This window comes from Pantoea sp. 1.19, from assembly GCF_001922585.1.
GTDB lineage: Bacteria > Pseudomonadota > Gammaproteobacteria > Enterobacterales > Enterobacteriaceae > 1-19.
On record NZ_MRBS01000002.1, the window covers coordinates 1 to 115,343 of the forward strand.

The 115,343-nt window shown below is 59.3% G+C and carries 94 protein-coding genes, 5 tRNA genes and 1 pseudogene (1 of these 100 running past the window's edge); 45 read left to right on the forward strand and 55 right to left on the reverse strand.

From position 1 onward, the window contains the following. The 7 genes from BS626_RS04035 to uvrY form a co-directional block, all read right to left on the reverse strand. The coding region (locus tag BS626_RS04035) for an autotransporter outer membrane beta-barrel domain-containing protein (RefSeq protein ID WP_256374841.1) at window positions 1-4,189 on the reverse strand (4,189 nt) is incomplete at its 3' end. A 1,495-nt stretch (window positions 4,190-5,684) separates the two neighbouring features. Next, window positions 5,685-5,771, reverse strand: a tRNA-Leu gene (locus BS626_RS04050). 6 nt (window positions 5,772-5,777) lie between these two features. Then, window positions 5,778-5,851, reverse strand: a tRNA-Cys gene (locus BS626_RS04055). A gap of 39 nt (window positions 5,852-5,890) precedes the next feature. Continuing rightward, a tRNA-Gly gene (locus BS626_RS04060) sits at window positions 5,891-5,966 on the reverse strand. 158 nt (window positions 5,967-6,124) lie between these two features. After that, entirely contained in the window at window positions 6,125-6,673 is a 549-nt protein-coding gene (pgsA, locus tag BS626_RS04065; protein WP_075181131.1) for a CDP-diacylglycerol--glycerol-3-phosphate 3-phosphatidyltransferase, read from the reverse strand. 73 nt (window positions 6,674-6,746) lie between these two features. After that, window positions 6,747-8,579: an excinuclease ABC subunit UvrC gene (gene uvrC, locus BS626_RS04070; protein WP_075181132.1), complete on the reverse strand. Its 1,833-nt coding sequence runs from the start codon at window positions 8,577-8,579 to the stop codon at window positions 6,747-6,749. After that, window positions 8,572-9,231: a UvrY/SirA/GacA family response regulator transcription factor gene (gene uvrY, locus BS626_RS04075; RefSeq protein ID WP_075181589.1), complete on the reverse strand. Its 660-nt coding sequence runs from the start codon at window positions 9,229-9,231 to the stop codon at window positions 8,572-8,574. The genes uvrC and uvrY overlap by 8 nt, the downstream gene beginning before the upstream one ends. Window positions 9,232-9,438: 207 nt before the next feature. Here uvrY and BS626_RS04080 point away from each other — a divergent pair, with 207 nt between their 5' ends. Both BS626_RS04080 and BS626_RS04085 read left to right on the forward strand, forming a co-directional pair. Beyond that, a complete protein-coding gene (locus BS626_RS04080) occupies window positions 9,439-9,663 on the forward strand; it encodes a DUF2594 family protein (protein WP_075181133.1) in 225 nt (74 codons plus the stop codon). A gap of 70 nt (window positions 9,664-9,733) precedes the next feature. Then, a complete protein-coding gene (locus BS626_RS04085; RefSeq protein ID WP_075181134.1) occupies window positions 9,734-10,069 on the forward strand; it encodes a GlpM family protein in 336 nt (111 codons plus the stop codon). Between the two features lie 5 nt (window positions 10,070-10,074). On the opposite strand, the gene BS626_RS04090 is transcribed toward BS626_RS04085, so the two are convergent. From BS626_RS04090 to BS626_RS04100, 3 genes are all read right to left on the reverse strand, one after another. Beyond that, on the reverse strand, window positions 10,075-10,695 hold the full coding sequence (locus BS626_RS04090; RefSeq protein ID WP_075181590.1) for a GNAT family N-acyltransferase: 621 nt from the start codon (window positions 10,693-10,695) through the stop codon (window positions 10,075-10,077). A 124-nt stretch (window positions 10,696-10,819) separates the two neighbouring features. Beyond that, a complete protein-coding gene (gene sdiA / locus BS626_RS04095) occupies window positions 10,820-11,659 on the reverse strand; it encodes a transcriptional regulator SdiA (protein WP_371328479.1) in 840 nt (279 codons plus the stop codon). Window positions 11,660-11,857: 198 nt separating this feature from the next. Then, window positions 11,858-12,550: an extensin family protein gene (locus tag BS626_RS04100; protein ID WP_075181136.1), complete on the reverse strand. Its 693-nt coding sequence runs from the start codon at window positions 12,548-12,550 to the stop codon at window positions 11,858-11,860. Between the two features lie 174 nt (window positions 12,551-12,724). Between BS626_RS04100 and cycA the strand changes: the two genes are divergently transcribed. Then, on the forward strand, window positions 12,725-14,116 hold the full coding sequence (gene cycA, locus BS626_RS04105; protein ID WP_075181137.1) for a D-serine/D-alanine/glycine transporter: 1,392 nt from the start codon (window positions 12,725-12,727) through the stop codon (window positions 14,114-14,116). Between the two features lie 32 nt (window positions 14,117-14,148). On the opposite strand, the gene BS626_RS04110 is transcribed toward cycA, so the two are convergent. Next, entirely contained in the window at window positions 14,149-15,129 is a 981-nt protein-coding gene (locus tag BS626_RS04110) for a metal-dependent hydrolase (protein WP_075181138.1), read from the reverse strand. Window positions 15,130-15,192: 63 nt separating this feature from the next. Further along, window positions 15,193-15,837: an HTH-type transcriptional regulator RutR gene (gene rutR, locus BS626_RS04115; RefSeq protein WP_075181139.1), complete on the reverse strand. Its 645-nt coding sequence runs from the start codon at window positions 15,835-15,837 to the stop codon at window positions 15,193-15,195. 281 nt (window positions 15,838-16,118) lie between these two features. Here rutR and rutA point away from each other — a divergent pair, with 281 nt between their 5' ends. From rutA to rutG, 6 genes are read left to right on the forward strand one after another with little or no spacing between them, the layout of a single operon-like run. Then, a complete protein-coding gene (gene rutA, locus BS626_RS04120; RefSeq protein ID WP_075181591.1) occupies window positions 16,119-17,210 on the forward strand; it encodes a pyrimidine utilization protein A in 1,092 nt (363 codons plus the stop codon). Continuing rightward, window positions 17,207-17,959, forward strand: a complete 753-nt coding sequence (gene rutB / locus BS626_RS04125; protein WP_075181140.1) for a pyrimidine utilization protein B — start codon at window positions 17,207-17,209, stop codon at window positions 17,957-17,959. The genes rutA and rutB overlap by 4 nt, the downstream gene beginning before the upstream one ends. Before the next feature lie 14 nt (window positions 17,960-17,973). After that, entirely contained in the window at window positions 17,974-18,360 is a 387-nt protein-coding gene (gene rutC / locus BS626_RS04130) for a pyrimidine utilization protein C (RefSeq protein WP_075181141.1), read from the forward strand. Between the two features lie 9 nt (window positions 18,361-18,369). Then, window positions 18,370-19,161, forward strand: coding sequence for a pyrimidine utilization protein D (rutD, locus tag BS626_RS04135; protein ID WP_075181142.1), 792 nt, complete (start codon window positions 18,370-18,372; stop codon window positions 19,159-19,161). A gap of 10 nt (window positions 19,162-19,171) precedes the next feature. Next, complete coding sequence (gene rutF, locus BS626_RS04140) at window positions 19,172-19,699, forward strand: NADH-dependent FMN reductase RutF (RefSeq protein WP_075181143.1); 528 nt, start codon at window positions 19,172-19,174, stop codon at window positions 19,697-19,699. A gap of 23 nt (window positions 19,700-19,722) precedes the next feature. Then, the gene (rutG, locus tag BS626_RS04145; protein ID WP_075181144.1) at window positions 19,723-21,045 is read left to right on the forward strand and encodes a pyrimidine utilization transport protein G; all 1,323 of its coding nucleotides are present in this window, start codon (window positions 19,723-19,725) and stop codon (window positions 21,043-21,045) included. On the opposite strand, the gene BS626_RS04150 is transcribed toward rutG, so the two are convergent. Further along, window positions 21,042-21,962: a DMT family transporter gene (locus tag BS626_RS04150; protein ID WP_075181145.1), complete on the reverse strand. Its 921-nt coding sequence runs from the start codon at window positions 21,960-21,962 to the stop codon at window positions 21,042-21,044. The two genes, rutG and BS626_RS04150, sit on opposite strands and share 4 nt — an antisense overlap. Window positions 21,963-22,095: 133 nt before the next feature. On the opposite strand from BS626_RS04150, the gene wrbA reads away from it, so the two are divergent. Genes wrbA through BS626_RS04165 form a run of 3 tightly spaced genes read left to right on the forward strand, consistent with a single transcriptional unit; the run spans window position 22,096 to window position 24,357 of the window. Then, on the forward strand, window positions 22,096-22,698 hold the full coding sequence (gene wrbA / locus BS626_RS04155) for an NAD(P)H:quinone oxidoreductase (RefSeq protein ID WP_075181146.1): 603 nt from the start codon (window positions 22,096-22,098) through the stop codon (window positions 22,696-22,698). A gap of 15 nt (window positions 22,699-22,713) precedes the next feature. After that, on the forward strand, window positions 22,714-22,944 hold the full coding sequence (locus BS626_RS04160; RefSeq protein WP_075181147.1) for a YccJ family protein: 231 nt from the start codon (window positions 22,714-22,716) through the stop codon (window positions 22,942-22,944). A 42-nt stretch (window positions 22,945-22,986) separates the two neighbouring features. Further along, complete coding sequence (locus BS626_RS04165) at window positions 22,987-24,357, forward strand: NAD-dependent succinate-semialdehyde dehydrogenase (RefSeq protein ID WP_075181148.1); 1,371 nt, start codon at window positions 22,987-22,989, stop codon at window positions 24,355-24,357. A gap of 52 nt (window positions 24,358-24,409) precedes the next feature. Here BS626_RS04165 and agp read toward each other — a convergent pair whose 3' ends face one another. The 3 genes from agp to BS626_RS04180 form a co-directional block, all read right to left on the reverse strand. Further along, window positions 24,410-26,077, reverse strand: coding sequence for a bifunctional glucose-1-phosphatase/inositol phosphatase (gene agp / locus BS626_RS04170; RefSeq protein ID WP_371328480.1), 1,668 nt, complete (start codon window positions 26,075-26,077; stop codon window positions 24,410-24,412). Window positions 26,078-27,480: 1,403 nt separating this feature from the next. Next, window positions 27,481-27,568, reverse strand: a tRNA-Ser gene (locus BS626_RS04175). 43 nt (window positions 27,569-27,611) lie between these two features. Then, window positions 27,612-27,699: transfer RNA gene (locus BS626_RS04180), tRNA-Ser, on the reverse strand. A 217-nt stretch (window positions 27,700-27,916) separates the two neighbouring features. Between BS626_RS04180 and yccA the strand changes: the two genes are divergently transcribed. From yccA to BS626_RS04195, 3 genes are all read left to right on the forward strand, one after another. Further along, complete coding sequence (gene yccA / locus BS626_RS04185) at window positions 27,917-28,573, forward strand: FtsH protease modulator YccA (RefSeq protein WP_075181150.1); 657 nt, start codon at window positions 27,917-27,919, stop codon at window positions 28,571-28,573. A gap of 201 nt (window positions 28,574-28,774) precedes the next feature. Further along, complete coding sequence (locus tag BS626_RS04190) at window positions 28,775-29,173, forward strand: VOC family protein (protein ID WP_075181151.1); 399 nt, start codon at window positions 28,775-28,777, stop codon at window positions 29,171-29,173. Between the two features lie 91 nt (window positions 29,174-29,264). Beyond that, a complete protein-coding gene (locus BS626_RS04195; protein ID WP_075181152.1) occupies window positions 29,265-29,591 on the forward strand; it encodes a TusE/DsrC/DsvC family sulfur relay protein in 327 nt (108 codons plus the stop codon). Window position 29,592: 1 nt separating this feature from the next. Here the strand turns inward: BS626_RS04195 and yccX are convergent, their stop codons facing one another. Further along, on the reverse strand, window positions 29,593-29,871 hold the full coding sequence (gene yccX, locus BS626_RS04200; protein WP_075181153.1) for an acylphosphatase: 279 nt from the start codon (window positions 29,869-29,871) through the stop codon (window positions 29,593-29,595). 90 nt (window positions 29,872-29,961) lie between these two features. Here yccX and rlmI point away from each other — a divergent pair, with 90 nt between their 5' ends. After that, window positions 29,962-31,152, forward strand: coding sequence for a 23S rRNA (cytosine(1962)-C(5))-methyltransferase RlmI (gene rlmI, locus BS626_RS04205; RefSeq protein WP_075181154.1), 1,191 nt, complete (start codon window positions 29,962-29,964; stop codon window positions 31,150-31,152). A 65-nt stretch (window positions 31,153-31,217) separates the two neighbouring features. After that, window positions 31,218-31,535: a heat shock protein HspQ gene (hspQ, locus tag BS626_RS04210; protein WP_075181155.1), complete on the forward strand. Its 318-nt coding sequence runs from the start codon at window positions 31,218-31,220 to the stop codon at window positions 31,533-31,535. On the opposite strand, the gene BS626_RS04215 is transcribed toward hspQ, so the two are convergent. Next, on the reverse strand, window positions 31,510-31,965 hold the full coding sequence (locus BS626_RS04215; RefSeq protein ID WP_075181156.1) for a CoA-binding protein: 456 nt from the start codon (window positions 31,963-31,965) through the stop codon (window positions 31,510-31,512). The two genes, hspQ and BS626_RS04215, sit on opposite strands and share 26 nt — an antisense overlap. A 187-nt stretch (window positions 31,966-32,152) precedes the next feature. Here BS626_RS04215 and BS626_RS04220 point away from each other — a divergent pair, with 187 nt between their 5' ends. Both BS626_RS04220 and BS626_RS04225 read left to right on the forward strand, forming a co-directional pair. After that, window positions 32,153-32,794: a DUF2057 family protein gene (locus BS626_RS04220; RefSeq protein ID WP_075181157.1), complete on the forward strand. Its 642-nt coding sequence runs from the start codon at window positions 32,153-32,155 to the stop codon at window positions 32,792-32,794. Window positions 32,795-32,864: 70 nt separating this feature from the next. After that, entirely contained in the window at window positions 32,865-33,341 is a 477-nt protein-coding gene (locus BS626_RS04225; RefSeq protein WP_075181158.1) for a methylglyoxal synthase, read from the forward strand. A gap of 2 nt (window positions 33,342-33,343) precedes the next feature. On the opposite strand, the gene helD is transcribed toward BS626_RS04225, so the two are convergent. Next, window positions 33,344-35,398 carry a DNA helicase IV gene (helD, locus tag BS626_RS04230; RefSeq protein WP_075181159.1) on the reverse strand — a complete coding sequence of 685 codons (2,055 nt, stop codon included), beginning with the start codon at window positions 35,396-35,398 and terminating at the stop codon, window positions 33,344-33,346. 119 nt (window positions 35,399-35,517) lie between these two features. Between helD and BS626_RS04235 the strand changes: the two genes are divergently transcribed. Together BS626_RS04235 and yccS are read left to right on the forward strand one after the other, a co-directional pair. Then, window positions 35,518-35,964 carry a YccF domain-containing protein gene (locus tag BS626_RS04235; RefSeq protein ID WP_075181160.1) on the forward strand — a complete coding sequence of 149 codons (447 nt, stop codon included), beginning with the start codon at window positions 35,518-35,520 and terminating at the stop codon, window positions 35,962-35,964. A 17-nt stretch (window positions 35,965-35,981) separates the two neighbouring features. Beyond that, entirely contained in the window at window positions 35,982-38,117 is a 2,136-nt protein-coding gene (gene yccS, locus BS626_RS04240) for a YccS family putative transporter (RefSeq protein WP_075181161.1), read from the forward strand. A gap of 12 nt (window positions 38,118-38,129) precedes the next feature. On the opposite strand, the gene BS626_RS04245 is transcribed toward yccS, so the two are convergent. Next, on the reverse strand, window positions 38,130-38,768 hold the full coding sequence (locus BS626_RS04245) for a TfoX/Sxy family DNA transformation protein (protein WP_075181162.1): 639 nt from the start codon (window positions 38,766-38,768) through the stop codon (window positions 38,130-38,132). A gap of 212 nt (window positions 38,769-38,980) precedes the next feature. Here BS626_RS04245 and sulA point away from each other — a divergent pair, with 212 nt between their 5' ends. Together sulA and ompA are read left to right on the forward strand one after the other, a co-directional pair. Beyond that, window positions 38,981-39,493 carry an SOS-induced cell division inhibitor SulA gene (sulA, locus tag BS626_RS04250; RefSeq protein WP_075181163.1) on the forward strand — a complete coding sequence of 171 codons (513 nt, stop codon included), beginning with the start codon at window positions 38,981-38,983 and terminating at the stop codon, window positions 39,491-39,493. A 353-nt stretch (window positions 39,494-39,846) separates the two neighbouring features. Then, window positions 39,847-40,914: a porin OmpA gene (gene ompA / locus BS626_RS04255; protein ID WP_075181592.1), complete on the forward strand. Its 1,068-nt coding sequence runs from the start codon at window positions 39,847-39,849 to the stop codon at window positions 40,912-40,914. 107 nt (window positions 40,915-41,021) lie between these two features. On the opposite strand, the gene matP is transcribed toward ompA, so the two are convergent. Beyond that, window positions 41,022-41,486 carry a macrodomain Ter protein MatP gene (gene matP, locus BS626_RS04260; protein ID WP_075181164.1) on the reverse strand — a complete coding sequence of 155 codons (465 nt, stop codon included), beginning with the start codon at window positions 41,484-41,486 and terminating at the stop codon, window positions 41,022-41,024. A 184-nt stretch (window positions 41,487-41,670) separates the two neighbouring features. On the opposite strand from matP, the gene BS626_RS04265 reads away from it, so the two are divergent. Continuing rightward, window positions 41,671-43,428, forward strand: a complete 1,758-nt coding sequence (locus BS626_RS04265) for a Lon protease family protein (RefSeq protein WP_075181165.1) — start codon at window positions 41,671-41,673, stop codon at window positions 43,426-43,428. Between the two features lie 66 nt (window positions 43,429-43,494). Further along, the gene (gene fabA, locus BS626_RS04270) at window positions 43,495-44,019 is read left to right on the forward strand and encodes a 3-hydroxyacyl-[acyl-carrier-protein] dehydratase FabA (protein ID WP_075181593.1); all 525 of its coding nucleotides are present in this window, start codon (window positions 43,495-43,497) and stop codon (window positions 44,017-44,019) included. 73 nt (window positions 44,020-44,092) lie between these two features. On the opposite strand, the gene rmf is transcribed toward fabA, so the two are convergent. From rmf to rlmKL, 6 genes are all read right to left on the reverse strand, one after another. Continuing rightward, window positions 44,093-44,260, reverse strand: coding sequence for a ribosome modulation factor (rmf, locus tag BS626_RS04275; RefSeq protein ID WP_075181166.1), 168 nt, complete (start codon window positions 44,258-44,260; stop codon window positions 44,093-44,095). A gap of 299 nt (window positions 44,261-44,559) precedes the next feature. After that, window positions 44,560-45,132 (reverse strand): membrane integrity-associated transporter subunit PqiC, encoded by a 573-nt coding sequence (gene pqiC / locus BS626_RS04280; RefSeq protein WP_075181167.1) that lies wholly within the window; start codon window positions 45,130-45,132, stop codon window positions 44,560-44,562. Continuing rightward, the gene (pqiB, locus tag BS626_RS04285) at window positions 45,129-46,772 is read right to left on the reverse strand and encodes an intermembrane transport protein PqiB (RefSeq protein ID WP_075181168.1); all 1,644 of its coding nucleotides are present in this window, start codon (window positions 46,770-46,772) and stop codon (window positions 45,129-45,131) included. The genes pqiC and pqiB overlap by 4 nt, the downstream gene beginning before the upstream one ends. Next, entirely contained in the window at window positions 46,759-48,027 is a 1,269-nt protein-coding gene (pqiA, locus tag BS626_RS04290; protein ID WP_075181169.1) for a membrane integrity-associated transporter subunit PqiA, read from the reverse strand. Before pqiA ends, pqiB begins: the two co-directional genes overlap by 14 nt. Before the next feature lie 19 nt (window positions 48,028-48,046). Beyond that, on the reverse strand, window positions 48,047-49,963 hold the full coding sequence (locus BS626_RS04295; RefSeq protein WP_075181170.1) for an ABC transporter ATP-binding protein: 1,917 nt from the start codon (window positions 49,961-49,963) through the stop codon (window positions 48,047-48,049). Window positions 49,964-49,967: 4 nt separating this feature from the next. Beyond that, entirely contained in the window at window positions 49,968-52,082 is a 2,115-nt protein-coding gene (gene rlmKL / locus BS626_RS04300; protein ID WP_075181171.1) for a bifunctional 23S rRNA (guanine(2069)-N(7))-methyltransferase RlmK/23S rRNA (guanine(2445)-N(2))-methyltransferase RlmL, read from the reverse strand. Between the two features lie 117 nt (window positions 52,083-52,199). On the opposite strand from rlmKL, the gene BS626_RS04305 reads away from it, so the two are divergent. Beyond that, complete coding sequence (locus tag BS626_RS04305; RefSeq protein WP_075181172.1) at window positions 52,200-53,306, forward strand: YcbX family protein; 1,107 nt, start codon at window positions 52,200-52,202, stop codon at window positions 53,304-53,306. A gap of 21 nt (window positions 53,307-53,327) precedes the next feature. On the opposite strand, the gene BS626_RS04310 is transcribed toward BS626_RS04305, so the two are convergent. After that, complete coding sequence (locus BS626_RS04310; RefSeq protein ID WP_075181173.1) at window positions 53,328-53,864, reverse strand: cell division protein ZapC; 537 nt, start codon at window positions 53,862-53,864, stop codon at window positions 53,328-53,330. A gap of 178 nt (window positions 53,865-54,042) precedes the next feature. Then, on the reverse strand, window positions 54,043-55,053 hold the full coding sequence (gene pyrD / locus BS626_RS04315) for a quinone-dependent dihydroorotate dehydrogenase (protein ID WP_075181174.1): 1,011 nt from the start codon (window positions 55,051-55,053) through the stop codon (window positions 54,043-54,045). Window positions 55,054-55,278: 225 nt separating this feature from the next. Between pyrD and ssuE the strand changes: the two genes are divergently transcribed. From ssuE to ssuB, 5 genes and pseudogenes are all read left to right on the forward strand, one after another. Then, entirely contained in the window at window positions 55,279-55,830 is a 552-nt protein-coding gene (gene ssuE, locus BS626_RS04320) for an NADPH-dependent FMN reductase (RefSeq protein ID WP_075181175.1), read from the forward strand. Window positions 55,831-55,842: 12 nt separating this feature from the next. Further along, window positions 55,843-56,799: a sulfonate ABC transporter substrate-binding protein gene (locus BS626_RS04325; protein WP_075181176.1), complete on the forward strand. Its 957-nt coding sequence runs from the start codon at window positions 55,843-55,845 to the stop codon at window positions 56,797-56,799. Between the two features lie 13 nt (window positions 56,800-56,812). Then, window positions 56,813-57,958, forward strand: coding sequence for an FMNH2-dependent alkanesulfonate monooxygenase (gene ssuD, locus BS626_RS04330; protein WP_075181177.1), 1,146 nt, complete (start codon window positions 56,813-56,815; stop codon window positions 57,956-57,958). 7 nt (window positions 57,959-57,965) lie between these two features. Continuing rightward, entirely contained in the window at window positions 57,966-58,745 is a 780-nt protein-coding gene (gene ssuC / locus BS626_RS04335; protein ID WP_075181594.1) for an aliphatic sulfonate ABC transporter permease SsuC, read from the forward strand. Then, a pseudogene (gene ssuB, locus BS626_RS04340) lies at window positions 58,742-59,520 on the forward strand (aliphatic sulfonates ABC transporter ATP-binding protein). The gene ssuC and the pseudogene ssuB overlap by 4 nt, the downstream one beginning before the upstream one ends. Before the next feature lie 32 nt (window positions 59,521-59,552). Here ssuB and pepN read toward each other — a convergent pair. Continuing rightward, window positions 59,553-62,171, reverse strand: coding sequence for an aminopeptidase N (gene pepN, locus BS626_RS04345; RefSeq protein ID WP_075181178.1), 2,619 nt, complete (start codon window positions 62,169-62,171; stop codon window positions 59,553-59,555). 236 nt (window positions 62,172-62,407) lie between these two features. Between pepN and pncB the strand changes: the two genes are divergently transcribed. Beyond that, window positions 62,408-63,628: a nicotinate phosphoribosyltransferase gene (gene pncB, locus BS626_RS04350; RefSeq protein ID WP_371328481.1), complete on the forward strand. Its 1,221-nt coding sequence runs from the start codon at window positions 62,408-62,410 to the stop codon at window positions 63,626-63,628. Window positions 63,629-63,671: 43 nt separating this feature from the next. On the opposite strand, the gene BS626_RS04355 is transcribed toward pncB, so the two are convergent. Continuing rightward, window positions 63,672-64,955 carry a cystathionine gamma-synthase family protein gene (locus BS626_RS04355; protein ID WP_075181179.1) on the reverse strand — a complete coding sequence of 428 codons (1,284 nt, stop codon included), beginning with the start codon at window positions 64,953-64,955 and terminating at the stop codon, window positions 63,672-63,674. A gap of 245 nt (window positions 64,956-65,200) precedes the next feature. Here BS626_RS04355 and asnS point away from each other — a divergent pair, with 245 nt between their 5' ends. The 3 genes from asnS to BS626_RS04370 all read left to right on the forward strand — a co-directional run bounded on the left by asnS (window position 65,201) and on the right by BS626_RS04370 (window position 69,409). Beyond that, entirely contained in the window at window positions 65,201-66,601 is a 1,401-nt protein-coding gene (gene asnS / locus BS626_RS04360) for an asparagine--tRNA ligase (RefSeq protein ID WP_075181180.1), read from the forward strand. A gap of 310 nt (window positions 66,602-66,911) precedes the next feature. Next, the gene (gene ompF, locus BS626_RS04365; RefSeq protein WP_075181181.1) at window positions 66,912-68,012 is read left to right on the forward strand and encodes a porin OmpF; all 1,101 of its coding nucleotides are present in this window, start codon (window positions 66,912-66,914) and stop codon (window positions 68,010-68,012) included. A gap of 206 nt (window positions 68,013-68,218) precedes the next feature. Next, window positions 68,219-69,409, forward strand: a complete 1,191-nt coding sequence (locus BS626_RS04370) for an amino acid aminotransferase (protein WP_075181182.1) — start codon at window positions 68,219-68,221, stop codon at window positions 69,407-69,409. Window positions 69,410-69,458: 49 nt separating this feature from the next. Here BS626_RS04370 and BS626_RS04375 read toward each other — a convergent pair whose 3' ends face one another. From BS626_RS04375 to cmoM, 7 genes are all read right to left on the reverse strand, one after another. After that, window positions 69,459-70,091 carry an MBL fold metallo-hydrolase gene (locus tag BS626_RS04375; protein WP_075181183.1) on the reverse strand — a complete coding sequence of 211 codons (633 nt, stop codon included), beginning with the start codon at window positions 70,089-70,091 and terminating at the stop codon, window positions 69,459-69,461. 21 nt (window positions 70,092-70,112) lie between these two features. Continuing rightward, window positions 70,113-70,661 carry a YcbK family protein gene (locus tag BS626_RS04380; RefSeq protein ID WP_075181184.1) on the reverse strand — a complete coding sequence of 183 codons (549 nt, stop codon included), beginning with the start codon at window positions 70,659-70,661 and terminating at the stop codon, window positions 70,113-70,115. Window positions 70,662-70,847: 186 nt separating this feature from the next. After that, window positions 70,848-72,632 carry a L,D-transpeptidase gene (ldtD, locus tag BS626_RS04385; RefSeq protein WP_083615896.1) on the reverse strand — a complete coding sequence of 595 codons (1,785 nt, stop codon included), beginning with the start codon at window positions 72,630-72,632 and terminating at the stop codon, window positions 70,848-70,850. Between the two features lie 160 nt (window positions 72,633-72,792). Further along, on the reverse strand, window positions 72,793-77,241 hold the full coding sequence (gene mukB / locus BS626_RS04390; protein WP_075181185.1) for a chromosome partition protein MukB: 4,449 nt from the start codon (window positions 77,239-77,241) through the stop codon (window positions 72,793-72,795). A 2-nt stretch (window positions 77,242-77,243) separates the two neighbouring features. Further along, entirely contained in the window at window positions 77,244-77,972 is a 729-nt protein-coding gene (mukE, locus tag BS626_RS04395) for a chromosome partition protein MukE (protein WP_075181186.1), read from the reverse strand. After that, window positions 77,953-79,275, reverse strand: coding sequence for a chromosome partition protein MukF (gene mukF, locus BS626_RS04400; protein WP_075181187.1), 1,323 nt, complete (start codon window positions 79,273-79,275; stop codon window positions 77,953-77,955). The genes mukE and mukF overlap by 20 nt, the downstream gene beginning before the upstream one ends. After that, window positions 79,272-80,060 (reverse strand): tRNA uridine 5-oxyacetic acid(34) methyltransferase CmoM, encoded by a 789-nt coding sequence (cmoM, locus tag BS626_RS04405; RefSeq protein WP_075181188.1) that lies wholly within the window; start codon window positions 80,058-80,060, stop codon window positions 79,272-79,274. The genes mukF and cmoM overlap by 4 nt, the downstream gene beginning before the upstream one ends. Window positions 80,061-80,183: 123 nt before the next feature. Here cmoM and elyC point away from each other — a divergent pair, with 123 nt between their 5' ends. Beyond that, window positions 80,184-80,939 carry an envelope biogenesis factor ElyC gene (gene elyC, locus BS626_RS04410; RefSeq protein ID WP_075181189.1) on the forward strand — a complete coding sequence of 252 codons (756 nt, stop codon included), beginning with the start codon at window positions 80,184-80,186 and terminating at the stop codon, window positions 80,937-80,939. 32 nt (window positions 80,940-80,971) lie between these two features. Here elyC and kdsB read toward each other — a convergent pair whose 3' ends face one another. The 10 genes from kdsB to serC all read right to left on the reverse strand — a co-directional run bounded on the left by kdsB (window position 80,972) and on the right by serC (window position 92,698). After that, window positions 80,972-81,718, reverse strand: coding sequence for a 3-deoxy-manno-octulosonate cytidylyltransferase (gene kdsB, locus BS626_RS04415; protein WP_075181190.1), 747 nt, complete (start codon window positions 81,716-81,718; stop codon window positions 80,972-80,974). Then, window positions 81,715-81,897 (reverse strand): Trm112 family protein, encoded by a 183-nt coding sequence (locus BS626_RS04420; protein WP_075181191.1) that lies wholly within the window; start codon window positions 81,895-81,897, stop codon window positions 81,715-81,717. Before BS626_RS04420 ends, kdsB begins: the two co-directional genes overlap by 4 nt. A gap of 54 nt (window positions 81,898-81,951) precedes the next feature. Continuing rightward, window positions 81,952-82,971: a tetraacyldisaccharide 4'-kinase gene (gene lpxK / locus BS626_RS04425; RefSeq protein WP_075181192.1), complete on the reverse strand. Its 1,020-nt coding sequence runs from the start codon at window positions 82,969-82,971 to the stop codon at window positions 81,952-81,954. Beyond that, entirely contained in the window at window positions 82,968-84,716 is a 1,749-nt protein-coding gene (gene msbA, locus BS626_RS04430) for a lipid A ABC transporter ATP-binding protein/permease MsbA (protein ID WP_075181597.1), read from the reverse strand. Before msbA ends, lpxK begins: the two co-directional genes overlap by 4 nt. Window positions 84,717-84,750: 34 nt before the next feature. After that, the gene (locus BS626_RS04435) at window positions 84,751-87,006 is read right to left on the reverse strand and encodes a DNA internalization-related competence protein ComEC/Rec2 (RefSeq protein ID WP_075181193.1); all 2,256 of its coding nucleotides are present in this window, start codon (window positions 87,004-87,006) and stop codon (window positions 84,751-84,753) included. Window positions 87,007-87,205: 199 nt separating this feature from the next. Then, window positions 87,206-87,490, reverse strand: coding sequence for an integration host factor subunit beta (gene ihfB, locus BS626_RS04440; RefSeq protein WP_075181194.1), 285 nt, complete (start codon window positions 87,488-87,490; stop codon window positions 87,206-87,208). Window positions 87,491-87,580: 90 nt separating this feature from the next. Continuing rightward, window positions 87,581-89,254: a 30S ribosomal protein S1 gene (gene rpsA / locus BS626_RS04445; RefSeq protein WP_075181598.1), complete on the reverse strand. Its 1,674-nt coding sequence runs from the start codon at window positions 89,252-89,254 to the stop codon at window positions 87,581-87,583. A 107-nt stretch (window positions 89,255-89,361) separates the two neighbouring features. Beyond that, window positions 89,362-90,051, reverse strand: coding sequence for a (d)CMP kinase (cmk, locus tag BS626_RS04450; protein ID WP_075181195.1), 690 nt, complete (start codon window positions 90,049-90,051; stop codon window positions 89,362-89,364). Between the two features lie 174 nt (window positions 90,052-90,225). After that, window positions 90,226-91,512, reverse strand: coding sequence for a 3-phosphoshikimate 1-carboxyvinyltransferase (aroA, locus tag BS626_RS04455; RefSeq protein WP_075181196.1), 1,287 nt, complete (start codon window positions 91,510-91,512; stop codon window positions 90,226-90,228). A 100-nt stretch (window positions 91,513-91,612) separates the two neighbouring features. After that, window positions 91,613-92,698, reverse strand: a complete 1,086-nt coding sequence (gene serC / locus BS626_RS04460) for a 3-phosphoserine/phosphohydroxythreonine transaminase (RefSeq protein ID WP_075181197.1) — start codon at window positions 92,696-92,698, stop codon at window positions 91,613-91,615. Window positions 92,699-92,965: 267 nt separating this feature from the next. Here serC and ycaO point away from each other — a divergent pair, with 267 nt between their 5' ends. The 4 genes from ycaO to pflA all read left to right on the forward strand — a co-directional run bounded on the left by ycaO (window position 92,966) and on the right by pflA (window position 99,354). Next, complete coding sequence (ycaO, locus tag BS626_RS04465) at window positions 92,966-94,723, forward strand: 30S ribosomal protein S12 methylthiotransferase accessory factor YcaO (RefSeq protein ID WP_075181198.1); 1,758 nt, start codon at window positions 92,966-92,968, stop codon at window positions 94,721-94,723. 570 nt (window positions 94,724-95,293) lie between these two features. Next, window positions 95,294-96,157, forward strand: a complete 864-nt coding sequence (gene focA, locus BS626_RS04470) for a formate transporter FocA (RefSeq protein ID WP_075181199.1) — start codon at window positions 95,294-95,296, stop codon at window positions 96,155-96,157. A 72-nt stretch (window positions 96,158-96,229) separates the two neighbouring features. Then, entirely contained in the window at window positions 96,230-98,512 is a 2,283-nt protein-coding gene (pflB, locus tag BS626_RS04475; protein WP_075181200.1) for a formate C-acetyltransferase, read from the forward strand. 101 nt (window positions 98,513-98,613) lie between these two features. Continuing rightward, on the forward strand, window positions 98,614-99,354 hold the full coding sequence (gene pflA / locus BS626_RS04480) for a pyruvate formate lyase 1-activating protein (RefSeq protein WP_075181201.1): 741 nt from the start codon (window positions 98,614-98,616) through the stop codon (window positions 99,352-99,354). 26 nt (window positions 99,355-99,380) lie between these two features. On the opposite strand, the gene BS626_RS04485 is transcribed toward pflA, so the two are convergent. The 6 genes from BS626_RS04485 to lrp form a co-directional block, all read right to left on the reverse strand. Next, window positions 99,381-100,535: an MFS transporter gene (locus tag BS626_RS04485; protein WP_075181599.1), complete on the reverse strand. Its 1,155-nt coding sequence runs from the start codon at window positions 100,533-100,535 to the stop codon at window positions 99,381-99,383. Window positions 100,536-100,845: 310 nt separating this feature from the next. Then, on the reverse strand, window positions 100,846-102,138 hold the full coding sequence (serS, locus tag BS626_RS04490) for a serine--tRNA ligase (RefSeq protein ID WP_075181202.1): 1,293 nt from the start codon (window positions 102,136-102,138) through the stop codon (window positions 100,846-100,848). Between the two features lie 89 nt (window positions 102,139-102,227). Next, window positions 102,228-103,571: a replication-associated recombination protein A gene (locus BS626_RS04495; RefSeq protein WP_075181203.1), complete on the reverse strand. Its 1,344-nt coding sequence runs from the start codon at window positions 103,569-103,571 to the stop codon at window positions 102,228-102,230. A 12-nt stretch (window positions 103,572-103,583) separates the two neighbouring features. Beyond that, a complete protein-coding gene (lolA, locus tag BS626_RS04500) occupies window positions 103,584-104,195 on the reverse strand; it encodes an outer membrane lipoprotein chaperone LolA (protein WP_075181204.1) in 612 nt (203 codons plus the stop codon). An 88-nt stretch (window positions 104,196-104,283) separates the two neighbouring features. After that, window positions 104,284-108,018: a DNA translocase FtsK 4TM domain-containing protein gene (locus BS626_RS04505; RefSeq protein WP_075181205.1), complete on the reverse strand. Its 3,735-nt coding sequence runs from the start codon at window positions 108,016-108,018 to the stop codon at window positions 104,284-104,286. Between the two features lie 122 nt (window positions 108,019-108,140). Next, window positions 108,141-108,635, reverse strand: a complete 495-nt coding sequence (gene lrp, locus BS626_RS04510; RefSeq protein ID WP_017347019.1) for a leucine-responsive transcriptional regulator Lrp — start codon at window positions 108,633-108,635, stop codon at window positions 108,141-108,143. Window positions 108,636-109,110: 475 nt separating this feature from the next. Here lrp and trxB point away from each other — a divergent pair, with 475 nt between their 5' ends. From trxB to infA, 5 genes are all read left to right on the forward strand, one after another. After that, a complete protein-coding gene (gene trxB, locus BS626_RS04515; RefSeq protein WP_075181600.1) occupies window positions 109,111-110,070 on the forward strand; it encodes a thioredoxin-disulfide reductase in 960 nt (319 codons plus the stop codon). 145 nt (window positions 110,071-110,215) lie between these two features. Next, entirely contained in the window at window positions 110,216-111,988 is a 1,773-nt protein-coding gene (gene cydD / locus BS626_RS04520) for a cysteine/glutathione ABC transporter permease/ATP-binding protein CydD (protein WP_075181206.1), read from the forward strand. Continuing rightward, on the forward strand, window positions 111,988-113,721 hold the full coding sequence (gene cydC, locus BS626_RS04525) for a cysteine/glutathione ABC transporter ATP-binding protein/permease CydC (protein ID WP_075181207.1): 1,734 nt from the start codon (window positions 111,988-111,990) through the stop codon (window positions 113,719-113,721). Before cydD ends, cydC begins: the two co-directional genes overlap by 1 nt. A 33-nt stretch (window positions 113,722-113,754) precedes the next feature. After that, the gene (gene aat / locus BS626_RS04530; RefSeq protein ID WP_075181208.1) at window positions 113,755-114,447 is read left to right on the forward strand and encodes a leucyl/phenylalanyl-tRNA--protein transferase; all 693 of its coding nucleotides are present in this window, start codon (window positions 113,755-113,757) and stop codon (window positions 114,445-114,447) included. 300 nt (window positions 114,448-114,747) lie between these two features. Further along, window positions 114,748-114,966, forward strand: coding sequence for a translation initiation factor IF-1 (gene infA / locus BS626_RS04535; RefSeq protein ID WP_002211347.1), 219 nt, complete (start codon window positions 114,748-114,750; stop codon window positions 114,964-114,966). Between the two features lie 97 nt (window positions 114,967-115,063). Here infA and clpA read toward each other — a convergent pair whose 3' ends face one another. After that, window positions 115,064-115,343: the 3' portion of an ATP-dependent Clp protease ATP-binding subunit ClpA gene (clpA, locus tag BS626_RS04540; RefSeq protein ID WP_075181209.1), read on the reverse strand. 1,997 nt of this gene lie beyond the right edge of the window; the window shows 280 of its 2,277 coding nt (coding positions 1,998-2,277); the start codon falls outside the window, past its right edge; the stop codon is at window positions 115,064-115,066.

Sequence of the window (115,343 nt, forward strand, 5' to 3'; positions counted from 1 at the left end):
TCACCGCCGCGTCGGTGTTGACGGTCCCCGCGCCGCTCAGCGCGTTGCCCAACGTCTGCGCCGCCTGCAGGTTCAGCGTCCCGCCGTCCGCCACGTCCACCGCCGCCGCGCCCAGCGCGCCCGCACCGCTCAGGGTCAGGCTCGCCCCCTTACCGACCGCCGCGCTGCCCGACAGGCCCGCGTTGGCCTGCGACAGCAGCAGTTCGCCGCCCGTCAGCACCAGCCGCCCGTCGCCGGTCAGGCCGCCGGCCGCCGTCGAACTGCCGCCGTCCGTCAGCGTCAGCGCGCCGCCGCCGATATCCACCGTGCCGCCATTGGCCAGCGCGCCGCTGGTCAGCGCGCCGTTCTCGCCGAGGGTCACCGCGCCGTTGTTGGTCAGCGCCCCCAGCGTCTGGGTCCGGCCGCTGAGGTTAAACGCCGCGCCCGCCGCCGTGGTCAGCTGCGCGGTGCTCCCCAGCGCGCTGTCGCTGCCCGCCACCACCGTGCCATCGGTAATCTGCGTCAAACCGGTGTAGTTGTTATTCTGTGCACTCAGTGTCAGTGTCCCGCTACCCGCGCTAAGATTAAGATTACCGCTGCCGGTAATTTGAGCACTGAAATCTTTTTGCGCATTTTGCGTATCTAATGCCAGCGTTTGGTTAGCGGCCAGCGCCAGTTTAATGAGCTGTGCGGTGATGGTCAGTCCACTGTCAGGACCGGCCAGAGAATAATTATAAGTTCCCTCAGCTACTTCATTACCATTCTGGTTAATTGCTGTCTGCGAACCACTCCCCAACGACTCTCCCTGGCCATTTTGCAATGTTAACAGCGCCAGACTCTGCGCGCTCAGCGTGTTGCTACTATTAATTACTTTACGCGTTTGAACCTTAGCCTGATCCAGCACATTGCCGTTCAGGAGGGCATCAGGCGTAATACGGATAGCACTTTGCTGAATAATAGAAAGTGTGTCAGTGATGATATTACCGGTAGTAAAGGCGGTTGTTCCGCCGCTTAAAGTGAGATTACCCAGCGTCTGGTCGTCTGTTCCGACGTTAATTACGCTGCCGCTGGCGTTATTCAACGTTGCACCCGTTAAGGCCGTGCTGTTTACGCCCGACAGTTCAAAACGGGTATTAGTCAGATTTACATCACCGGAAAAGGCGTTGCCCGTATTACTACCAAAGCTAAATGGCTGATTGGCTCCATTAATATTCAACGTCCCCGAACCGGTTAAAACATTATTGAAAGTCGCCATTCCGTTCAGGTTCATAATACCGGTAAGGGCAAAACTGCTGCTACGGGCAATCTGCTCTTCCTGTGAGGTAGTCAGGGATCCCCCCGCATTGATCTGCCATTTACCACTAAAAGCATTAGTACCCACGCTTGCGAGCGTAACATTCGCGCCACTATTTACAACGATGTTGCCATCGCCGGCCGTAACGTTGCCGAGACTGGCGCTAAAACTGCCGTTGTAATCACTACCAAACTGTAACTGACTGCCGCCATCAAGTAATAGCGTGCCTGTGGTAATATTATTCTCAGACACCAGCGTCAGATCGCTATTATCGATCAGATTCACTGTCGAAAATCCGCGAAGTGCTGTTTCCGCCTGAAGTTGACTTTGCGAGCGATTCAGCGATAGCGTATTGTTGCCGCTACCGGCATCAAGAGTACCGAGATAGGTATTATTTCCTTTTAAATCATTTAGCGTGAACGTATCATTACCCGATCCGGTAGTGATAGATGCAAGCCGCGCACCGTTATTAATCGTAACGTTGTTATCCCCATTACCAAAAGCAATGACGCCAAGGCTCTGCGATCCCTCGCCCAATAATAGGGTGTTATTGCCGTTGCCAGCCGTCAGCGTACCATCCAGAATGCCATTATTCGTGATGATATTCTCTACATCTCCGGTAAAGACCACGTTGCCTTTAACCGTTCCCTGATTAACTAAGGTTTTAGCCGCATTGCCGGAAAAATTTATCGCCGTTGCCCCCATCGCATCCAGCGCCACCTGACTGCCAATAGTGGTGGTGTTGCTGCTGCCATCGGCGACACTGAGCGCCGTGCCGTCGCTGCTATTGACTTTAATAGCCAGCCCAGGGCGTGTTAAATCTACGCCGCCCCCGCTTGTTGCTACGCCAACTCCAGCGCCGTTAACATTAATTTGTAACGCCTGGCTGTCCAGATTGGCGATCCCGGTGTTCGTGGTGGCAATGCCCGTACCGGTTCCGCCCACATTCAGGGTGTTACTACCGTTACTACTGCTGAGAAAACGTATTCCCTCAAGCTTACTCAGACCTACGCGATCGCTGAAATTTAAGACTACGTTGCTGAGTGCAACTTTTACCGCATCCGCTTTTGCCAGCAGCTCTCCGCTGCCATTAAGGTTGACGGTAAGATCATTGAGACTGTGCGTGGCAGTGTTATTGGGATTGCTCAGGGTTATCCCGGTTGCTGTGCCAGAGGTGTTTATCGTACCACCGGTCAAATTCAATACTACGTTATCCGAGGTGGTGTTACCGGCGGTAATGCCTGTGCCAGACGACGCATTGATCGTTCCGGCACGCGAGTCCGCCTTGCCCTGACGCATATCCACATTCATACTATTTGCAGATGCAGAGCTAAGCGTGATGCCGGAGGTGGTGGTGTCCAGTGTTCCGGTATTTTTAATAATAACTTCACCGGTACCATCATGAACAATGTTCATACCGGTCGCTGCGCTGATGTCGGTCGCCGAACGAATATAAATCCCACTATTATTGGGATTCGTTGTTATCTTGTCTGATGTATCTTTAAGATACTGGCTTTTTAACACATTAATACCAATACCTGTCACATTAAAAGATGACCCTCCCGCAAGGTTAAATATCACATCACCCGGATTATATTGACCATTATTTACGATACTTTGTGAGTATAGCGCCCCGCCAACCGCGTAGTTTTGCCCACCCAGATTGGTAACTCCATCCCCGGTAAGCTTGTCGCCATTTACCCCTGCAGTGATAATTTTTGCACCAGCACCAAATTCTTTCGTGTCTTTATTATAACTACCAATCGCTAAACCGACATTGTTTCCCGTCACGTCGCCAAGAACATTCTGCTTACTCCACAGTTTAAAACTGGCTCCGTCTTCAAAAACGTAAGAATAACCGTAGCCATTACTGCCATTATTACCATCACCGGTAGTCAGCTTAGTCCGTGAATCCAGGTTGAAACTGACATCTGAGCCGTTTTTAAATGTCAGCTGATTTTGCGCAAGATCGTTAGTTTTATTCCAGAAAACATAAGCATAGGTTCCATTATCTCCTGTACCATAAAAGTCCAGCTTACCGATGAAGTCCACTTTACTGCCGTTAACCCACTGTTTGTAGGCTACGCTATAAAAAGGATTACTGGCATTATTGTTCAGAAAATTGCCGATAGTTACTTTGCTATAAATATTTTGATTATACGTATACCCTTTTTTGTAATTAGCATCTATACCATTAAGTGTATTTCCTGAGCTGCTTGTACTATAGCTTCCATTGGCTCTCAGGTAAGCGACTCCATTATTCGCATCTGAGCCATAGCTCATCAACCCCAACGTCGAGTTAGGTATATCTTTAATATTATCAAAAATAACATTAATGTTAGATGCACTATCACCGACGCTGGTAAAAAAGTTATTAGCAATTTTTTCTGACGCGGTGGTTGTAAGAGTGGCATTTTTGATAGTAAATGTTACAGGATTATTCGCGTCACCGCCGCGAATCGCAAAACGATAGGCGCCGTTATTACCATTATTGATTCCATAATTACCCGCACCGTCGATCGTGATAGCCTGGCGTGTGCCAAAGTCAAGTTTAACGGTATAATTGTTTAATCCGCTTGCCCCCGGTACATTACTGGAGCCCGGATAAAGCGCACCGTCACGGTAATCGCCGAGATTGATATCGGCAGTCAGGGCGATATCTGTACATTCGTTATTGTTCAGGGCTGCGCCCAGCTCTTTAGCCGTCGAGACGCTGCATACGCTGGCCGCCAGCGCCTGCTGACCATAAAGCAGGCTGACAAGTACAAAGGTATTGGCCAACCTTTTCGCCTGTTTTCTTTCTGCGCGGCTCCCCTGGCCCGCACTGGAGGATTTTTGCTTACCTTTTGCTAACTCACTGGCAACAATCCACGCGCCCAGTAAAGCGTTCCAAATTACTTTGTAAACTCTGTTCATTCAACCCTGCCCCGACGATAGATACAGATAATTCTGATCAGCGGATTATAGTCACACCTTAAAATTATGCGAATATTCCTAACCCCCCAATATTTACTTATCTTGATCCATATCAATGAATTGCTGTTTTCTCTACAAAAAGCATCGTCCTACTTGTTTTCCGTGCGGTTCACCAGCTAACCAACACAGCATAACAAGTTGATTTTAATATAAAAAAAGATCATTCGTTAAGTGAATGACCGCACATCTAATCATCTTAAACAGGATAGAGTGGTGTAAGTAATGAGGAAGAATTGCGTAGAAACACTATTTCTAAACCAATCTTTTGGCGGAAAACTGGATTACAACAAAGAATTAAGTTTCCAAAAAATAATTTAAGCACGAATTAAAAAATAAATTTACACTCCCTCACGCCAACCTCTAAGAGGAACAATTAACCAAAGTAATTATGATATAAATCATAAAATAGAAGATCTCCATTCCTTAAAAAATTTACTTATGATACATGTAGTTATATTTAAATATTTTGATAAAGTATTTTTTGTCTAGGTAACGCCATCTGTAAATACCGTACTGTAGTGCGCTCGCTTTGACAAATCTGATGAACACTTCCCAGCTGGTTAAAACCAGATCTACAGCGTTAGCAACCAATAAACCGCGATGAACGAACTTAAAGGCTACAAAAAGCGCAAAATTTTTATTTAAAATATGACTTAATCCAATTTTGCGGATGAAGTAGCTGAAAACCCTTCCTCGCACCTGAAGTCGCTATCTGGTTAAACCCGCCTCAGCCCGGGTAATGCACAGAAAAATCGTGCCGATGAGATATGACGCTCATGGCGCGTAATCCCCCTCTCTTATCCGGATAACCTCAATCAGCGTGCGCTCAGGCTCTGCGACTTATTCCCCAGGCCACTTCTCCTCATAACCTAACGCTCAAAAGCGATTCGGCTGTCATTGTGACTCAAGGCCGGCTGCTGGTCGTTTTGCGGCTCCCCGCATCGCTAACGATATAAAACGTGTTTCATTATCACGAGCAGGCCGACAGCGGCGGTGTCAGCTGACACCGCCGATTCATTTGATGGCGTATTATCCGGAAAAAACGCGTTGTTTCCCGGCCTGGCTTCGTAGGAGGAGGAGTAAAGTCAACCTGTCCGGTCGGCTATTTGTGTAATCTGCGGATATCGCCGTGCGTTTAGCAGCCCAGATTCGACGTTAAGAGTGATTATCAGACCAAGAGGATAGCTTGTGCAGCGCCGGGTAGCATCGCGGTCATGAGGGGGCGTTTTTCATCATTACACTGCGCTGGATATTTACACTATCCCCCGTTACAAAAGGCGAGTCAGCGCGATCAGGGGGGCAGAATGGCGGTCGTTCTACAGGGCAGACTGAACGGTATGTAACAGATTCAAACCAGAAGCGGCAGGCATAAAAAAACCGCCCTGATGAGGCGGTATCGACATTGCTTACTGCTTGTTTTTTTCGGTAAAACCTATGGTGCCCAGAGCGGGACTTGAACCCGCACAGCCATAAGGCCGAGGGATTTTAAATCCCTTGTGTCTACCGATTTCACCATCTGGGCAAAATGTGGAGGCGCGTCCCGGAGTCGAACCGAGGTGGACGGATTTGCAATCCGCTGCATGGCCACTCTGCCAACGCGCCGTATTCCTGAAGCCGATGAGGATTCATCGTGCTAAAAACTGGAGCGGGAAACGAGACTCGAACTCGCGACCCCGACCTTGGCAAGGTCGTGCTCTACCAACTGAGCTATTCCCGCAGGGGTAAATTCACTTTCTACAGCGAACTTACTGATTTACATTATCTTCTGGCGAACCCTGCCGCCTTTCGATGCGTTGCATTCTACTGACATCGCGCAGTGAGTCAATAAAATTATCCTCACTTTTCTTCCGTTTGCTGTTTTTTAAATCGTATCGATCACGGTTCAAGCAAATCGTGGCGCGCCGCGCTTAAATATTGGAACATCGACCAGAAGGTGAGCACCGCCGCGAAATAGAGTGCCGCAATTCCAACCCCCTCCACCAGCGCATCGGGCCGCCACAGCAGCGCGACCAGCGCCAGCATTTGGGCCGTCGTTTTGACTTTACCGATCCACGATACCGCCACGCTGCTGCGCTTGCCAATTTCCGCCATCCACTCCCGCAGCGCCGAGATAATGATTTCACGCGCGATCATTGTGGCCGCCGGCAGGGTTATCCACCAGGCATGGAAGTGCTCTGCCACCAGCACCAGCGCAATCGCCACCATGACCTTGTCGGCAACGGGATCGAGGAAGGCACCAAAGCGGGTGGTTTGCTTCAGCCGGCGGGCCAGAAAGCCATCAAACCAGTCGGTGATAGCGGCAAAAACGAAAATCAGCGCACAGGCCATCGGTGCCCAGTGGAACGGCAAATAGAACGCCAGCACAAAGAACGGGATAAGAACAACCCGGAACAGGGTGAGACACGTCGGAATATTCAATCGCATAGGGTACGCTAACTGGCTGACGGAGGTGTGTTTGTACCCGTATGTTCCTATAAACCCTCAGGGGATTCAATGTTTAGTGCTTCAGGGCATAGAATATTTTTTCTGCTAACGCATGCGAAACGCCGGGGACTTTCGCGATCTCTTCGACCGTGGCGTTCATTAAGGGTTGCAGCCCCCCCATGTATTTCAACAGCATTTGCCGGCGTTTCGGACCGATGCCGGCGATGCTCTCCAGCGCGCTGGTGTTTTTCACCTTCGCTCGCTTCGCCCGGTGCCCGGCAATCGCATGATTGTGTGAATCGTCGCGAATGTGTTGGATAACGTGCAGCGCCGGCGAATCTGCCGGCAGGGCGAACCCCTCCCCTTCCGGCTCCAGGAACAGGGTTTCCAGTCCGGCTTTGCGATCGCTGCCCTTGGCAATGCCCAGCAGCAGCGGGTGCTGTTTGTCCCAGCTGACCTCCAGCCCGGCAAACACCTGCTTCGCCTGCGACAGCTGGCCTTTACCGCCATCAATCAAAATCACATCGGGCACTTTGCTCTCTTCTAACGCTTTACCATAGCGGCGGCGCAGCACCTGATTCATCGCGGCATAGTCATCGCCGGGAGTGATACCGCTGATATTGTAGCGACGATACTCCGCGCGCACCGGACCGTTACTGTCGAACACCACGCAGGAAGCGATGGTTTGCTCGCCCATCGTGTGGCTGATGTCGAAACACTCCATGCGGCGAATGGCCGGCAGGCCAAGCACCTCGGCAAGGGACTTAAGCCGCTGATGAATGGTCGATTGCTGCGAGAGCTTCGTCACCAGCGCCGTGGCGGCGTTGGTGCGCGCCAGCTTCAGATAACGGGCGCGATCGCCGCGCGGCTTGCTCTGGATTGCCACGCGGCGGCCAGCCAGCGAGGAGAGCGAATGCGCCAGCAGATCTTTTTCCGGCAGCGTGAAATCCAGCAGGATGTCAGCGGGCAGCGTGCGCGCTTCGCTGCCTTGCAAATAGAACTGGCCGACGAAGGTCTGCACGACTTCCGCCAGCTCGGTTCCCGCCGGCACCTTCGGGAAATAGCTGCGGCTGCCCAGGACTTTGCCCTGGCGTATAAACAGGACGTGCACGCAGGCCATGCCCGCGTCAAAAGCCACGCCGATCACGTCCAGATCCTCCCCCTGCCCGGAAACGAACTGTTTTTCGGTGATGCGGCGCACCGCCTGAATCTGGTCGCGCAGGCTGGCGGCCTGTTCAAAATCGAGCGCCTGGCTGGCCTGCTCCATGCGCGTCACCAGCTGACTGAGTACCTGATCGTCTTTACCGGAGAGGAACAGACGCACGTAGTCGGTCTGCTGGGCGTACTCCTCTTCAGACACCAGTCCGCTGACGCACGGGCCAAGGCAGCGGCCAATCTGGTACTGCAGACAGGGGCGCGAGCGATTGCGATAGACGCTGTTTTCACACTGGCGAATCGGAAACGTTTTTTGCAGTAGCGCCAGCGTCTCCCGCACGGCATACCCGTTCGGAAACGGACCAAAGTACTCCCCTTTGGCGTGTTTGGCACCGCGGTGCATCGCCAGACGCGGATGCGCATCCGCACTGAGAAAAATGTACGGATAGGATTTGTCATCACGCAGCAGCACGTTATAGCGCGGCTGATAGAGCTTGATGTAATTATGCTCCAGCAGCAGCGCTTCGGTTTCGGTGTGGGTGACGGTGACGTCAATGTGATGAATGGCCGCCACGAGGGCTTCCGTTTTACGGCTGGCCAGCTGGGCACGGAAATAGCTGGTCAGCCGCTTTTTCAAGTCTTTCGCTTTGCCAACGTATATCACCGTGTCGTCGGCATCATACATGCGGTATACGCCGGGCTGACTGGTGACCGTTTTCAGGAAAGTCTGAGGATCAAAAACATCATTCACTGCTAATCAGGGACTCCGCATTGAGCAGGCCATGGCGAATGGCCAGGTGCGTTAACTCGACGTCACCGCTGATGTTGAGTTTGCTGAACATGCGGTAGCGATAGCTGTTAACGGTCTTCGGGCTTAGATTCAGCTGTTCGGAAATGTCCGTCACCTTCTGGCCCCGGGTGATCATCAGCATAATCTGCAATTCCCGTTCCGACAAACAGCTGAACGGCGAATCGGCCTTTTGCGGTTCAATCTGACTCAGGGCCATCTGCTGAGCAATATCCGAGGCAATATAGCGCTGACCGGCGTTGACCGCGCGAATGGCACTGATCACCTCCTGCGGTGCGGCACCTTTACTGACGTAGCCGGCGGCACCGGCCTGCATCACCTTCGCCGGCAGCGGATTTTCCGTGTGGATGGTCAGCATGATGATTTTGACATCGGGGCTGTAGCGCAGGATTTTACGCGTCGCTTCCAGACCGCCAATGCCGGGCATGTTCATATCCATTAACACCACGTCCACCGGGTTGGCGCGGCACCATTTGACCGCCTCTTCGCCACAGCTGGCTTCCCCAGTGACCTGGATGCCTTTTATCTCTTCCAGGATGCGACGAATGCCAGCGCGCACCAGTTCATGGTCATCGACGAGAAGAACGGTAATCACAGCGACACTCTCCAATACGCGGGCAGCTAAAGTCATCTATTTTACTCTTTTTTAAGCCGCGATGGCACCGAATATTAGCCCCGTGACCACTGACAGCATCAGGCTGTCCGCGCCACGCTGCTGCAAAGCCGCAGATGTGTTAAGCTGGATGAATGATGAGTAGCGTCGCCCCGCGCGCGCTAAAGGTTTTTGGACGTTGGAGAACTTATGACGCAGAACGATTTTGTAACTAAACCGGAACCCGCCGCCCTGGCCAGTGAAATTTCCTGCCTGAAGGCGCTGGTTACGCTGATGCTTAAAAGCATCGGTCAGGCCGATGCCGGTAAAGTCATTCTGAAGATGGAGAAACAGATCGCCGAGCTGGATGATGCGCGTGAAGCGGCGGTATACAATGAAACTATCGCGCAGATTAAACAGGCTTTTCGCCGTTAGCGTCGCATTGCCGTTGCCTGAACGTTAGCCATGCGTCATTGTAGGCTTTTGACTAACGGATGCGGTAACGATGGCACTGTTGATAAAAGCCCTGCTGGGAGCCGGGATCGTAATTCTGCTCGGCGTACTGGCGAAAACGCGGCACTATGCCCTCGCCGGGCTGGTGCCGCTGTTTCCTACCTTTGCTCTGATTGCGCACGCCATTGTCGGCAGCGAGCGCGGCGTTGAAGCGCTGCGGCAAACCATCGTGTTTGGCATGTGGTCAATTATCCCCTATTTCATCTATCTGCTGTCGCTGTGGTATTTCGCGGGCAGCTTTCGCCTGAGCGTAGCCCTGTTCGCCGCCGTGGCGTGCTGGGCCGCCGCGGCCTGGGCGCTGATCGCCCTCTGGGGGCGGTATCACTGAGCGGGCTAGCGGCCGTGGGTACGCCAGTGCGTCATCACCCCAAGGCTCGGTAGCACTTCGGCCGGGGTAAAGCGCCGCGCGCCGCGGTAGCGCGACGCCAGCGCGCTCTGCATCACCGGTATTTGCACCGCAAACAGGGTCTCTTCCGATTGCAACAGCCCCGGCGTCAGCGGTGACCACACGACCTGATGTGCGTCAAACATCTGCTCCAGCATCGGCGTCGCAGCGGTGATCAGCGCCGTATTACCGTCAATTTCCGCGATCTGCAGCGCGTGCCACAGCAGCTGCATAGGCAGCTCCTGACTGACCGAGAGCTGCGCGGAGAAACGCGACAGCTCCAAGGTTTTTCCCGCCACCAGCGTGTGGCTGACGCCCTGCAGGGCCTGCGCCGGCGGTTCGCGCCACGCCATCAGCCTGGCGCAGCCGCAGATACCGTGCTCAGGATGCCAGGCAATCAGCCAGTGCACGTCGGAGCGGTCGAACCGATCATATTCCTGGCCTGGGGTATACAGCCGCTGTGGAATCGACCACCCCTCTCCGCGGGTGAAGACGCTATAGCGATAGCTGCCTAATTCAGCAATCAGCGACGATGGCATATCCTTAAATTGCGTTTGAATAATTTTTATCATAAAAAATCCTGTGCACACCTGCGTGATAATGTTCGGCAACATGTGCAACATCGGGCGCGTTGTCTGTTACCTTTGCCGGTAAAATTCGCGCCAATCCCTCCGCGCATTGCAATCTGAGACGTTAAAGCAGCCCAACGGCAGCCGCATAGCAGGCTATTTGAGTTTTATTCGGTGCATTTAAGCGTTTTTGCATATTTTTTTGATGATAATTAACAGTATGCTCAGATATCGACAAAATCAGCGATATTTCTGCTGCCGTTTTACCCTCCGCCGTCCAGAGCAATATTTCGCGTTCGCGTCGGGTCAGGGTGATATTCAGGGCGCACATCGAACTGTCGTTCAGGCGAATCAGCGTAGCCATTACCTGCTCCGCCAGATAGCGCAGCTGCTCAGGCAGGCCGTTTTGCAAGGCGAGCGGCGCCTCCTCGCCTTTTGCCACCGAAAAGATGCCGCAGGCGCGATTCGCCGCCATTACCGAACAGGAAAATCCGGCGCGCAGGCCAAATGCCCGGGCGTCCTGCCACAGAGGAGGGTTATGCTCAAACAGCGCGTCTTCCCACACCGCCTGACTGCCAGGGCGGCGTGACAGCGCGATGACCGGATCATTATCCATAAACTTCTGCTGGTGGTAATGATCGAGCCAGGCCGTGGGGGTATTGCTATAGATGAATGTTTTTGGCCGGGTAAACGGCACCGGATGCCGAATAACCAAACCGTAATAATCAAAACCCAACTCTCTGACCTGCTGAGAAAGCAAATCCGTGACCTGTTGCACACTGCTGAGCTGTTGATAGGCATGGTGCACCGATCTTTGCCAGACGAAATAATTGTCGGTGTTCATTAGATGCCTCACAGAAACATGAAGCCAGTCATGTTCTACATTGCCGCATAATAATCTTAGAAATATTCTCGGGTAGAGATATAGCCATGCCGCACCCAATCTGTCGAAGAATAGGCACATTACGCACGCAGTATGTTCTGTACAGAGAATAAGAGTTATCTTAGTTTATTTCAACGATTTTACCTCGCTGTCTTTCACAAACTCATAGAAAAATCTTAACACTTTCCTTTAAGTAAAATTTTCTTGTTGAATAAAGTTGTCTCACTTCATATTTCTGTGCCCCGCGGATGAGGCGGTGTATTGGCCATCAGTGGGATATCAGCGGCACGTCCCCCAGCTTCGCAGGCCAAAGTGAAAATGGCTGGCGTGGGCAGCGTTATAGTCAGGACCGAGCGCGTTGCCATACCAGGGGCAGGCCTGCCGGAAAGCGCGGCGCAGCCAGCGGCCAGCGGCGGAGGATTGCTGCCAGTCCGCATTAACGCCGATCGCGGGCCCACCGGCGAAGCGAAATCCGGTCACATCCCATGCATCGGCGCTGGCGTGTTCGCTACGTCGTCCCTCGGCGCGGTGATAGATATTTCGGCAGGCAAAGCTCCCCACGTGATCGATGCGCGCGAGCACGGCCCCGCCTTCCAGCGGCCGTGCGGCCTGAGTCGCCACCCAGAATGCGCTGCGCACCGCCAGCGGGCAGCTGGCAAGAAATGACGCGCTGAGCGCGACCGTTCCGAATCGCTCAACCCGCACCGCACCGCGTAGCGGACAGCGTCCGTCGCTGTCTGCCACCTGCCGGTAGCGCAGCATTCCCGCCTGCTGAAGCCGCTGCAGTATGGCGCGGCAGGACGCCGGATCGTCGGCAAGACGCGACAATTTATAGCGGGTGACCCAGGTCGGCGGATCTCCCGGCGCCAGCGGCGTGAAGGGATGCCAGCCGGGCGGCACCCTGCTGCTGAGCCAAGGGGCGGCGGCCCAACCGAGCAGCGCCAGAAGTAACAGGATGATCAGTGCTTTCATGCAGCTCCCCAGGGGATGAATAGCGGTGTTACTCACATATGTAAAAAAACAATTACCGGATGCCGTGCTGTTTACACTATCTTATGCCAGCTTACCTACGCGTAAGCGGATGAAATAAAGCACAATGAAAAGCCAGCAGAGCTTTCACAACATCACCGACAGACAGGATACGCTATGGTCGATCAATCAAAAGAAGCCCTTCTGACAGAACCACCGGAAACGCTGCGTCGCAGCCTGCACAACCGCCATATTCAGCTCATCGCTATCGGCGGTGCCATCGGTACCGGCCTCTTTATGGGCTCGGGCAAAACCATCAGTCTGGCCGGACCCTCGATCATTTTCGTCTATATGATCATCGGCTTTATGCTGTTTTTCGTCATGCGTGCCATGGGCGAGCTGCTGCTTTCCAATCTTGAGTATAAGTCGTTCAGCGATTTTGCCGCCGATTTACTCGGGCCCTGGGCCGGCTATTTTACCGGCTGGACCTACTGGTTTTGCTGGGTCGTGACCGGTATCGCCGACGTCGTGGCTATCAGCGCCTATTTTCAGCTGTGGTTTCCCGACTTTTCGGTGTGGATGAGCGCCCTGCTCTGTATTGCGGTGTTTCTCACCCTGAACGTGGTGACGGTGAAGCTGTTTGGCGAACTCGAGTTCTGGTTTGCGATCATTAAAATTATCGCCATCGTGGCGCTGATCGTCACCGGCATCGTGCTGGTGGCCATGCACTACCCGTCACCGGGCGGCGGCACCGCATCGCTGTCCAATATCTGGGATCACGGTGGCCTGTTTCCCAAAGGGCTGAGCGGCTTTTTCGCCGGCTTCCAGATTGCCGTGTTCGCTTTCGTCGGCATTGAGCTGGTGGGCACCGCGGCGGCGGAAACCGAGAATCCGGAAAAGGTGCTGCCGCGGGCAATTAACGCCATTCCGCTGCGCATTATCATGTTTTACGTGCTGGCGCTGATGGTGATCATGGCCGTCACCCCCTGGACCCAGGTACTCGCCGATCGCAGCCCGTTTGTCGAGATGTTCGTCCTGATTGGCCTGCCAGCGGCGGCCAGCATCGTGAACTTTGTGGTCCTGACCTCGGCCGCCTCATCGGCCAACAGCGGTATTTTTTCAACCAGCCGCATGCTGTATGGCCTCGCTGAGCAGGGCGTGGCTCACCGCAGCTTCGGTCGCCTCTCGCGCCGGGCCGTGCCGACCACCGGGCTGTTTTTTTCCTGCATTTGCCTGCTGGGCGGCGTGGTTCTGATTTACCTGATCCCCGATGTGATGACCGTATTCACTCTGGTGACCACCGTGTCGGCAATCCTGTTTATGTTTGTCTGGACCATCATTCTCTGTTCTTACCTCGCCTACCGGAAACAGCGCCCGCAACTGCACGCGGCGTCGCGCTATAAAATGCCGCTGGGCAAAGCGATGTGCTGGATTTGCATGGCGTTTTTCGCTTTTGTGCTGGTGCTGCTGACGCTGGAGCAGGACACGCGCCAGGCACTGATGGTGACGCCGGTGTGGTTTGTTCTGCTGGCTCTCGGCTGGTGGCTGCGTCGCCGCAAAACCGCCTGATGCCTCGCCCCCCGCGGCAGCGGGGGGCGGGACTACAGACGCTGCCAGAAACGCTGCCCGATTGCTGCCAGTCCGGGGCGCGCCACCGGCACCCGCTGCACCGGGGTGCCGCTCTCCGTCCGGTTGGGCGGCCCCAGATTGAAGGTGAAGGTATAGTCCGGTGCTTCGCCCATGCGCAAATCCATCAGCCACGCCTCGTCGTTGACCGCTTTCACCTGCCAGAATCCCTGGCTAAAGGACGCCAGCCGCTGGACGTCCGGATGCTGCCGCAGCTGCGCCGCCAGCGCCGCATCGCGCGGCCAGCGTCGGGTGGCCAGGGGGCGTTCGGGAGAGAGCAGTGAGAAATAGCCCTCGCGATAGCTGTCGCCGTCGAGCGCCACCACCCGCCACACTAGGGTATTGAGCGCGGTCGGCGTCACCAGCAGCCGCTCCCAGCGTATCCCCTGCCGGGTCAGCGATGCCTCAGCCCGCTCCGTGACCCACCCCTGCGCCGCCACGCTCCACAGTATATAAAGCGTGCTGAGGCTCAGCCCCAGCGCATTCCACCAGCGCCCGCGATCGCCGCGCCGCCACAGCGCCATCACCGTTCCGAGCAGCAGCGGCAGCGTGTAGAGCGGATCAATGATGAACATCGATCCGATGGCCCAGGGTCTGACCGTAAACGGCAGCGCCAGCTGGGTACCGTAGACCGTCATCAGATCGAGCAGCGGATGGGTGATCAGCGCCAGCCATACCGCCAGCCACCAGCGGCGATATCCGGCGCCCGCCGGCTGTGCGCGGTGGAGAGGCCAGGCCAGCAGCGGCGCCAGCAGTGAGAGATAGAGCAGAGAGTGACTTGCCGCGCGGTGCAGGGTCATATTGCGCAGGGCATCACCGTGGTCGATTAACACATCCAGATCGGGCAGCGTGCCGGCTACGCCGCCCACCAGCACGGCTTGCCACACCGGTGCCTTATGTCCCATTACCGCGGTACTCACCGCCGCGCCGAGCAAAAACTGCGAAACCGAATCCATCGTGCGCCCTCATTAAGGTTTGCCCTAAGTCTGGTCGCAAAATCTCACTTCTGCCGCCTGCTTTTATCCCGGCTGGCGCAGGCGGATGCCCTCAACGATCATCCGCTGCACGTTCTCCACCGTCTGGGCGAAAAACAGCGGGTCGTCCAGCGTGCGCCCGCTGACCGCTTCAACCTGAGTGGCGAAGTCCGCATAGTGTTGGGTCGTGGCCCACAGCATAAAGATCAGATGCGAGGGGTCGATCGGCGCCAGTTTTTCTTCTTCTACCCAGCGCGCAATGATCGCCGCTTTCTCGTCGACCAGCTGTTTCAGGCTACCCTCCAGCTCTCCCTTAAGCAGCGGTGCCCCCTGCAGCATCTCCAGACAGAACAGCCGCGAGGCGCGCGGGTGGTCGCGCGAGACCTCCAGCTTAAGCCGGATGTAATGCCGGATTGCTTCCAGCGGCGGCTGATCGTGCTGCAGCGCGCGCAGCGGCGCCAGCCAGACATCGAGGATATTTTTCAGCACCGCGATGTATAACACCTCTTTCGACGGAAAGTAGTAAAGCAGGTTTGTTTTTGAAACGTCGGCGCCTTCGGCCACCTGCTCGAGGCGGGTACCATGAAAGCCATAGTGGGAAAAAAATTCCAGCGCGGCGGCCAGAATTGCACTGCGCTTGGCCGCGACGGCGCGGGCGCGCCGGGTGCTCGGTTGAGGGGTCGTCTTCACGGGGTATCCGTCTCCTGTCAGTCTGCGGGCATCATAGCAAAGCCCGCCGGCGACGCCTAACCGCCCGGCTGCACGAAAAGGGGTCAGCGCGCCTGATTTGTGTGCAGATAAGTTTGACCAAACGGTCTGTTTTGGACCAGCCACTCCATCTGCGCGCCGTTTGAAAACTTAACAACCTGTTATTCATCAATTTTTATTTTCTGGCACGGCGGTTGCACTCTTCCGTTCAGCGCCGCATGCCGGACAGCGATCCCTTTACTCTGATTGACGAGGTAACCGTAATGAAAATTGGCGTATTTATTCCAATCGGTAACAATGGCTGGCTCATCTCCACGCACGCGCCGCAGTACAAACCCACCTTTGCGCTGAATAAAGCCATCGTTCAGAAAGCCGAGCAGCACCACTTTGACTTTGCCCTGTCAATGATCAAACTGCGCGGCTTCGGCGGCAAAACCGAGTTCTGGGACCATAATCTCGAATCGTTTACCCTGATGGCCGGCCTGGCCGCGGTCACTTCACGCATTGAGATTTATGCCACCGCCGCCACCCTGACGCTGCCGCCGGCCATCGTGGCACGGATGGCGTCGACCATTGATTCCATCTCCGGCGGACGCTTCGGGGTCAATCTGGTGACCGGCTGGCAGAAACCGGAGTATGAGCAGATGGGCCTGTGGCCGGGAGATGACTATTTTTCCCGCCGCTACGACTACCTGACCGAATACGTGAGCGTCCTGCGCGATCTGTGGGGGACCGGCGTATCCAACCTGAAGGGCGAGTTCTTTACCATGAACGACTGCCGGCTGAGTCCGCAGCCGCAGCGGCCCATGAAGGTGATTTGCGCCGGCCAGAGCGACGCCGGGATGGCCTTCTCCGCTCAGCATGCCGATTATAACTTCTGCTTTGGCAAGGGGGTGAATACGCCGACGGCGTTTGCCCCCACCGCCGCGCGCATGAAACAGGCCGCCGATACCGCCGGCCGCGAGGTAGGTTCGTACGTGTTGTTTATGATCATCGCCGCTGAGAGTGATGAGGAGGCGCGTGCCCGTTGGGAGCACTACAAGGCCGGTGCCGATGATGAAGCGCTGGCGTGGCTCACCACACAGAGCCAGCAGGACACCCGCTCCGGCAGCGACACCAACGTCCGCCAAATGGCCGATCCGACCTCGGCGGTGAACATCAATATGGGCACGCTGGTGGGCTCCTGGGCCAGCGTGGCGCGCATGCTGGACGACGTCGCCACCGTGGAGGGCGCGGAGGGCATTTTGCTGACGTTTGATGATTTTCTCCGCGGTATCGATGACTTTGGTCAGCATATCCAGCCGCTAATGCGCAGCCGCGCACACGTATTCACCGCTAACCAGGAGGTTGCATGAGCCAGACCGTCTCCCTGGCGTCCCCGGCCGACGCCGACGCCATCACCCTCTCCGCCCGGCCGGAAGCGCTACGCTTTTCACCGGCGCAAACCGCCCTGATCGTGGTGGATATGCAAAACGCGTATGCCACTCCCGGCGGCTACCTCGATCTTGCCGGCTTTGATGTCTCTACCACCCGCCCGGTGATTGCCAATATTCGCCGCGCAGTGGCGGCAGCCCGCGCCGCTGGCATTCAGATAATCTGGTTCCAGAACGGCTGGGACAGCGATTACCAGGAGGCGGGTGGTCCTGGCTCACCCAATTATCATAAATCTAACGCGCTGAAAACCATGCGCGCCCGCCCCGCGCTGCAGGGCACACTGCTGGCGAGGGGCAGTTGGGATTATCAACTGGTAGATGAGCTGGTACCGGAGCCGGGCGATATCGTGCTGCCCAAACCGCGCTACAGCGGCTTCTTTAATACTGCGCTGGACAGCATGCTGCGCGCGCGCCATATCCGTCACCTGGTGTTCACCGGTATTGCCACCAACGTGTGCGTCGAGTCAACCCTGCGCGACGGCTTCTTTCTGGAGTATTTCGGCGTGGTGCTGGCGGATGCCACCCATCAGGCGGGGCCGCTCTTCGCGCAGCAGGCCGCCCTGTTCAATATCGAAACCTTTTTTGGCTGGGTGTCAGACGTGGCGCAATTTTGCGATGCCGTCGCGCCCGCCGCCGCGACGGCGCCGCGCGCCGACAAAACCCCGCTTTAACCCGGAGAGATGCGATGCCAAAAACAGTGATTATTCCACCCGGAAGCGGGGCGCCACTGGCCCCATTTGTTCCCGGTACGCTGGCCGACGGCGTGCTGTATGTGTCAGGCACCCTGCCATTTGACGCGCAAAACAATGTGGTTCACGTGGGCGATGCGGCGGCCCAGACCCGTCACGTGCTGGAGATTATCAAGCGCGTGGTGGAAACCGCCGGCGGGACGCTGGAGGACGTGACCTTTAATTCGCTGTTTATCACTGACTGGGCGAATTATGCCGCCGTTAATCAGGTCTATGCCGAGTACTTCCCCGGCGAAAAACCGGCGCGGTATTGTATTCAGTGCGGGCTGGTCAAGCCGGACGCGCTGATTGAAATTGCCAGCATTGCGCATCTGGCGCGTTAAGGAGCCTCAATGCATCTGGATATTACCGGCAACCTGACCCCAGGGGCGCCAACGCTGGTGCTGATTTCCGGCCTTGGCGGTCTGAGTAACTACTGGCTGCCGCAGCGGGCCGCGCTGGGCCAGCATTACCGACTGGTGAGTTACGATCAGCGCGGCACCGGCGCGAACCCCGCCGCGCTGCCGGAAAACTATCGCCTGGCCGACATGGCGGCCGAACTGGCCGCAGCACTGCGCGCGCGGGATATCGGCCCCTGTACCCTGGTCGGACACGCACTGGGTGGGCTGATTGCCATGCAGCTGGCGCTGGATACGCCGCAGCAGGTAACGCGGTTAGCCATCGTTAACGGCTGGCTGGCGCTCAGCGGGCATACCCGCCGCTGCTTTCAGGTTCGCACCGATCTGCTGCGTCACGTGGGCGTTGACGCGTATGTGCGCGCCCAGCCGCTGTTTCTCTATCCCGCCAACTGGCTGGAGGATAATGCATCACGCATTGAAGCGGAAACGGCGCTGCAGTACGCCCATTTTCAGGGCACAGAGAACCTGCTGCGGCGCCTGACGGCGCTGATGCACGCTGACTTTCGTTCGCGCGCCAGCGCCCTGAGCCAGCCGACGCTGGTGGTGACCGCACAAGATGATCTGCTGGTGCCGGCACGCTGTGGCGAGCAGCTGGCCGATGCGCTGCCCGATGCCTCACGGCTGGCGCTGCCCTGGGGCGGTCACGCGGTGAACGTCACCAACAGCACGGCGTTTAATCACGCCCTGCTCCACTGGCTCAACGCACAACGGGCCCACGCGGCCTGAGGAGAGAACCATGCACGATACGTCACCGCGACCGGTCCCCGTACCGGTAGAAAAACAGGCTTTTCGCGATGCGATGGCGCGGCTGGCTGCCGCGGTTAACATCATTACCACCGACGGTCCGGCGGGGCGCGCCGGCTTTACCGCCTCCGCGGTGTGCAGCGTCACCGACGCGCCACCAACCCTGCTGGTGTGCCTGAACCGTCAGGCCTCAGTGTGGCCCACCTTTGAGGCTAACCGCGTGCTGTGCGTGAACACCCTCGCCGCCGGCCAGGAAGCACTGTCCACGCTGTTTGGCGGTAAAACCCCCATGGTGGATCGCTTTGCCGCCGCTGACTGGCAGCAGGGCACTACCGGCGCGCCCATTTTGCGCGACGCGGTCGCCGCGTTTGATTGCCGGGTGAGCGAAGTGGTGAGCGTTGGCACACATGACATTTTGTTTTGCCAGGTGCTGGCCCTGACCGGGGATGTCCCCCGGCACGGCCTGATCTGGTTTAATCGTGGTTATCACCACGTTCCCCGGCTGGATGCTCGTTCCTGACCCCTCACTGCGGAGAGAAAGATATGGCTGGTTCATGGTTCCCCCACTGGCAGCGCCGTTCAGCGATCGGTGAACAAGGGGTGATTGCCCCCGATGAGACGTTACCCCCCGGCCAGACGCTGGTCATGGGACTGCAGCACGCGGTAGCCATGTTTGGTGCAACGGTGCTGATGCCGCTGCTGATGGGGCTGGATCCCAATCTGTCGATCCTGATGTCCGGCGTGGGTACGCTGCTGTTTTTTTTCATCACCGGCGGCCGGGTGCCGAGCTACCTTGGCTCCAGCGCCGCCTTCGTCGGGGTTGTGATCGCGGTGACCGGCTACAGCGGCCAGGGGAGCAATCCGCAGCTGAGCGTGGCGCTGGGCGGCATTATCGCCTGTGGCGCCATCTATACGCTGATCGGCCTGCTGGTGATGAAGATGGGTACCCGCTGGATTGAGCGGCTGATGCCGCCGGTAGTGACCGGGGCGGTGGTGATGGCCATTGGCCTGAATCTGGCGCCGATCGCCGTGCGCGGGGTAAGCGGTTCCACCTTTGACAGCTGGATGGCCGTGATCACGGTACTCTGTATTGGCGGCGTGGCGGTGTTTACCCGCGGGATGGTCCAGCGCCTGCTGATCCTCGTCGGGCTGATCCTGTCGTGGGGACTCTATGCGCTGCTGACCAACGGCCTCGGCTTGGGGAAACCGGTAGACTTTAGCGCGCTGGCCCAGGCCGGCTGGTTTGGTCTGCCGCATACCACGCTGCCCACCTTTTCCCTGTCGGCGATGACCGTGATTGCGCCAGTGGCAGTGATCCTGGTGGCCGAAAACCTCGGTCATCTGAAAGCCGTGGCGGGCATGACCGGCCGCACTCTGGATCCCTGGATGGGGCGCGCGTTTGTGGGTGACGGTCTGGCCACCCTGCTCTCCGGCAGCGTCGGCGGCAGCGGGGTAACCACCTATGCAGAGAATATCGGGGTGATGGCGGTAACGAGGGTATATTCCACGCTGGTGTTTGTGGCCGCCGCGCTGATTGCGCTGCTGCTGGGCTTTTCCCCGAAGTTTGGTGCGCTGATCCACGCCCTTCCCGGTCCGGTTATTGGCGGCGCCTCGATCGTGGTGTTCGGGCTGATTGCAGTGGCCGGCGCGCGGATTTGGCTGCAACACCGGGTCGATCTTAGCCAAAACGGCCACCTGATTACGGTGGCCGTCACGCTGGTGTTAGGGGCCGGTGACTTTGCCCTCCGTCTCGGTGCCTTTACCCTCGGGGGCATCGGCACCGCGACCTTTGGTGCGATCCTGCTGAACGCCCTGTTGACTCGCCGCGGTGGTGCCGCGGCCGTTGCCAGCGCGAGACCGCACTAACCTGCTTCACTCTCCAATGGCGAAGCCGGGGGCTTCGCTTTTTTTTTCAGCTTCAGCTCACTCACCAGCACGCCGGCCACGATCAGTACGCCGCCCAACAGGGCAATTGCCGGCAGGCGCTCGCCCGCCAGGCGGCCGACGATACCAGCCCAGACCGGCTCCCCGGCGTAAATAACCGTTGCCCGGGTCGGCGAGACGCTGCGCTGCGCCCAGTTCATCGTCACCTGAATCAGCGCACTGGCCGCCCCCAGTCCCAGTGCACTGGCCAGCAGATAGCCGGAAAATGGCGGCACGCTTTCGCCATTCGGCACCATCAGGCCAAAGGCAAACAGCGAGGCAACCGCGAGCTGTACCACCGTAACCCGGCGGACATCCACTTTGCCGGCGCAGGCGCTGATCAGAATAATTTCTCCCGCAATCGCCAGCGTGCTCAGCAGCGTGGCTATCTCACCGGGGCTGAACGCGAGACTGTCCCCATCGGGGCCGGCGATCAGCAGCAGTCCGCTGAACGCCAGCGCCACGCCGAGCCAGGCCATTAGCCCCGGCGGACGGCCAAGAAACAGCCACTGCAACAGTGGTACCAGCGGGACATACATGGCGGTGATAAAGGCAGATTTGCTGCTGGAAATGGTCTGCAGCCCCCAGGTTTGCAAGCCGTAACCGGCGCCAATCGCCACGCCTATCAGCGCCCCGGCCACCAGCTCCTGGCGGGTAAGGCCGCGCAGGTGCCGGCCAGTCAGCAGTAGCAGCAGTGCCGCCGCGGTCGCAAAGCGCAGTCCGACAAAGAAGAACGGGCCGCTGACGCTCATCGCATGATGCACCGCCAGGAAGGTGCCACCCCACACCATAGTGATAAACATCAAAATGCCTTCCTGCTTTTTGATGCTGAATTTATAGCGTGACCACCACCCCGACATACCCATCTCCCCCGATAAAAGAGGCGTATTGTGCGTGGCGAACACCGTCTGGTCAATGCTTGAGCGCCAGAGGTCGACATCTCTTCTATACTTTACGGGTCATCCGGCACACATCATTCGGAGGTTACGGTTCATGGCAAAAATTCTGGTGCTCTACTATTCGATGTATGGACACGTGGAAACGCTGGCGCAGGCGGTCGCAGAGGGCGCACGTCGCGTCTCCGGCGCGGAGGTGACGCTGCGACGCGTGCCGGAAACCATGGACGCCGGGCATTTTGCCGCCGCGGGCGGTAAAGAGGACCAGGCCGCGGAGGTCGCTCGCGTCGAGGAGCTGCCGGAGTATGATGCCATTATCTTCGGCACGCCCACCCGCTTTGGCAACATGGCCGGGCAGATGCGCACGTTTCTCGACCGCACCGGCAGCCTGTGGGCCAGCGGCGCGCTGTATGGCAAGCTGGCCAGCGTGTTTGCCTCAACCGGCACCGGAGGCGGCCAGGAGCAGACGATTACCTCGACCTGGACCACCCTGGCGCACCACGGCATGGTGATTGTGCCGATTGGCTATGGCTGTAAAGAGCTGTTTGACGTGTCACACGTACGCGGCGGCACGCCCTACGGCGCGACAACGCTCGCCGGCGGCGACGGCTCCCGGCAGCCGAGCGAGGCCGAACTGGCCATTGCTCGCTTTCAGGGGGAACACGTGGCCAGACTGGCGGCGACTTTCACAGGACGGTGATTCAGGAGAACCATCATGGCAACAGAGCAGTCGAAAGCGCATCACGTCGGCGAGTGGGCGGCGATCCGCGCCACCTCGCCAGAAATTGCCGAAGCGATTTTTGAAGTCGCGGAGTTTGACGAGAAGCTGGCCCAGGCCATCTGGGCGGATCAGGGCAACAACGATGTGCTGGTCAAGGCCTTTGCTAAAACTGACCAGGACGTTCTGACCTGGGATAACAAAGTGATCGAGCGCAAAAACGTCTAATCAATCAGGGCGGCAAAGCCGCTCTGCCTATGGGAGCCCGCAATGAAATACGTTAGTCATAACCCGGCCACGGGGAAAGAAATTCAGCACTGGGAAACCCACACCGACGCCGAGGCCGAGCAGGCGCTGGCCCGCGCCCACGCGCTGTATCAATCCGACTGGTGTAAAGGCGATCGCGCCCCGCGGCTGGCGCTGCTGCGCCAGATTGCCGACGTGCTGGATGCCAGCGTCGAGCCGATGGCCCGTGCGGCCACGGAAGAGATGGGCAAACTGATTGAGGCCAGCCGCGGCGAAGTGAAATTTTGCGCGGACATCGCCCGCTATTATGCCGATAACGCCGAACGTTTTTTAGCCCCGGTCAGCTACCCTACCGACCTGGGTGAAGCCTGGGTCGAACACCATCCCATCGGCGTCATTATGGCGGTGGAGCCGTGGAACTTTCCTTACTATCAGCTGATGCGCGTACTCGCTCCAAACCTGGCGGTAGGCAATCCGGTGCTGTGCAAACATGCGCAAATCGTGCCGCGCTGCGCCACCCTGTTTGCCGAAGCGGTGAGTAAAGCCGGTGCGCCCGAGGGGGTGTGGACCAATCTGTTTATTACCTCCGATCAGGTAGCGGATTTGCTGGCCGACAAACGCATTCAGGGCGCCGCCCTGACCGGCTCCGAGCGCGCCGGCAGCGCCGTGGCCGGTCAGGCCGCCAGTCATCTGAAAAAGACCACCCTTGAACTGGGCGGCAACGATGTGTTTGTGGTACTTGACGATGCCGACATTGCCGATACCGCCCGTCAGGCCGCACAGGCGCGCCTGAGCAACTGCGGCCAGGTGTGTACCGGTGCCAAGCGCTTCCTGGTGCAGGAGAGCGTGATGGACAGCTTTATGCAGCACTTTACTGCGGCAATGCAGCAGGCCAAACCCGGCGACCCGCTGGACAGTAGCACAACGCTTGGCCCACTCTCTTCCGCGGACGCTCTGAAGGGGCTGACCAGGCAGGTAGACGATGCGGTGGCTAACGGCGCGCGGCTGGTGATCGGCGGGAAGCCGCTCGGGGGAGAGGGCTACTTCTATCCGCCGACGATTCTGACCGATATCGCCGAAGATAATCCGGCGCGCTACGAAGAGTTTTTTGGCCCGGTGGCTCAGGTCTACAGTGTAAAAGATGACGAGGCTATCGTCGCGCTGGCTAACGACTCCAATTACGGACTCGGCGGCGCAATCTTCACCCGCAATACCGATCGGGCACGCAGGCTGGCCTCGCGGATTGAGACCGGTATGGTGTATATCAACTCCGCCACCAACACCGCCGCTGAGCTGCCGTTTGGCGGGGTTAAACGCTCCGGCTACGGTCGCGAGCTGTCGGACCTCGGCATCAAAGAGTTCACTAACCAGAAGCTGATAGTGATCAGCAAGTAGCGCGGCAGCAAAAACACGGCGGGATATACCCCGCCGTGTTTTGATCTGGGCGTTACTGCGCCTGCCCTGCACCACCCTGTGAGTTAGACGCTGCGCCATGCGCGGTACCCGCCGCTTTTTCGCCTGCGGCCCGCTCCTGCTGCGCGGCGGCTTTCTGTTTGGCAGCCTGCTCAGCGGCTTCTCTGTCTGCCGCCGCCTGCTCTTTCTCCGCTTTTTCAGCCGACGCTTTCGCCTCCGCCGCTTTCTCAGCCGCTACGCGTTCCGCCTCGGCCTGCGCTTTCGCGGCTTTTTCCGCCGCAATGCGATCGGCTTCGGCTTTTTCCGCCGCCGCTTTTGCCTGTGCCGCGACGGTGGTGTTTTGTGCCGCCTTGTCCTGCGCCGCGCTGTCCGCCGCCGCGCGGGCTTCCGGCGCAACGCTGGTTTGCATCTGTTTATTTTTCAGCACGTCATTCAGTACGGCGCTGAACTGCTGCCAGTCGCAAAAGCCGTTAGCATCGGTGGTGCAGCCTTCCAGCTGCAGCGTCACGCGCTGCGGCGGGGTTTTCAGCGACAGCGGCGTAGCGTTGCGCAGCTGATCGGCGGTCTGATAGACATACTCTACTTTCAGCAGCGGCTGTTGCGTTTTCTTATTCAGCCAGCGCTGAAACACCACCTGTCCGCCGATCGGCGTTTTTTCATACTGTCCGGGCAGCGTCCACGGCTTGACCTTCAGCGCGCTTAACAGCGAAGCGATGTTGGAGTCGTGACCGACCATCAGCGTGACCTGCGGCGCATCATCACCGTTGTCCATCAGCTGGCTGCGGAGGTAGTCGAGCAGCGGCGCGACGACATCGGCCGCCACCGCACTGGAGGTGAATAGCGCATCTTGATAGCCATTTTTAATCGCTGAAAGCTGCTGCCACTGCTCCGGTGTTTTGATCTGGCCCCAGGCCACCTGGTCCGCGGGAAAGCCTTCGTAATACTGCAGCGTGAAAGCGTCCACCAGCGCGTTGCCGGTACGCAGCCCCCCGCTGACGCCGGGCTCAGCGCCGGGTTTAGCACTGAAGCTGTTTTCGGTGCTCTCGAGGCTACAGCCTTTTTTACCCTTACAGGCCGGGGAATTTTTGTAGTCGACTATTTTATCCAGCTGCTGCCACGCCGCCGTTAAGTCCTGCTGTTTCGCGGTAGCCTGCATGGCCGTCAGCGCCGCTTTCTGAAACGCCTCGCTGCCGTTAGCGATCACCGGATTGAAGATAGGATCCATGGTGCCCATCGCATCCTGATGGGTGACGGCGATATCGCAGCCGGGAAACGCACCGGTGACGAAATATTGTGCGGTAGCGACCGTGCGCTGCAGACTGTTGGCGTAGGCAAAAACGCGATGCGCATCCGGGCAGGCGTCAGCTTTTATCAGCCCCTGCTGCGCCAGCCAGGCGCGGGTATAGTTGCCCATGTACACTTCAAGGATACCGCCCTTGGTGGTCAGCTCACCGCCGGCCACCTGCCACTGTGGCCAGGGCTTGCGGGTCGCCTGCTCCAGCACGCTGCCGTTGGTCGCCAGCGGCGCGCGCAGATTATGACGGCTAAAAAGTAACACCTGCTCCAGCTGATAGTCTGCCGGTGCAGCCCAGGCAATCCCCCCCGCGGGCAGCAGCGTTAACAGAGAGAGCGCACAAACGGTAAAATTTTTCATTCGCCTGTTCCATTGATTGGATTGACATATCTTGCGACACCCGGCCATGAATTCCTGAAGATAACCCGGCGCAAGACGTTCAGCTACGTGTACATTCGGCGAATAATAGCAGAGTCAGGCGACAGAATACGCGCCGATCCGCGGCAGTCAGGTAAAAAACTTGTGGCCTCCCGCTCGCACGTCCCCGGCGGGCACACGCCACCTTGTTTTACCGTGTGGGCGGCGGCACGCGGGGAAAAGACGCTGCGGCGGCCCCAGGCCAGCCTGCCTCCTGGTGAGGATTAACGCGCAGTGACGCCACCGCCGGAGCCTGTTGAATTCGGTGCCGACCCCCGGCCCTCAGCGGACCCGGCGGAAAGCGATGAACGGATCATTGCCTGATGTTTGATGGTTATCATGTCCAGGGCTCTGCCCTGTTAACCCGATCCCGATGCACTCCCCGGCTATAAGCGCCAAGCGTATTCGACGGCGTTCAATGACGATCTGACCGGGCAGATCGGATGCCGATGTTGCGGCGCGCGCCCCTGCGGACGATGAGGAAGAGCGGCGGAATGGGTATCCCCACGTTGCCGGTGCCGTTCAGGTAATTTTTCTCAGGATTAAACGTTGCATCACCCGACGGCCTCTAAGGGGCATGGGCGATAGCGTTTGCACGTACAAACGCCCGTGTGGGCTCGGATCCCGCCTTCACGTTACTACCGACAGCCTGTCTGACTGATGTCCTGCTGACACATCCTCCCACGGCGCGCAGACGCGCCCATCCGGAGCGCTTAACGCTGACGCGCATACTGGGTTCCAGCGCCCCACAGGGGGCGGCGGGCGCGCCGGCCTACGCTTTCGTGACGAGATCTTCGGCAGATCGTCATCTCCTGCGAAAAGGGGTTACACGTTTAGTCACCGGTGGGGCTCTCTCCTGTACCTCCCTCCTGAGCGAAAGGCAGAATAGGATGATGCGTAATCTGCGTCTGCAGCAGCCTGATTAAACCGCCAGCCAGATTGATAAGCGTGCCTGTCGGGCACCTGTCTCAAGCAATATCGCGGTGCGTTAGCAGGGTTATCGGGCGTGGTCCAATCGAGCACTCACCGCAATCCACCGGCCAATAATGCAATACCCTTCAGCCGGCGCTAAATCAGATCGGCGTGTTGATTCGCATCAGCACACGCCGGCAACGGGCGAATATCACGAGGTGAGAGACGAAAAAGACGCCAATACCGCTATTGTTCACCAACACGCGCTCGTTGTGATACAGAGAGGGAAAACCCGTGCAGGCGCGGCGTAGCGACATCAACCTGATCGTCGCGCGCATCCGGGATGCAGGCTACTGGGGTTTCTCAACCCTTACCCGGCGGCGCAGAGCAGGGACTCTGCCCGGGCCCGGAAAACCGGGGCGGTATGCCTCCGCGGGCGGAAATGAAAACGGGCCAGCGTGACGCTGACCCGTTGTATATGCTGGCGGAGGAGGAGAGATTCGAACTCTCGGATGGTTGCCCATCGGCGGTTTTCAAGACCGCTGCCTTAAGCCACTCGGCCACCCCTCCGCAATGAAAACGGGCCAGACGTTATCTGACCCGTTAAATGCGATGGCGGAGGAGGAGAGATTCGAACTCTCGGATGGTTTCCCATCGGCGGTTTTCAAGACCGCTGCCTTAAGCCGCTCGGCCACCCCTCCGCAATGAGGCGAACTATAAACATCCCCCTGATGCTTGTAAAGCCCGTTGTGATTCGTTCGTCTGAAAAACCATCAACTTCAGCGCATTTGCTGACGCTTTCGCCAGATTGCGCATTTCACCAGCGGCACAGGGCGTAAAGAAGGGTAAAACGCCTTTAAAGTCAGCAGCTCAGTTCGTATGCTTAGCGCAGTTAATCATCACCTAAAGGGCCTGAATATGGACCGCATTGTCTCCTCCACGCGCGGGGCATCGCTGCTCAGCACCCACCGCGTGTTACGCAATACCTATTTCTTGCTGGGCATGACGCTGGCCTTCTCGGCGCTGACCGCCACCCTGAGCACGGTATTTGCGCTGCCGGCACCCGGATTGATCCTGATGTTGGTTGGCTTTTATGGCCTGATGTTTTTAACCTATCGCCTCGCGAACAGCCCGATGGGCATTCTGGCGGCCTTCGCCTTCACCGGCTTTTTAGGCTACTGCCTGGGCCCGATTCTGAACAGCTTCCTCTCCGCCGGCATGGGGGATGTGATTGCTCTGGCACTGGGCGGCACCGCGCTGGTGTTCTTCTGCTGCTCGGCCTACGTGCTCACCACGCGCAAAGACATGTCGTTCCTTGGCGGGATGATGATGGCCGGATTCGTGGTGCTGCTGGTGGCGGTGATCGCCAACCTGTTTCTGCAGCTGCCGGCACTGCAGCTGGCTATTAGCGTGCTGTTCATCCTGTTTTCTTCAGCGGCCATTCTGTGGGAAACCAGCAACATCATTCACGGCGGTGAGACTAACTACATTCGCGCCACCGTGAGCCTCTACGTGTCGCTGTACAATATCTTTATTAGCCTGCTGAGTCTGCTGGGCTTCGCCCGCAACGATTAAGCCGCGTTCTGATCCCACCACGCCCCTGTCCGCTTGCGGTCAGGGGCGTTTTTTATTCCGAATGCGGTGTGGTTTTACAAATCGTGCCCATCGCACCCTTTTTTCTACCGCGGCCGCTGACAGACGTACAGGTTGCTGTTAAGAATGTGGGTTCTGCCCCCTGCCGGTGCGCATCGCCGGAATCTGATAAAGGACAAACTGATGTTTAGCCACGTAATGTTGGGTACGAATGATATCGATCGCGCTGAGACATTTTATAACGCTGTGCTGGGGGTGCTGGGTGCCGGCACGGCCAACCGCAACGTTGCCAACACTGGGCATGTGCGCCTGTTCTGGCGACACCATGGCAACGTATTCTGCGTGAGCCAGCCGATCAACGATCGGCCTGCGAGCGCCGCCAACGGCGCAACCCTGGGATTCGCCTGCGAGTCTGCTGAGCAGGTTAACGCCCTGCATGACGTAGCCATTAAGCACGGTGCGACGCCGATTGAAGACGCCCCCGGCCTGCGCAACAGCAGCACCGGAGCGGTATACCTGGCCTACTTCCGCGATCCTGACGGCAACAAAATCTGCGCAGTATTCCGTCCCGAATCCGCCTGATGCCCCAGCCCGGATTACCGGGGCGGCATGTTGTGCCGGCGCCGAATTTGCTACACTGCGCCGGGCATAATCCGTCACAGAGGTTACTGGGGTGTTGATCAACGGAAAAGAGATTGCGCGCGACGCGCAGGGTTATTTGCTACGACTGGATGACTGGGACCCGGCGTTAGCCGCCTGGCTGGCGCAGGAAGAAGGTATTGAGCTGAGCGAGGCGCACTGGGAAGTCGTGCACTTTGTTCGCGATTTCTACCAACAATTTAATACCTCCCCCGCCGTGCGCATGCTGGTTAAAGCGATGGCACAACAACATGGCGAAGAGAAAGGCAACAGCCGCTATCTGTTTCGGCTGTTTCCCAAGGGACCCGCTAAGCAGGCAACCAAAATTGCCGGATTGCCCAAGCCGGCCAAGTGCCTGTAGCCTAACCGGTACTGAACCGATCCAGTAATTCGCCACCGCCGCAGGGCTCAACGCGTACGCTGTCGACGCGCGCGCTGCGCGGTCCGCCGGCCTCAAGCCAGCAGATTAGCGCCGCCACCGCCGCGGCCTCGCCGACCATCAGCACCTCGACGCTGCCGTCATCCAGATTCCACGCGTGCCCGGTCAGGCCCAGCCGCTTTGCCTGCTGCTGGGTATGGTAGCGAAATCCGACTCCCTGTACCTGACCATAGACCCAGGCTTTTTTGGCCACCGTGCTCATACCGCTCTCCTTATTACCGCTGGCTGATTGCATTTTGACAGCGGGCACCCGACAATGGCGCCCAAATTTTCTCTGGTAAGCATAGCAAATATGAGCGTTCGTTTAGTTCTCGCCAAAGGGCGTGAAAAATCCCTGATCCGTCGCCACCCGTGGGTGTTTTCCGGGGCGGTTGCCCGTCTTGACGGTAAGGCCCAGCGCGGTGAAACCGTCGATATCGTTGACAGTCACGGACAGTGGCTGGCGCGCGGTGCCTGGTCGCCGGATTCGCAGATCCGCGCGCGGGTGTGGAGCTGGCAGCAGGATGAAAGCATCGATATCGAGTTTTTCGTGCGCCGCCTGCGCGCCGCACAGCCGCTGCGCGAGTGGCTGGCCGTCCGCGATAACCTCGACAGCTACCGGCTGATCGCCGGCGAATCTGACGGCCTGCCCGGCGTGACCATCGACCGCTTTGGTCAGATTCTGGTGTTACAGCTGCTGTCGGCCGGCGCCGAGTACCAGCGCGCAGCGCTGATTGCCGCGCTGCAGCAGCTCTACCCGACCTGCGCAATCTATGATCGCTCCGACGTGAGCGTGCGCAAAAAAGAGGGCTTGCCGCTGACCCAGGGCGTAGTGCTTGGCGAAGCCCCACCGCCGCTGCAGCCGATCACCGAGCACGGCATGCGGCTGCTGGTGGACATTCAAACCGGACATAAAACCGGCTACTACCTTGACCAGCGCGACAGCCGACTGGCCACTCGCCGCTATGCCGCCGGCCAGCGGGTACTTAACTGCTTCTCTTACACCGGCGGCTTTGCCGTCTCTGCGCTGATGGGCAACTGTGCGCACGTGACGAGCGTCGACACCTCGCAGGCGGCGCTCGATGTGGCTCGTCAGAACATTGCGCTCAACGGCCTCGATCTGACCAAAGCCAGCTTTGTGCGTGACGATGTCTTTAAGCTGCTGCGCCGCTATCGCGATGAGGGGGAAACGTTTGATCTGATCGTGATGGATCCACCAAAGTTTGTAGAGAACAAAAATCAGCTGGCCGGCGCTTGCCGGGGATATAAAGATATCAATATGCTGGCCATGCAGCTGCTTAATCCGGGTGGCACCCTGCTGACTTTCTCCTGTTCCGGGTTGATGAGCACTGAGCTGTTCCAAAAAATCATCGCCGATGCCGCGCTGGATGCGCAACGTGATGTACAATTTATAGAACAGTTCCGGCAGGCCGCCGATCACCCGGTGATCGCCAGCTATCCCGAAGGCCTGTACTTGAAAGGGTTTGCCTGCCGCGTATTGTGAGTGACTTGAAAACGCTGCCTGAGCCCTCATATTGGGGTAAAGGCTATGTTTCTCAGGAGGTCGCCATGATTGCCAGCAAATTTGGTATTGGCCAGCAGGTCAGGCATAAACTGTTGGGCTTTTTGGGGGTGGTGGTGGACGTGGACGCGGAGTATTCGCTCGACGATCCTCACCCGGAAGCGCTGGCAAACAGCGCGATACGCCGCGATGCGCCGTGGTATCACGTTGTGACCGAGGACGACGACGGCCAGCAGGTACACACCTATCTGGCCGAGGCCCAGCTGTCAGGAGAAGCCAGCGAGGAGCATCCTGAACAGCCCTCGCTGGACGAGCTGGCAGCACGGGTTCGCCAGCAGCTCAGCGCTCCGCGTCTGCGTCATTAAGCCTCACCCCCGTCGGGTGTTTTTCCAGCCCAAGGCGGGGGATCTCTATTTTTGGACAGCGGTCCATCACCACGCGCAGTCCGGACTCATGCGCCAGCACGCCGGCCGCCTCATTAATGACCCCCAGCTGAAACCATACGCTCTTCGCGCCGATGGCGATCGCCTCCTGCGCCACCTCCCACGCCGCGTCAGCGTGGCGAAAGACATCCACCATATCCACCGGTTCCGGGATGGCGCTGAGCGTCGCATATCCCTGCTGTCCCAGCAGGGTTTTCCCCGCCAGTTTCGGGCTGACCGGAATCACGTGATAGCCCTGCGTCAGTAAATACGCCATGACGCGATAGCTGGCCCGGTCAGGTTTATCGCTGGCGCCGACCAGCGCAATGGTGCGGGTGCTGGTCAATATGTCTTTCAGTTCATTATCGTTCATAGCGCTCTCCTCTGGGCGATGCACTGATTCTATGCCAGCCGCCGCCGTGGTCGCCACGCCGGGGGCGCAAGATGCGTTTTTTCCGACGTATCGCACAAATAAATATGTTCAAATGTTACTGTTCTGCCATACTGAAAGACTTTGATACATTCCTCATCCTTATGCGCCGCGTGCTTTTGGAGACACCATGATCGTTCGTTTGCTCATTACAGGCCTGTGTGCCCTGCTGATGACGCTCAATGCCTGGTCCAGCACCCTGAAGCTAAATCCGGAAATCGATATTCTGGTGCTGGATGGGCGCAAAATTTCCGGCTCCCTGCTCAAGGGCGCAGAGGGTCTGGAGCTGGAAAAGGGCGAACATCAGTTTTTATTCCGGGTGGAAAAAAATCTGCTGCGCAGTAATGGGCAAGCAGTAAAATACCGCTCTGCGCCGCTGATCGTCACCTTTACCGCCACGGCAAAAACCGTCAGCCTGCATCTGCCGCGCCTGACCACCCTGCGTGAAGGCCAGGACTTTAGCCGCAGCGCCAACTTCCAGCTGGTAGACGAGCGCGGGGACATGATTGCCAGCCGCCGCGATACCCTGCGCCACATCGACAGTGACGATGTCGAGCAGGCAATGCTCAGTTATAACCGCACCGGCCAGAAGGCCTCGGTGCCGCGCTTTGCCTACCCGAAAAGCGTGAGCCAGCAGAGCGGAAAAACTGAGGTTCGACTGGTCAACCTGTCGGAAGAGTTTGGTGTGCGTTTACCCCGCTGGTATGCACAGATCGACAGCGCTACCCGCGAACGTCTGTCGCGGCTAAAGCGTTCGCTGCGCGCCGGTTGAATCCCGCGCGCGGATCAGGCTATTCTGCGCACATTGTGCATTTACCGCCTGCTGGCGTCAGGGATCCTGCATGGAACAGACCACCCGTACCCTCCCGATTCGAAAACACATTGCGCTGGTGGCGCATGACCACTGTAAGTCGTCACTGCTGCACTGGGTAGAAACTCACCAGCCGCTGCTGAGCGCTCATCGTCTGTCCGCCACCGGGACTACCGGCAACCTAATCCAACGGGCCACCGGGCTGCCGGTGAATGCGCTACTGAGCGGACCGATGGGCGGCGATCAGCAGGTGGGCGCGCTGATCGCTGAGGGTGAGATTGATCTGCTGATTTTTTTCTGGGATCCGCTGAACGCGGTGCCGCATGACCCGGACGTGAAGGCGCTGCTGCGGCTGGCGACGGTATGGAATATTCCGGTGGCAACCAATCGCGCCACCGCCGATTTCATCGTTCGATCGCCGCTTTTTTCCGCTGCGGTCCCGGTGACCATTCCCGATTACGATCGCTATCTGCAGGCGCGCCTTCAGGACGACGCCCCGCTGCGCTAACGTCAGGGCTTGCGCAGCTGCGGGATACCCAGCCGATTGAAAATCGCCACAAACGGCGACGGCCGCGTCGGATCGAACAGCAGCCACACTTGCTCTTTGGCGCGCGTCATCGCCACGTACGCCAGCCGACGCTCTTCGGCATCGGGAAACGCCTCCGGCGTCGGCAATAGTCCCTGCTCAATCAGTGACTCGCGCGCCGGGGCCGGAAAGCCATCGTGCCCCGTATGCAAGCCAAGCACAATCACGTAATCCGCCTGTTGCCCCTTACTGGCGTGGATGGTCATAAACGCCAGATTGAGGTGCGGCCAGCGGGTGCCGGCTTTATCCAGCAGGGCCGGGCGCAGATGGTGATAGCGCGCCAGCAGCAGGATACGCTGGTCTGCGCGGGCATAGCCGCTCAGCTTGTCCAACAGCGCGCCGAGCTGATCCTCGGGCAGCAGCACGATAGATTTTTTATGACCGCTGCTCAGGCTGTTAAGCGGTTTTTTCAGCTGCTGCGGATTTTGCTGAATAAACGCATTGGCCATTTCGCCAATTCGCGTCGTAAACCGGTAGGTGGTATCCAGCACGCAGCGATCGCCCTCCCCAAAATGGGGATGGAAATCGGTGGTCAGGCTAACCTCTGCGCCGCTAAAGCGGTAAATCGCCTGCCAGTCATCACCGACGGCAAACAGGGACACCCGTTTATTTTGTTGACGTAGCGCGTGCAGCAGCGCCGCGCGCTGCGGCGAGATGTCCTGAAACTCGTCAACCAGAATATGCTTCCACGGCGAAATAAACCGCCCCTTCTCCAGGATATTGACCGCCTGGTGAATCAGCCCGGAGAAGTCGATCGCCCCCTCCTCTTTTAACGCCGTTTTCCACGCTTTGACCAGCGGGGCCATCAGCCGCAGTCGCCTGGCCACGCCGTCGCGAATCGCCTCAGGCGCCTGCTCAATCATCGTCGCCTGCGCGCCACCGTGCAGGCGTATCAGGCTTAGCCAGCGCTCCAGCCGCGTGGCCAGCCGCGCGGCCAGCGCGTCATCCTGCCAGAACGCGCCTTCCGGTAGCGTCCAACCCAACTCTTCGCTCAGCCACTGACGCCAGCCGTTAGCCTGCGCTTTCTTTTCGCTGCACTGCTGGCGCCAGTGGGCAATCAGCAGCGCGCGGCGCTGCGCGCCGTCGCTCTCCAGCACGCTAACGCGCGGTTTTTTACTGCTGCCCTGTTCGATGATGTGCAGGGCGAGGGCATGAAAGGTTCGGGCGGTAATCGCCTGGGTTTGCAGGCGAGACTGAATTCGCTCGTTCATTTCTGCCGCCGCCTCGCGTCCAAAGGCCAGCAGTAAGATTTGGTCGGCGGTGGCGTCACCGTGACGCAGTAGCCAGCCAGCTCGCGCCACCAGCACCGAGGTTTTACCGCTACCGGCGCCCGCCAGTACCAGCACGGAGGACTCGCCGTTCACCACGGCCTCGGCCTGCGAGCGATTGAGCGGCGAGCTTTCCACCGTGGCAAAAAACGCAGCGTGTTGTTCGAGCATCCGCGCCGTCCAGTTGTGGTTGCGCGCCCGACGTTTCTCTTCACCTTCGCGAAGCCATGCCCGGCACAGAGCGTAGTCGGCGGCGCAGGCAGGAAAACTCTCCAGCCTGGCCAGCGGTAGCGGCAGCGCGCTCAGCGTGTCTTCAATCTGCTGCTGTAACGCCGGCAGATCGCGACGTGAGAGCCACGCGCCCTGGCTGTCCAGTGCGCGTAGCTTATCGCCCTGGGCCGTCAGCACGCCGGCGCTGACCTCGCTCATCTCGTCGCTCCACTGCTGCCAGACCCGCTGGAAATAGTGATAAAAGCGCTGCGTTTCCTGCCATTCGGTGCCGTGCAGACGCACCACTTTGCCATCCGGGAGAGTAAACTCCAGCTCTCCCCATACCATACCGCGCTTGCAGGCGACAGAGATCAACTGATTAAACGGAATCAGGTATTCGTGTCGCGGGCCGCTGACTTCAACGCCGGCGCTGAGCAGTCGCACGCGATTGTAGGGGTGTTGCGCCAGATGTTTACCCAGTGACGTTGCGTTGAGTTCCATATCGGCCTGTCTGAAGGAAAAGGATCACCGCTTCAGTGTAACCTTCACAAGATTCGCGCTCCAGCCTAAAAAAACGTTACAATCTTCAGATGATAAGCCATTAATGAGGGCCCGCCTGCATGCGCACCGTGTTGAATATTCTGAACTTCGTGTTAGGTGGTTTTTTGACCACGCTGGGCTGGCTGCTCGCCACGCTGGTGAGCATCGTGCTCATTTTTACACTGCCCCTGACTCGCTCCTGCTGGGAGATTACCCGCCTGTCGCTGCTGCCGTTTGGTAACGAGGCCATTCACGTCGATGAACTCAACCCGGCGGGAAAAAATGCCCTGATCAGCGGCGGCGGCACCGTACTGAACATTTTTTGGTTTTTGCTGTTTGGCTGGTGGCTCTGTCTGGTGCACATCAGCGCCGGTATTGTTCAGTGCATCAGCCTGATTGGCATCCCGGTTGGCATCGCCAATTTTAAGATCGCGGCGATTGCCCTGTGGCCGGTCGGCCGTCGGGTGGTACCGGTTGAAGTGGCACAGGCGGCGCGCGCACGCAACGCACGTGACCGTTTTCGTTAACCTGACACCAAACGCAGATGTCCACATTATCCTGGCAACTTCGCCGCGCTGCGCTGAATAGTGCGGTGCTTTACTATTTACGCATCTTCTTTGCCCTGCTGGGTAGCGTTGGCGGTGCCTGGCTCTCGGGTCAGATTGCCTGGACCATCCCGCTGACGCTCGGGGTCGTGGCCGCGGCGCTCGCCGATCTGGACGACCGCCTGACCGGCCGCCTGCGCAACCTGGTCATTACCCTGATCTGCTTTTGCATCGCCTCGGTGTCGGTCGAGTGGCTGTTTAACTGGCCGCTGGCGTTTATCGTCGGTCTGGCGCTGTCCAGCTGGGGATTTATCCTGCTCGGCGCACTGGGACAGCGCTACGCCACCATCGCCTTTGGCGCGCTACTGATTGCTGTCTATACCATGCTGGGTATTCATCTGTTTGCCCAATGGTATTTGCAGCCGGCGCTGCTACTGACCGGAGCCATCTGGTATAACCTGCTAACGCTCTGCGGGCACCTGCTGTTTCCGATTCGACCGCTGCAGGAAAATCTTGCCCGCTGTTGGCAGCAGCTGGCGCTGTATCTCGATGCCAAAGCTACGCTGTTTGATCCGGATGCGCCCGATGAGGATGATAGCGCACTGGTGGACGTCGCAATGGCCAACCGCGAGCTGGTCAGCACGCTCAATCAAACCAAAGCGTCGATTCAGTCCCGCCTGCGCGGCGACCGCGGCCAGCGCGGCACTCGCCGCACGCTGCACTACTATTTCGTCGCGCAGGATATCCACGAGCGCGCCAGCTCCGCCCACGTGCGCTATCAGCAGCTGCGCGCTGATTTCCGCTTCACCGATATCCTGTTTCGCTTTCAGCGCATCCTGAATATGCAGGCTGCCGCGTGTCGCCAGTTGGCGCACGCGCTGCTGGTCCGCGAACCCTATCAACACAATCCGCGCTTTGAGCGCAGTTTTAGCCACTTACAGGACGCGCTGGCACAGCTGAAAGCCGCCAATCCCAGCCGCAGCGGGATCCAAGCCCTGGAGTTTCTGCTGCACAACCTGCAGGCAATCGACGCCCAGCTGGCCACCATCGAAACCGAACAGCTGGAGGCGCTTCCCGAGAGCGAAGAGCATCGCCTGTCCAGTGAGGGACTCACCGGCTGGCACGATATTCGGCTGCGGCTGAGCCGCCACCTGACGCCGCAGTCGCCGCTGTTCCGCCACGCGACGCGGATGTCACTGGTACTCTGCGTGGGCTACGCAGTGATACAGTTGACCGGCCTGCAGCACGGCTACTGGATCCTGCTGACCAGCCTGTTTGTCTGCCAGCCTAACTACAGTGCCACGCAGCGGCGACTGGCCCTGCGCATTTTGGGTACGCTGGCCGGGGTGGCACTCGGCCTGCCGCTGCTGTGGCTGGTGCCGTCGGTTGAGGGACAGCAGATCCTGATCATCGTTACCGGCGTACTGTTTTTCGCTTTTCGCACCGTACAGTACGCTCACGCGACGCTGTTTATCACGCTGCTGGTGCTGTTCTGTTTCAATTTGCTCGGAGAGGGGTTTGAAGTGGCCCTGCCGCGGGTGATTGATACCCTGATTGGCTGTGCTATCGCCTGGATGGCGGTCAGTTGGATCTGGCCCGATTGGAAGTTTCGCCAGCTGCCGGCGGTGCTCAATCGGGCGCTTAGCGCCAACTGCCGCTATCTCGATGCGATTCTGGTGCAGTACCACCAGGGGCGGGATAATCGTCTCGACTACCGCATAGCCCGTCGCGATGCGCACAACAGTAACGCAGAATTTGCGTCAGTTGTGGCCGGTCTGGGAGCGGATAAGCGCGTGGAAGAGAGCATTAAAGAGCGGGCCTTCGCCCTGCTGGCGCTGAACCACTCGCTGCTCAGCTACGTCTCCACGCTGGGCGCCCACCGCGAACAGATAGACCAGCCCGAGCTGCTGGCCTTACTGGATGAGGCGGTTTGTTACATTGATGGTGTGCTGGGTGAAGAGGTGGATGATGAACAGGCACACAGGCTGGTCAGCGAACTGGGCGACAAGATTCAGCGCGCCCTGGCCAGCAGCAGCGCTTCTGATGCGCCACTGATGCTGCAGCAGCTTGGACTGCTGGTGGCGCTGCTGCCGCGGATTGTTACCCTGCGAAAAAATCTGCCCTCTCCCACCTGAATGGCGCTAGCGTTAGGGGCCAGGCGGAGATTCATGCAGGCCCGGTCGCCGCGGGGCGGCGATCGCCTGCTGATACCACTGCGTCAGTTCACTGACCACCTCACCTGGCAGCGCCGCACGGTGCTGACCGCTGATCGCCCCCTGCAGCGCGAGCAGCGTATTGATACCCAGCTGCGGATTTGACTGATGCAGTCGCAGCCAGCTGCGTTTAGCGCCGAGCTCGCGCAGCGCGTCGATGGTGTTGATGCCCACCTCACTGAGCCGCTGGGCCATTTTCAGCCCCATATTGGGCAGATCTTTGATTTGTCGGTTGCGCTGGCGCTGCAGTGCCTCTTTTTTCAGCCCGTTCAGCGATAGCCGGGACAGGGCAAGCAGCGTATCCGGCTGCTGCCACAGATACTCATCTACCTGATAATAATTCAGCTGTACGGGCACGCCCCGCTTGCGGAAAATGAGCGGCGTCATTTTACGCTCGCGAAACCACGGCTGGGTCTCTTCACACGCTCGCAGGTACAGCTCGCCTTCTGATACCACGGCGAAAACCCGCTTTTCTACCGACAGGCTGTAACCGCCAAACTGCGTGCGCGTCTCCACTTTACCCAATGCGGCCAGACAGCGACGCGACTGTGCAATACGATCCCTGGATTCCATACTACGTTCTCCTTTTGTATGTAAGAGCATGAATGTTCGTCAGTTCCCTCTAACTCGAAAACATAATGAATCTCGGTAAACGCATCAATCACTATCCATCCGGAAACGGCAATTGTGTTGATAATTTGCGAGGCACTTTCAAAAACAGATTGATCTTTGCGCACACAGCCTATACTGTACATCCATACAGTTAACACTATGAGCGATCACTTATGCATACTCATCACTCACACCGTCAGCCTGCTCCAACCACGCCTGCAGCCCCATCCTGCAAGCCGGCCACGTCACTCACGGGCAGAGGTTTAGTCAGCGAAGTGATTTATCATCCGCAGCGGCCGGGTATCTCGCAGATGCTGCTACTGCCGCTGTTGCAGCAGTTGGCCCACCAGTCACGCTGGCAACTCTGGCTTACCCCTCCGCATAAACTGCGTCGCGAATGGTTTGAGCAGGCGGGCCTTAACGTCGGCAAAGTGATGCAGCTCCCGCAGGAGAGTGCCGCAGGCATCAATTCCATTGATGCGATGATTAAAGCGTTAAAAACCGGTAATTTCAGCGTGGTACTGTGCTGGATAGATGGGGATATTTCACCTCAGGCGCGGCAGGATTTAGACGATGCCGCCGCAACAGGGGGGAGTTTAGGGTTGATTATGCGCCCCCATCCCGGGGATGCGGAGCATGACAGACCCCTCAATGCCGCAATAATTCAGTCTGTTTTGTATCATTAAGTAAAAATTTCGAACGCTCTGAGCCCGCGTGCGGGCTGATTAAAAAATAGGCAGCGCGCCCGCGACTGGCGCGTGGGATAAGGGTTTTCGCCCTGGCACAGACTCCGCGGTATCGCTGAAAGTTCCGCCGAAGATGTAATAAAATGTGTCTACCCGGCTAAATTTTTGACACTCCTCACGACATCTCACTTGTAAGTTTTCTACTACGTTGTAGACTTTAGTTCGCCAGGGTGCTCTATAACCTCATCATGTTGAGAGAGTCACAATGCAGAGCGTGCAACCCGGCGAAGGATTACAACCAAGAGCTCACATTGAGCTCCTTGCCTATTTTGGATGATAACGAGGCGCAAAAAATGAAAAAGACAGCTATCGCAGTTGCAGTGGCACTGGCTGGCTTCGCTACCGTAGCGCAGGCCGCTCCGAAAGACGACACCTGGTATACCGGTGGTAAACTGGGCTGGTCTCAGTACCACGACAAAGGTTACTACGGTAACGGTTATCAGGACAACGACGGCCCGAGCCACGAAAATCAGCTGGGCGCTGGCGCATTCCTGGGTTACCAGGCTAACCCGTACCTGGGCTTCGAGCTGGGCTACGACTGGCTGGGCCGTATGCCGAACAAAGGCGAGCGCGTAAACGGCGCGTTCAAGGCTCAGGGCATTCAGCTGGCCGCTAAACTGGGCTATCCGATCACTGACGATCTGGATATCTACACCCGTCTGGGTGGTATGGTTTGGCGTGCTGATGCTACCCAGCAGGTTGTTGGCGGTAACCGCATCAGCGATCACGACACCGGCGTTTCTCCGCTGGCGGCCGTGGGCGTTGAGTACGCACTGAACAAAAACTGGGCAACCCGTCTGGACTACCAGTGGGTGAACAACATCGGTGACGCTGGTACCGTAGGTGCGCGTCCTGATAACAGCATGCTGAGCGTTGGCCTGTCCTACCGCTTCGGTCAGGACGACGCAGCTCCGGCTCCGGCTCCGGCTCCGGCACCGGCTCCGGTTGTACAGACCAAGCGCTTCACCATGAAGTCTGACGTCCTGTTCACCTTCAACAAAGCGACCCTGAAGCCGGAAGGCCAGCAGGCGCTGGACCAGCTGTACTCTCAGCTGAGCTCCATGGATCCGAAAGACGGTTCTGTCGTGGTTCTGGGCTACACCGACCGCATCGGTTCTGAAGCTTACAACCAGAAACTGTCTGAGAAACGTGCTCAGTCCGTGGTGGATTACCTGATCTCCAAAGGTATCCCGGCTAACAAAATCTCCGCACGTGGCATGGGTGAATCTAACCCGGTCACCGGCAACACCTGTGACAGCGTGAAGGGCCGTGCTGCTCTGATCGACTGCCTGGCACCGGATCGTCGCGTTGAGATCGAAGTTAAAGGCATCAAAGACGTTGTTACTCAGCCGGCGGCTTAAGTAATCACGTTGTGATGATAAAAAAACCCCGCTCAGGCGGGGTTTTTTATTGGCCCACAGGCCAGTCGCTCTCGCGCACCGCGATGCCGCGCGCAGGGCGGTCAATGCTAGCCGTCGGTTCCCGGCTTACCCAGAATGGCTTTTAAATCCTGCTTCAACGTCGACATTTGGCTGGCGTACTGCTCTTTGCGTTCCGCGTCTTCAATAAGCTGGACGATAGTTTCCGATAGCGTACTGTCGCGACGCTGGGCCAGCCCGGCCAGTCTCTGCCAAACCAGATACTCCAGATCGATCGACTTTTTACGCGTGTGTTGATGTTCTGCGTTAAAATGCCGCTTACGTCGGGCGCGAATGGTTTGTTTCATCCGATTCACCAGCGCCGGATTCATGTGTTGATCAATCCAGCGCGTCACCTCGGTGGGGCGGTTTTCCATCGCCAGCAGTGCTTCTACCGCATCCTGGGCAGCACTCAGTTCGAGATAGCGGGTAATGCGCTCACCTTCCCGATGCTTTTTTACCAGATACTTCCACTTCCAGCCGCATTCAAGATTTTCAAGTTGCTGATATTTCATCTTGATCCCTTCGTGACCCCGTAACCAGCTAAGAATAACAGCTTTTTTGTCTGCTGCCGCCCCAAAAATCGGGGCCTGGACCCCGCTGAAGCGTCCTGATTGAACAAAACCCGTGCTACGATGCGTACCTGCCTGAAATCCTGTATAATCGACGACTTTACTAATTCAGAAAAATACGATTATTTTGCGCGATAAAAGACTTGAATGGCAGTCTCTGTTACCCGATACCGACGTCCTTGATGCGTGCTTCCAGCCGCCATGGAACGGAGCAGACATTGATAACGTGGCGGCGGTACAACCTCGCCTGTTACAGAGCCTGAACCAGCTACAACGCACCGCGGCACCCTTTCCGCTGCTGCTGATAAAATGTGCAGAGCACCGTGATGCCCACGCTCTGCTCAAGCCGATTCTGGCCGCCACGGCGCCCGCCAGCTCCGTACCGTGCGGCGGTACCTACGAGTGGGACGGCGCCGCCTTCCGGTTTACCGCCGCCGCTCGCGGTAGCGCCGGCGAGTTTATCGCCCCCCGTGGAACGATTCAGTACGCTGACTGGATTGAAGAGGCGCAGCTGTTCGGTTACGCACGTCCTACGCCGCAGGGCTACCACCTGCAGCCCGGTCTGTTACACCGCGCCAACGGCGGCACCTTGATCCTCTCGATTCGCGCGCTGATGGCGCAGCCACGGCTGTGGCTGCGCCTGCGCGAAGCGGTTGCTCAACAGCAGTTCGTCTGGCTGTCCCCGGACGAGCGGCGACCGCTGCCGGTAGAGATCGCCCCCATGCCGCTGCACATCCGGCTGATCCTGACCGGCGATCGCGACGCGCTCGCCGACTTTCAGGAGTCAGAACCGGAGCTGGCGGCAGTGGCCATCTACACGGAATTCGAAGATGACCTGCTACTGGCGGACGAGGATACTGCGTCCGCCTGGTGCCAGTGGATACATACTCTGGCACACTGGCAGCAGCTGCCGCCCATTGCCCCCGATTTCTGGCCGGTACTGCTGCGCGAAGGCGTCCGCTACACCGGCGATCAGGCAATTTTGCCGCTGGCACCGGCGTGGATACTGCGCCAGCTGCGCGATACGCTTCAGGCCGGTGAGGCCCTGAACGGTGAAGCGCTGCGGCTGGCACTGGCCACCCGGGAGTGGCAGGAGAGCTACCTGAGCGAACGTATCCGCGACGATATCTTACTGGAGCAGATCCGCATTGAGACCGAGGGGGACGCCATTGGCCAGGTCAACGGCCTGTCGGTGGTCGATTTTCCGGGTCACCCCCGACCGTTTGGTGAACCCAGCCGTCTGAGCTGCGTGGTGCACGTTGGTGACGGGGAGTTTCACGACGTCGAGCGCAAAGCCGAACTGGGCGGAAACATTCACGCCAAGGGCATGATGATCATGCAGGCCTATCTGATGGCCGAACTGGAGCTGGAACAACAGCTGCCCTTCTCCGCTTCGCTGGTATTTGAGCAATCTTATGCCGAAATCGATGGCGACAGCGCGTCGCTGGCGGAGCTCTGTGCGCTGATCAGCGCACTGGCGCAGCAGCCGCTGCGCCAGTCGATTGCGGTTACCGGCTCGGTCGATCAGTTTGGCCGCGTGCAATCCGTTGGCGGCCTGAATGAAAAGATTGAAGGATTTTTCCGTATCTGCCAGCAGCGGGAGCTTACCGGCCAACAGGGCGTTATTCTCCCGGCCAGCAACGTGCGCCAGCTCTGTCTGGCCGACGATGTGGTGGATGCCGTACGCGAAGGCCATTTTCATCTGTGGGCCGTGGAACAGGTGGATGACGCCATCGCGCTGCTGACGGATCAGCCCTGGCGCGCCGATGAGGGCCAGCCCTCGCTGCTGGCGACCATTCAGGAGCGTATTACGCAAATCAGCCAGCAAGATCCGCGGCCGCGCCCGTGGCCCCTGCGCTGGCTAAACTGGTTTAACCAGAACTGATCGGAGTTGTTCAGCGTACAGCTGTTAGCTAATCTCCAGGGTTCATTAAAAAAAGGCTTTGAAAACATGTCCGAGAAAGATCGTAAATCGTCTTACGCGAAAGAAGACCTTATCGCCTCCGGCCGCAGCGAGCTGTTCGGCGCTGGCGGCCCGCCGCTGCCGTCTGGCAATATGCTGATGATGGATCGCATCGTTCAGATGTCCGAGACCGGCGGTCTGTTTGATAAAGGCTACGTGGAAGCCGAGCTGGATATTCGCCCTGACCTGTGGTTCTTCGACTGCCACTTTATTGGCGATCCGGTCATGCCCGGCTGCCTCGGCCTCGATGCCATGTGGCAGCTGGTTGGTTTCTATTTAGGCTGGCTGGGAGCAGAGGGCAAAGGCCGCGCGCTGGGCGTGGGCGAGGTCAAGTTCACCGGCCAGGTACTGCCTACCGCCAAAAAAGTGACTTATCGCATCCACTTTAAACGCGTCATTAACCGCAAGCTGGTGATGGGTGTGGCCGATGGTGAAGTGCTGGTGGATGGTCAGGTTATCTACAACGCAACCGACCTGAAAGTGGGCCTGTTTAAAGACACCAGCGCATTTTAATGTCCGGAAGCAACCGGAAGCACAATGCAAACCTCCGCCGCGGCGGAGGTTTTTTTGACATGAACACAGTGGATCAGGCAAATACCGTCCTGTCTTCCATGGCCTGTCGCCAACCTCCCAGCCAGTGGGAGCGGCTCTCAAGGGTCTGATAGGGACACATCTCTTTAGAGCGTCCGCTGATACCCGCCTGATAACCTTTCGAATGTGCCCGTTCCAGGCGATCGCGTTTCTGTCTCTTCATGCCTCTTTTCCCTCTTCTTCGGTCTGAGTGAATCTGGTGGAAAGAAAACAGTGATTACTTCCTGAGCAACCACGCTTAAGATCTACCTCCTCTGGACACAAAGATCAATGCGCAATCGTCATAAGCATGTCATAAATGTGAGGCAGGAGACAGCGTTCTCCTAACCGGTTGAAAGGGCACATTGTTTTATAACAGCATGATTAACAATAAAAAAATCGCCAGCCCCCGGCAGACTGCTCTACCGCGGTGGCCCGGCGACTCACACATTTATGCACATTTGTTGCGTAAACTTTACGCCATCAGGGTGGCCCCACCGGCGATGAGATCGATGCGCGCGCGATATCGCGCGCAATCTGCTGCCATCCCTGACCCAGGGTGGCCACCAGGGCATCATAGCCATCTTCCTGCTGCGGTAGCGTCAGGCTGAACGGCTGTTTTATCCAGCGCCCCTGCTGTTGCAATAGCCACTCGCCGCTGATCACCGCATAGCCATCATAGCGCCCCTGAAAGCCGGTAACGGTAACGTTAACCGTATCGTGCTCGCCGAGCACCGTGCCGGTCACCAGCCTGCCGGGGAGCATCGCACTGAGGTTGCTGATCAGGGTCTGCTTCAGCATCTGGTCCAGCGGGCTGGCCCACTGGTTGTTTTGCGCCAGCGTATAGCGAACCTCGCTGGTTTGAAACGCCACGCTGTTCCCCGCCAGATAATCGGGTACCGTTACCTGCTCTATCCACAGGCTGCGCGCCGCCGCCGGCGACTGGTTCACCCCGATAGAGACACTGGCTGCCGGCAGCTGATAATAGCGCGTTTCCGGCGTGCTGCTACAGGCCGCTACCAGCATGACGGTTGCGACAGGCCACCATTTGATCATTGTTTTGCCCTCTTCGGCTGCGGATCCTTGCCTTGCGGCGCTTCAAATACCAGAGCATTACTCTTGTTATTCAGGGTGCGCAGGACCGGCTGCAGCTCGCGCAGGACCTGATCCAGCCGCTGCATATCGCCAACCAGCTTGCTGTAAGCCGGTGAGCCTGGCTGGAAGCCTTTCATACTGCGGTTCAGCTCGTGCAGCGTCTGCTGCATATCCTGCGGCAGCGCCTTCATCGCCGGGCTGGCGGTGATTTGGTTAACGCTGTCGAGAGTTTTCTGTAGCTCACGCAGCGTACGCTGACTTTCTGCCAGCGTCGACGTCGCCTGATTGATCATCGGATTAAGCGGCAGCGCGTTGATTTTATCCAGCGCATCCATCAGTTTCTGCTGAATCTGGCTCAGTCCACCGCTCACGGTCGGGATGATCTCATAGCCCGCCAGCGCGCCCGGACCAGTATAAGGTTTAGCCTTTTCGTAGAAATCCAGGTCAATATAGAGCGAGCCGGTCAGCAAGTTGCCGGTTTTTAACGACGCCCGCAGGCCACGCGCTTTTGCCTCTTTCAGATGCTGCTCGAAGTCAAAATTCTTGCCGAGGTACGCTCTGAAGCGATCAGGTTCGATACGGATAAGCACTGGGATACGGTAATCATTATCCAGCTTCTGCGAGATCCCCTCGAGCCGCACCGGCACCTGCGCTACGGTCCCCAGACGAATACCGCGAAACTCTACCGGCGCTCCCGCCTGCAGACCGCGCACCGATTCGCTAAAGAACAGCAGATAGTCGCGATGCGCGGTATAGAGTGAATCCTGAATACTGCGCTGATCGTCAAACAGACGATATTGGGCATTATTTTCCACCGGCTTGCCGAGGTCAAAGCCCTTCGGCACATCAAAGCTGACGCCACCGCTAAACAGCGTAGTCAGGCTGCCCATTTCAACGCGCATTCCGGAAGAGGACATTTCAACAGCAATCCCACTGTCTTTCCAGAAGCGGACGTTGGTGGTGATCAGGCTGTCGTAAGGCGCGGCGATAAACAGCTGATAGCGCATCGCGCGGCGGGTAGGATCGAAGGTGCTGGTTTCCACGGAGCCCACGCGATAACCGCGGAACAGCACCGGGTCGCCCGGATTAAGCTGGCCGGCCTTCTCACTGTCGAGCACAATACGGATCCCTTTGGCATCCGGCGGCGCCAGCGGGGGAGAATCCAGCAGCTGGTAGTGCCCCGGCGCCTCACCCTTTGCGCCGGGCTGCAGTTCAATATAGGCCCCGGACAGCAGCGTGCCGAGCCCGGTGACCCCTTCCCGGCCAATGGTGGGCTTGACGACCCAAAACACACTGTCACCGTGCAGCAGTTTTTCCATGCCCGAGTTCAAACGCGCTTTAATTTTTACATGGTGCAAATCGTCTGACAGCTCAGCGCTTTCAACGATGCCCACGTCTACGCTGCGGCTTTTGATGGCGGTTTTCCCCCCCTCAATGCCCTCGGCATTGGTGGTTATCAGCGTGACTTCTGGTCCCTGGTGGCTGTAGTGCCAAAACAGGATCCAGGCGCCAATCAGCACGGTAACGATGGGGAAAATCCACACCGGTGACCACCGTTTGATGGTCTCAACTTTAGCAACGCCCTGGTTATTGTCCGTCAACGCCAGACTCCTTATGTTTTACATCACTTACCCGATCCCACGTCAGCCGCGGATCGAAGGTCATCGCGGCGAACATCGTGAGGATCACCACCAGCGCGAACAGCAGCGCGCCGGGCGCCGGATAGATACTCATTAATCGGCCAATTCTTACCAGTGCCGACAGCACGGCAATCACAAATACGTCGATCATCGACCAGCGGCCAACAAATTCCACGACCTCATACAGCAGGTGCATTTTTTCACCGTCGCGCTGGCCTCGCCCGTCGGCATTCCAGCATAGCCAGGCAATCGCAATCATTTTCAGGGACGGCACCATAATACTGGCGATAAAGATAACCAGCGCCACCGGCCAGGAGCCGTCGCTCCAGAGCAGCACCACGCCGGACATGATTGTCGATCCCATGCTGTTACCGAGCGCTTCGGTTATCATGATAGGCAACAGATTAGCCGGTATGTAGAGCATTACCGAGGTCAGCAGCAGCGCCAGCGTCCACTGCAGGCTGTGTTTCAGTCGGGCGTGGCCGCGCGTGCCGCAGCGCGGACATACCGTCTGCTGCGCCGGCAAGATCGCCGTGCAGCAGCGACAGGAACGCAGCCCCTGTCGAAGCCCGCTGCGCCCCGCCTGCGGTGCCTGGTTGAGCGCCGGCAGCGGCGCCACCCGCGCCCACAGTGAGCGTCGATCAATACACTGAAAGGCGCGCAGCTGCAGCACGCAGAACAGACACCAAGGAATAAAGCTGCTACCCACGCCAATATCGCCGTAGGCCATCAGCTTGACAAAGCTCACCAGAACGCCAGCGAGAAAAATCTCCGCCATGCCCCAGGTTTTCAGTTGGAACAGCACCCGCGCCAGCTGGCGCTGCAGTGCTGCCGGCAGCGTTATCCGATTCACCAGCAGCAGGATCGCCAGCATGCAAAACGCCGGTACTCCCTGCACAAACAGCAGAAACAGCGTCGCCAGGCTGCTGTAATCGTCGCCCACCATCACCTGCGGGATCTGCATCAGTGTAATTTCGCTGCTGAGGCCGCGCACCCGCATATTAACGAACGGGAACAGATTGGCCAGCAGCAGCATAAACAGCGCCGCCAATGCATAGGCGGTCGGACGGGTACGCGGCGCGTGCCAGCGACTGACCAGCGTGGTATGACAGCGCGGGCAGCGGGCTTTGCTGCCCGGCGCAATCTCTGGCAACTGTGTCATCAGATCGCACTGCGGGCAGAGCATCCAGTGTTCTGTTCGATGTGATGAACACATAGTGTCTTAACGTCTCCGGTTACTGACTCTGTTTGAGTGACTCCAGGTATTCCCAGCGTTCAAACGCCGTCTCCAGCGCCTGTTCGGCTTCACTCAGCGCATCCAGCACCGGCTGCGTGAGGTCATGGCTTTGGCTGAAGAAATCGGCATCGGACATCTGCGCCTGCAGCGCAGCAATCTGCTCCTCCAGCTGCTCCAGCTGCTGCGGCAGCTGTTCCAGTTCGCGCTGTAGATTATAGCTCAGCTTCGCCGCCGGCTTTTTGGCCGGCTCGCTGCGCGTCGGGGCGGGTTTCTCCGCTTCCCCCAGGGTCGCTTTCGTCGGCTGACGCAGGGCACTCCAGGCCTGACGCTGCTGTTGGGCATCGTGATAGCCACCGACAAAATTACCAATATTGCCTGCACCATCGAAGATCCAACATTCGGTTACGGTATTATCGACGAACTGACGATCGTGGCTCACCAGCATCACCGTCCCCTGGTAATCCTCAATCAGCTCTTCGAGCAGCTCCAGCGTTTCGACATCCAAATCATTTGTCGGTTCATCCAGAATCAATAAGTTACTGGGCTTGAGGAACAGGCGCGCCAGCAGCAGACGGTTACGCTCACCGCCGGACAGGGCGCGCACCGGCGTCATTGCGCGCTTCGGATGGAACAGAAAATCCTGCAGGTAACCCAGCACGTGCCGCGGCTTACCGTTGACCAGAACTTCCTGTTTGCCTTCGGCCAGGTTATCCATCACCGTGCGGTCCGGATCCAGTTCGGCGCGGTGCTGATCGAAGTAGGCGACTTCCAGTTTGGTCCCGCAGTGGACGCGCCCGCTGTCGGCCTGTAGCTGCCCAAGCATCAACTTAAGTAGCGTAGTTTTGCCGCAGCCGTTAGGACCCACCAGCGCAATCTTATCGCCGCGCTGAACCTGAATGCTAAAGTTGCGCACCAGCGTACGGTCTGCGATCGCGTAATTCACCTGCTCCAGTTCAAAGACGATTTTGCCGGAGCGGCTCGCCTCTTCCACCTGCATTTTCGCTTTGCCCATCACTTCACGGCGTTCGGCGCGCTCGCGACGCAGGGCCTTCAGCGCCCGCACCCGCCCTTCGTTACGGGTTCGTCGCGCTTTGATCCCCTGGCGGATCCACACTTCCTCTTGCGCCAGTTTGCGGTCAAATTCAGCGTTCTGCAGCTCTTCTACCCGCAGCGCTTCCTCTTTCCCCAGCAGGTACTGTTCATAATCTCCCGGCCAGGACACCAGCTTTCCGCGATCGAGATCGACGATGCGCGTAGCCATATTGCGTATAAATGCGCGATCGTGAGAGATAAAAATAATGCTGCCGGTGAACGTTTTGAGGAACCCTTCCAGCCAGTCAATGGTTTCGATATCGAGGTGGTTAGTCGGCTCATCGAGCAGTAGCACCCGCGGATTGCTGACCAGCGCGCGCGCCAGCGCCGCTTTACGCAGCCAGCCACCGGAGAGCGATGACAGCGCCGCATCGGCATTCAGTCCGGTTTTCTCCAGTACGTCACTGATGCGGCTGTCGAGCTGCCACAGGTTCTGATGATCGAGGATCGCCTGCAGGCGCGCCATTTCGTTCAGGTTCTTTTCGCTGGGATCGTCCATCACCGTGTGGGAGATGGCGTGGTAAGCCTTCAGGATCTCCGCCTGCTCGGCCACCCCTTCGGCAACAAAGTCATATACGCTGCCGGCGACGTTGCGCGGTGGATCCTGCTGCAGGCGCGCCACAATCAGATCCTGTTCGTAAATGATGCGGCCATCATCCAGTGGCTGTTCGCCATTGATGATTTTCATTAGCGTCGATTTGCCGGCGCCGTTGCGGCCTACCAGGCAGACGCGCTCGTTTTCTTCGATATGCAGCTCGGTGTGGTCGAGCAGTGGCGCATCGCTAAATGAGAGATACGCTCCGTGGATACTGATTAACGACATTCTGTTATTCCTTACCGGCGTGCGTAATCAGCCAGCAATTGTGAATTTGACGGTTGCGGGCAAAATCTGGCGACAGCGTATTGGCGGTGATCTCCTGCGCCTGCAGGCCCAGCCCGGCCAGTCCGGCGCTGTCTAATTTAAAGCCGCGTTTGTTGTTGGAAAACATAATGGTGCCCCCCTTACGCAGCAGCCGTTTGAGATCGCGCATCAGCTGCAGGTGGTCGCGCTGCACGTCAAAGCTGGCTTCCATCCGCTTGGAGTTCGAGAAGGTCGGCGGATCGATAAAGATCAGATCAAACTGTTCGTCGCTCTCCGTCAGCCAGTTGAGGCAGTCAGCCTGAATCAGCCGGTGCGCCCGCCCGGTCAGGCCATTCTGCCGCAGGTTGCGTTCCGCCCACTCAAGATAGGTGCGCGACATATCGACGGTGGTGGTTGAGCGCGCCCCGCCGAGACCGGCGTGCACGCTGGCGCTGCCGGTGTAGGCGAACAGATTCAGGAAGTCTTTCCCGCGACTCATGCTGCCCAGCATCTGTCGGGCGATGCGGTGGTCAAGAAACAGGCCGGTATCAAGGTAATCCGTCAGGTTCACCCACAGCTCGGCGCCGTACTCTTTGACCAGGAAAAACTCGCCCTTTTCACCCAGCTTTTGATACTGGCTTTTGCCCTTTTGCCGCTCGCGGGTTTTGAGTACCAGTCGGTTAGCGGGCAGTTCCAGCACGGCGAGCGTGGCGGCAATCACGTCAAACAGGCGCTGACGCGCTTTTAGCGGGTCGATGGTTTTCGGCGGAGCGTACTCCTGGATCACCACACACTCCCCGTAGCGGTCAACCGCCACGTTGTACTCCGGCAGATCGGCATCATACAGGCGATAGCTCTCAATGCCGGACTGACGCGCCCATTTATCCAGCTTCTTCCTGTTTTTACGCAGGCGGTTCGCGTAATCTTCAGCGATCTGCGCGCTGCCGCCCTGGGGATGGGCCGCCAGCTGATAGTTTTTTTGCACGCAGTCCAGCGGACCATTTTTCGCTTTAAACTGCCGTTCGGCGCGCAGCTGCAGACAGTTGAGCAGATCCGCAGAGGCGCTAAACAGCGACAGCGACCAGCCGCCAAAATGCTGCTTCAGCAGCCGGCCCAGCTGGCTGTGCAGCGCAATCAGCGCCGGTTCGCTCTCCAAACGCTCGCCGTACGGCGGGTTGCTGATCACGGTTCCGCAGGGGCCTTCCGGCAGCGGATTGCTCAGCTTCAGTACATCCTGCTGGGTGACGGTAATCAGCGGCTCCAGCCCCGCGCGGCGCAGGTTAGCGCGCGCGCGGTCGATCACCCGTGAATCGTTATCGTAGCCGTAGAAGCGGGAGGTAGTCTGCTGCCGCCCGCGCTTTGCGCGCACCTGCGCTTCAGTTTTCACCTCGTTCCACAGCGCCGCATCGTGTTGTTGCCAGGCCAGAAAGCCCCAATGCTCGCGAAACAGGCCCGGCGCACGATCGCTGGCGATCATCGCCGCCTCAATCAGCAGCGTGCCGGAGCCGCACATCGGATCCACCAGCGGCGTGCCCGGCTGCCAGCCGGAGCGCAGCACGATGGCGGCGGCCAGATTCTCTTTCAGCGGCGCCTGGCCCGTCTGCTGGCGATAGCCGCGCTGATGCAGGCCCTCGCCGCTCAGATCCAGCGCAATGCTGGCGGTATCTTTATTCAGCCAGACGTTGACGCGAATATCGGGCTGCTCACGATCAACATCCGGCCGCGGCAAATTTTTACGGGTGAACGCGTCAACGATAGCATCTTTCACCTTCAGGGCGCCGTACTGACTGTTGCGGATCACCTCATTGGTCCCGCTAAAATGCACGGCGAAGGTGTGCTCCGGGCTGAACATCTCCGTCCAGTCTATCGCCTGCACGCCCAGATAGAGATCCAAATCGCTGTACACGCCGCACTCGGTCAGCGGCAGCAAAATACGCGAGGCCAGCCGGCTCCACATCAGGCTTTGATACAGTAAACGGTTATCTCCCTGATAGTGTACCCCTCCCTGTACCACCTGACAGGCAGTTGCGCCCAACGCTTCCAGCTCAGTTTTCAACAGCTCTTCGAGCCCACGCGCCGTACTGGCAAACAGAGAATTCATAACATCACACACCGTTCAGGGAAAATTGTCGCGCATTATAGCCAATCCCACTCGCATGTCATAAAGTTAGCGGCATTTGTCCGATCTTTTTCCCGCACTGTCACGCAAGGAGCTCCGATGAAAACCCTGTCCCGCCTCGCTGTGTATCCGGTCAAATCCATGAAAGGCCTGCAGCTCACCTACGCGCAGGTCACCCTGAGCGGGCTGAGCAGCGATCGGGCTTTTATGGTGGCAGAGCCCGACGGCACTTTTATTACCGCCCGCCAGTTTCCGCAGCTGGTCTGCTTCACCCCGGTATTGACGCCGGAGGGGCTGCTGCTCGTGGCCCCGGACGGCAGCAGCACCCGGGTACGCTACGCCGATTTTCAGCCGGAACCCCGTGACAGCGAGGTATGGGGTAATCACTTCCCCTCGCGGGTGGCCCCGACGGCGGTCAACCAATGGCTGAGCGGATTTTTTCCCCGGCCGGTTGAGCTGCGCTGGACCGGATTCGACTCTGCCAGGCGGGTAAAAAAGGTCCCGGAGGTGCCGCTGAGCTTTGCCGATGGCTATCCCTATCTGCTGGTGAACGAAGCCTCGCTGCGCGATCTGCAGCAGCGCTGCCCCGCCGGTGTGCAGATGAGCCAGTTCCGTCCCAATTTGATCATCAGCGGCGCACAGCCCTGGGAGGAAGATAGCTGGGCGGTGATCCGCATTGGCGAGCTGATTTTCGACGTCGCTAAACCCTGTAGCCGCTGCGTGCTGACTACCGTCAGCCCGACCCGCGGGCGTAAACATCCCACAGCCGAGCCGATGACGACGCTGCAGCGCTTTCGCCAGGCCCTCGACGGCAGTGGTGACATTGATTTCGGTATGAATCTGATCGCCCGCAGCAGCGGTGTCATTCACGCGGGCGACCGGCTGGAAGTCCTCAAAACCCGTCCGCCGCGCCCCTACGGCGGCAGCGAACCGGTAGAGACGCTGGCGGTTGACGCCGTGCGCGAGGCGACGGTGCGCATCACCTTTCAGGGCAAGACCTTTCACGGTAACAATCAGCAGATTTTGCTGGATCAGCTGGAGATGCAGGGGTTACGCATCCCTTACTCCTGCCGAGCGGGGATCTGCGGCAGCTGCCGCTTGCAGTTACTCGCCGGTGAGGTGACGCCGCTTAAACAAGGCGCGGTGGAAGGCGAGAGCCTACTCAGCTGTAGCTGTATACCGGCCGGAGACGTGACGCTGGCGTAGTCGGCGCATGCGCCGGCGGGATCAGACCGCCTGATCCAGCCGGGCGGCATCGGTAATCGGATGCAGGCGATCATTCATCACTTTGATCGCCTCCCCGAGGGTCATGTTTTTCCCCGCCAGGGTTAACTGCGGCTGGGCCAGCAGGCAAAGGGCCGCGGTGTCACTGCTCTCTACCACCAGCAGAGTGGCGATCTCGCCACTGTCGCAAAGCTGCACCTGAACCGCGTCCCCTTCATCGGGTAAATGGTGATGCCCGTGGGCGGTAAAGTGCCAGCTTTTCGGCATCAGCGGCTTCAGGAAACGCCGCGCCACCAGCGCATTCAGCACCAGTTCTGCCCGGTGCTGGCCGTGCATGCGCATCTGCCGGCAGCGCTCATCAAAGGTAAAGAACAGCGCCGCATCGTCGACGCAAAACCCGTTATCGTTAAAGGCATCGGGGGTCAGCATTTTACGGGAAAAACGCGAACGAAACAGCATGCCATCGGCCAGGTCCAGCATCATGCGATCGTGGTCGGCGTCATAATACCAGCGCCAGCTGTCGTCGGGTTTTATTTTCATTGGTTCGCCCTGCTAAGAAGACACAGTGTCATGAATGGCTCTCTCCCTGACAATCGGTTCGATCTGATTATTGACGGCGGGTTAAATCCCTGTCGCCATTCTCCCTGTCAGGGTGGGTAAAATATAAACGAGCCGGGCGCATAAATAAAGCCCCCGGCCCGGCATGGTGAAAAATGTATCAGAGATGGGTCACAATTTCTTTAATCAGCGGCGGGCCTTTATAAATAAAGCCGGAATATATTTGCACCAGCGTTGCGCCGGCGGCCATTTTTTCTCTCGCTGCGACTAATGAGTCAATGCCACCGACGCCAATAATCGGCAGTCGTCCCTGTAGCTCCTGCGCCAGCCGGCGAATCACCTCGGTGCTGCGTGACTGTACCGGACGGCCGCTTAATCCGCCCGCCTCGTCGCCATATTGCAAACCGCTAACCAGCGAACGATCGAGCGTGGTATTGGTTGCAATCACACCGTCAATATTATGGCGTACCAGGCTGTCAGCAATTTGGATCAATTCCTCTTCAGACAGATCCGGCGCGATCTTCACTGCCACAGGAACATATTTATCTTGCTGTTTATGCAGAAGATGCTGCTTAGCTTTGATCGCCGCCAGCAGAGAATCCAGCGCCTCACCATATTGTAAGGTGCGCAGTCCGGGGGTATTCGGCGAGGAGATATTGATCGCGATATAGCCGGCATGGGCATAGACTTTTTCCATACAAACTAAATAGTCCTCTTCACCGCGCTCCACCGGCGTGTCTTTGTTTTTACCGATGTTAATCCCGAGGATGCCGTTATAGCGCGCACGCTTAACGTTTTCTACCAGCGCCTCCACGCCGTGATTGTTAAACCCCATCCGGTTGATGATGCCCTCCGCTGCCGGCAGGCGAAACAGCCGTGGCTTATCGTTACCGGCCTGCGGCCGGGGAGTCACGGTGCCAACCTCAAGAAAACCAAAGCCCATTGCGGCAAAGGCATCCATGCATTCGGCATTTTTATCCAGGCCGGCGGCCAGTCCCAGCGGATTACGAAAGGTCAGCCCCATGCACTTCACCGGCTTTGACGGCAGGGTTTGACGCAGGCAGGCCTCCAGCGGCGTGCCGCTGATCCATTTCATCTGTTGAAAGCTAAGTTCGTGGGCGCGTTCCGGATCGAGTTGAAACAGCGCTTTTCTGACGAGGGGGTAAAGCATAACCACTCCTGAGTTCCCGAGGCGAGTCGGGGCGGTATTATCCGGCAAGACGCGAGCAAAAGGAAATGGCCTGCACTACTTTTCGCCCGCCTGCGGTCACTATTTTCACTGGTTGACTTTGATTAGCCATAAAAAGCATTTAAGCCTCGCCGCCCGCTCTGTCAGGATAGTTCCATGCGATATCAAATTCCTAACATCTATTCCATATTGTTATAAGGAGTCACCATGCGCGTCATTACGCTTGCCGGAAGCCCTCGCTTTCCCTCCCGCTCCACGGCGTTACTGAATGCCTGCCAACAGCGCCTGGAGCGGCGCGGCGTCGAGGTTACGCCGTGGAATCTGCATAACTTTGAGCCGGAAGATCTCCTCTATGCCCGCTTTGATTCACCGGCGCTGCAGGCGCTGAAGGTGGATTTGGCCGCCGCCGACGGTGTGATCGTCGCGACGCCGGTCTATAAAGCCTCCTTTTCTGGCGGGTTGAAAACGCTGCTGGACCTGCTCCCCGAGCGCGCACTGGAGCACAAGGTGGTGTTACCGCTGGCGACCGGCGGCACCGTCGCCCATATGCTGGCGGTCGATTATGCCCTGAAGCCAGTGCTTAACGCCCTGAAAGCACAGGAGGTGCTGCACGGCGTGTTTGCCGATGACAGCCAGATCACACATTACGATCGCACCCCGGAGCTGCAGCCCGGATTACTCCAGCGTCTTGACGCTTCGCTGGAGACCTTCTGGCAGGCACTGTCCCGCCGCCATCTTCCGCTGGCCGCCGCGGTCTGAACCAGGAGAGAAATGATGACATCATTACGTTTCACCGCGCTGTTTGCCACCCTGCTGCTGACCAGCATATCGCTGGTCAAGGCCGCCGAACCGGCGCCGGACTCGCTGCGCATCGGTTACCAAAAAGGGTCAGTGGCAATGTTATTGACCAAAGCGCACCGTCTGCTGGAAAAGCGCTACCCGCAGACCCAAATCAGCTGGATTGAGTTTCCGGCCGGCCCGCAGCTACTGGAGGCGCTGAACGTCGGCAGCGTTGATCTCGGCGGCACCGGCGATATTCCACCGCTGTTTGCCCAGGCGGCCGGTGCGGATCTGCTGTATGTCGGCGCCGAGCCGGCTAAACCGAAGGCCGAAGTGATCTTGGTCCCGGAAGCCAGCCCAATCCGCAACGTAGCGGATCTGAAGGGGCGTAAAGTCGCCTTTCAGAAAGGCTCCAGTTCACACAATCTGGTGCTGCGCGCGCTGCAGCAGGCCGGGCTGAGCTTCAGCGACATTCAACCGGTTTACCTGACGCCAGCCGATGCCCGGGCGGCGTTCCAGCAGCACAGCGTCGACGCCTGGGCCATCTGGGATCCGTTTTACTCGGCAGCGGTATTACAGGGGGATGCGCGGGTACTGATCGACGGCAGCCGGCTCAATCTGACCGGATCCTTCTATCTGGCTACCCGCGATTACACCGAGAAAAACGCGCCCTTCCTGCGCGCAGTGCTGGACACTTTTACCGAAGCAGAGACCCTGACGCGCACGCAAAAAGACGCCAGTATTGCGCTGATTTCTCAGGCGATTGGCCTGCCCGTGCCGGTGATCGCCCGCTATCTGGCCAATCGTCCGGAGATGACCATTGGCCTGGTGAGCGATAGCACGGCCAGCGCCCAGCAGCACACTGCCGATCTGTTCTTTGCCTCACACCTGCTACCGGTGAAGCTCGATATTCGCCAGCGCATCTGGGCCGGTCCGGCCGCCCATTAACAGGAGATTTCTGATGAGCCTCTCTATTTTTTGGTTTTTACCTACCCACGGCGATGGCCACTATCTCGGCAGCGGCGAAGGCGCCCGACCGGTGGATCACGCTTACCTGCAGCAGATCGCTCAGGCGGCCGATCGCCTCGGCTTCGGTGGCGTGCTGATCCCCACCGGCCGCTCCTGCGAAGACGCCTGGCTGGTGGCCGCCTCGCTTATCCCGGTGACCCAGCGGCTACGCTTTCTGGTGGCACTGCGTCCCGGCGTGATTTCACCGACCCAGGCGGCACGCCAGGCCGCAACGCTGGATCGCCTGTCCAATGGTCGCGCGCTGTTCAATCTGGTCACCGGCGGCGATCCGGAAGAGCTGGCGGGCGATGGCGTGTTTCTCAATCACACCGAACGCTACGCCGAATCCGCCGAATTCACCCGCGTCTGGCGCCGGGTGCTGGAGGGAGACACCGTCGATTACGACGGTCAACACGTGAAGGTGCGCGGTGCGCGGCTACTGTTTGCGCCGGTACAGCAGCCGCGTCCGCCGCTGTGGTTTGGTGGATCGTCTGAGGTGGCCCAGGATTTGGCCGCTGAGCAAGTCGATGTCTACCTCACCTGGGGCGAACCGCCGGCGCAGGTGAAAGAGAAGCTGGACGCGGTCCGCGCCAAAGCTGCCGCGCGGGGACGCACGGTCAAATTTGGCCTGCGCCTGCACGTCATCGTCCGGGAGACCACCGCCGAAGCCTGGCAGGCAGCAGAAAAACTGATTTCCCATCTGGATGATGACACCATTGCGCGGGCACAGGCGGCCTTCGCGCGCACCGATTCAGTAGGTCAGCAGCGCATGGCGGCGCTGCACGGCGGTCAACGCGATCGGCTGGAGATCAGCCCCAATCTGTGGGCCGGGGTGGGTCTGGTACGCGGCGGTGCCGGCACCGCGCTGGTCGGCGATGGTCCGACCGTCGCCGCCCGCCTGCAGGCGTATGCCGATCTCGGCATCGATACCTTTATCCTCTCCGGCTATCCGCATCTGGAAGAGGCGTACCGCGTCGGCGAGCTGCTGTTTCCGCATCTGGATTTGCGCGTACCGGACATCCCACCGCCCCGGCAGCATCAGGCGCAGGGGGAGGCCGTAGCCAATGATTTCATTCCCCGCAACGCGGCGCAGAGCTGAGGATATGATGAATAAAACGCTAAATCGTCTGGCGCCCTGGGCGCTACCGGTGCTGCTAATCGTCGCCTGGCAAGCTGCTTCGCAGACCGGTCTGCTCTCGACCCGAATTCTGCCCTCACCGGAAAACGTGGTGCTGGCCTTCTGGCGATTGTCGGCCAGCGGCGAGCTGTGGCATCACCTGGCGATCAGTGGTGGACGGGCGCTGACCGGCTTTGTCATCGGCGGCGCCATCGGCCTGCTGCTCGGCTTTATCACCGGACTGTCGCGCTGGGGTGAACGCCTGCTGGATACCTCGGTGCAGATGCTGCGCAATGTGCCGCACCTGGCACTGATCCCGCTGGTGATTTTATGGTTTGGCATTGATGAGTCAGCCAAAATTTTTCTGGTGGCGCTTGGCACGCTGTTCCCTGTCTATCTCAATACCTATCACGGTATTCGCAATGTGGATCGCGGCCTGCTGGAGATGGCGCGCAGCTATGGCCTCTCGGGCTGGCAGCGCTTTTTTCAGGTTGTACTGCCCGGTGCGCTGCCCGGCATTATGGTCGGCGTTCGGTTTGCCCTCGGGCTGATGTGGCTGACGCTGATTGTGGCCGAAACCATCTCGGCCAACGCCGGCATCGGCTATCTGGCGATGAACGCCCGCGAATTTTTACAAACCGATATCGTGGTGGTGGCGATTATCCTTTATGCCCTGCTGGGCAAACTGGCAGACGTCTCTGCCCTGCTGCTGGAGCGCCTGTGGTTACGCTGGCACCCGGCTTATCAACCTCTGGAGCAGACCCCATGACACTTTCTTCTGCTATTCCTGCCCGGCTGAATGCCGGTACGCCGCTCACGCTGAGCGGGGTGAGCAAGCGCTACGGGCCGCGCACGATTCTGGATCTGCTGGATCTGCATATCCCCGCCGGACAGTTTGTGGCCGTGGTGGGCCGCAGCGGCTGCGGCAAGAGTACCCTGCTGCGCCTGCTGGCCGGTCTGGAGCAGGCCAGCGGCGGCGAACTGCTGGCCGGACGCGCCCCGCTCTGCAACGCGCGGGACGAGACGCGCCTGATGTTTCAGGACGCGCGCTTACTGCCGTGGAAAAGCGTGATTGATAACGTGGGGCTCGGTCTGCGCGGCAGCGACTGGCGGACGCAGGCGCGAGCGGTACTGGAGGCCGTCGGGCTCGCCGAGCGCGCCGGGGAGTGGCCGGCCGCCCTGTCCGGTGGACAAAAACAGCGCGTGCGCTTATTCATCGGCCCGGCCTGCTGCTGCTCGATGAGCCGCTCGGGGCGCTGGATGCCCTCACCCGGCTGGAGATGCAGGCGCTGATCGAAGGGCTGTGGCGCGAACAGCAGTTCACCGTGCTGCTGGTCACCCACGACGTCAGTGAAGCGGTAGCCATGGCCGATCGGGTACTACTGATTGAAGAGGGGAAGATCGGGCTGGACTTAACCATTGATTTGCCGCGCCCGCGGCGCAAAGGATCAGCCAGACTGGCGGAACTGGAAGCGGAGGTGCTGGAGCGGGTAATGCATCCGCCGGAGGCTGGCGTCGCGGACACCAGACGTCTGGCGAGATAATGTACGCCCCGGGGACCCGGGGCGATTTTTCATCAGGCGCTCAGCGCCTTGTTGATTTTTTCGAACAGATCGCCGGAGAGTTTATCCAGCCCTTTCAGCTGCTCCAGCGCCTGGCGCATCAGCGTCTGACGGCCGGCATCGTAGCGCTGCAGACGAATCAGCGGCTCAATCATCCGCGCTGCCACCTGCGGGTTGCGGCGATTCAGATCGGTAAGGATCTCCACCAGGAAGCAATAGCCGCTGCCGTCCGCCGCGTGAAACGCCGCCGGATTTGCCGAGGCAAACGCCCCAATCAGCGAGCGGGTACGGTTCGGGTTGCTCAGGCTGAAACTGCGGTGAGTCAGCAGCTCACGCACCCTTTCCAGCACATCCGCCGCCGGGTTAGTCGCCTGCAGCACAAACCACTTATCCATCACCAAACCATCGTGGTGCCAGCGGTCGTCAAAGTCCTGCATCAGTTCGGCACGGCACGGCAGCTGCGCCGCGTTGGCCGCCGCCAGCGCGGCCAGGGCGTCGGTCATATTGTTAGCCACCCGGTACTGCTGCCGCACCCGCGCGTCGGCGTGGGTCACATCGGGACCGAACGCGAGGTAACTCAGGCAGAGGTTTTTCAACGCGCGCTGGCCGATATCGGCATGCTCTACGCGGTAAACCGCGCTCTGATTAGCCTCATAGCCGCGCTGCCACTCCGCAGCCAGCGCGCTGGCCAGCAGGCGGGTCAGCGCTTCACGCACCTCCGCGATGGCTACCGGATCGATGGTGGTAAACAGTTCTGCAATTTCATTTTCGCCCGGCAGAGTCAGAATCTGCGCCCGCAGCGCCGGATCGCTGGCGTCATCACGCAGTACGGCGCGGAACGCCTCGGCGACGTGTGCCGGCAGCGACAGCGGCTGCTGCTGCTGATGGCGCGCCACGTTCAGCCTGATGTGAGTCGCCAGCAGGCTCTGTGCTGCATCCCAGCGGGCAAAATCGTTGCGCGCGTGGCGCATCAGGAACGTCAGCTGGGCGTCGCTCCAGTTGTATTCCAGCTTCACCGGCGCAGAAAATTCGCGTAATAGTGAAGGCACCGGCTGATGATAGACATTGTCGAAAATAAAGGTTTGTACGGCTTCCGTGACGTTCAGCACGTGATGGACCGGATGACCGTTATGCTGTAGCGGTATCGCATTACCCCGGTCATCGTAAAGTTCGATATCCAGTGGAATATGCAGCGGCAGCTTCTCTTTTTGGTCGGCGGTGGCCGGCGTATGCTGGCTGACGTGCAGCGTATACTGCTCCAGCTCCGGATTGTAGTCATCACGGACGGTCAACACCGGGGTTCCGGACTGGCTATACCAGCGGCGGAACTGCGAGAGATCGACGTTGGATGCGTCTTCCATCGCCTGCACAAAGTCGTCGCAGGTGGCCGCACTGCCGTCGTGACGCTCAAAATAGAGGGCCATACCCTTCTGGAAAAGGCTTTCGCCGAGCAGCGTGTGCAGCATGCGGATCACTTCCGATCCCTTCTCATACACCGTCAGGGTGTAAAAGTTGTTCATCTCGATAACCTGCTCCGGACGAATCGGATGCGCCATCGGGCTGGCGTCCTCGGCAAACTGAGCGCCGCGCATCACCCGCACGTTGTCAATACGATTGACCGCGCGCGAGCCGAGATCGGAACTGAACTCCTGATCGCGGAATACCGTCAGCCCCTCTTTCAGGCTGAGCTGGAACCAGTCGCGGCAGGTGACCCGGTTACCGGTCCAGTTATGAAAATATTCATGGCCGATCACCGCTTCAATACCGAGGTAATCTTTATCGGTCGCCGTTTCCGCCTTCGCCAGCACATACTTGGCGTTAAAAACGTTAAGGCCTTTATTTTCCATCGCGCCCATATTGAAGAAGTCGACGGCAACGATCATAAAGATATCGAGGTCGTACTCGAGGTTAAAACGCGCCTCGTCCCACTTCATGCTGTTCTTAAGCGAGGTCATCGCCCAGTCGGCGCGATCGAGATTACCGCGATCGACGAAGATTTCCAGCGCCACGTCGCGGCCGGAACGGGTACGGAAGGTGTCGCGCAGGACGTCAAAATCTCCGGCGACCAGCGCAAACAGGTAGCAAGGCTTGGGAAACGGATCTTGCCATTTTACCCAGTGACGCCCCTGCTCCAGATCGCCGCCGTCGATGCGATTACCGTTCGACAGCAGCCACGGATAGCGCGCCTTATCGGCAAAGATAGTGGTCGTGAAGCGCGCCAACACGTCCGGGCGATCGAGATACCAGGTGATATGACGGAATCCTTCGGCCTCGCACTGCGTGCAGAGCGCCTCGCCTGACTGGTATAGCCCTTCCAGCGCGGTGTTGTTATCCGGGTGAATCGCGTTAATAATTTTCAGCGTGAAGCGCTCGGGCAGCCGCTCCAGAATCAGCGCGCCCTCCTCCTCGCGATAGTCACGCCAGGGTTGGCCATCCACCTCCAGCGCAATCAACGTCAGATCCTCTCCGTCAAGGCGCAACGCGGCGTCGGCAGCGCCGAGTCGCTGCACCTGACTGATGGCCGTTACCCGGGTGGTGGCCGCATCGAGTTCAAAAGTCAGATCGATGTCGCTGATGGTGTAATCCGGTGCCCGATAGTCGTGGCGATTTTTTGCCTGCGGCGCGTGCGTCATACGTCCCTCTTGCTAAGCTTTGCAGTATCAGTAAATCCCTAGTCTATTCTGCTTACCGGGATGTTGCCACGGAGAATGGATAACAGGCTGTAAATACGGGCAGCCGGCGCGGTTTGTCGCTTGCGATGGCCGACGAATGCCATTTATGTTGTGATCGGGTTCAATAAACTGATATTCGGGTTATACTCCGCCGTCTTGAACTCTTTCTATTACACCAGGTAACGCGCTCCTCGAGGATGCTGAAACGCACCATGACAAGAAACGTTCCCCCGATAATATCTACCCTGTTGGATACGGACGCCTACAAGCTGCATATGCAGCAGGCGGTCTTTCATCGCTACCCTGACATCACGGTATCGGCGGAGTTTCGCTGCCGCGGTGACGACCGCCTCGGCGCGTATGCCGAGGCGATCCTCGCGCAGATCGAGACGCTGGCCGCGCTGACGCTCAGCGACGCGGAGTACGACTATCTGGCCAGCCTGCCCTTTTTCCACGCGGATTACCTCGACTGGCTGCGGACGTTTCGCTTCAACCCGCGTCAGGTTCAGGTGCACAACGACGCCGGACAGCTGCGTATTCGTATTGACGGCCCCTGGCGTGAGGTGATTTTGTGGGAAGTGCCGCTGCTGGCGCTGATTAGCGAAGTGGTGCATCGTCACCGCTCGCCGCACATCACACCGGAGATGGCCGTGGCGCAGCTGCAGCACAAACTGGCCGCGTTTCGCACGCTGAGCGCCGACATGGATATGTCGCGCTTCAAACTGATGGATTTTGGCACCCGACGCCGGTTTTCCCGCGACGTGCAGTTGGCGATCGTCAGCACTCTGCAGCAGGATTTTCCGTGGTTGCTGGGCAGCAGCAACTATGATGTGGCGCGTCAGCTGGGCATCAGCCCGGTTGGCACCCAGGCGCACGAGTGGTTTCAGGCCCACCAGCAAATCAGTCCGACGCTGGCGGATTGTCAGCGCGTCGCGCTGCAGGCCTGGCTTGACGAGTATCCCGACCAGTTAGGCATCGCGCTGACCGATTGTATTACCATGGATGCGTTTTTGCGCGACTTTGGTGAAACGTTCGCCCACCGCTACCAGGGACTGCGTCACGATTCTGGCGATCCGCTGGAGTGGGGGGAAAAAGCCATCGCCCATTATCACAAGCTGGGGATCGATCCGCACAGTAAAACGCTGGTCTTTTCCGATAATCTCGACCTGGAAAAAGCGCTGGCGCTGTATCGCCATTTTGGCCAGCGTATCAACGTGATTTTCGGCATCGGCACCCGCCTGACCTGTGACATTCCAACCGTCACCCCGCTGAATATCGTCATCAAACTGGTAGCCTGCAACGGTAAACCGGTGGCTAAGCTGTCCGACAGTCCGGGTAAAACCATCTGTCAGGATAAAGCGTTTGTGCGCGCCCTGCGTAAGGCATTTGATTTGCCGCTGGTTAAAAAGGCCAGCTAGACGCGTCGGCGGGGGCTAAATAGCCGCCCGCCGCGCTTTGCCGCTATACCTGCGCCAGCGCCTGCGCCACATCCGCACAGAGGTCATCAGGGTGCTCGATACCTATCGATACCCGCACCGTCGAAGGCAGAATGCCTATCCGCTCGCGTACCGTCGCGTTGACCCCGGAATGGGTGGTGCTCGCCGGGTGGCAGGCCAGCGATTCGGTTCCACCGAGGCTGACCGCCAGTTTAAACAGCCGCAGGGCGTCGAGAAAGCGAAATGCCTCCGCCTCGCCGCCGTGCAGATCAAAAGCAAAGGTTGAGCCGGCCGCCAGACACTGCCGGCGAAACAGCGCCCCCTGCGGGGACGCGGGATCGCTGAAAGGCAAGTAGCCGATCCGCGCCACCTGCGGATGCGCCACCAGCTGCTCCGCGACCCGCGCCGCATTGGCATTCGCCTTCTCCATCCGCAGAGTCAGCGTCTCCAGCGATCGGCCCAGCATCCAGCTGGTATGCGCATCCAGCTGTGTACCAATGGCGCTGCGCAGCGCGCGGACCGGCTTTACCACCGCGGCGCGACCGCTGATCGCGCCGGCAATCAAATCGGAGTGGCCGCCAACATACTTGGTCAGCGAGTATACCGAGAGATCGGCGCCCCAGCGCAGCGGATGCTGCCAGAGCGGCCCCAGCAGCGTATTATCGCACACCAGCAGCGGACGATAGCCCTGCGCAGCGGCAATCTCCCCGGCGACTTCGTGTAGCAGGGCGATGTCCACCAGCGTGGTGGTCGGATTGGCCGGTGACTCCACCAGGATCACGCTAACCCGCCCCTGCTGCTGCGCGCGCCTCGCGGCCGCGCGGACCGCCTGCGGATCGCTGCCATCCAGCAATCCCTCGCTGGCAACGTTGAGCTGGGCAAACGTGTTTCGCAGCAGGGTCTCCGTGCCGCCGTAGAGCGGCTGAGAATGCAGCACCACATCCCCGGGGCGAACCCAGGCCAGCAGCGTGGTGAAGATAGCGGCCATGCCGGAGGAGAACAGCAGGGACGATTCCGCCTGCTCAAAGGCCGCCAGCCGATCTTCAACGATTTCACTGTTCGGATGGTTAAAACGAGAATAGACCAGCCCAGCGGACTGTCCCGCTTCCGGCTGTCGACGTCCGGCGGCGTAATCAAAAAACGCCTTCCCTTGTTCTGCAGAGGCAAACACAAAGGTTGAGGTGAGAAACACCGGCGGCTTGACCGCGCCTTCGGAAAGGCGCGGGTCGTAGCCATGATGTAGCATCAGGGTTTCCGGATGCAATGAGGCGTGATGTTCAGGATTTTCTTTACTGACGAACGGGTTCATATACGGCTCCGGTAGGGCTGAAAATACAGCGGGTCATTACCAGGCTTACTCTATCACCGGCAAATTTACCCGCGTTAATGCGCAAAAAAGCTAAGCAGTTGCATTGATTAGAAATGCCGGACCTGCGCGGGCAGTGGGAAATTGCCAGTGAATCGGCGAAATATGCTTGTGTCCTGTCAGGCGGCAAGTAACATAGCATTACCCCAAGTGGGGCTGACTTTAACGATGACTATAGAGAGAACAATATGAGCGTAGTGCCTGTAGCGGACGTACTGCAGGGTCGCGCAGCGGTGAACAGTGAAGTGACCGTTCGTGGCTGGGTGCGTACCCGAAGAGATTCAAAAGCCGGTATTTCTTTTATCGCCGTTTATGACGGTTCCTGCTTTAATCCCGTTCAGGCCGTCGTCAATAACTCTCTGCCCAATTACCAGAATGAGGTGCTGCGCCTGACCACCGGTTGTTCGGTTATCGTGACCGGCACCGTGGTGGAGTCCCCCGGTCAGGGCCAGAGCTTCGAGATTCAGGCCACCGCAATTGAGGTAGTGGGCTGGGTGGATGATCCGGATACCTACCCGATGGCCGCCAAGCGTCACAGCATTGAATACCTGCGCGAAGTGGCACATCTGCGTCCGCGCACCAACCTGATTGGCGCCGTGGCGCGCGTGCGCCATACCCTGGCCCAGGCGCTACACCGCTTCTTTGACGAGCAGGGGTATTTTTGGGTCTCGACGCCGCTGATCACCGCTTCCGATACGGAAGGCGCCGGTGAGATGTTCCGCGTCTCTACGCTGGATCTGGAAAATCTGCCGCGCACGCCGGAGGGCAAGGTTGACTTTGACAAAGATTTCTTTGGTAAAGAGGCCTATCTCACCGTATCCGGCCAGCTGAACGGCGAAACGTACGCCAGTGCCATCTCCAAAATTTATACCTTCGGCCCCACCTTCCGCGCAGAAAACTCCAATACCAGCCGTCACCTGGCCGAGTTCTGGATGCTGGAGCCGGAAGTGGCCTTTGCCGATCTTGACGATGCTGCAGCCCTCGCCGAAGCGATGCTGAAGTATGTCTTCAAAGCGGTGCTGGCCGAACGCGCAGATGATATGGCATTCTTTGCCGAACGCGTGGACAAAGAGGCCGTTTCGCGCCTGGAGCAATTCATCCACGCCGACTTCGCCCAGGTCGACTACACCGACGCGATCACCATTCTGGAGCAGTGTGGCCGGACCTTTGAAAATCCGGTCGCGTGGGGCATCGACCTCTCCTCCGAGCACGAGCGCTACCTGGCCGAGCAGCATTTTAAAGCACCGGTGGTCGTCAAGAACTATCCGAAGGATATCAAAGCATTTTATATGCGCCTCAACCGCGATGGCAAAACCGTGGCGGCGATGGACGTCCTTGCGCCGGGCATCGGCGAGATCATTGGTGGCTCACAGCGTGAAGAGCGTCTGGACGTGCTGGACGCCCGTCTGGCCGAAATGGGGCTGAACAAAGAAGACTACAGCTGGTATCGTGACCTGCGCCGCTACGGCACCGTGCCACACGCCGGGTTTGGTTTAGGTTTCGAAAGATTAATCGCTTATGTCACCGGGGTACAAAATGTAAGGGATGTTATCCCCTTCCCGCGCACCCCGCGCAACGCCAGTTTCTGATATTTGGCAATAATCATAAGAATTTCATATATCTATAAAGGCCGGCTTCGCCGGCCTTTTTTATTTTTGTAAAGAGAGATGGCGGTCACAAAGTTCCCTGTTTTTTACATTTTGTAATATATATTTTCCTCAAGAAACATTATTGCGATATTTGTAGCATATTAGGGCTAGATTCAGCGCGGTAGCGATGGAAAGATGCGTGCAGACACAGGAGACACCAAAGTTGCGTGAAGGTTCTTTTTTGACAGTGTAAAGATATTTTTACGGCAGTGGCAGGTGTCCCAAATAACTCCAATGAGGGTAATAAAAAATGATGAAGCGCAACATTCTGGCAGTGGTTATCCCTGCTCTGTTAGCTGCCGGCGCAGCAAACGCGGCAGAAGTTTACAATAAAGACGGCAATAAACTGGACGTTTATGGCAAGGCCGCAGGGTTGCACTACTTTTCTGACGACGCTGGCAATGATGGCGATCAGTCTTATGTCCGTTTTGGCTTCAAGGGTGAAACGCAGATTTCTGACCAGCTGACCGGTTACGGCCAGTGGGAATACAACTTCCAGGCGAACAACACTGAAAACGGCACCGACTCCCAGAACGGTAACAAAACCCGTCTGGGCTTTGCCGGTCTGAAGTTCGGCGACGCCGGCTCGTTCGACTATGGCCGTAACTACGGCGTGGTGTACGACGCGATCGGCTGGACCGACATGCTGCCGGAATTCGGCGGTGACTCTGGCTACAGCGATAACTTCATGGTGGGGCGCACCACCGGTGTCGCCACCTACCGTAACACGAACTTCTTCGGTCTGGTTGACGGCTGGAACTTCGCTGTACAGTATCAGGGCAAGAACGATCGTGAAGACGCACGCCGCTCCAACGGCGACGGCTGGGGCCTCTCCACCACCTACACCTCGCCGATCGGCCTGGGTGTAGCCGGTGCCTATGCGTCCAGCGACCGCACCGAGCGTCAGCAGAATCCTGCGCTGTTGGGCGGCGGTAAGAAAGCCGAGCAGTGGGCCACCGCGGTGAAGTATGACGCCAACAACGTCTACCTGGCGGCTATGTACGGTGAAACCCGCAATGCCACCTGGACTTCCGGCACCGCAAACATTAACGGTATCAACACTGCGGTATCTGGCTTTGCCAACAAAGCGCAGAACATTGAGCTGGTCGCACAGTATCAGTTCGACTTCGGCCTGCGTCCGTCTCTGGCCTACGTGCAGTCCAAAGGCAAAGATATCGAAGGCATCGGCGACGCTGACCTGTATAAATACATTGACGTGGGCGCCACCTACTACTTCAACAAAAACATGTCCACCTACGTTGATTACAAAATCAACCAGCTGAACAACGACAACCCGCTGGGTCTGAATACTGATAATATCGTCGCGCTGGGTCTGGTTTACCAGTTCTAATCCCCGCCTGCGAATTATCGCCCCACTAAACGGAGCCCCCAGGCTCCGTTTTTTTTCCGTTATCCCGCTCTTTTTTCTGCATTTTTTTCTACCTGTTACCGGTATTTCTTTTTCTCGCAAACGGTTGGCAAGCGCGCGCTCAGGGGGTACCCTGTTTTGCGCAACTTGACGTTTCACCGCCATTATCTGAGTTACGGAACCCGCACATGTTTGAGAAAATTTCAGCTGCACCCGCCGACCCCATTCTAGGCCTGGCCGATCTCTACCGCGCCGATGACCGCGCCAGTAAAATTAATCTGGGCATCGGGGTGTATAAGGACGAAACCGGCCATACGCCGGTACTGACAAGTGTGAAGCAAGCCGAGCAGTTTCTGCTGGAGAACGAAACCACCAAAAACTACCTGAGCATTGACGGCATCGCCGATTTTGCCAGCGCCACCCAACGTCTGCTGTTTGGACAGCACAGCCCCATCGTCACTGAACAGCGCGCCCGCACGGCGCAGACGCCGGGCGGTACCGGTGCCCTGCGTATCGCCGCCGATTTTCTCGCGACACAAACCGCCGTTAAGCGCGTGTGGATCAGCAACCCCAGCTGGCCAAACCATAAGAACGTCTTTGAGTCCGCCGGGCTGACCGTGTGTGAATACCGCTACTACGATGCCGAACGCCACGCGCTGGATTTTGACGGTCTGAAAGCCAGCCTGAACGAGGCTGCCGCCGGCGACGTCGTGTTGTTCCACGGCTGCTGCCACAATCCAACCGGTATTGACCCCACCGCGGAGCAGTGGCGGGAACTGGCCGCGCTGTCGCAGGAAAAGGGCTGGCTGCCGCTGTTTGACTTTGCCTACCAGGGCTTTGCCCGCGGTCTGGAAGAAGATGCCGAAGGCCTGCGCATTTTTGCCGCCTCGCATCAGGAGCTGATTGTCGCCAGCTCCTATTCAAAAAACTTCGGTCTGTATAATGAGCGCGTCGGCGCCTTGACGCTGGTTGCCGCCGCTGCGGAAACGGCCGCAACCGCCTTCAGTCAGGTGAAAGCCACCATCCGCGCCAACTACTCCAACCCACCGGCGCACGGTGCCGCCGTGGTCGCCACCATCCTGAACACCCCCGCACTGCGCACGCAGTGGGAGCAGGAGCTGACCGCCATGCGCCAGCGTATCCAGCTGATGCGTCAGCTGTTCGTCGACACCCTGGCGGCCAAAGGCGCCAATCGCGACTTCCGCTTTATCATTGCGCAGAACGGGATGTTCTCGTTTAGCGGGCTGACCAAAGATCAGGTGGTACGCCTGCGCGAGGAGTTTGGCGTGTACGCCGTAAATTCCGGACGGGTTAACGTAGCAGGTATGACGCCGGATAATATGCCAGCGCTGTGTGAGGCGATCGTCGCGGTCCTGTAAGCGAACGCGTAACCAAACGGGGCGGCCAGAACGCCGCCCCATGATGACATTACTCCCGCAGAAACGGGTTGCTTAACCGCTCTGCTCCCAGCGTCGAGATCGGTCCGTGACCGGGCAAGAAGGTGACATCATCGCCCAGCGGCAACAGTTTTTGCCGGATAGAAGCAATCAGGTGCTGATGGCTTCCCCGGGGGAAATCCGTGCGCCCAACACCACCGCGAAAAATCACGTCTCCGGAAATCAGTAAGCGCGCCGGCGCATCAAAAAAGACCACGTGGCCGGGCGTGTGCCCCGGACAGTGCAGCACCTCCAGTTGGCGCTGTCCCACCTGTACACGATCTCCCTCCTCCAGCCAGCGCTGCGGATGAAAAGGCTCACAGCGCGGAAAACCAAACATTTCGCTCTGCGCCGGCAGATTATCCAGCAAAAAGCGGTCGGCCAGATGCGGTCCGGTGATGGTGACGCCATAGTGTGCGGCCAGTTGCTGCGCGGCACCCACGTGATCGAGGTGGCCGTGGGTCAACAGGATCGCGCTGATCTCAACGCCGGCGTCGCTGACCGCGGCAATCAGCTGGTCCGCTTCTCCGCCGGGATCGATCAGCGCGGCGGTGTGGGTTTGCGAACAGACCAGCAGCGTGCAGTTCTGTGCAAAGGGGGTAACCGGGATAGTGTGATAACGCATAACGCTCCTGGGCCAGCCGGGCTACCAGTGGCGCACCGGGCCGGTATCAATGTGTACGAAGTTACTGCTGGGGTAATAGCCTACACCACCGGCGCGCATTTTTAACGCCGCTTTGCGAATGTAGCCTAGCTGAACGCCTTCAATATGGAAATCCATCGCCCGTCCCAGGGTATGGTAACTGTGTTTTGCTACCCCGCTGCCCTTCTCGCGTAGCGTATTGTTGGTCGCCAGCGAGCGGTACCCGGAGATCAGCTGCACCGGCTTGCGGGTACCCAGCAGCGTTTGCAGACGGAACAGTTGATCAAACAGAGAGGGATCGATGCGCTTACTTTTATTTGCGCGGTAGTCGCGGAAAAAGTGGTTTAAGCGCGAGAGCTCATCCATATCATAGGTTTTACCGTTGAAAAACTCCGTTTTAAGGGTTTCTCCGGTGTGCAGATTATTCAGGGTCAGAATGCGAGGTCGCGGCGTAGAGAGCGTGGCGAGGGCCTGGCCCGGAAGCAGCGCGGCACTGGCCAGCGCACCGCTCCAGACCAGCAATTTTCGGCGCTGAAGATCACATTTATCCATATTGAACGTAGTACCTGGAAATGACGAAAAATCACCCTTAAGGGAGTCCAGGGCAACAATACCCGCGGTGAATGCGATGCGTCAACCGTTTGCGCGCGTCACGTCCCCGGCCCCGGACAGTCAGCACGCGAATGGCCATCAAAGCGCGCCGGACGCGAACGTCCGGAGTGCTTGATTTTGGGCAGGTTACAACATCAGCTGCCCCGCCACCGGCAGCATCTGAGCGCCGGCGCGGGCGGTGGCATCATAATTGTAAATATCTGTACGGAACTGCGGCTGACCATCGCGGGCCACCCACGCCGTCAGATAATAGAGATTTACCGGGATTCGCTGACGAATCGGCACATAACGGGTATTTCCCTCTTTCAGCGTGCTGGATATGCGCGGACCGCTCCAGCCTGCGTCCTGCAGCAGCAGGTTGGCGAGGTCGGAAGCTTTGTTCACCCGGACGCAGCCGGAGCTCAGGGCGCGGATGTCTTTCTGGAACAGCGCGTGATTGGGCGTATCGTGCAGGTAAATCGCGTCCGAGCTCGGCATATTAAACTTATAGCGTCCCAGCGAGTTACCATCACCCGGCGCCTGACGCAGCCGATACGGGAAGCTGGCGGCGGAGACCATGCCCCAGTCGATCATCGACGGATCAATCACCTCCGCGTCGCTGCTCCAGCCCGACAGCAGGGTATAGCCGTGTTTGTACAGGTACATCGGATCGCGCTTCACCTTGGGAATAATGTCCTGCCGCACCAGCGTGGTCGGTACGTTCCACGGCGGATTGAGCACCACGTTATTGAGCGCACTGCGCATCAGCGGCGTTTTACGATCCGGACGCCCCACAATCACCCGCGAACTGAGCCGCTCATCACCGTTCACGTAATAGACCAGCGAGTAGTTAGGAATATTGACCATGATGCCATTATGCATATCGTCCGGCAGCAGACGCAGCCGCTGAATATTCAGCGCCAGCAGCGAAGCGCGCAGCTGCGGGGTGGCGTTGAGCCATTCTCGGGTGCGCGGACCAATGGCGCCATCGTCCTCCAGCCCCTGCCAGTGTTGAAAGCGTTTCACTGCCGCCACCAGCTCGGGCGAATAGGCCTGATCGCCCGGCGCGGCAGCCGCGGTGGTGGCCTGGCCAGCGCTGACCGCCCCATCAGGGGCCGCCGTTGGCAGGATGGCAGACGGGCTGACGACCGCGCTGGCCGCGTCGGCAGGCAGCGCGCCGGCCTCGCCCTCCGGCGCCGGCGCGGTGACGGTCGCACCGAGCATATGGGTACGCTGCAGAATTTCACGCAGGGCCGGTACGTCGGCACTCAGCTGCCCCGGGCGCAGCGTCGTCTTATCACGCAGCTGGGGCCACGGGCGATTATCCGCCATCAGCGACTTCAGCGCCTGATGCATTTTGGCGTACTGCGGATGACGCGGGGTCAGGGACTGCACGAAAGCATTCAGCGCGCCGGCGTCAGCGGCGGTCTGCCACTGGTTAATCGCGGACAGCGGCGGCAGCGCCAGCTTATAAGGCACCGTGCTGTACAGCCAGCGTTCTCCCTGCTGCGGCACGCCGGACACAAACTGCAGATAGCCCAGCATGGCATCTGACAGCACCGCATCGCGCGCCATGCCGGTGATCCGCGCATCGGTCAGTTGAGTCACCCACTGACTGAACTGCGGCTGAACGCCAGAAATGGCCACTTCGGCCAGCTGCTGTTGAAATTGTTGTACCGCCTCGCGATCCTGCCACAGCGGACGCATATCACGCCCGGCATACAGCGACGCCAGTTCGGTAAGATAATACGGCTGGGCACCGCCGGGAAACAGCCCGCGCAGCTGCGCCGTCGCCCCGGCCACCGAGTGTTTGACCGCCGCAGGGGCGTTGCTGACGGCCACGGTCGCCCCGGCGGCGGGTGGCAGCAGCAGCATCGCCGCGAGGCAGCCACCCAGTGCGCTTTTGGGGAGAGATAACGATTTCATGAGCAACCTCCTTGGCCCTGCTTCCCACTAACTCGCCAGCGCCATCCGGAATCGCAGACAAATTAATTAATGTCTTAAATATATAAACTAAAAACGGCATTTGTTCATCTGAACAAATGCCGTTGGGCACGCAATGATTGCCGCCGGGACGATGCCCGGGCGCCACTCAGGAAGCCGCGGACTCCGGCAGACCGGTATCCGGCGCATCGGCGGCGAAACCGCGCAGCCCGACAACGTGCACGTGTTCGGTGGTTCCAAGCACCTTACGCACCAGCTTGTAGGTAGTGCCTTTCTCCGGCGAAATATTCTCCGGGGCCGCAATCACCAGCTGCATCTCCAGCCGGTCGCACAGCTCAAACAGCGTGGCAATCGACTTGGCGTCCAGGCGCGCAGCCTCATCAAGGAACAGCAGGCGGCACGGCGAGATGTCTTTGCCACGCAGCCGCCGCGACTCCTCTTCCCAGCTCTGCACCACCATCACCAGAATGGACATGCCGGTGCCGATCGCCTCACCGGTCGATAGCGCCCCGCTCTCCGCCCGGAGCCAGCCGTCAGAGCCGCGATTTACCTCAACTTCCATTTCCAGATAGTTGCGGTAGTCCAGCAGTTCTTCGCCGATGGTTTGCGGCGTACGCTGCCCCATCTCCACGTGCGGATTAAGGCGCTGATAAAGCTTCGCCAGCGCCTCAGAAAAAGTCAGCCGGTTGCTGTTAAACAGATCCTGATGCTGTTCATGCTGTTCGGAAAGCACGTCCAGCAGCGTGGCGTGGGATTCGCGCACGTTCACATTCAGCCGCACGCTGTTGACCTGACCAAAGCTAACGCTTTGCAGCCCCTGATTCAACTGACGAATGCGGTTCTGTTCGCGCTGGATAGTTTTGCGAATGATGTTCGCCACGCTGCGGGTACTGATCGCCAGCATCTGCTCGCGCGCGGTCAGCTCTTCCGTCAGGCGATTCAGCTCAATCTCCATCTGTTCGATCGCTTCCACCGGATCGTCGGTGCGGATAATATCCTGGCGGATACGCTCGCGCAGATGCTGGTACACCGCAATAAAGAACTGAATCTTGCGCTCCGGCCGCTTAGGATCCTCCGACAGACGCAGCACGTCACGCAGATGTTCGTTATCGGCCACCGCCAGACGCAGCGCCCCCAGCGCCTTATCCGACATCGAGCGCAGCTCGTCACCGCTGAGATAAGCCAGCTCACGACGGTGCAGGCGACGCTCCACGCCGTTATCTTTCACCAGCCGCAGCACGCTCACCCAGCCGGCTTTGGCGCTGACGACCTGTTCACGTTTTTCATGATACTCACGCTCGGTGCGCCGCAGTTTTTTCTGCAGGCCGTCCATCTCGGCTTCGCAGAAAGTCAGCTGTTTCTCCAGCTGATTGCGCCGCGAACGGTTGCTGCTCAGCGCCGCATGCAGCTCGTCGCGACGCGCGCGGGCGCGCGCTTCAGCGCTGGCATCGGCGTGAACGCCGATATCCTGCATCTCCTGGTTCAGCTCTTTCAGCATGTCCTGCTTGGCATCCCAGGCGCTCTTCAGGGACGCCAGCAGCTGTGAATATTGCGTAAATTGCGTTTGCTGCTGACGCAGCTGCTCGCGGGCGCGGCTGCGCTCGCTTTCCGCCTGCTCCAGGCGCTGGCGCAATTTTTCATTGAGGTCGCTGGTGCCGGTCAGCATGCCGGCGGAATCCGCATAGCCAAAGTGGGCGCGGCGCTGCACCACTTCCGTCAGGGCAAACGCCTGTTGGCGGGCATCACGCTGCTGCTGCTGCGCCTGCTGCCAGTCGGCCTGCAGCTGTTCATGCTGCTGCGGATCGCTTTGCAGCACCGACAGCATGGGCTCCAGCTTCGCCAGCTGCGGGCCGTACTGATGTAAGAAGCGGGCGGCATCCTGCGCCTCTTCCAGTTCGGCCTGCAGCTCCTCAATGCGATCGGCCAGGCTGTCGTCGAGCAGCAGATTGACCCGCGGCAGCAGGCGGTTAAGCTGCGTCACGCCCTCTTTTGCCTGCGCGAACTGCTGGTGCTGCTGCTGATTGTCACTTTCATGCTGCGCCACGGCGCGCTCCAGCTCGCCGCGGCGACTCTGCAGCCGACGAATTTCAGCCTCCGGATCGGCGTCAAACGCTACCGCCAGATGGCTGCCAATAAAGCGGCTGAACGATTGATGCAAACGCTGAATTTTTTGCACATCAAATGACAGCGTGGCGTAGCGCTCTGCCAGACGATCGCGCGCTTCGTGCAGGCGCTCCAGCTGATGCTCGCGCGCAGCCCGACCAAACAGCGGCACCTTCGGAAAGCGCGAGTAGCGCCACTGCCGATCGGCCACTTTCACCACCACCGCTTTATCCAACTCCTCTACGGCAAACACGCTGTCATCGAACGACTGCGGATCGCCTTCGATCAGGTAGAGATCTTCCGGACAGTCGGCGAGGCCGTCGAGCTGCTCACGCACCAGAGCGAGATCCGGCACCACAATGGCGTGGCGTGACGGACCATACAGCGCAGAGAAGTAAGGCGCATCATCGATGGTTACGTCATCATAGATCTCCGATAACAGTACGCCGCCAAAGCGCTCCGCCAGCGTATTCAGGCGCGCATCTTCCGCGCCGCCGGGCTGACTGAGACGCTCAATTTGCTGGTCGACATCGCGCTTCTGCGCCGCAATGTCATCGCGCTCGACGGTGGTTTCGCGCTCGCGCTCGAGCAGCTGCTGCATAAATTCGGTGACCTGCTGGCTGTTTTCCAGCGGCTCTCCGGTCTGTTCACTGAGCTGGGTGAGGATCTCCTGCGCAGCCAGCCAGTGCGGGGCACGCGCCGTCTGCTGTGCAATACGTTCGCGCAGCTGCTCCAGTTCCTGACGCATCGCCAGCCGCCGTTCCCCGGCCTCGCCGACCGAGTGCGTCAGCTGCTCAATTTGTGCTTCCAGCGTCTGCGCCAGCGCATCCAGTGCCTCCGGTGCCACCGACTGACCATAGCGCTTGCAGAAGTCGTTCAGCAGGCGTTCGGCATCATGCTGCTCGCGCAGCCGCCCTTCCAGCTCAGAGAGGCGCATGCGCAGCCCCTGCAGCTGTTCCGCCTGATAGCGCTGGTTACTGGCGTCGCGCAGAACTTCACGCGCGCGGTGCCACGCATCGCTGCGGCTGACGGGGCCGGCGATTTTATTCACCAGGTCAAATGCCTGTTCAAACTGGCTGTGCGCCGCCTGCGCCACGCTCATTTTTTGTTCCAGCTGCAGCAGGCGTTCGGTGGCCTCCTGCTCGCGCGCCTGGAAGGTCTCCTGCCAGGCTTCGGCGCTGTCACTGGTGAGATCGCCGAGGCCACATACCTGCTGGGCGCGCTGCAGTGCCTGCAGTGCCTGCTGATACTGAATCGCGCGGGTCTGCTGCACGTCCAGCGCCTGCTGGTAGTCAGCCAGCTGGCTTTTCAGCTCATCCACCTCAAGCTCCGCCGCGTCGGCCCGCTCCGCCACGTCGGCCTGCCGCTCGCGCGCCTGTTCCACCACTTCGTTCTGCTCTTCCAGACGCAGGGCCAAATCCTCTAAATCTGCCTCATAGCGGCTGATTTTTTCCTGCTGCCGCATCGCGGTCTGCACCAGGGACAAATGGTCGCTGGCACCCTGGTAATCGGCTTCGAGATCGCCTTCGGCGGCCGCCTGCTCCGCCAGTTCGCGCGCCATTTCCACGTGCCGGTACTGTTCGGTTGCCAGCTGCTGACGGCCGCTGAACAGCTCCTGACGCAGCGCGAGACCGGCATCGAGGTGAATTCGCCGCTCATTGGCGTGGCGCATATAGTCGGCGGCCACGTAGCTGGTCGCTTCTGAAATCAGGTGCTTAAACAGATCGCGATCAGACTGGGTAACGCGGATCGCCTCCAGCGTCATGCGGTTTTCCCGCAGCGCCGCCTCCATATCCTGAAATGCTTTGCGCACTCCGCTGTTTTCTGGTAGCAGGTAGTCGCGCAGCGAGCGGGTAATCGCACTGGAGATCCCGCCGTACAGCGAGGCCTCAATCAGACGATAGTATTTGCTGCGGTCTGACGCCGAACGCAGGCGACGCGCCACCATGCCCAGTTCAAACATCATCGCGTGATAGTCAGTGATGGAGTTGTACTGCTTGAACTGTACGCCCTCAATAGCCTCCAGCCGCTCTTTTAGCTCGCTAAGCGGCAGAACCCGCGCCTGACGATCGTTCACCGTCTCGGTCAGCAGCTCGGTGGGGTGCATGGCCATCGGCAAGCCGTGAATGCTGAACGGCTTGATATCGACTTTTTTGTCGCGACCCGCGACCTGCTGCAAACGCACACCGACAATCACCCGCTGATGGCGGGAGTTAACCACATCGAGGGTCGAATAACAGACCCCGGCGCGCAGCTTGCCGTGCAGACCTTTATCGCGCGAGCCCGAGGTCGCACCGGCCTCGGTAGTGTTTCGGAAGTGCAGCAGGGTCAAATCGGGGATCAGGGCGGTAATAAAGGCCGCCATGGTCGTCGATTTTCCCGCACCGTTGCCGCCGGAGAGCGTGGTCACCAGCTCATCAAGATCGAAGGTTCGGGCAAAAAAACCGTTCCAGTTAATCAGGGTTAATGAGCGAAATTTTCCGCGTTCAATCATGGTTACTCTTCCTCACCGTCGCCGTCCGCGTGCAGGGCGTCTTCATCATCATCCTGGGATTTTGGCGCATCGTTGAGCGCCAGGCCGTCGTCCAGCGTCATGGCTTCTCCCTGACGGATCATCCGCAGCTGCGCTTCCCGCGCATCGTCACCGGCGCGCACGTCAGCACCGAAGCGAAAGACCGCCTCGTTGATGCGAAACTTACTGCTATCATTACCGTGGAACCAGATCATGCCAAGGCGGCGCAAACGGGTTAACGAGGCGCGCACTTTCTCCAGCAGCTTTTGCCGATCGATGTCCGAGCCGCTGGAGCGCTGATTGACCAGCCGCAGCAGCTTACTCTCGTCCGCCAGGCTAAGCAGCTCGTCATACAGCTCCTGCTGGGTGAAGATCCCCTCGTTTGCCAGCCGCTCAGGGCTGAGGTAGAGGAAACACAAAATCTTACCTACCATCATATCCAGCTCGGAGAGCACCGAGCGCGGGATCAGGGTGGTTGAGCGCGGGCGCAGATAGAAAAAGCCCTCCGGCGCGCGAATCAGCTCAACGTGGTACCGGGCATAAAACTCTTCGAGAAAGAGCTGGTAATCCATCAAAAAAGCGTGGTTATCCAGCTCTTCGATACCAATGTGGCGACCGGCGCGCAGCTGACTGTCCAGCGCCGGAAACAGGGGGTTGGCCAGTGCCTGCGCCAGTTTAACCGGCATCACTTGTTCAATATTTGTCGATGACATGTGCCTGCACCTTGGCTCCGTAATCATTGATTGCCTGCCACTGCGCGGGCAGGCCAGAAAAATCCGCTTCCGCGACGCCGAGGCGCACGGCCTGATCGACGACGATGCGTGCCAAATCAAAGTGGCGCGCACGCGGGTACTGGGCGAGGTAGTCGCGCATCACCGCGGCCAGATTAAGCGGTTTTTGTTCCGCTTTATACACCTGCAGCGCTTCCTCAATCATCCGCGCCAGCTGCTCGCGGATCTCATTAAACGCTTCATATTCCAGCTCGGCGGGCAGCTCGCCGGTTACCTCTTCATTACGCAGCGTCAGCTCTTCATCGCGCATGTCATAAAGACGCTCCGCACTGGCGACGGTCAGCGCCCAGGGGTGGTCAAAATAGTGTTGCACCGACTGACGCAGCCGCTGGGCAAAGACGCGATTTTTGTCCATATCGATAGCGGTGCGAATAAATTTATGCACGTGACGATCGTAACCGATCCATAAATCGATGGTTTGCTGTCCCCAGCTGGTGATGCGATCGAGCTTAGTTTGTAAATCGAACACCAGTTTATCGACAAAGCCGAGATCCGGGCTGTTCAGCGTGGCGTCCTGAATGCGCAGCAGGTTGGCCTGCAGCTTGTCGCCGGCCGCCTCCAGCGTATCCTGCAGCTCGCGCAGGGTTCCGGAGGTTTCAGATAGCAGCAGTTCACAGCTGGAGATCGCCGCGCGCCAGTCTTTACTCAGCAGTTGGGCGATATCATCTTTAACGTGCTGCTGCTGTTCATCCATCAGCCGCTGGGTCATGTCAATGCTGTCAAAAATCTCCGCCACGGAGTACTTCAGCGGCGCAAACACATTGCGGTGCCAGTGGAATTCATCGCCGTCCTCTTCGGCGGCATCCGCCGCACGCTTAAGCTCGGACGCAACAATCGACAGCTGCATGGAAAGGCGCAGCGTCGAAAACTCGCGCTGGCGGATGTAGTAATCGGTGATGCCGATCGCCAGCGGCGTCAGGCGGTAGATAGCGTGACCGTCGCTCAGCTCGCTGGTAAAGCGGTTCAGCAAACGCTGGCGGACCATATCGTTGATGGCGTTATTTGCCCTGCTGACCACCGTTTCATGGGTCTGCTCAAAAGCCTTGCTGACGTGACGAAACGCGTCGATCAGCTCGCCCTCGGTCATTTCACCATCCATGCGCTCACCGTTCAGCGTGGCGATGGCCAGCAAAAAGGCCAGCCTCTCCGTTGGCAACGAGACGGAAAAATCATTTTTCCGCGCCCAGGCGACCAGTTCCGGTACAGTCTGGGAAATATCACTCATAGTACTTCCTTCTGAATGGGTTTCCGCGCTGTCACGTGGATATACCGCCCTAATTGTATCCAGGGTTCCTGGCGACAGTAGCGGCTCTCGGCCTGCAGTAACCCCGCAAAGTCCTGGTCTGGTTTCGCTTTATCATGCAGATAGTCGCGAAACACCCGAATCCCTGCTTTACGCTCTATCTCAAAACCCAGCGACGTCAGCCACTGATACACCTGTGAGGGATCGCGCGGCCAGGTCGGCGTAATCTTGCTTTTTCTGCGCGGCGGCGGCAGGCCGGCATTCACGTAATCGAAATAGCCGAGCACCATGCTGCGCATCACCGCGTGCAGGCTGTTGTAGAACATCAGCGACAAAATGCCGCCGGGGGCCAGCGTGTTCCACAGCGCTTGTAGCACCTGCTCCGGCTCGGCCACCCATTCCAGCACCGCGTGAAACAATACCAGATCTACCGGCGTATCCAAATGTTGCCCCACTTCCTGCACGGCGATTTGTTTAAATTGCACGTTGCCGCTCACACCTTTTGCCGCCGCCAGCGCCTGCGCCCGCTGCAGCATATCCGACGACACATCGCAGAGTAGAACCCGGTGGCCCAGCGCCGCGATACCGCAGCCGGTTTGCCCCTCGCCGCAGCCGGCGTCCAGCACGCGGAGCGGGCCGGGCGGCAGCGTCGCCAGTAGCGCGTCCAGCTCCTGCCAAAGAATTGCCTGCCGCAGTCGCCCCTTACTGGTGCCATAGATATTCTGCGAAAATTTTTCCGCTATACCATCAAAGTTGCGATCCTGCATGCTATCGTTTGCCTCTTGCGCCACCGGTGGTGGCTATTTTGGCACACCCCGACAAAGAATGAAGCTTTCCGCGCTGCGTTCGCTGTCGGGTGCTGTTTTTTCCGACAAAAGAAGGCGCGTTTGATGCTGTTCACCCTCAAAAAGGTCATCGGCAGCCTGCTGATGCCGCTTCCCTTACTGCTGATACTGATGGCGCTGGGTCTGCTGCTGCTGTGGTGGAGCCGCTGGCAAAAAACGGCCAAAACGCTGGTCACTCTCAGCTGGCTGCTGCTGCTGGCAGTGAGCCTGCAACCGGTTGCTGATGCGCTGCTGCGCCCGATTGAGCAACGCTATCCGACCTGGCGCGGCGGCGGCGCGGTGCCTTACATCGTGGTGCTCGGCGGTGGCTATACCTGGAACGCCGACTGGGCGCCCAGCGCCAATTTGATCAACAACAGTCTGCCGCGGTTGACCGAAGGGGTCAGGCTGTGGCGCGCGAATCCCGGCAGTAAAATGATTTTCACCGGCTACGCCTCCCGCCACAATCCGGTCAGCACCGCCGAGGCCGGGTCGCGCGTGGCTCAGTCTCTTGGCGTCCCGCAGCGGGATATTATCGTGCTCAGTTCGCCGCGTGATACCGAAGAAGAAGCCGCCGCGGTGGCCACGGTGGTGGACAATCGCCCTTTTCTGCTGGTCACTTCGGCCAGTCATTTACCGCGGGCGATGACCTTTTTTCAGCGGCAGGGACTGCATCCCCTCCCGGCCCCGGCTAATCAGTTAGCCATCACCTCGCCGCTCAATCCGTGGGACAAATATACCCCCGGTGCGCAGTGGCTGATGCACAGCGAACGGGCGACGTATGAGCGTTTAGGCAGGGTGTGGCAGTGGCTTAAGGAGTGAACACGGGAGGCCGTGATGCCTCCCGCCGGCCATCAGGCCATCGCCGCCCGCACGCGGGCTAAATCTTCCGGCGTGTCGACGCCTACGCTGGGCACCGCTTTCGCCACCGCGACGTGTATCTTTTCGCCGTACCACAGCACCCGCAGCTGCTCCAGCAGCTCGATCTGTTCCAGCTGGCTGGGCTGCCAGGTGACGTAGCGGCGAATAAATCCGGCGCGGTAAGCATAAATCCCGATGTGGCGCAAAAAGCACTCGCCAATCGTCTCGCGATGGTGGGCAAAGCGTTCCCGATCCCAGGGGATAGTGGCACGGGAAAAGTAGAGCGCATAACCGTGCGCATCGGTGACCACTTTCACCGCGTTGGGATTAAACGCCTCTTCCGCACTGTGGATCGGCACCGCCAGCGTCGCCATGCCGGCGGCACAGTTGGCCAGATTGGTGGCCACCTGGTGTATAATCACCGGCGGGATCATGGGCTCATCGCCCTGCACATTGACGATCACCTCGTCATCGGCAAAGCCATAGTGCTCAATCACCTCCGCCAGACGCTCGGTACCGGACTGATGGTCGCTGCGGGTCATGCAGGCCTCGCCGCCCGCCTGGCGCACCGCCTCGGCCACCGCCTCGGTATCGGTGGCCACAATCACCCGTCGGGCGCCGGACTCCAGCGCGCGCGCCATCACGTGCACCACCATCGGCTTGCCGTTAATCTCTTTCAGCGGCTTGCCCGGCAGGCGGGTGGAAGCATAGCGCGCCGGAATGATGGCCACAAAACTCATGGATGAATCTCTTCCAGGCCCAGCGCGCGGGCTTCGGTTTCCAACAGCACCGGAATGCCGTCGCGCACCGGATAGGCCAGGCCGTCCGGTTTACAAATCAGCTCCTGCTGCGCTTTGTTAAAGTAGAGCTTGCCGTGACAAACCGGGCAGGCGACGATGTCGAGAAGACGATGATCCATAATTCCTCCGTAAGATCCTAATGGTCACAGCATAACACAGGGCAACCGCGCGGCTTAGTGTGCCCGCGACCCCTCGCCGGTCTGGGCTTTGCGGCGGGTCACGCCGCGGATAATTTGCTGCAGCAGCGCCCCGGCCTGCGGCTCGGGCAGCTGCGCGGTGACCGGCAAATACCACCAGTTGTCAGCGGCAAAGCCGCGGCACTTCACCGCGTCTTTTTCGGTCATTAACAGCGGCTCCCCGTGGGGGGTCAGCGCACGCAACGCCGCGGGCTGATAAGCCTGGTGATCGGCAAAAGCGTACGTACGCAGCGGCCGGATGCCCAGCCCCTGCAGCGTGGCAAAAAAGCGCGGGGGATGTCCGATCCCGGCCATGGCTATCGCCTGGGAAAAGTCCGGCGCCTGCGCACCGTCGGCCGTAGTCTGCAGGCGGGTCAGCTGTCCCGGCTGCAGGCGCATGGGAAGTTCCCCCTCTCCGGCAGTCCCCCCGTTGACAATCACCGCGTCCACGCTGGCCAGTCGCGACGCACGCTCGCGCATGGGGCCGGCCGGAAGCCACCAGCCGTTGCCAAAGCGCCGCTCGCCGTCTACCACCACAATTTCCACATCGCGGGCCAGGGCGTAGTGCTGCAAACCGTCGTCGGTAATCACCACGTCCAGCGGTTGCGCGGCCAGCAGCGCTTTAACCGCCTCGGCGCGCTGCGGCGCCACCGCCACTGGCGCGCCGGTGCGTTGATAAATCAGTACCGGCTCATCGCCGGCCTCCGCCGGCGTGCTCTCTGCGCTCAGCAGCAGCGGATAGCGCGTGGCGCGCCCCCCATAGCCCCGCGAGACCACCCCTACGCGCAGACCGCGCGCGCGCAGCTGTTCCACCAGCCAAATGACCACCGGGGTTTTCCCGTTACCGCCGGCGGTCAGATTACCGACCACCACTACCGGTACCGGCGCACGCCAGCTTTTCCGCCAGCCAAGCCGGTAGCTCAAGCGAATCAGGCCGGTGATCGCGCCGTACAGCAAACTGAGCGGCAGCAGCAGCCAATACAGCGGCGAACGGCCGCTCCACAGGCGCTCAATCATTGGCCAAACTGCATTTTGTGCAGCTGTGCATAGGCACCGCGCAGGTTCAGCAGCTCATCATGCGAACCGCGCTCAACAATCTGACCATCTTCGATCACCACAATCTCATCCGCCTGTTCAATCGTCGACAGGCGGTGAGCGATCACCAGCGAGGTGCGGTTCTTCTGCAACTCATCCAGCGCCGACTGGATCGCCCGCTCAGATTCGGTATCCAGCGCCGAGGTTGCCTCATCCAGGATCAGAATTGGGCAGTCGCGCAGCAGCGCGCGGGCAATGGCGATACGCTGACGCTGACCGCCGGAGAGCAGTACGCCGTTCTCGCCGATAATGGTGTCCAGCCCCTGGTCCATCTTGTCGATGAAGTCTTTCGCGTGGGCCAGTTTCGTTACCTCTTCAATCTGCGCGCGGCTGTACTGCTCCTCCCGCGCGTAAGCGATATTGTTGGCGACGCTGTCATTGAACAGGTGGACATTCTGCGACACCAGCGCCACCTGATTTCGCAGTGAAGCCAGCGTGTATTCTCGCAGATCGTGGCCATCCATCAGGATTTCACCCTGCTGGATATCATAAAAACGGGTCAGCAGACTCGCGAGGGTCGATTTCCCCGAACCGGAACGGCCAACCAGCGCCACGGTTTTGCCCGCTGGTATATGCAAATTGATGTTTTTCAGCGCCGGGATATCGCGCCCGGGATAGGTGAAGGTGACATTTTTGAACTCAATGTCCCCCCGCGCACGGGTCACCTGACGATGACCGGTGTCGCTCTCCTGCTCGCTATCGAGGATGGAGAACAGCGTCTGGCAGGCCGCCATGCCGCGCTGGAACTGGGCATTGACGTTGGTCAGCGACTTTAGCGGGCGCATCAGGGCAATCATGGAGGAGAATACCACGGTAATCGTACCGGCGGTCAGCGTCTCCATCACGCTGGGGAAGCTTGCTGCGTACAGCACAAACGCCAGGGCCAGCGAGGCAATCAGCTGAATAATCGGGTCTGAAATGGACGAGGCCGACACCAGCTTCATCCCCTGCTGGCGCATGCGGTTGCTCACTTTATCAAAACGCTGACTCTCCACCTGCTGGCCGCCAAAAATCAGGACTTCTTTATGCCCCTTCAGCATTTGCTCGGCGCTGGTCGTCACCTGCCCCATGGTGTTCTGCATGTTTTTACTGATATTGCGAAAACGCTTCGAAACCAGGCGAATCGCGAGGGATACCACCGGCGCCAGCACGATCAGGATCAGTGACAGCTGCCAGCTGTAGTAAAACATCATGATAAACAGGCCAATGATTGATGCGCCCTCGCGCACCACCGTCACCAGCGCGCCGGAAGAGGAGGACGCGACCTGCTCCGAGTCATAGGTGATGCGCGACAGCAGGGTACCGGTCGACTGCTTGTCAAAGAACGCGACCGGCATACCCATCATGTGGCTGAACAGGCCCCGGCGCATATTCATCACTACGTTGCCCGAAACCCAGGAGATGCAATAGCTGGAGATATAGCTGGTGACACCGCGCATGAGCATCAGGCCTATAACCGCCAGCGGCATCCATAGCAGGACCGATTTGTCCGCTTTGCCAAAACCGTCGTCGAGTAAAGGTTTCAGCAATGACAACATCAGGGTATCACCTGCCGCATTGAGCACCAGCGCAACGGCTGCTACGGCGAGCCCGGCCTTGTGGGGAGCGATCATCGGCCACAGGCGGCGAAATGTTTGCCACGTTGAAAGATCTTTATCGAGATGCATGTCATTACCAGCTTCAGTGAAATAGCCGCTCATTCTACCTGGAATCCCGCGGGACGCCAAACCACGGATGATACCAGCGCGGCAATATTTGCTCTCGCAAACCGCTGACGCGCAGCCTGTGGCGATAAAATGTTACCGCGATCTGGCCAGAAACGGCGGTGTCATACCACGCAATCCCCGCCGATCGATAGCGTGCCACCACACTTGCCGCCGGAAGCCGCCACGGGCTGTAACGCGCCGCCGAGGCCAGCGCCACCGTGGGGCGCAGCCGGCGCAGCAACACGGGCGTTGAGGAGGTCCGGCTACCGTGATGGGGGACCTGCAGGACATCGACCGCGCCGCGATCGCCCCACTCCGCTACCAGCTGCCGTTCAGCCTCCCGCTCCATATCTCCGGTTAACAGCACGTGAAATGTCCCATCGTGAATCAGCAGCGCGCAGGAGTCATTGTTGTCCCCGCGATGCGCACCCGCTGGCGGCCAGACGACCTCCATGTCCAGCCCCTGCCAGCGCCAGCGATCGCCCCGTGAACAGCCCCGCGCCGCCGGAGCAAAGTTACGCCGCACCATCAGATCCGGCCAGCGCAGCAGCAGGCTGGCGGCACCGCCGATATGATCGCGATGCGCGTGGCTCAGCACCAGCATGTCTGGCCGGAGCCCCTGCCACTCCAGCCAGGGCACAATCGTGCGTTCTCCCGCGTCGCCGCCCGACCAGCTGCCGCCACTGTCATACAGCAGCGCATGCCCATGGCGTGAAAGCACTACCGCCAGGCCGTGGCCCACATCCAGCATATCCAGCCGCCAGCGCACGCTGGGATCGGACGCTCGCAGCTGGGCGATCGCCAGCGGCAGGATGAGCAGCGCAACGGGCCAGCGTACGCTGGCACCGAGGTAGAGGGCGATCAGTAGCAGCAGCCCCATCACCAGGCCTAATGCACCATCGCCGCTGACCGCGTACCAGGCCGGAGGCAGTGCGCGCAGCGACGCGACAGCCCCGTTCAGCGCCAGGTCCGCACCGCGCCAGCACAGCGTGCTGAGTGCAGGACAGGGTAATAACAGCAGCGCCAGCAGGATCAACGGTACCACCAGCAGCGAGACCAGCGGTACCGCGATCAGATTCGCCGCCAGCGCACTCAGACTCAGGCCGTGAAACAGCCACAGCTGTGCCGGCAGCAGCAGCAGCATGATAATCAGCTGCAGGTGCACCAGCTGCAGCATTCTCCCGCACCGGTAGCGGCGCAAAGTCGCCGGTAACGGCAATAACCAGTATCCCAGCAGCATCGCCGCCACCGCCAGTACCGACAGCCAGAAGCTATCGGCGAGAAGAGTGAGTGGATCGACTAACAAGACCAGCGCAACGCAGAGCAGCCAGACTTGCGTACCGGAAACATGCCAGCCGCGCAGGCGGCAGATAGTCCAGCAGCCGATGGCCACCAGCGCCCGCTGTGCCGGCGGCTGGCCGCCGGAGAGCCACGCATAGGCCAGCGCCGTCAGCGCCGCGCAGTACAACGGCCAGCGGTAGCCAATACGCCACGCCGGCAGCGGGAGCTGGCACAGCCGCCCCAGCAGCGCCCCAAATGCTGCCGCGAGGCCAATGTGCATTCCGGAAATGGCCATCAGGTGGGCGGTACCGGTTTCCCGCAGCAGCTGCCGCTGTTCACCCGTGAGGCGACGGCGATCGCCAAACGCCAGCGCACTCAGTAGCGCCGGCTGCGCTGCCTGCGCATAGTGGCCTTCAGCGCGCTGAATCAGTTGCGTGCGCGCATCACAGCTGCCGCTTCGCGCCCGCGTGGTGAGGATGCGCCCGGTCAGCGGGGTATGGTTTGCCAGAGCCCATCGCTGGGCATCAAAGCCCCCCTCATTGAGCTGCGCATGGACCGGACGCAGACTCAGTGTGACGATCGCCGACATGCCAGCGCACCAGCCACCGCCGCCGCGCAGCCCAACCCGCGCGTACAGCGGCGGATAAACTGGCCGGCCCTGCCACCAAAGCAGCTGCACCGTCATCCGCCGGTCGTCCGGTACCGCTTCCACTACCCGCACCTGTAGCGTGGCCGGTTGCGCAATTAGCTGTTCAATCTGGGTTATTTCCCGCTGTGCATGCAGCGCGACCCAGGTAAAACCCAGCAGCATCAGCGCCGCCTGGCGCAGTGGGCGCAAGCGGGCCTGCAGCAGCAGCAAAGCCAGAGCGATCAGCGCCGCCAGCGCCAGCGGCGACGGCAGTTGCGGTAAGATAAGCAGCGGCAGCATGCCCAGAACCAGGCAGGCGGCGGCGCGGGTCAGAGTCATCATGGCGCTCCCACAGCGTAGAGGGAGGCATTGTCGCTGCCGGAGAGGAGAGGCACCGCGGAGAAAACGGCGCTATGCGGCGGGGGTGCAGAAAAAGTTGCCGCCGTTGCCAGCAAAACCTAACGCTATGCGGCACAGGCCGCAAAAAGGCACCGGTAAAAAAAAACGACACCGGAGTGTCGTTTTCGTCGATTCATCGTGCTTAGCCGTAAATGTTAGCGCGATCCCGCAGCTCTTTGCCCGGCTTGAAATGGGGAACATATTTGCCCTCCAGATCCACTTTGTCACCGGTTTTAGGATTACGACCGGTGCGCGGTGCGCGGTAATGCAAAGAAAAGCTGCCAAACCCCCGGATTTCAATGCGTTCGCCACCGGCCAGGGTACTGGCCATGTGCTCAAGCATCTCTTTTACCGCATCCTCAACCGCTTTCGCAGGAATATGAGATTGCTGGCTGGCAAGTCGTTCAATCAGTTCGGACTTGGTCATGGATCCTCCGGATTATCCCTACAGGAAAAATGTGAGACAGCGCCTTACACATCAGGGTGGCTGTCGCCACCCTGTTTGGCTGGAGCGTGATTACTCGCCTTTTGCCGCTTTAAATGCTTCTGCCATTGCGTTGGAGAAGTTAGCGTCATCCTGCTTGTTGTTGACGGTGGCGATAGCGTCTTTCTCATCCGCTTCGTCTTTCGCACGAACAGACAGGCTCACTACGCGGTTCTTACGATCCACGCCGGTGAATTTCGCTTCAACGTCGTCACCCACGCTCAGGAGCAGAGTGGCGTCTTCTACGCGGTCACGGGACGCTTCAGAAGCGCGCAGGTAACCTTCTACGCCGTCAGCTAATTCAACTGTAGCACCTTTCGCGTCAACAGCAGTCACTTTACCGTTAACAATCGCACCTTTCTTGTTCAGAGAGATGTAGTTGTTGAACGGATCTTCTGCCAGCTGCTTAACGCCCAGGGAAATGCGCTCGCGCTCTGCGTCAACCTGCAGTACAACGGCAGCGATTTCGTCGCCTTTTTTGTACTCACGAACGGCTTCTTCGCCAGTCGCGTTCCAGGAGATGTCAGACAGGTGAACCAGACCGTCGATGCCACCGTCCAGGCCGATGAAGATACCGAAGTCAGTGATAGACTTGATTTTACCTTCAACGCGATCGCCTTTGTTGTGGGTCTCGGCGAACTGCTGCCATGGGTTAGATTTGCACTGCTTCAGGCCCAGGGAGATACGACGACGCTCTTCATCAATGTCCAGCACCATCACTTCAACCACATCGCCCACGTTAACCACTTTGGACGGGTGGATGTTTTTGTTGGTCCAATCCATCTCAGAAACGTGAACCAGACCTTCAACGCCTTCTTCGATTTCCACGAAGCAGCCGTAGTCAGTCAGGTTGGTCACGCGGCCGGTCAGCTTGGTGCCTTCCGGGTAGCGCTTAGCGATAGCGACCCACGGATCTTCGCCCAGCTGCTTCAGACCCAGAGAAACGCGGGTGCGCTCACGGTCGAATTTCAGCACTTTCACGTTGATTTCATCACCAACGTTGACGATTTCGCTCGGGTGCTTAACGCGTTTCCACGCCATATCAGTGATGTGCAGCAGGCCGTCAACGCCGCCCAGGTCAACAAAGGCGCCGTAGTCAGTGAGGTTCTTAACGATACCTTTGACTTCCATGCCTTCCTGCAGGTTTTCCAGCAGCTGATCGCGCTCTGCGCTGTTCTCAGACTCGATAACCGCACGGCGAGAAACGACAACGTTGTTGCGCTTCTGATCAAGCTTGATCACTTTAAACTCAAGCTCTTTGCCTTCCAGGTGCAGGGTATCGCGGACCGGACGCACGTCAACCAGGGAGCCTGGCAGGAACGCACGAATACCGTTCAGCTCAACTGTGAAGCCACCCTTCACTTTGCCGTTGATCACACCGGTCACAGTTTCAGCGTCTTCGTAAGCTTTTTCCAGCGTAATCCAGGCTTCGTGACGTTTGGCTTTCTCACGAGACAGCTGGGTCTCACCGAAGCCGTCTTCTACTGCGTCCAGCGCAACGTCAACTTCGTCACCTACCTGGATTTCCAGCTCGCCGGCTGCGTTCTTGAACTGCTCTGCAGGAATAGCAGATTCAGATTTCAGACCCGCATCAACCAGGACGACGTCTTTGTCGATAGCAACAACAACGCCACGAACGATGGAACCCGGGCGGGTTTCGATTTCTTTCAGGGACTCTTCAAAGAGTTGAGCAAAAGATTCAGTCATATTGATAATCTTAGGATTCTTCAATTTAACGTCCACCTGACATCCTGACGGGTGGGGTTGTTTCACATACCCGATGACCTTCCCTGTCACCGGGGTACTGCATTCGGTTAAGCCGAGGGCAAAGCCAGCGTCTTACGCGCATAGTCTAGCGCGATTTCAATGACTTGCTCAATGCTCATCTGGGTAGAGTCCAGCACCAGTGCATCACTGGCGGGCACTAACGGTGCCACTGGGCGATGGCGATCGCGGTCATCCCGCTCTTTTATCTCGGCTAAAAGGCGCTCAAAGTTAACACTAAAGCCCTTTTCCTGCAACTGCAGCATGCGACGCTGAGCGCGCTCTTCCGAACTGGCGTCGAGGAAAATTTTGACCGGCGCATCGGGAAACACCACCGTGCCCATATCGCGTCCGTCGGCAATCAGCCCCGGCGCCTCGCGGAACGCACGCTGGCGACGCAGCAACGCCTCGCGCACGCGCGGGAAGGCCGCCACTTTCGACGCCGTATTGCTGACGTCCTGGCTGCGGATCGCCGCGGAGACATCCTCGCCTTCCAGCACCACGCTTATCTCGCCCTGCTCGGCAATAAACCGCACGTCCAGATGGGCCGCAATGGGCACCAGCGCCTCTTCCGAGGTAATGTCAACGTGATGATGCAGCGCGGCCAGCGCCAGTACGCGATAAATTGCGCCGGAATCCAGCAGGTGCCACCGCAGATTCTCCGCCATCGCTTTACACAGTGTGCCTTTACCCGCACCACTTGGGCCATCAATGGTGATTACCGGGACTGTAGCTGTCATCTGTTTCTCCTGTATGGCTGCGCGGTTACCTGTTCACCAGGTAAAGATCGCGGCGTATTATACGCACCCTGACGCCGTATCGTTACCCCTAAAGCATAGTCGGCGACAAAAAACCTTACAGCGGCGGTGATTAAAGAGACAGGTGCCCGCCGACCGGCGGGCAATCGGAAGGAATCAGGCCGGCTGACTGATGCTGGCCAGACGTTCAAAATAGTCGGGGAACGTTTTCGCCGTACAGGCCGGATCAAGAATGGTCACAGCCGTGTCAGACAGCGCCACCAGCGAAAAACACATCGCCATGCGGTGATCATTATAGGTGCCGATTTCAGCGTGGGTTAACGCCGCCGGCGGCGTGATGCGGATGTAATCGTGCCCTTCCTCCACGTCTGCGCCCACTTTACGCAGCTCGGTGGCCATCGCCGCCAGGCGATCGGTCTCCTTAACACGCCAGTTATAGATGTTGCGCAGGACCGTGGTGCCCCGGGCAAACAGCGCGGTAGTAGCAATGGTCATCGCGGCGTCGGGGATATGGTTCATGTCCATATCGACGGCGTGCAGTTCACCGCGGGTACAGGCAATGTAATCCTCGCCCCAGGAAATCGTTGCGCCCATGTTTTCCAGCACATCGGCAAAGCGAATATCGCCCTGTACGCTGTTACGCCCGATGCCGGTCACCCGCACGGTACCGCCTTTGATCGCGGCCGCCGCCAGAAAATAGGAAGCTGAAGAAGCATCCCCCTCCACCAGATAGTCGCCTGGCGACTGGTACTGCTGCCGCCCACGCACCACAAAGCGACGATAGTTATCGTTTTCTACCTCAACGCCAAAACGCGCCATCAGACTCAGCGTGATAGCGATATAAGGCCGGGATACCAGTTCGCCGGTGATGCTGATGGTGGTATCCTGCGGCGCCAGCGGTGCAGCCATCAGCAGCGCCGTCAGAAACTGGCTGGACACCGAACCGTCGACGCTGACTTCGCCACCGCGGAAGCCGCCCTGCAAACGCACCGGCGGATAGTCGGTTTGCTCCAGATAGGTAATCTGCGCGCCGCCCTGGCGAAGCGCGTCCACCAGATGACCAATTGGGCGCTCTTTCATCCTGGGCTCACCGGTGAGCACCACGTCCCCCTGTCCGAGGCACAGCGCAGCCGTCAGCGGGCGCATCGCCGTACCAGCATTCCCCAGAAACAGCTCTCGTGCGCCCCGCGCCTCGAGCGGTCCTCCGTTGCCGGTCACTTCACAAGTGGTGCGGTCCGCCGACAGGCGGTAGTCAACGCCGAGCGCCTGCAGCGCATTCAGCATATGTCGCACATCATCGCTGTCCAACAGGTTAGTCAGCCGGGTGGTACCCGAAGCCAGCGCCGCCAGCAGCAACGCGCGATTGGATACGCTTTTAGAACCGGGCAGATTGATAACGCCGTCAACGTGGGCAATCGGCTGTAAAGTCAGGGAGTCCTGCATGTCACACTTATCTCCAGAGTATATGACGCCGAAACCCCGCGGCAGGCGAGGTTTCGGTTTGCTCCTGCCGGGGCAGGAGGATAAAACGACAGCTGCGCCTTTAGCCGTGGCGGCGGGCGAAATCAGTCATAAAGTCGGTGAGGGCCTTAACGCCGTCTAACGGCATCGCGTTATAAATCGAGGCGCGCATGCCCCCCACCACGCGATGGCCTTTCAGCGCATGTAAACCGGCAGCAAATGACTCTTCCAGAAACAGCTTATCCAGCGCCGGATCCCGCAGTTGGAAAGGGACATTCATTTTGGAGCGGTTTGCCGCGGCCACGTCGTTGCGGTAAAACTCGCTGCCATCGATAGTGCCGTACAGCAGCTCGGCCTTCGCCTGATTCACCCTGGCCATCTCAGTCACACCGCCCTGTGATTTCAACCACTTAAAAACCAGACCGGAGAGGTACCAGGCGTAGGTCGGCGGCGTATTAAACATTGACTCATTTTCTGCCAACACCTGGTAATCCAGTATCGAAGGCAGCAGTGGACTGGCGCGACCCAGTAGATCCTCGCGTACGATAACCAGCGTCAGCCCCGCCGGGCCAATGTTCTTCTGCGCACCGGCGTAAATCACGCCGTAACGGCTGACGTCAATCGGCTGCGACAGGATGGTGGAAGAGAGATCGGCGACCACCACTTTGTCACCAAAATCTGGCTGCTCATGAATGGCGATGCCATCAATGGTCTCATTTGGACAGTAGTGGACGTAGGCCGCGCCGTCGCTCAGCGCCCAGTTGCGCATCGCCACCACGGCGCGCTTGCCGTCAACCTGCGTCAGCGCGTCAATCACGTTCGGGGTACAGTATTTCGTGGCTTCTTTAATGGCGCTGTGTGCCCAGTAGCCGGCATCAATATAGTCGGCGGTAGTGGCCTGCCCGAGCAGGTTCATCGGCACCGCAGCAAACTGTGCGCGGGCACCACCGTGGCAGAATAAAACTTTGTAGTTCGGAGGGATTTTTAGCAGATCGCGAAAATCTTTCTCCGCCTCTTCCGCCACCTGAATAAATTCCTTACTGCGGTGACTGATCTCCATTACGGAGGTTCCCAGCCCGTTCCAGTTAGTCAGTTCCTGTTCTGCGCGACGGAGCACTTCCACCGGCAGCATGGCCGGTCCGGAGCTAAAATTGAAAACCTGTGTCATTTCCCCTCACCACATTGAGCAATCGTTTCTGTTCTCGCTATCGGTTTTATCATCGCCTCCGGGCGGCTGCAATGCTTAATCCGGCCAGCTCGCGTTTTTTCTGTTGGTCTGCGTAACAGCTTATGCCGTAAATGAAAGCCAACGCGGAATAAAACGTGCTAAGCGGAATCGACCGCGTAATTTACAGATAAACGCCGGCGCACGCGTGGCGATAACTGATGAAAACCCGTATTATGCGCCCTTTCCACAGTAACTATTGAGTGGCACATGACGCAAACGTATATCCCCGGCAAAGACGCCGCGCTGGAAGATTCCATTGATCGTTTTCAACAGAAGCTGTTGGATCTCGGTTTCCATATTGAAGAAGCCTCCTGGCTGAACCCGGTCCCGCACGTCTGGTCGGTACACATTCGCGATCGTGACTGCCCGCTGTGCTTTACCAACGGGAAAGGCGCCAGTAAAAAAGCGGCCCTGGCCTCCGCGCTGGGCGAATATTTTGAGCGGCTGTCAACCAACTATTTCTTTGCCGATTTCTGGCTGGGCAACGGCATTGCCAACGGGGATTTCGTTCACTATCCGAATGAAAAGTGGTTCCCACTTAGCGAAGAGGATGATCTGCCGGCCGGCCTTCTCGACGATCGCCTGCGCGCCTTTTACGATCCGGAAAATGCGCTGAGCGGCAGCGACCTGATCGATCTGCAATCCGGCAATGCCGCTCGCGGCATCTGCGCGCTGCCCTTTACTCGCCAGTCGGACCAGCAGACGGTGTACATTCCGATGAATATCGTCGGCAACCTGTACGTATCTAACGGCATGTCCGCCGGTAACACCCGTAATGAAGCGCGGGTACAGGGCCTGTCCGAGGTCTTTGAGCGCTACATTAAAAACCGCATCATCGCCGAATCCATCAGCCTGCCGGCGATTCCGGACGGCGTGCTGGCGCGCTATCCGGGTGTGGTAGCCTCAATAGCCAAACTGGAAGAGGAAGGTTTCCCGATTTTTGCCTATGACGCCTCCCTTGGCGGGACATATCCGGTGATCTGTGTGGTGCTGTTCAACCCGGCAAACGGCACCTGCTTCGCCTCTTTTGGCGCGCATCCCGACTTTGGCGTGGCGCTGGAGCGAACCGTCACCGAGCTGTTGCAGGGGCGCAGCCTGAAGGATCTGGACGTGTTTACACCGCCGACCTTTGATGACGAAGAGGTGGCCGAACACACCAACCTGGAAACCCATTTTATCGATTCCAGCGGCCTGATCTCCTGGGACATGTTTAAAGAGGAGGCGGACTATCCGTTCGTCGACTGGTGTTTCAGCGGGAGCACCGAAGCGGAGTTCGCCACGCTGATGGCGATCTTTACGGCGGAGGGTCAGGATGTCTATATCGCCGACTACGAGCATCTGGGCGTGTACGCCTGCCGCATCATTGTTCCGGGGATGTCCGATATCTATCCGGCGGAAGATCTGCTGCTGGCCAATAACAGCATGGGTACCCATCTGCGCGAAACCCTGCTCTCCCTGCCGGGCAGCGAGTGGGATAAGGCGGATTATCTGGCACTGATTGAACAGCTGGATGATGAGAGCCTCGACGACTTCACCCGCGTGCGCGAGCTGCTGGGCCTCGCGACCGGTAAAGATAATGGCTGGTATACGCTGCGCATTGGCGAACTGAAAGCCATGCTGGCGCTGGCCGGGGGCGATCTCGATCAGGCGCTGAGCTGGACCGAATGGACCATGGAGTTTAACGGCTCAGTCTTCACTCCGGAACGGGCGAACTACTACCGCTGTCTGCAAACGCTGCTGCTGCTGGCCATGGAAGATGAGCGCGATCCGCTGCAGTACCATCACGCCTTCGTGCGCATGTACGGCGCTGACGCCGTGGAGGCCGCTTCGGCCGCCATCAGCGGCGAAGCACCGTTTTGGGGACTGCAGCCTGTCGATGCCGAACTGCAGGCGTTCCCGGCGCATCAGGCCCTGCTCGCCGCCTACGAGAAGCTGCAGCGCGCCAAGCGTCAGCACTGGCAGTAACCGCCGGTCCTGCCGGGTTGGCCGTCATGGCATCCTGCCGTTGCGGCCGACCCGATTCACCCCGCACGGGCCATTGTCTGCTGATTGACCGCCGGATTTGTTCTGCCGGTCAACGGGGCTCACCCGCCTCACTCAGCCTCTGTCGACGTCCACCGCTCTGGTGAGGCGTGATGCCACGCCGCGTGGATTGCGCTTCACCGCCTACGGCCTGGCGGCTGTCCGGCGCCACGCCCCCCGATCATGGCGCCAGCCTCCGGGTCAGATCATCTGCGGTTAAATTTTGGTTAACCCTCTTTAACAAAAAAGTAAAAATAATACGCTTTAGCGCTGCATCTTCCTCTGCTAACCGCCGGTTATTCCAGTTTACCTGCCCGTAAATCCGTAAAAATTAAAATAAAAGTGCAAAATATAAAAAATATTTTATCTTTTATTTCAATGAGTTAAACGATAACGCAGGTGATTATATCGTTTTAAGGCGAGCGCTCCCATATGAAGATGATCCACATCAATTCCCGTTTCCCGCGCCATTGTTAACATCCCAATGCTGAATCGTGTTAAAGGGGCTTGAGTGTGCATTCTAATCACCCATTCAATTTACTGTTACCCGCGGCCATCGCTAAAGAGGCGGAAGAAGCCGGGGTCTATAAAGCGACCCGCCCTCCACTGACCACCTTTTTCCTCGCCATAACCGCGGGAATGTTTATTTCTATCGCCTTCGTATTTTACGTCACCGCCACCACCGGTGCTTCCGCGATGCCCTTTGGCGTGGCAAAGCTTATCGGTGGGTTGTGCTTCTCTCTCGGCCTGATCCTGGTGGTGGTTTGCGGCGCTGACCTGTTTACCTCCAGCGTGTTGATCGTGGTGGCCAAGGCAAGCGGACGTATCGGCTGGGGCCAGCTGGCCCGCAGCTGGCTGATTGTCTATGTAGGCAATTTGCTGGGCGCACTCTTCTTCGTGGCGCTGATTTGGTTTGCCGGCGAGCACATGCTCGCCAACGGCGACTGGGGATTAAACGTGCTGCAAACTGCGGATCACAAACTCCATCACGCATTTAGCCAGGCCGTTTGCCTCGGTATCCTAGCTAACCTGCTGGTCTGTCTGGCGGTCTGGATGAGCTACTCAGGACGGACGCTGACCGATAAGGCCGTAGCGATGGTGCTGCCGGTGGCTATGTTTGTCGCCTGCGGCTTCGAGCACAGCATTGCCAATATGTTTTTAATCCCGCTGGCCATCGTCATTAAGCACTTTGCGCACAGCGATTTCTGGCAGGCTATCGCCAGCGATCCCGGCCACTTCCCTGCGCTAACCGTCGAGCACTTTCTCGCGCACAATCTGCTGCCGGTGACCCTCGGTAACATCATTGGCGGTGGCCTGTTGGTGGGGCTGACCTATTGGATGATTTACCTGCGCGGCGGCCGCAAAACGCCGTCCTGAGCCGCGCAGCACGTTTTTACACCGCCCCACGGGGCCGTGAGTCAACTTCTGACATTATAAGGTAGGTATATCATGACCGAGCTTAACGAAAATCTGTTTCAGGCCTGGCAGGGATTCACCGCCGGCGACTGGCAGCAACGCGTCGATGTCCGTGATTTTATCCAGAAAAACTACACGCCGTATGAGGGCGATGAGTCCTTCCTGGTTGACGCCACGCCCGCAACCCGCCAGCTGTGGGATAGCGTGCTGGAGGGCATCAAAATTGAAAACCGCAGCCACGCGCCGGTGGATTTTGATACCGCTCTGGCATCCACCATTACCGCCCACGATGCCGGCTACATTGACGCAGCGCTGGAAAAAATTGTGGGCCTGCAAACCGATGCCCCACTCAAGCGCGCCATCATCCCCTTCGGCGGCATTAAAATGGTGGAAGGCTCCTGTAAAGTCTACGGTCGCGAGCTCGATCCGCAGCTAAAGAAAATTTTTACCGAGTACCGTAAAACCCATAATCAGGGCGTATTTGACGTGTACACACCGGATATCCTGCGCTGCCGTAAATCCGGTATATTAACCGGCCTGCCTGATGCCTACGGTCGCGGTCGCATCATTGGTGACTATCGCCGCGTTGCGCTGTACGGCATTGATTACCTGATGGCGGACAAGCTGGCGCAGTTCACTTCTCTGCAGCAGGATCTGGAAAACGGCAGCGATCTGGAAGCCACCATCCGCCTGCGCGAAGAGATTGCCGAACAGCACCGCGCCCTCGCACAGATGAAAACCATGGCGGCCAAATATGGCTGCGACATCGCCGGCCCGGCGCGCAACGCGCGGGAAGCGGTGCAGTGGACCTATTTTGGCTACCTGGCCGCGGTTAAATCGCAAAACGGCGCCGCCATGTCGTTTGGCCGCGTCTCCACCTTCCTCGATATCTATCTTGAGCGCGACATGCAGGCCGGAACGCTGAGCGAGAGCGAAGCGCAGGAGTTGATTGATCACCTGGTGATGAAGCTGCGCATGGTGCGCTTTCTGCGCACACCGGAATATGACGAGCTGTTTTCTGGCGACCCCATCTGGGCCACCGAGTCGCTCGCCGGTATGGGCCTCGATGGCCGCACGCTGGTCAGTAAAACCACCTTCCGCTTCCTGAATACGCTCTACACTATGGGGCCGTCACCGGAGCCAAACATGACCATTTTGTGGTCGGAACAGCTGCCGGTGAACTTTAAGAAATACGCGGCAAAAGTCTCTATTGACACCTCTTCGCTGCAGTACGAAAACGACGATTTGATGCGCCCGGATTTCGACAGTGACGATTACGCCATCGCCTGCTGCGTCAGCCCGATGATTGTCGGTAAACAGATGCAGTTCTTCGGCGCGCGCGCGAACCTGGCCAAAACCCTGCTGTACGCCATCAACGGCGGCGTGGATGAGAAGCTGAAAATGCAGGTGGGGCCGAAAGAAGCGCCGATCACCGATGATGTGCCGGATTACGACACGGTGATGGCACGACTGGATCACTTTATGGACTGGCTGGCTAAACAGTATGTAACCGCACTGAACATCATTCACTACATGCATGACAAGTATAGTTATGAAGCGGCACTGATGGCCCTGCACGACCGCGACGTCTGGCGCACCATGGCCTGCGGCATCGCCGGTTTGTCAGTCGCAGCGGACTCGCTATCGGCGATTAAATACGCCACGGTTAAACCGGTACGCGATGCCGATGGCCTCGCGGTAGACTTTGTTATCGAGGGTGAGTATCCGCAGTTTGGGAACAACGACGCGCGCGTGGACGATATCGCCTGCGATCTGGTTGAGCGCTTTATGAAGAAAATTCAGCGCCTGCCGACATACCGTAACGCGGTGCCCACGCAGTCGGTCCTGACCATCACCTCAAACGTGGTCTACGGCAAAAAAACCGGTAATACCCCGGACGGTCGCCGCGCCGGTGCGCCATTTGGCCCGGGCGCGAATCCGATGCACGGACGCGACCAAAAAGGGGCAGTCGCGTCGCTGACCTCAGTCGCGAAACTGCCCTTTGCCTATGCCAAAGACGGTATCTCTTACACCTTCTCCATCGTGCCAAACGCACTGGGCAAAGACGACGATGCGCGTAAGACTAACCTGGCCGGTCTGATGGACGGCTACTTCCATCACGAAGCAGAGATTGAGGGAGGACAGCACCTGAATGTCAACGTGATGAATCGTGAGATGCTGCTGGACGCCATGGCGCATCCGGAAAATTACCCGCAGTTAACTATCCGCGTGTCCGGCTATGCAGTACGCTTTAACTCACTGACCGCCGAGCAACAGCAGGATGTGATTACCCGCACCTTCACCTCGGCGCTGTAGCCACCACCGCAGCCGGGCGGCGCACTGTCGCCCGGCTGCTGGCCCCAGGGGCCAGCGATGACGTTCCCCCTGCCCTGTTAATCACGCTGGAGATCCCGCCTATGTCCGTTAACGCCAGAATCCACTCCATTGAGTCCTGCGGCACCGTCGACGGCCCCGGCATCCGCTTTATCGCCTTTTTTCAGGGCTGCCTGATGCGCTGCCTCTACTGCCATAACCGCGATACCTGGAACACGCACGGCGGCCACGAAATGACGCTGCCAGCGCTGATGCAGGAAGTTCGCAGCTATCGTCACTATATGCGCGCCTCGGGCGGTGGCGTCACCGCCTCAGGCGGCGAGGCGATTTTGCAGGCCGAGTTCGTCCGCGACTGGTTCCGCGCCTGTCAGGCCGAGGGCATCCATACCTGTCTGGATACCAACGGATTTGTTCGCCGTTACGATCCGGTCATTGATGAACTGCTGGCCGCAACGGATCTGGTGATGCTCGATCTGAAGCAGCTAAATGACGAGATCCACCACGCGCTGGTCGGTGTTTCAAATCAGCGGACGCTGGCGTTTGCCCGCTACCTCGCCGGGAAAAACGTGCGAACCTGGATCCGCTATGTGGTAGTTCCCGGCTGGTCAGATGATGATGCATCGGCTCACCTGCTGGGGGCGTTCACGCGCGATATGCACAATATCGAGAAAATTGAGCTGTTGCCCTATCACGAGCTGGGCAAACATAAATGGCAAACGCTGGGGGAACCCTATGCGCTGGAAGGCGTGAAGCCCCCACCGGCGGCGACGCTGGCGCGGCTGAAAGAGATCCTCGAGCCGTATGGTCATCCGGTCGTGTATTAGCCGCGGCCGCGCTGGATCTCATCCGTTCAGGCGTGCGCCACCGGCGTAGCGTGCGAATCGGCTTTGCGCAGCAGCATCACCAGATAAACCAGCGACACGGCCGCGATCATCACAAACAGCAGCCGATCGGAGTAGTGCTGCATCAGCAGGGCGGTCATCGCCGGACCGGCCAGACTACCCACCGTATAGCTCAACAGCAGCGCCTGATTCATCGCCACCAGCTCGTGGTGCTTTACCGCCTCGCAGGCCCAGGACATCGCCAGCGGATAGAGCGTGAAGCCGGCGCAGCCCAGCACGAACAGCGCCGGCGCCATCGCCGCGTGGCTGAGCATTGCCACCGCGCCAACGATCACCACAAACACCTGCACGCGCAGAACCAGCAGGCGGCCAAAACGATCCGCCAGCCGGCCGATCGGCCACTGACCAACGATACCGGCGCTGACCAGCAGCGCCATCCAGTAGCCAACGCGGGCGTCAGCCATGCCCTGATGGGACAGGTAAAGCGGCATCAGCCCGTACAGCGAGCCGAGCACAATACCGGAGATAATGCAGCCGTTAATGCCCAGCCGGGCATGGCGCCGGCGCAGCATCGCCCACAGGCGGCCCGGAGCGGCCTGCTCTTCTTCCTGCCGATCCTGGCGAATCGTCACCCACAGCAGCGGCAGAATGGCGGCGACGATCAGCATCGTCACCCAGGGAATCACGCTCAGTAGCTGGGTTGACAGGCTGCTGACCAGCAGCTGCCCCAGCACCGTCCCACCGTAGTAAACGATCATATAGGCCGCCAGCAGCCGACCGCGCTGGCGAACGGTGCCGCTGGACATCAGCGCGCTCTCCACCACCACCCAAATCATCGCGCAGCCCACGCCGGCGCAAAAGCGCCACAGCGACCAGCTCCAGAATCCGGCCCCCGCGGCCAGCGCCAGCGTGGCCAGCGCAAACAGCAGTGTCGCCAGATAATAACTGCGATTAAAGCCCAGCCGGCCGATCGCCGCGCCGGCGATCAGCGTGCCGACCAGGTTACCGGTATAGTAGGCCGAGCTGACCAGGCCGACCTGCCAGGTAGGCAGCGCATCGTGAGTGAGCCACAGCGGGACCAGCGTATTGAGCACGGCCAAAGAGACAGTGAGCAGCATCAGGCCGCACAGCAGCAAAATAACGGTTCGGGACCAGATCGACATGAGAAAAAGCGCCACGCAGGGGGAATATTTTGCGCGCATCATGCCATTACCGTTTGTAATGTCAATGCACACAATCTGGCCAACCGGTGTTTTTTACCGGTTTGATAGAAATTGTTTATCATCATCCTGATTTATGTCGCTATACCTTCGGCAACAAGCGATATAAATCCATATAAAACAATAATATGTATTTTATACTACGATAATAAAAATCACTGATTTATTTTAACCGCCTCACACCACGCGGCGGACCAAAAAAAACCCGCGTCTGCAGACGCGGGCTTCAGGCTGACTCGTTATCCGGCAAGCATCAGCCGATGTATTCCAGTCCTTTCATATACGGACGCAGCACCGCGGGAACTTCAATGCGGCCGTCGGCCAGCTGATAGTTCTCCAGTACCGCCACCAGCGTCCGCCCCACAGCCAGGCCGGAGCCGTTCAGCGTGTGCACCAGACGCGGTTTTTTCTCCTGCTTGCTGCGGCAGCGGGCCTGCATCCGACGCGCCTGAAAATCCCACATGTTGGAGCAGGAAGAGATTTCACGGTAGGTGTTTTGCGCCGGCAGCCACACTTCCAAATCGTAAGTTTTACAGGCGCCAAAGCCCATATCGCCGGTACACAGCAGCATTTTACGGTACGGCAGGTTCAGCAGCTGCAGCACTTTCTCGGCGTGACCGGTCAGCTCTTCCAGCGCCTCCATCGACGCTTCCGGGCGGACAATCTGCACCATTTCCACTTTATCAAACTGGTGCATGCGAATCAGTCCGCGGGTATCGCGGCCGTAAGATCCCGCCTCCGAACGGAAGCACGGCGTGTGCGCGGTCAGCTTCAGCGGCAGCGACTCTTCCTCAAGGATTTCATCGCGCACCAGGTTGGTCAGCGGCACTTCCGCGGTCGGGATCAGCGCGTACTGGCTGCTGTCGGCCTGCTCCTCGAGCGGACGGGTGTGGAACAGATCTTCGCCAAACTTCGGCAGCTGTCCGGTGCCGTACAGGGTGGCGTGGTTCACCAGGTACGGCACATAGGCCTCGCTGTAACCGTGCTGTTCGGTGTGCAGATCAAGCATAAACTGGCTCAGGGCGCGGTGCAGGCGCGCGATCTGCCCCTTCATCACCACAAAACGCGATCCGGTCAGTTTTACCGCCGCCGCGAAATCCAGCCCCTGCGCCATCTCTCCCAGCTCGACGTGGTCGCGCACGGTGAAATCATACTGGCGCGGTTCGCCCCAGCGGCTGATTTCCACGTTGTCGCCATCATCTTTACCCGGTGGTACCTCATCGGCCGGCAGGTTAGGCATCGTCAGCGCCAGGTCACGGATCTGATTTTGCAGCGCATCCAGCTCTGCTTTTGCCGCGTCCAGGCGTTCGCCCAGCGCGTTCACTTCCTGACGCAACGGTTCGATGTCTTCCCCACGCGCTTTGGCCTGCCCGATAGATTTCGATCGGGAGTTGCGTTCCGCCTGCAGACTTTCGGTTTCGACCTGTAACACTTTGCGGCGCTCTTCCAGCGAACGCAAGGTGTCGACATCCAGCTTAAAGCCTCGGCGTGCCAGTTTTTCAGCGACTGCGTCTGGCTCGGTACGCAGCAGATTGGGATCGAGCATGCTTTTCCTGTGCTTGTTGTGAAAATAGGAGGGGCGCCACGCCCGGTGGCGTGCGCTAATGCGTTGTTAACCTTACCGCAACGCCTGCGTCAGCGATAGCGTTTTGTCGGGCTATTTTGATCCTGTTCGCTGAGCCAGCTGAGCTTTTCACCGATTTTCCCCTCCAGCCCGCGCGCCACCGGGTGGTAGTAGCGGGTCGCGGCCAGTTCGGGCGGAAAATAGTCTTCGCCGGCGGCGTAGGCATGGGGCTCATCGTGGGCGTAGCGATATTCCGCGCCCAGTCCCATTTCCTTCATCAGCTTGGTGGGCGCGTTGCGCAGGTGCGCCGGCACATCGTAATCGGGGCGCTCGCGGGCATCGCGCAGCGCGGCTTTAAATGCGGTATAGACCGCGTTGCTTTTGGGGGCACACGCTAAATAGACGATAGCCTGGGCAATGGCCCGCTCCCCCTCCGCCGGGCCAACGCGGGTAAAACAGTCCCAGGCGGCGATGGCCACCTGCATTCCGCGCGGATCGGCGTTGCCGACATCCTCAGACGCGATGGCCAGCAGGCGGCGCGCAACGTACAGCGGATCGCCTCCGGCGCTGATGATTCTGGCATACCAGTAGAGCGCGGCATCCGGGGCTGAGCCGCGCACGGATTTATGTAGCGCAGAAATCAGATCGTAAAAGCGATCGCCTTTATTATCAAAGCGCGCGCTGCGTTCACCGGAGACTTCATTCAGCAGCTGCGGCGTCAGCTCGCGCTGACCCGCGGCGTTGATCTCGGCCATATCGGCCATCATTTCCAGCGTGTTCAGCGCCCGCCGGGCATCACCGTTGACCAGCTCGGCAATCATCCGCCGCGTCGCGGCGGGCAGCACCAGATCCCGATCGCCATAGCCGCGTGTACGGTCCTGCATCGCCTGCTCCAGCACCGTCTCGATATCCTCCACGGTCAGGGACTTTAGCAGGTAGACGCGCGCGCGCGACAGCAGGGCGGAATTGAGCTCGAACGAGGGATTTTCGGTCGTAGCGCCGATAAACGTGATGGTGCCATCTTCAATGTGCGGCAGAAAAGCATCCTGCTGGCTCTTATTGAAGCGATGCACCTCATCCACGAACAGAATGGTACGGCGTCCGGCATCGCGACGATTGCGCGCCCGCTCAATCGCCTCACGAATCTCTTTCACCCCGGAGGTCACCGCCGAAATACGCTCAACGTCGGCGTTACCGTAGTGACCAATCAGCTCCGCCAGGGTGGTCTTTCCGGTGCCGGGCGGCCCCCACAAAATCATGGAATGCAGATGGCCGGCCTCGATCGCCCGCGGCAGTGGTTTACCCGCGGCCAGCAGGTGCTGCTGACCAATATACTGATCGAGAGTGGCCGGCCGCATCCGCGCGGCCAGCGGCTGGAAATCCTGCTGAGAGAAGTCGAGAGAGAGATTGCTCACGCACGCTCCGGGTTATTTGCGCTGGTCATCAATCGTTACGCCCTGCGGAGGCGTGAAGCGGAATTTATCCGGGCTGACGCTGCCATTTTGCTGGCTTTTTAAGGTATAGCTGCTGCGCTGGCCGTCCTGCTCCACCGCGCTGAACTGATTGATGGTACCATCCGCCGCCACCTTCAGGGTGAATTGCTTCAGATTACCATCGGCCCGTTTCGGCGTCAGCTCAAAGGTATCGCCCGTGCGGGCAATATTGTATTGCTGCCAGTCGGACGGCTGGTTGCGGGCAATCAGCATAAACGGGGTATTGCTGGTGGCGTCTTTCAGCCAGGTGACGGTCGCCTGCTCTACAAACGGGTTGTAGAACCACAGCGCTTTACCGTCAGAGACGATCACGCTCTCATCGGGCGCAGTCATGTGCCAGTTAAACAGGTTTGGGCGCTTCACCCACAGTTCCCCTTCTCCTTCCTGGACATTGGCGCCGCTGGCATCAGTGACGGTCTGAGTGAAGCTGGCGTGGAACGTTTGCACTTTACCGAGGCGCTGTTGCAGATCGCTGCGCGCATCTGCAAGGGCCGCGCTGGAAGAGAAAGCGGCCAGCACACAGCAAGAGATAAGCATATTTCTCATTACAACAGGTTCCTTATGATTGAGTTACCTTCAAAGGTGGGGGCGAATCATATCGGATGCAACCCGCCCTCCCTCAGAGTCATCCGATTTACATCTCGTGCGGCGGCGGGGCCAGGACGTCACGGTTACCATTGTGGCCCGGAGGCGAAACGATGCTCTGCGCCTCCATTTGCTCAATGATGCGCGCCGCCCGGTTGTAGCCGATGCGGAACTGGCGCTGCACGCCGGAAATCGAGGCGCGGCGCTTTTCCACCACAAATGCCACCGCCTGATCAAACAGCGGATCCAGCTCTTCATCACCGTCCAGTCCGCCCGCCCCGCCTTCGCTCTCTTCGCCGGCGGTAATGCTGTCGATATACTGGGGCCGGCCGCGCGCCTTCCAGTCCTGCACGACCGCATGCACTTCCTGATCGCGCACAAACGCCCCGTGGACACGCACCGGATTCGAGGAGTTCGGTGGCATATACAGCATATCCCCCATCCCCAACAGCGACTCGGCACCGCCCTGATCGAGGATCGTCCGCGAATCAATCTTACTCGATACGGTGAACGCAATACGGGTCGGGATATTGGCCTTGATAAGGCCGGTTATCACATCGACCGACGGGCGCTGAGTTGCCAGCACCAGGTGGATCCCGGCGGCGCGCGCTTTCTGGGCCAGGCGGGCAATCAGCTCTTCCACTTTCTTGCCCACCGCCATCATCAGATCGGCAAATTCGTCAACCATCACCACGATGTACGGCAGTTTTTCCAGTACGGGCGGCGTACTGTCCATACTGTCGCCCGGTTTCCAGAACGGATCGGGAATCGGACGCCCCATCGCTTCGGCCTGCGCAACCCGCTCGTTATATCCGGCCAGATTACGGACGCCCAGCGCCGACATCAGCTTATAGCGCCGCTCCATCTCGCCGACGCTCCAGCGCAGCGCATTGGCCGCGTCCTTCATGTCGGTGACCACTTCGGTCAGCAGATGCGGAATGCCTTCATACACCGACAGCTCCAGCATTTTCGGATCGATCATGATAAAGCGCACCTCTTCCGGCGTGGCTTTATACAGCATGCTGATGATCATTGCGTTAACGCCAACCGATTTACCGGAGCCGGTGGTACCGGCCACCAGCAGGTGCGGCATTTTTGCCAGATCCGCCACCACCGGCTGACCGGCGATGTCCTTGCCCAACACCACCGCCAGCGGCGAGGGGTTATCGCGAAACTTCGGACAGTCCAGCACTTCGCGCAGGTAAACCGTCTGGCGATGCTTATTCGGCAGCTCCAGTCCGACGTACGGTTTACCCGGTATCACTTCGACCACGCGTACCGCAACGGCAGACAGCGAACGCGCCAGATCGCGCGACAAATTGGAAATACGCGCGGCTTTAACCCCCGGCGCGAGATCCAGTTCAAAACGGGTGATCACCGGCCCGGGCGAAATGCCAACCACTTCCGCCTTCACGCGGTAATCGGCCAGACGCGACTCGACCAGGCGCGCGGTCTGCTCCAGCGCAAACATATCCACCGGCTCCTCCTCAACCGGCGGCGGCGTGAGCAGCTCCAGCGTCGGTAGCGGGGTGGACGGTTTTTCCAGCGGGCGGTCGTGACGCACCAGGAATGGGTGAATCAGACTGTCCATGGCCGGTTCCGCCGGCGTAGCGGCAGCGGCCGGAGTCGGCGCCGCGACAGCGGCAGGCGCTGGAGTCACCGACGGCGGCGCAGCGACCGGCTGCCCGCCCACGTTCGACACCGGCGCGGCCGGCGGTGCAGGATGGCGCGCGGCGGCGCCAGCCTGTCCGGCGTAAGCCGCCGCCTGGGAAGCCGGCTCAGGATCCGCCGCGGCTGGCAGGGTAAACAGCGGCTCGCGCGGCGATTCGTCAATCAGATCGTCCAGCGGGGAAAAACGCAGCGCGTCGACGCTGACAGACGGATAGCCCTGCCCTGCGGGCGGCTCAGCGTAGCGCGCCTGCTGCTGGGCGGCAAACTGTGCGGCCAGCGCCTGCTGCTCGCGCTGCTCGCGCTGCTCCTCAATGCTGACAGACGGATCGGCCTGCGCTGCGGGCGACTCAGCGTAGTGCGCCTGCTGCTGGGCGGCAAACTGTGCGGCCAGCGCCTGCTGCTCGCGCTGCTCCTCGATGCTGACAGACGGATCGGCCTGCGCTGCACGCGGCTCAGCGTAGCGCGCCTGCTGCTGGGCGGCAAACTGCGCGGCCAGCGCCTGCTGCTCGCGTTGCTCCTCTTCTTCTTCACTCAGCGCGTCCGGTTCTCCGTAGCGCTGCTGCTGGCTGAGCCAGGCCTCGCGCAGGGCGGCCTGCTGCTGCGCCTCCGTGGGATCGGCCTGCGGCGGCGGGGCATCCGCCAGTGCACCGCTGTCGTCCGTCATTGCCGGCTGACGCTGTGCCTCGGCCCGCGCCCGCTCCTCGGCGATGCGCTGCGAAGGCAGCTTGATACCGTAAGAGGCCAACTCGCGCCGCGTAGGCAGTTTAACCGGATTGGGCCGCGGCAGCGTCGGGCCAATGCCCTGCTTCACCTGCGGATTGCTGCCGGCATCGTCTGCTTCATCACGCGAAGCGCTGAAGGCAGGCATAAAGGGCGCCGCCGCTGCGGCGGCCAGCTGGGCGGCCCCCTGCCGGGACGGCGCTGTTTCGGGGAGGAATGGGTGTCCAGCCGGGACGTCGGCAGGCATCGGTGCCTCGCGAGTGAGTGGATGTCCAGCCGCAACGCCGGCGGGCGTCGGTGCCTCGCGAGTGAGTGGGTGTCCAGCCGCGACGCCGGCGGGCGTCGCCGTCGGGCGGTTCGTTTCCTGCCAGTTCCCCAGTGGCGGGCCGTCATCTGACTCTCCGGCGTCGGCCGGCAGTTCAAAGCGATAGCGCGGGGTTGGATCGGTAGCCGCCGGGCGTTCAGCCGGCGCCGCATCGGCATCCTGCGCGCCGGTTGCGGCCACTACCGGCGGGACGTTCGGCGCGGAAGCCGCGGCCACGGCCGGAACATCCTCAGCGGAGGCCGGCGTCGGCGGCATGGGATCACTATGCTGAGCGGCAAACGAAGGGGCCAGTAGCGGATCGTCGCGCTCATCCTCGCCGACGTCAGCGCGCGGGCGACGCAGCAGCACGTCCTCCCGATCGTCTTCGGTCAGCGGCGTCCGCTGCGCTGTGGATTCCGCCGCGCGCGCTTCATCATACGCCTCGGGCTCCTCATTCCAGTGCGCTTCGCGACGAGAACGGTTGCTGGCAAAGGTCAGAATGCCCATCACCGCCGCCCCGAGTTTTTCCGCAATCGTTAACCAGGACCAGCCGGTGTAGAGCGTCAGTCCGGCTCCCCATACGCACAGCAGCACCAGCGTGCCGCTGATGCCGTTCAGCCACGGCGCCATCGCACTGCTCAGCAGGCTGCCAATCACGCCGCCAGAGGCAAAGTACCAGATGTCGTCAGCATTCAGCGCGGCCAGCCCACAGGACGTCGTAATCAGCGCGACCACGCCGATTAGACGCAGCGAGACGGCGAAATAGTCGGTATAAGTCTGACTCTCACGCTGGCGAAAGGCGATCCAGCACAGCCCGAGGATCACCGGGGGTATGGCATATCCCATCACCCCAAAGATAAACAGCAGGGTATCGGCCAGCCAGGCGCCGGGTACGCCGCCCCAGTTATGGATAGGTTCGTGCCAGGCGGTTTGCGACCAGCTGGGGTCGGAGGGATTAAAGCTGACCAGCGCCATCATCAAATAGACGGCGAATAGCGCAATGACAATTAACAGCGCTTCAAGCAGACGACGACGGCTGCTGAGCGGCTCCAGGGAGACTTCTTTATCTTCGGTATATTCCTGGCTCAAGAGAACACTCCAGGTGCCTGTGAACGAGCTGACAAGACAGCGTCGGGCCATGACCCGACGCTGAAACTGTATGAATTCACAGGAGTGTAGCGAAAACTATCAGGTTTTGCACCTGCCCTAAGTTACCGAGTCTTAATGACCAGACGGTTACTCTGTTTCACTTCTTCCATGACCACATACGTGCGGGTATCGTTGACGCCCGGCAGACGCAGCAGGGTTTCCCCCAGCAGCTTACGGTAGGCAGACATATCCGGCACACGCGTTTTTAGCAGGTAGTCAAAATCACCGGAAACGAGGTGACATTCTTGAGTTTCCTCAAGTTTTTGCACCGCGGCGTTAAATTGCTCAAACACGTCCGGCGCGCCGCGATTCAGAGTAATCTCAACGAAGACCAGCAGTGACGCATCAAGATAGTGCGGATTGAGCAGGGCCGTATAGCCAAGGATAAACCCCTGACGTTCCAGCCGACGCACACGCTCCAGGCACGGCGTGGGGGATAACCCTACCCGCTTGGACAGTTCGACGTTGGAAATACGGCCATCTTTTTGCAATTCATTCAGAATATTGCGATCGATCCGGTCGAGATCTTTACCGGGGCGTTTTTTATTGTCTACCATTATTATTGTCTCTCTTTAGCTTCCCTTGTACCTGCCACTCCCCTGGCAACATCACTCTGCCGGGGTCAACGAAGTGAAGTCATGTGCCTGCTGCGATGTCGCGCCCATTCCCGCGGCGCGTGCTGTCTGTCCACACCATGCGCCATCACGAATGACAGACTGAGTTCGTTCTACCCTGCCCTCCGCCAGGTGACAAAGTGCGCGGCGGCCAGGGTAAATGTTCTCTGCTTCATCCATTGTTTTCGCAAATGCCTAGCTGATTGTCAAAGTAAAACAGAAAAAATCAGTACAAGATGCCGATCCCTTCTCTGGGTCGCTGTTTTTAAACAGGTATTTTAGATTCCACTCCACACCGCCAGCGTCACTCTTCGCCTGTTAGAGGGATTGGTCTGCCCGGCGGTCATCGCCCTTTTTTTGCAGCGCTAAATTCCCTACAATCGACGATCATTGTCCGATGACTAACTTTGAGGGTCTCATGGCCAAACACAGTAAACTGCTTATTCTCGGTTCCGGCCCGGCCGGCTATACCGCCGCCGTGTACGCCGCGCGCGCCAATCTGAACCCGGTGCTGGTTACCGGGCTGGAGAAAGGCGGTCAGTTGACCACCACCACCGATGTCGAAAACTGGCCGGGCGATCCCGATGAGTTGACCGGTCCGCTGTTAATGGAGCGCATGCATGCGCACGCCGTCAAATTCAATACCGAGATCGTATTTGATCATATTCACAGCGTTGACCTGCAGCAGCGTCCGTTTCGCCTGAGCGGCGACAGCGAAACCTACACCTGCGACGCGCTGATCATCGCCACTGGCGCCTCCGCCCGCTATCTCGGCCTGCCGTCGGAAGAGGCGTTTAAGGGCCGCGGCGTATCGGCCTGCGCCACCTGTGACGGCTTTTTCTATCGCAATCAGCAGGTCGCCGTCGTCGGTGGCGGCAATACGGCCGTTGAAGAAGCGCTGTACCTCGCCAACATCGCTTCGGTGGTGCATCTGGTCCACCGCCGCGACAGTTTCCGCGCGGAAAAGATTCTCATTGACCGGCTGATGGCGAAAGTCGACAGCGGCAATATCGTGCTGCACACCCGCCGCACCCTGGACGAAGTCCTTGGCGACGAGATGGGCGTCACCGGCGTCCGGCTGCGCAGCACCGAGGATGACAGCCTGCAAGATCTGGCGCTGACCGGCGTGTTCATCGCCATCGGCCACAGTCCCAATACCGCCATCTTTGACGGACAGCTGGCGCTGGAAAATGGCTACATCAAAGTCCAGTCGGGGCTGCAGGGCAACGCCACCCAGACCAGCATTCCTGGCGTCTTTGCCGCCGGTGATGTCATGGACCACACCTACCGTCAGGCCATCACTTCTGCCGGAACCGGCTGTATGGCCGCGCTTGATGCTGAACGCTTCCTTGATGGTTTGGTTAAAAACGATAAGTAAATTTGTTAACTAATTGATCCTCCATCCATTAAAGGCGACGTCTCTGTCGCCTTTTTTATATTCCGGCGTTAACATGAGCGCCTGACGCGCCGCCCGCTGGCGTACTGGCAGTCTCACCGATATGCAATCTGAGAGCCCGTGATCGATGGAAAAATCGCGACAGCGCCAGCTTATCCGCTGGCTGAAACAGCAGAGCACCCTCGCCCGACGCTGGCTCAGGCTGGCCGCCCTGCTCGGTTCCCTCAGCGCCGCGCTGATCATTGCGCAGGCCTGGCTACTGGCAGACCTGCTGTGGCGCCTGATTACCCTGCACACTCCGCGCGAAACCCTGCTGCTGCCGCTGCTGGGCCTGCTGGGCTGCTTTGTCCTGCGCGCGCTCTTTAGCGCCGCCCGCGAACGGGTTGGTTTTCACTGCGGACGTGAGATCCGCCGGGTGATGCGTCAGCAGGTACTTGACCGCTTACAGGCGCGGGGGCCGGCTACCATTCAGGGCCGACCGGCCGGCAGTTGGGCGACGCTGGTGCTGGAACAGATCGATGACATGCAAGATTATTATGCCCGCTACCTGCCGCAAATGACCCTGGCGGTGACCATCCCGCTCGGTATTTTGCTGACGCTGCTGCCAATTAACTGGGCGGCGGCGCTTATCCTGCTGGTGGCCGCTCCGCTGATCCCGCTGTTCATGGCGCTGGTTGGCATGGGCGCCGCCGATGCTAACCGGCGCAACTTTGCCGCGCTGGCCCGCCTCAGCGGGCATTTTCTCGACCGCCTGCGCGGCATGGAGACCATCCGGCTCTATCACCGCGGTGAAGCTGAAACAGAGGCCATTCGCACCGCCTCTGAACGTTTTCGCCTGCGCACCATGGACGTTCTGCGGCTGGCTTTCTTGTCATCGGCGGTGCTGGAGTTTTTTGCTTCACTGTCGATCGCCGTGCTGGCGGTGTACTTTGGTTTTTCCTATCTGGGGGAGCTGAACTTCGGCCATTACGGTCAGGGCGTGACCCTGTTTGCCGGTTTTCTCGCCTTAATTCTTGCCCCCGAATTTTTCCAGCCGCTGCGCGATCTCGGCACCTTCTATCACGCCAAAGCGCAGGCGGTCGGCGCCGCCGACGCGCTGTTTACCTTTCTTGAACCGGACGACGAGCCGCCGCCCGCCACCGCACCGCGCCCGTCCCTGCCGCCGATCGATGCGCTGACGTTGGAAGCGCGCGACTGGTGGATCACCGCCCGCGACGGCACCCCGCTGGTGGGACCGCTGAACTTTACCCTGCGCCCCGGCCAGCGGATAGCCATCGTTGGCCAGAGCGGCGCCGGTAAAAGCTCGCTGATTCAGGCGCTGATGGGCTTTTTACCCTGCCGCGGTTCGCTGTACATCAACGGCCGGCCGCTGGCGGATTACGATCCCGACAGCTGGCGTCAGCAGCTCAGCTGGGTAGGGCAGAATCCGCATCTGCCGGGCGAGACGCTGCGTGAGAATCTGCTGCTGTCGCCGCGGGCCAACGCCGGAGCGCTGGAATCGACGCTGGCGCTGGCTGGCGTCAGCGCCTTTCTGCCGCTGCTGCCGGCGGGACTGGACACGCCGCTGGGCGACCAGGCAGTGCGCCTCTCCGTGGGTCAGGCTCAGCGCGTTGCGGTCGCGCGCGCGCTGCTCACTCCGGCGGCGCTGCTGCTGCTCGACGAGCCATCGGCCAGTCTCGACGCCGACAGCGAGCGCCACGTAATGCGCGCGCTGGACGCTGCCTCGCATCAGCAAACCACGCTGATGGTCACCCATCAGTTGCAGCACCTGAGCGACTGGGATGAGGTTTGGGTGATGCGCGACGGCCAGATTGTTCAACGCGGAGATTGTGCAACGCTACAACACCAGCCCGGGCCGTTCCGCGATCTGCTCAGGGCCCGTAACGGAGAGGATGCCTGATGCGCGCACTATTAAGCTTTTTACCGCTGTGGCGCCGCCATGCCCTGCGCCTGCTGCTCGGCATTCTGCTGGCCATTTTGACCCTGCTGGCCAGCATCGGTCTCCTGAGCCTGTCGGGCTGGTTTCTCGCCGGCGCTTCGCTGGCCGGCTTTGCCGGCCTATACAGTTTTAACTATATGCTGCCGGCCGCCGGCGTGCGCGGTGCGGCCATTGTGCGCACCGCATCACGCTATTTTGAGCGACTGGTCAGCCATGATGGTACCTTCCGCGTACTGCAGCATTTGCGGGTCTGGGTCTTCTCCCACCTGCTGCCACTGTCTCCGGGGGGGTTGAGCCGCTTTCGCCAGGGCGATCTGCTGAACCGGCTGGTGGCCGATGTTGATACGCTGGATCACCTCTATTTGCGCGTGATCTCACCGCTGGTGGGCGCGCTGGTCACTATCGTGGTGGTCACCGTTGGCCTCACCTTTCTCGACGTCTCGCTGGCGCTGACGCTCGGCGGCCTGCTGCTGCTGACTCTGCTGGTTCTGCCCCCGCTGTTCTGGTGGCTTGGTCGACCGTCGGGGGCGGCGATCGCCCATCTGCGCAGCCAGTACCGGCTGCTGCTTACGCGCTTTCTGCAAGGGCAGGCGGAGCTGACCCTGTACGGTGCCCGCGACGCCGCCCGCGCCCAGCTGGATAGCACTGAGGCCGACTGGCAGCGGGCACAGCAGCGACAAGCCGACCTGACCGGTCTGTCGCAGGCGCTACTGATTGCCGTGACCGGCCTCACCGTCACCCTGCTGCTGTGGCTTAGCGCCGGCGGCATTGGTGACCTGCCAACGCCCGGTGCTTTTTTGGCGCTGGTGGTCTTCTGCGCGCTGGCGGCGTTTGAGGCACTGGCGCCGGTTGCCGGGGCATTTCAGCACCTGGGCCGGGTGAGCGCTTCCGCAGAGCGACTGCAGGCGATGATCACCACGCCGCCGGCGGTGCAGTTTCCCCCAACGGTTTCTTCCTCCCCGGTACGCGACGGCGGCGTTGCGTTAGAGGCGGTCAGTTTTCATTATCCCGACCAGCCCGTCCCGGCACTGCAGGACATCACGCTGCGCCTCCCCGCCGGTGCGCAAGTGGCCATTGTTGGCCGCACCGGCTGTGGTAAAAGCACCCTGCTCCAGCTACTGACCCGCGCCTGGGATCCGGACAGCGGCAGCATTACCGTGGGCGGGATACCGCTGCCCGCGTGGGATGAAGCCAGCCTGCGCGCCAGCACCAGCGTGGTCAGCCAGCGGGTAACCCTGTTTAGCGCCACGCTGCGCGATAACCTGCTGCTGGCTGCCCCACACGCCGACGACGCCACGCTGGCGGCGGCGCTGGAGCGCGTTGGCCTGGGTCGTCTACTGAGCGGAGAAGAGGGCCTGAACGCCTGGCTCGGGGAAGGCGGCAGGATGCTGTCCGGTGGAGAACTGCGCCGGCTGAGCATTGCCCGCGCCCTGCTGCACGGCGGCGAGCTGTTGCTGCTGGACGAGCCCACCGAAGGGCTGGACGCCGAAACCGAGCGGCAGATCCTCGACGTGCTGGAGGAAGTCAGTCGCGGGAAAACCCGGATCATGGTGACCCACCGTCTGCAGCGGCTGGATCGGCTCGATCGGCTGTTCGTGCTGGATGAAGGGCGACTGCTGGAGCAGGGTAGTCACGATGAATTAGTGGCAAAACGCGGCCGCTACTGGACCTTTTTGCAGCAGAGTGCGCTATAGTCTGACGGTACTTTTCTGGACTCTCTGCTTACCATGAGACTGATACAGCTGTCGCGGGACACCCTGCACTTTCCACCGCCAGAAATGGCGCTGCGCGAACCGAATGGCTTGCTGGCAATGGGCGGCGACCTCAGCCCCGCCCGCCTGCTGCAGGCCTACCAGCACGGTATTTTCCCGTGGTTTTCCCCGGGCGACCCGATTTTGTGGTGGTCGCCCGACCCGCGCGCGGTGCTGCCGCCCGGGGCATTTCACTGCAGCCGCAGCCTGGCGCGTTTCCATCGCCACACCCCCTGGCGGGTCACGCTGAATCAGGCCTTTGATCAGGTGGTGGCAGGCTGCGCCGGTGAGCGCGATGAGGGCACCTGGATCACCCCGGAGGTCAGACGCGCCTGGCTGCAGCTGTTTCAGCTGGGGCATGCGCACTCGGTGGAGGTCTGGCATGAAGAGGAGCTGATTGGTGGACTTTACGGGTTAGCGCTCGGCCGACTGTTTTGCGGTGAGTCGATGTTCAGCCGCACAGCGAACGCGTCTAAAATCGCCCTGATGCTCTTTTGCCGCTATTTCCAGCAGCAAGGCGGCGAACTGATCGATTGCCAGGTGCTGAACCCGCATACCGCCTCGCTCGGCGCGCGGGATATTGCGCGCGCCGACTATTTGCAGCAGCTGATGCTGTTGCAGTCGCTCCCGCTGTCCAGCGACTGCTGGCGCGCCCGCACGCTGTTTTGACCCGGCGCACGGGTTTTCCACACAGATTCTGTAAACGATGGTATAATCCATGGGTTTGGTGTGCTGACCGATGATGCCGCAATCCCACGGATTGCCGTCCCGGACCCCAGATTACTGCGTCGCCCGGTCCTCCTTTCATGGACGTCTACACTTCAGGCTGCATAAGCGCATCACCGCTAAATGGGGTATTTAGCGGCAATCCGTGTTGCTGGTGAATTCACCAACAATTCTTTACTTAACACAGGAAATTCGGCATTATCTTGCCGGTTTAAAACTTAGGTAGTCCACCCAGAGGATTCGATGGCCAAAGAAGACAATATTGAAATGCAGGGTACCGTACTTGATACGTTGCCTAACACCATGTTCCGCGTTGAACTGGAAAACGGACACGTGGTGACCGCTCATATCTCCGGTAAAATGCGTAAAAACTATATCCGCATCCTGACGGGCGACAAAGTCACCGTTGAGCTGACACCGTACGACCTGAGCAAAGGCCGCATTGTCTTCCGTAGTCGCTAAGCCCCTTTTTGCCGCGTAGCCGCTGCGTCGGCTGCTCGATGGCTGAAAAAAAGGCCGGACAGATGTCCGGCCTTTTTGCGTGCCCATTACCCGAAGCTCAGTGCACAGTACCGGCCGTTTTACGCTTCTCAGCGCTCAGGAACTGACAGGTCAGCTGGTTTTTCTCTTTATCCAGCCCCACCGTCACCGATCCCCCGTCCACCAGCGAGCCGAACAGCAGCTCGTTGGCCAGCGGTTTCTTCAGGTTTTCCTGCACGGTCCGCGCCATTGGCCGCGCGCCCATCGCCTTATCGTAGCCCTTTTCGGCCAGCCAGTCGCGGGCTTCGTCGCTGACTTCCAGCGACACCCCTTTTGCATCCAGCTGCGCCTGCAACTCA

Excerpts from the sequence above, each read along its gene's own strand:
- ssuE (WP_075181175.1), top strand. The coding sequence starts at position 55,279 with ATGCGCGTCATTACGCTTGCCGGAAGCCCTCGCTTTCCCTCCCGCTCC.
- BS626_RS04295 (WP_075181170.1), bottom strand. The coding sequence starts at position 49,963 with ATGTCGTTAATCAGTATCCACGGAGCGTATCTCTCATTTAGCGATGCG.
- rlmI (WP_075181154.1), top strand. The coding sequence starts at position 29,962 with ATGAGCGTTCGTTTAGTTCTCGCCAAAGGGCGTGAAAAATCCCTGATC.
- BS626_RS04110 (WP_075181138.1), bottom strand. The coding sequence starts at position 15,129 with ATGGATTCGGTTTCGCAGTTTTTGCTCGGCGCGGCGGTGAGTACCGCG.
- BS626_RS04220 (WP_075181157.1), top strand. The coding sequence starts at position 32,153 with ATGATCGTTCGTTTGCTCATTACAGGCCTGTGTGCCCTGCTGATGACG.
- ihfB (WP_075181194.1), bottom strand. The coding sequence starts at position 87,490 with ATGACCAAGTCCGAACTGATTGAACGACTTGCCAGCCAGCAATCTCAT.
- agp (WP_371328480.1), bottom strand. The coding sequence starts at position 26,077 with ATGGCCGGGTGTCGCAAGATATGTCAATCCAATCAATGGAACAGGCGA.
- matP (WP_075181164.1), bottom strand. The coding sequence starts at position 41,486 with ATGAAATATCAGCAACTTGAAAATCTTGAATGCGGCTGGAAGTGGAAG.
- yccA (WP_075181150.1), top strand. The coding sequence starts at position 27,917 with ATGGACCGCATTGTCTCCTCCACGCGCGGGGCATCGCTGCTCAGCACC.
- ompF (WP_075181181.1), top strand. The coding sequence starts at position 66,912 with ATGATGAAGCGCAACATTCTGGCAGTGGTTATCCCTGCTCTGTTAGCT.
- BS626_RS04305 (WP_075181172.1), top strand. The coding sequence starts at position 52,200 with ATGAAAACCCTGTCCCGCCTCGCTGTGTATCCGGTCAAATCCATGAAA.
- mukF (WP_075181187.1), bottom strand. The coding sequence starts at position 79,275 with ATGAGTGATATTTCCCAGACTGTACCGGAACTGGTCGCCTGGGCGCGG.
- cmk (WP_075181195.1), bottom strand. The coding sequence starts at position 90,051 with ATGACAGCTACAGTCCCGGTAATCACCATTGATGGCCCAAGTGGTGCG.
- serC (WP_075181197.1), bottom strand. The coding sequence starts at position 92,698 with ATGACACAGGTTTTCAATTTTAGCTCCGGACCGGCCATGCTGCCGGTG.
- BS626_RS04100 (WP_075181136.1), bottom strand. The coding sequence starts at position 12,550 with ATGAAAGCACTGATCATCCTGTTACTTCTGGCGCTGCTCGGTTGGGCC.
- cydC (WP_075181207.1), top strand. The coding sequence starts at position 111,988 with ATGCGCGCACTATTAAGCTTTTTACCGCTGTGGCGCCGCCATGCCCTG.
- BS626_RS04380 (WP_075181184.1), bottom strand. The coding sequence starts at position 70,661 with ATGGATAAATGTGATCTTCAGCGCCGAAAATTGCTGGTCTGGAGCGGT.
- BS626_RS04150 (WP_075181145.1), bottom strand. The coding sequence starts at position 21,962 with ATGTCGGGGTGGTGGTCACGCTATAAATTCAGCATCAAAAAGCAGGAA.
- ssuD (WP_075181177.1), top strand. The coding sequence starts at position 56,813 with ATGAGCCTCTCTATTTTTTGGTTTTTACCTACCCACGGCGATGGCCAC.
- rutC (WP_075181141.1), top strand. The coding sequence starts at position 17,974 with ATGCCAAAAACAGTGATTATTCCACCCGGAAGCGGGGCGCCACTGGCC.
- wrbA (WP_075181146.1), top strand. The coding sequence starts at position 22,096 with ATGGCAAAAATTCTGGTGCTCTACTATTCGATGTATGGACACGTGGAA.
- rpsA (WP_075181598.1), bottom strand. The coding sequence starts at position 89,254 with ATGACTGAATCTTTTGCTCAACTCTTTGAAGAGTCCCTGAAAGAAATC.
- ssuC (WP_075181594.1), top strand. The coding sequence starts at position 57,966 with ATGAATAAAACGCTAAATCGTCTGGCGCCCTGGGCGCTACCGGTGCTG.
- kdsB (WP_075181190.1), bottom strand. The coding sequence starts at position 81,718 with ATGAGTTTTGTGGCCATCATTCCGGCGCGCTATGCTTCCACCCGCCTG.
- pepN (WP_075181178.1), bottom strand. The coding sequence starts at position 62,171 with ATGACGCACGCGCCGCAGGCAAAAAATCGCCACGACTATCGGGCACCG.
- trxB (WP_075181600.1), top strand. The coding sequence starts at position 109,111 with ATGGCCAAACACAGTAAACTGCTTATTCTCGGTTCCGGCCCGGCCGGC.
- hspQ (WP_075181155.1), top strand. The coding sequence starts at position 31,218 with ATGATTGCCAGCAAATTTGGTATTGGCCAGCAGGTCAGGCATAAACTG.
- BS626_RS04235 (WP_075181160.1), top strand. The coding sequence starts at position 35,518 with ATGCGCACCGTGTTGAATATTCTGAACTTCGTGTTAGGTGGTTTTTTG.
- BS626_RS04190 (WP_075181151.1), top strand. The coding sequence starts at position 28,775 with ATGTTTAGCCACGTAATGTTGGGTACGAATGATATCGATCGCGCTGAG.
- BS626_RS04245 (WP_075181162.1), bottom strand. The coding sequence starts at position 38,768 with ATGGAATCCAGGGATCGTATTGCACAGTCGCGTCGCTGTCTGGCCGCA.
- BS626_RS04485 (WP_075181599.1), bottom strand. The coding sequence starts at position 100,535 with ATGTCGATCTGGTCCCGAACCGTTATTTTGCTGCTGTGCGGCCTGATG.
- BS626_RS04325 (WP_075181176.1), top strand. The coding sequence starts at position 55,843 with ATGATGACATCATTACGTTTCACCGCGCTGTTTGCCACCCTGCTGCTG.
- pgsA (WP_075181131.1), bottom strand. The coding sequence starts at position 6,673 with ATGCGATTGAATATTCCGACGTGTCTCACCCTGTTCCGGGTTGTTCTT.
- asnS (WP_075181180.1), top strand. The coding sequence starts at position 65,201 with ATGAGCGTAGTGCCTGTAGCGGACGTACTGCAGGGTCGCGCAGCGGTG.
- pqiC (WP_075181167.1), bottom strand. The coding sequence starts at position 45,132 with ATGATCAAATGGTGGCCTGTCGCAACCGTCATGCTGGTAGCGGCCTGT.
- rlmKL (WP_075181171.1), bottom strand. The coding sequence starts at position 52,082 with ATGAATTCTCTGTTTGCCAGTACGGCGCGTGGGCTCGAAGAGCTGTTG.
- BS626_RS04085 (WP_075181134.1), top strand. The coding sequence starts at position 9,734 with ATGGCACTGTTGATAAAAGCCCTGCTGGGAGCCGGGATCGTAATTCTG.
- pncB (WP_371328481.1), top strand. The coding sequence starts at position 62,408 with ATGCTGAAACGCACCATGACAAGAAACGTTCCCCCGATAATATCTACC.
- pflA (WP_075181201.1), top strand. The coding sequence starts at position 98,614 with ATGTCCGTTAACGCCAGAATCCACTCCATTGAGTCCTGCGGCACCGTC.
- yccX (WP_075181153.1), bottom strand. The coding sequence starts at position 29,871 with ATGAGCACGGTGGCCAAAAAAGCCTGGGTCTATGGTCAGGTACAGGGA.
- rutD (WP_075181142.1), top strand. The coding sequence starts at position 18,370 with ATGCATCTGGATATTACCGGCAACCTGACCCCAGGGGCGCCAACGCTG.
- rutG (WP_075181144.1), top strand. The coding sequence starts at position 19,723 with ATGGCTGGTTCATGGTTCCCCCACTGGCAGCGCCGTTCAGCGATCGGT.
- elyC (WP_075181189.1), top strand. The coding sequence starts at position 80,184 with ATGCTGTTCACCCTCAAAAAGGTCATCGGCAGCCTGCTGATGCCGCTT.
- lrp (WP_017347019.1), bottom strand. The coding sequence starts at position 108,635 with ATGGTAGACAATAAAAAACGCCCCGGTAAAGATCTCGACCGGATCGAT.
- BS626_RS04165 (WP_075181148.1), top strand. The coding sequence starts at position 22,987 with ATGAAATACGTTAGTCATAACCCGGCCACGGGGAAAGAAATTCAGCAC.
- ompA (WP_075181592.1), top strand. The coding sequence starts at position 39,847 with ATGAAAAAGACAGCTATCGCAGTTGCAGTGGCACTGGCTGGCTTCGCT.
- BS626_RS04435 (WP_075181193.1), bottom strand. The coding sequence starts at position 87,006 with ATGATGACTCTGACCCGCGCCGCCGCCTGCCTGGTTCTGGGCATGCTG.
- rutA (WP_075181591.1), top strand. The coding sequence starts at position 16,119 with ATGAAAATTGGCGTATTTATTCCAATCGGTAACAATGGCTGGCTCATC.
- pyrD (WP_075181174.1), bottom strand. The coding sequence starts at position 55,053 with ATGCTTTACCCCCTCGTCAGAAAAGCGCTGTTTCAACTCGATCCGGAA.
- BS626_RS04355 (WP_075181179.1), bottom strand. The coding sequence starts at position 64,955 with ATGAACCCGTTCGTCAGTAAAGAAAATCCTGAACATCACGCCTCATTG.
- msbA (WP_075181597.1), bottom strand. The coding sequence starts at position 84,716 with ATGCATCTCGATAAAGATCTTTCAACGTGGCAAACATTTCGCCGCCTG.
- BS626_RS04375 (WP_075181183.1), bottom strand. The coding sequence starts at position 70,091 with ATGCGTTATCACACTATCCCGGTTACCCCCTTTGCACAGAACTGCACG.
- pqiA (WP_075181169.1), bottom strand. The coding sequence starts at position 48,027 with ATGTGTTCATCACATCGAACAGAACACTGGATGCTCTGCCCGCAGTGC.
- BS626_RS04310 (WP_075181173.1), bottom strand. The coding sequence starts at position 53,864 with ATGAAAATAAAACCCGACGACAGCTGGCGCTGGTATTATGACGCCGAC.
- BS626_RS04160 (WP_075181147.1), top strand. The coding sequence starts at position 22,714 with ATGGCAACAGAGCAGTCGAAAGCGCATCACGTCGGCGAGTGGGCGGCG.
- rutF (WP_075181143.1), top strand. The coding sequence starts at position 19,172 with ATGCACGATACGTCACCGCGACCGGTCCCCGTACCGGTAGAAAAACAG.
- rmf (WP_075181166.1), bottom strand. The coding sequence starts at position 44,260 with ATGAAGAGACAGAAACGCGATCGCCTGGAACGGGCACATTCGAAAGGT.
- yccS (WP_075181161.1), top strand. The coding sequence starts at position 35,982 with ATGTCCACATTATCCTGGCAACTTCGCCGCGCTGCGCTGAATAGTGCG.
- helD (WP_075181159.1), bottom strand. The coding sequence starts at position 35,398 with ATGGAACTCAACGCAACGTCACTGGGTAAACATCTGGCGCAACACCCC.
- serS (WP_075181202.1), bottom strand. The coding sequence starts at position 102,138 with ATGCTCGATCCCAATCTGCTGCGTACCGAGCCAGACGCAGTCGCTGAA.
- mukB (WP_075181185.1), bottom strand. The coding sequence starts at position 77,241 with ATGATTGAACGCGGAAAATTTCGCTCATTAACCCTGATTAACTGGAAC.
- sulA (WP_075181163.1), top strand. The coding sequence starts at position 38,981 with ATGCATACTCATCACTCACACCGTCAGCCTGCTCCAACCACGCCTGCA.
- pflB (WP_075181200.1), top strand. The coding sequence starts at position 96,230 with ATGACCGAGCTTAACGAAAATCTGTTTCAGGCCTGGCAGGGATTCACC.
- BS626_RS04420 (WP_075181191.1), bottom strand. The coding sequence starts at position 81,897 with ATGGATCATCGTCTTCTCGACATCGTCGCCTGCCCGGTTTGTCACGGC.
- aroA (WP_075181196.1), bottom strand. The coding sequence starts at position 91,512 with ATGCAGGACTCCCTGACTTTACAGCCGATTGCCCACGTTGACGGCGTT.
- BS626_RS04370 (WP_075181182.1), top strand. The coding sequence starts at position 68,219 with ATGTTTGAGAAAATTTCAGCTGCACCCGCCGACCCCATTCTAGGCCTG.
- sdiA (WP_371328479.1), bottom strand. The coding sequence starts at position 11,659 with ATGTGCCTATTCTTCGACAGATTGGGTGCGGCATGGCTATATCTCTAC.
- BS626_RS04225 (WP_075181158.1), top strand. The coding sequence starts at position 32,865 with ATGGAACAGACCACCCGTACCCTCCCGATTCGAAAACACATTGCGCTG.
- cydD (WP_075181206.1), top strand. The coding sequence starts at position 110,216 with ATGGAAAAATCGCGACAGCGCCAGCTTATCCGCTGGCTGAAACAGCAG.
- aat (WP_075181208.1), top strand. The coding sequence starts at position 113,755 with ATGAGACTGATACAGCTGTCGCGGGACACCCTGCACTTTCCACCGCCA.
- BS626_RS04215 (WP_075181156.1), bottom strand. The coding sequence starts at position 31,965 with ATGAACGATAATGAACTGAAAGACATATTGACCAGCACCCGCACCATT.
- lpxK (WP_075181192.1), bottom strand. The coding sequence starts at position 82,971 with ATGATTGAGCGCCTGTGGAGCGGCCGTTCGCCGCTGTATTGGCTGCTG.
- mukE (WP_075181186.1), bottom strand. The coding sequence starts at position 77,972 with ATGTCATCGACAAATATTGAACAAGTGATGCCGGTTAAACTGGCGCAG.
- BS626_RS04080 (WP_075181133.1), top strand. The coding sequence starts at position 9,439 with ATGACGCAGAACGATTTTGTAACTAAACCGGAACCCGCCGCCCTGGCC.
- fabA (WP_075181593.1), top strand. The coding sequence starts at position 43,495 with ATGTCCGAGAAAGATCGTAAATCGTCTTACGCGAAAGAAGACCTTATC.
- infA (WP_002211347.1), top strand. The coding sequence starts at position 114,748 with ATGGCCAAAGAAGACAATATTGAAATGCAGGGTACCGTACTTGATACG.
- lolA (WP_075181204.1), bottom strand. The coding sequence starts at position 104,195 with ATGAGAAATATGCTTATCTCTTGCTGTGTGCTGGCCGCTTTCTCTTCC.
- cycA (WP_075181137.1), top strand. The coding sequence starts at position 12,725 with ATGGTCGATCAATCAAAAGAAGCCCTTCTGACAGAACCACCGGAAACG.
- ycaO (WP_075181198.1), top strand. The coding sequence starts at position 92,966 with ATGACGCAAACGTATATCCCCGGCAAAGACGCCGCGCTGGAAGATTCC.
- rutB (WP_075181140.1), top strand. The coding sequence starts at position 17,207 with ATGAGCCAGACCGTCTCCCTGGCGTCCCCGGCCGACGCCGACGCCATC.
- cmoM (WP_075181188.1), bottom strand. The coding sequence starts at position 80,060 with ATGCAGGATCGCAACTTTGATGGTATAGCGGAAAAATTTTCGCAGAAT.